Raw genomic sequence first — 115,343 nt, forward strand, 5'->3', positions numbered from 1 at the left:
GCCACATCAACCAGGACCTGACGCGTTATGAGCTGCACCGCGTGTGGGAAGTGATCGGTACGGTCAAGCCGAGCGAGCGGCACATCTACGCCAAACGCCACATGTACATCGACGAAGACAGCTGGCAGGTCGCACTGGCCGACCATTACGACGGTCGCGGACAACTGTGGCGCGTTGCCGAAGGTCACGCGCAGTACTACTACGATCACCAGGCGCAGGCCTACACCCTCGAAGCGCTCTACGACATCATCGCCGGTCGCTACATTGCTTTGGGGATGAAGAACGAAGAGAAGCACAGTTTCGAATTCGGCTTCGAAGCCAAGGCTGCCGACTACACCCCTTCGGCCTTGCGAGCAGAGGGCGTGCGGTAACGGTTCTGATACATCAGCAGGGCAAAAGGCGACCGGGTGGTCGCCTTTTTTATGGGCGTCAATCAGCGTGCTGAATACTCGTCAACAAGCGGTCCGGAGAGGGCTAGGGTGACGGCACAACGATAAAAAGGCTCACTCGATGACCGCCATGACTATGAGTCTGGATCGCTCCGGATTTTTGCCCAGACAGTCTTCTCATCATCAATTGCGCCCGCGATTGAGCGAACCATTGCTGGCCTCGGTGGCGCGGGTCAAGTTGATTTGCGCACCTGCTGGCAGCGGCAAAAGCGCATTGCTGACGGAGTGCCTGTTGCAGGCGCCGCCCCAGTGCGTGGTGCACTGGTTGCCTCTTGCAGGGACGACATTGAGCCCCGAGGCTTTTTGCCGTCGACTGGAGGAAGTATTGGGGCTGACCGAAACGGGCGAGGCGGGGCTGATGACTGCGCTGGCGCGCTGGTCACAACCGACATGGCTGTTCATCGACGACTTTTGCCGCTTGCCCAACTCCGCGCTCGATGCCCTTCTGGATCGCTTGTTGGCGCACAGCAGTCAGGCGTTGACCTGGTGGATTGGCACGCGCAGGCGCCCGCAGTGCAACTGGCCACGGTTGCTGCTGGAGGATGATCTGTACGAGTGCGAAAGCGCGACGCTGGCGCTCATACCCCAAGAAATTGCCCAAGCGTTGCGACACCTGCCTCCCGAGCAAGCGGACAGCATTGCGGTGCGTATTGTCCAGCGCACCTCAGGCTGGTGCGCCGGAGTGCGTATGGCGCTATTGCAGAAATGCGACTGGTCACAAGGCTCTCAGTCGCAACAGCGTGTGGACACGCTGCTTGATTACCTTGAGCACGAGCTGTTCAGCAATCTGACTGCGGAGCAGGCGGAAGTCTGGCGAGTGCTGGCACATATGCCTCGTTTCAACGCGCCGTTGTGCGAGCACCTGTTCGGTGCCGGAGAGGGCGCGCAACACCTGCGTTGGCTGCAAGTGCTCGGCTGCTTCATTGAGCCTTGGCAGGCGTCGAGCGAATGGTTGCGGGTGTTTCCACCGCTGTCGCGCGTAATGCGCGATGCGCACGGGTCATCGGGACGCTCGTGGCATCGACGCGCGTGCCAGTGGTTCACCGCCAGTCAGGACTGGCGGTCGGCATTCGAGCAGGCATTGCTTGCCGAAGAATACGAAGTGGCGGTGAGTCTGCTGCAGCATCTGAGCTTCGAGCATCTGTTCGAGGATCAGACAGTGGTGCTGCTCTTGAAGTTATACGAGCAGCAAGGTGAAGAATCGTTTTTTGGTGCCGCGCAGCGTATCGGCATGATCACTGCCGCTTTGTTGTTCGCCGGACGGTTCGACCAGGCCGCCGGTTGTATCGAACAGCTATGCCGGTTTTCACCGCAGCCAGCTGCGCACTCACAGCGACAGTTGGTGGCGCGCTGGCAAGCCCAGCAAGGCTGGTTGTTACATGTGCAAGGGCGTAAGGACAGCGCACGCCAGCATTTCCTTGAGGCGTTGGCCGAGCTTGATTGCGATCAATGGATTTTACGTGTCCTGTGCTTGTCGGGCCTGACCCAGCAAGCCCTGCAAGCTGGTGAGCTGAATGCTGCGCAGGCACTCAATCGCGATGCACTGTGCCTGGCCAGAGAACGCAGCTCATTGGTGTTTGAAGGGCTGCTGGAGCTGGATCACGCCCAGTTACTCGAACAGCGCGGCGCTTTTGTGGCGGCCGACAACTTGCTGGCAGGCGTACAAACGTTGTTGATGCAATGTTTTGAGCGGCCAGTGCCCTTGCTGGGCCGGATCGCTTTGCGTCGCGGGCGCCTGACGCTGTTCATGGGACAGGACGAGCACGCCGCCGAATGGTTTCAGGGCGGGCTGGCCGATTGTCTGCACAGCCATGACAAGCAAGTGTTCAACGGTTTTCTCGGGCAGGCGTATCTGGCGGCCAATCGGCAGGACTATGCACAGGCGTTCATGCGATTGCGTGAAGCTGAACGTTTGATGCAGCAGTGGCAGATTCCAGATTGTGTCTATCGTGGTGCGCTATTGCAGGTCAGTTGCCAGCTCTGGTTGCAGCAGGGGCGTACCGAGCTGGTGCTGGAGGCTGCGACCCGGGTGTTGCGGCATTTTCGTGGTGCGCAGGCACGACAGGCGCCGCCTGCGACAATATCGCTGATTGCCAGAATCGAATGTCTATTGGTTTTGGCGCAAGTTCAACTTCAATGTGCAGTCAATCCGCAGCAGCAACTCAGTGATCTTGCCGAGCAGGCGAGACATACAGGCGCGCGAGGACTCGAGACAGAGTTGCAATTGGCAATGGCCGAGGTTTATTGGGTGCACGGTAGTCATGCCCTGGCCAAAGTGGCCCTGAACCGTGGGTTGGAGTTGATCCGGCATTGCCATGCACCTTTTATGTTGCGCCAGTCGCAGTTACGCCTCCCCGAGTTGTTTCGAATCGAGGGCACAAGCGGTTTTATTGAAAATGATAGTAAACAACACGTTGTCGATGCACTGCTCAGTGCAAGAGAGGAGCAAGTCTTGAAGTTGATTGCCAGTGGTCATTCAAATCAACAGATTGCCGAACACCTTTATATTTCATTGCACACTGTTAAAACTCACGTCAGAAGAATATACGGAAAGCTGGCTGTGGAGCGCAGAACACATGCGGTTGCGAAGGCCCGGTTGTTGGGCTTTCTTTGAGCCTTTGAATCGTCAGAGAAATAAGTGTGTTGCAGGATAGGTGGTCGTGGACTGCTCTACATAACTTGTAAGGGGGTGTCGGTGTCTTATTGGCTTTCTCTGGTTTAAGTTTTCTGCGAATCGGTGGGGTTGCTGACCTCGCTTTTGCAAACAAATGATCAGAGAAAGAACTAATGGCTGAAGATAAAAGCGTGCAAGAACGGTTGGCTGAAATAATGGAAGCTAATAAAGAGCTGTCCATTCAGTTGGTTAAAGTGCCGGGCTTCAAAAACATTCTCCAGGATATTTTGCTGTTTGCCCTGCAGAAAATTGATCCCGACGTGTATGTCAGTAAAGTCTTCATCAATAATCACAGCAATAAAAATGCGTCAACCAGAGAACCCGTCGGCGCAATACTCGATGTGCTGCTTCAAAGTCTGCTGGAGGGGCGTGCTCCGGTTTATAACCCTGCTGAATTCGGTGTTTATGAATGGCGCAATTCAAACGATGACGCCGATCGCCACCCAACCCTGACTGTTCAGACGGTAGGATTGATGATTGCAGAACTGCTACAGGGGCTACCAGAACAATTCGCGTTGATGCTCGACCGGTATTGGTCCGCGCCGCAGGGAAAGGATGCCAATGGACGCGTTTTGCCCACGGCCCTCAACGTGTTGCGCGTCCAGCATACTCGGCTGTTCTGGCACGAACTGGCCCTGCTGACCGCTGAGGGCGGTTTGTCGCCAACCGATCAGGAAGCGATCAACCGACTGACCAGTCCTGCTGTGGCCAGTGCCTTTCATGATGTCTCTATCAAGTTGAAAAGTGGCCAGTTTGCTCCGCTGGCTTCCGTCTTCGTCCTGCGATTAAGTGGCGAGTCGCTGGGGGCGATCATTCCGAAGCCGGATAACGCTGTGGTGTTGTACACACCGGGCAGAGGTCTCGAAAAATTCAGCACATCGGCGGCGTTGCATGAGACTTTGGCAAAACGTCTGCAGGCATCGGAGAGCCGTGCCGAACTGATTGGATACCTGTCACGGTCCGATGCCGAGCAGGTCGGTGACCTACTTGAAATTCGATATCCACGAATTGACAAAGATATCTTTTCTACTTGCGTTGAAGGCGAGCGTTCAAAGCAACGGGCCAATGTCACCTATCACTTGCGTCAGATGGAAAGCGTTCGTGCAGCGAACGAAGAGCGACTACTCGAAATCGGCGCTGCATTATCGATGGAAGGCATGCTTATCGATGCGCGTAACCGAACGGCGTCGCTGATGAAGTTGATGTCGGCCAATGCCCGACCACATTGGTTGAAGTCAGCTTATGTCACCAATCAGGAACTGCATGCAGGCCTTGAGCGTGAACTGCTGCGCAGTGAAGTCGATCTCCATGAGTTGACCAAAACAGTGGCTTCGTTTCAGGCGTATGCCCGATATAAGGCCGAAGAGTTTCTTTCTCCGGGAACCGATGAGCGCGTCGACCCGGATACCGTTTTTGTCAAAACCCGACATATGGTGACATTGGCCGATGGCAAGAAAATAGAGATCAATGAGCGTAAGACATTGACTCAGGTTTACCTGTACGGCGCCTATGATAAAGAGGCGTTGAATGAAATAGCGCTGGAGGAAAAGTCTGATAATCCAAAGCTTAACCCCGCAAGCATTCTACGTTCCATTCAAGCATTGAATGTTCGCCAGACTTATAACGCCGCCAGGCAACAAGTGTATGCCCGGCCAGAAGTTACAGAATCGCTAAGAGAGGTGTCGGGGCGTAAAACAGCGTTGTCGATATTTTCCGCGATTTTGCAAAAGCATGTCAGCCCAGCTGCGCATGACATGGTGCAGCGTTACAACTTTGGCGATACATCTATCGAAACCCTCGGTGTTACATTGGGCTCTCAGAGTAAACCGATGCACGGATTGATGGTGTATCGGCGCAGGGACTTCGCGGTCAGCAAGTCCGGTTATGTTTTGTATGCTCCGGATTTTCCAGGTGGGCAGGAATGGTTTGAGTTTGCGGACCTGGAGCGCATGCAACGACAACTATTGCGCTGGGCGCTCAGTAGTGAGGAGCGCACTTATTTGAAGTCGAAACTCTACGCCAGTGAAAACAGTCGTCTCGATGATTTTGAAAAAGTAAAAAGCGAATCGGATATCGCGCTGGAGAATTGGTGGAAGTTCTTCGAACTGGCACGGTGGACGGAATCTGGACCGCTGATGGCCAGTGTCGCCAATTCCATCCGGTGGGCGGATGAGGAGGTCGAAACGTTCTCGCCGCGCTGGTGGCGGGAGTCTTCTGTCAGTGATCAAAACCTGCTGAACCGACTCAATGCTGATTTCAAGGCTGTTTATCAGATTTCAAAGGGACAGCTGGACATTACGCCGTTCCATTCGTTCTCCCGAACGCTGGTCAAGAAAGCGTTGAATCAGTATTTGAACCGATCTGGCAATCATCCTGAAATTGATCCGGATGAGGTATGGGTGAAGTTTCATGCAAGCTCCAAAATCAGTTTGACCAACTTGTTCATTCAGTGGCAACTGTGGCGCAGCGACGTCTCCATTTTCGAGAGAATCTACTTCAACATCATGCCGGGTGGCGGGGTAATCGTAGACCTCAAGGATCGGCTGAGAGAGGCCTCTTTTTCGACATTCTCCGGCCAGCCCATTGCGGCGCTGAACGCAAAGGTCATCACCGATCTCATCGATCTGCTCCCCGGTGAACGGTATCTGGAGTATCTGCAAGCGCGATTCCTTGATACGCCGGGCATTGAACTCAACGTCAACTATTACCGCAAGCTCAAGCAAGTCGAAATGTTGAGGTCTGCCCTCACTCAGAAAATGAAAGGGAGTCTGTCCGCAGAGCAGTTCAACTGGCTGAAGGCGATGATCGAGGGACTTGAAAAAGACCTGCCTTCTAAAGCGATGAATACGAGCGGCGCACCGGATATCGGGGTTTACGAGTTCACACTCGAAGGTCGGCTTTTACATGGCGCCTACGTGTTTGGACGAGCAGTCGGCAGCCGCAAGGAGTTCATCGTTTATGTGCCCGGCACCCGCGATGAAAAAGACTTTATTGCACTTGAAGACTTGCCTGCGCGGCTGCGTGATTTCGCCTTCAATCGTCATCTGCTGCAACTTGTTCGTATGGAGCACCGGGGCATCGTAAAAAACTCGATCGAGAAATACTGGCGCTCGTCGACGTTGCTGCCTCAACCCTCTCTGACCAACAGTTATCAGATTCGCCGTTTCGAGAATGAATACCGTGCCATGATCGGCCGCTTCATTGCCGATGTGGATTATCAAACCACCAGCCCCGCCGAGGCCGTATGGGAGGACGCGAAGATTCTCATCGACTTCGCGATTGAGGTGGTGTCGTTGTTTGTGCCACCGGTAGGGCTGGTAGCGAGCGTCTTGCGGATCACCCAATCAGTGATTCAGGGCATCGTCGCCTCTAGCCACGGCGATTCTTCTAGCGCCAATGCTTATTTCGCCGCCGCGTGGAAAGGCGCCATCAGTCTGTACATCGGCAAAGTCTCGGCCATTGGCAGCGCTGCGACGGGCGTAGGTCTGCTGTCCAGCATCAAGGACATTGCCGATCTGGTGTCGACGGTCACCGGTGTTCCGGTGGGCATCGGTTATGTCACGGCAGTGGCTGCGCCTCCCGCGACCGTGGAGAGCACCACTCGCCTGATCGGTTGACGAGACTGTATTCAGACACGATGAATCAACTGGGTGGGGCCTCATACCCCATCCGCCAACTCACGGCCCGCGTCGCAGCCAATAACCGCTGCGCCGCCGGGCCGTTTTCGTCGGCGTGGAACAGCGACGTCGGGCCAACGATGGTCAACACCGCGGCGATTTGCCCGACCGCGTTAAACACTGGCGCCGACAACGCATCCACCCCCGGCATCAGCAAGCCATGCACATGGTGCAGGCCGCGTTCGCGGATCTGTTCACACAGCGTTGCGTAGGTTTTTTCGTCTTTCAGCGGATGCCCGGCGACAGTGATTTCCTGTGCGCGCAGTTCATCGGTTTCGCGATGCGGCAGGTAGGCGCTGAACACCAGGCCAGTCGAAGAGCTGAGCAGCGGCAACACCGACCCCAACTGCGTGACCACCGTCACCGCGCGCACGGCCGGTTCGATGTGCACGACGGTGGCACCCTGATTGCCCCACACCGCCAGAAAACAGGTTTCGTTGAGTTCGTCGCGCAGTTCTGACAGCGGCAGGGCGGCGACTTTCAGCACGTCCATACTGTTGAGTGCGGCCAGACCCACGCGCAGCGCTTCTCGGCCGAGACCGTAATGGTTGGTAGCGGCGTTCTGTTCGGCGAAACCGCTGGCGATCAACGCCTGCAGATAACGGTGAACCTTGCTCGCTGGCATCTGCACGTGTTCGGCCAGGCGCGACAGCGAAGTGGACGGCGACAACTCGGCCAGGGCCTTGAGGATGTCGGTGCCGACTTCGGCGGAGCGGACTTTCTGTTTGCCGTTGCTGTCGCTGGTTTTTTCCATGGTGCTGCCGGGTTCCGGATCGAATGGGCGTCTTTATAGCTTGACGCTGGATAGCGAGCAAATTACGTTATGCGTAATTGAATTACGATAAAAATAACCCCGGCGTGCCAAGACCTCTGATCCAGAGCGTCCGGCCATGCCGACTCCCTGTTCAGGAGGCTCCATGAACCTCGATTCAGCCTTGGCTTACCAGTCCGGTTTCGGCAACGAATTCAGCACTGAAGCGTTGCCCGGTGCACTGCCCGTTGGCCAGAACTCTCCGCAAAAAGCCCCTTACGGCCTCTACACCGAACTGTTCTCCGGCACCGCGTTCACCATGACCCGCAGTGAAGCGCGGCGCACCTGGATGTACCGGATTCAGCCGTCGGCCAATCACCCGGCATTCGTCAAACTGGAGCGACAGTTGGCGGGCGGGCCGTTGGGTGAAGTGACGCCCAATCGCCTGCGCTGGAACCCGCTGGAGATGCCGGACGAGCCGACCGACTTCATCGACGGTCTGGTGAGCATGGCGGCCAATTCGGGGGCCGATAAGCCCGCCGGGATCAGTATTTATAACTACGCCGCCAACCGTTCGATGGAGCGCGTTTTCTTCAACGCCGACGGCGAAATGCTGCTGGTGCCGCAACTCGGGCGCCTGCGCATCGCCACCGAACTGGGTGTGCTCGAAGTGGCCCCGCTGGAAATCGCCGTGCTGCCGCGCGGTCTGAAATTTCGCGTGGAACTGCTCGATCCTCATGCACGCGGCTACATTGCCGAGAACCATGGCGCTCCGCTGCGCCTGCCGGATCTGGGGCCGATCGGCAGCAATGGCCTGGCCAATCCGCGCGACTTCCTGACTCCGGTCGCGGCTTATGAAAACCTGCAGCAACCGACCACCCTGGTACAGAAGTTCCTCGGCCAGTTGTGGGCCACCGAACTCAATCACTCGCCGCTGAACGTGGTCGCCTGGCACGGCAATAACGTGCCGTACAAATATGACCTGCGCCGCTTCAACACCATCGGCACCGTCAGTTTCGACCACCCGGATCCGTCGATCTTCACCGTGCTGACCTCGCCAACCAGCGTGCACGGTCTGGCCAACCTCGACTTCGTGATCTTCCCGCCGCGCTGGATGGTCGCCGAGAACACCTTCCGTCCGCCGTGGTTCCACCGCAACCTGATGAACGAATTCATGGGCCTGATTCAAGGCGAATACGACGCCAAGGCTGAAGGGTTTGTGCCCGGTGGCGCGTCGTTGCACAGCTGCATGAGCGCCCACGGCCCGGACGGCGAGACCTGCACCAAAGCGATCAACGCCGAGCTGAAACCTTCGAAAATCGATAACACCATGGCGTTCATGTTCGAGACCAGCCAGGTGCTGCGCCCAAGCCGCTTCGCCCTCGACTGCCCGCAACTGCAATCCAATTACGATGCCTGCTGGGCCACGCTGCCCGCCACGTTCGACCCGACCCGGAGATAACCATGACTCAGACTTCCATCACCCGCAGCTGGGTGGCTTCGGCGAACGGCCACACCGATTTTCCTTTGCAGAACCTGCCGCTGGGCGTGTTCAGCCTCAACGGTTCGGCGCCGCGTGCCGGTGTGGCAATCGGTGAGCACATCTTCGATCTGCAAGTGGCACTGGAGGCTGGGCTGTTCGACGGCGTCGCGCGCAGTGCAGTCGAAGCCATGCATGGCGGTCAGTTGAACGCGTTCTTCGAACTCGGTCGCGACCCTCGCGTTGCCCTGCGCGAACGTCTGCTGGAACTGTTCAGCGAAGGCAGCACCCATCGTGGCAACGTCGAAGCCCAGGGCGCGAAACTGCTGCCACTGGCCGCCGATTGCCAGCTACACCTGCCGGCGCGCATCAGTGACTACACCGACTTCTACGTCGGCATCGAGCACGCGCAGAACGTCGGCAAACTGTTCCGTCCGGACAACCCCCTGCTTCCGAACTACAAACACGTGCCGATCGGCTACCACGGTCGTGCGTCTACCGTGCGCGCCTCCGGTGCCGACGTGCGCCGCCCGAAAGGCCAGACCTTGCCAGCCGGTGCGACCGAGCCGACTTTCGGCCCGTGCGCGCGTCTGGACTATGAGCTGGAACTGGGGATCTGGATCGGTCAGGGCAACGAGATGGGCGAGCCGATCGCCATCGGTGATGCGTCTGAACACATTGCCGGTTTCTGCCTGCTCAACGACTGGTCGGCCCGTGACATCCAGGCGTGGGAATACCAGCCGCTCGGCCCGTTCCTGTCCAAGAGCTTCATCACCAGCGTCTCGCCGTGGGTCGTCACTGCCGAGGCTCTGGAACCGTTCCGCACCGCACAACCGGCGCGTCCTGAAGGTGATCCGCAACCGCTGCCATACCTGCTCGACAAGCGCGATCAGGATGGCGGTGGCTTCGACATCGAACTGGAAGTGCTGCTGCTCACCGGGAAAATGCGCGAGCAGAACCTGCCGGCCCATCGCCTGACCCTGAGCAACACCCGCTACATGTACTGGACCGTCGCGCAAATGGTCGCGCACCACAGCGTCAACGGTTGCCAATTGCAGGCCGGTGACCTGTTCGGTTCGGGCACCTTGTCCGGCCCGGAAAACGGTCAGTTCGGCAGCCTGCTGGAAATCACCGAGGGCGGCAAAAAACCGATCGAACTGGCGTCCGGAGAAGTGCGCAAATTCCTTGAAGACGGCGACGAAGTCATCCTGCGCGCTCGCTGCGTGCGTGACGGTTTTGCCCCGATCGGTTTCGGCGAATGCCGTGGCACCGTCGTGGCCGCGCGCTGACAGGAGCGGAGTATGGATCTCTACACGTATTACCGCTCCACGTCGTCGTACCGGGTGCGGATCGCGCTGGCGCTCAAGGGCCTCGACTTTCGGGCGCTGCCGGTCAATCTGATCGCGCCGCAGGGGGGCGAGCATCGGCAAGCGGCGTTTCTGGCGATCAATCCGCAGGGGCGCGTGCCGGCCTTGCGCACGGACGAAGGTGAATTGCTGATTCAGTCGCCGGCGATCATCGAGTACCTGGAAGAGCGTTATCCACAGGTGCCACTGTTGCCGCAGGACTTCGCCGCTCGCGCCCATGTGCGCGGCGTGGCGGCGGTGATCGGTTGCGATGTGCATCCGCTGCACAACGTCAGCGTGCTCAATCGCCTGCGTCAGTCGGGGCACGACGAAGTGCAGGTGACTGAGTGGATTGGCCACTGGATCAGCCAGGGACTGGCGACGGTGGAGCAGTTGATCGGCGACAGCGGCTTCTGTTTTGGCGAGTGGCCGTGTGTGGCTGATGTGTATCTGATTCCGCAGTTGTATGCGGCCGAGCGGTTCAATGTTTCGCTTGAGGCTTATCCACGGATTCGGCGGGTAGCCGCGCTGGCGGCCGAGCATTCAGCCTTCATCAAGGCCCATCCGGCCAACCAGCCAGACACACCGTAAACCTGTAATGAGTGAGGAACCCTTGTGGGAGGGGGCTTGCTCCCCAAGACGGTAAGCCATCCACAGGGGTGGTTTCTGGCATAACGCTTTCGCGAGCAAGCCCCCTCCCACAGTTGGAATCATGGGTCTGCTGGCACTCGGTGAAGACAGTGATCCCCCTCCAGTGATCTGTCTGCTCCCAAAAATCCTAAAAACAAAAAAGGTACCTTGCGATGCACAACCAGATTGCCAGCTTCCGGGCGGCACTCGACGCCCGTCCTGTGTCCCGGTTTCAGTGGTTGCTCTTGATTCTGTTAGCCCTGTTGCTGGTCACCGATGGCTATGACGCTCAGGTGCTCGGTTACGTGGTGCCGGCGCTGGCGCAGGATTGGGGGCTGGAGAAAGCGGCGTTTGGCCCGGTGTTCAGTGCCAACCTGCTCGGGCTCACCGTTGGCTCCCTCGTCGTCACGCCACTGGCCGACCGCTTTGGCGTACGCCGGATTCTGCTGGCTTGCGTGCTGATCTACGCCACGCTCACCGTACTGATGGTTTTCGCCGACTCGCTGAACACGTTGATGATTGCGCGGTTTATCTGCGGCATCGGCATGGGCGGTGCAATGCCCAGTGCGATGGCGCTCATGTCGGAATACTCGCCGCCACGCTTGCGCACCTTGATGGTGACACTGGCCGCGTGCGGTTTTTCATTTGGTGGTGCGGCGGGTGGTTTTGTCGCGGCGGGCTTCATCGACCGCTTCGGCTGGCAAGCGGTGTTCCTCGCTGGCGGTGTGACGCCTTTGCTGCTCTTCCCGTTTCTCTGGTGGATGCTGCCGGAATCCTTGCCGCGTCTGCTGCGGGACGCACCGCCGTATGCGCGGTTACGCAAAGTCACCGCGCGCATGCTGCCGGACTGGCAACCGCCGGCCGCCTCTGTTGAACAGAATGAGCGCGAGCAGGGCAGCAAGCTGACCCTGGTCGAGTTGTTCCGCAACGGTTATGCACGACCGACGATGCTGATCTGGGCGACGTTTTTCGTCAGCCTGATTCTGCTGTATTTCATGATCAGCTGGCTGCCGTCGCTGTTGCTCGAAAGCGGGCTGAAACTTAATGAAGCCAATCTGGTGACCTCGATGTTCCTGTTCGCCGGGACGTTGGGCGCGATCTGCATGGCGTGGTTCGCCGATCGCCTGAAGCGCAAAGTGCGGCTGTTGTCCGGCGTGCTGGCAGGCGCGGCGCTGTGTACGATTCTGCTCGGTTTGAATCACGACAATCCGCGTTATCTGGTGGCCTGTGTGTTCGCCGCCGGTTTTTGCATCATCGGCGGGCAGCTTACGCTGAATGCCTTTGCCAGCAACTTCTACCCGGCGCATGTGCGCGCCACCGGCACGGGGTGGGCGTTGGGCGTCGGGCGATTTGGTTCGATTCTCGGGCCGTTGTTCGGCAGTCTGCTGCTGGCGATGCACATTCCGGTGGAGCAGATTTTCTTCTTCTGCGCGATTCCGGCGGTGATCGCGGCGTTGTTGATCATTCAGGTGCGTTCGCCTTCAGCAGCGTCAGTCAGTGCACCACCGAATTGGGTGGCAGATGCCCCAATCGCTCCGTCAGGCGAAGCCGCTGAATCGGGTCGTCGCTGAGCAGCAGCGCATGCTCCAGATCGAAGCGTTCGGCGTTCGGGCAATCGAGCCGCTGATACAGGCTGGCCCGGGCCAGATAATCAGCGGCGGTGGCATTGCCCAGCTCCAGGACTCGCTCGGCGTCGATCAGCGCGGCAATAAAGTCATCGTGGGTCAGGTGTAACTGACGCAGGTTGCGTGACAGGCGCTGGAGCATCTGCACCGGCGTGGCGGTCAGCAGATGGTCGGCGTTGAGTTGCATCTGGTGGCCATATTGGCGATGCAGCAGTTCGCGACAATCGTTCGGATACAAACGCCGTCCACCGCACGGATCGAGCAAGTGATCCGCTCCGGAAACCTTCAGCAGGAAATGCCCGGGGAAGTTCACGCCGACCAGCGGGATCTCCAGGCCACGGGCCAGTTCCAGCGCGATCAGCGCCAGGGCCAACGGTTGGCCGCGTCGGGTTTGCAAGACCTTGTTGATCAACGCGGCCTGCGGGCGCAGCGGCGCGAAATCATCCTGCGCGAAACCCAGGTCGGTCATTCGCCGCAGGAGTGGCTGCGCCAGTTCGCTGACCGGCAACAGCGGCAAACCGGAACTGACGCGCTGTTGCAGTTCTTTGAAGTCCAGCAACAGCGCCCCGGGATCGAGGTGTTTGTCATGCTCGGCAGCCATCCACAACGCGGCTTCGAACAGCGCGGGCGGTGAACGGTGCAGGCACTCGAAAAAACGTTGGCGCGGACTCATCAAAATCTCCGGGGCATGCCTCGTTTTAGCCTCGTCCGTGTCATTCGTCCAGTGCCTGACGGTGTGCTGCCCGGGTTATGCCGCAAGCTTCTGTCTGCGTGGGCGCTTATTCCGGTGCGCTTCAGCAATTTTCAGGCGCAAGCCTATACTGGCGTTCTACCAGAAGTGATTCGGGAGCCTGTCGATGTTCGCTCTCATGCAAAGCACTCGCCTGGAATCGCTGCACCTTAGCGTTGACCCGGTCTCCGGGTTGAAGGCGGTCATTGCCATCCACAACAGTCGTCTGGGGCCGGCCCTGGGCGGGTGCCGTTATCTTGCCTATCCCAATGATGAATCGGCAGTCGAAGACGCGATCAGACTCGCCCAGGGCATGAGCTACAAAGCTGCGCTGGCGGGGTTGCCGCAGGGCGGCGGGGTCGCGGTGATCGTGCGTCCGGCTCATGTGGAAAACCGCGGTGCATTGTTCGAAGCCTTTGGCCGTTGCATCGATCAGCTCGACGGGCGCTACATCACGGCCATCGACAGCGGCACCTCGGTGGCGGACATGGATTGCATCGCCCAGCAGACCCAGCATGTTACCAGCACCACCTCGGCCGGCGACCCCGCGCCGCATGCAGCAATGGGCGTATTCACCGGAATTCGCGCCACCGCCATGGCGCGTCTGGGCAGCGACAATCTTGAAGGCCTGCGCGTGGCGATCCAGGGTCTGGGCAATGTCGGTTACGCACTGGCCGAGCAACTGCACGCCGCCGGTGCCGAACTGCTGGTCAGCGACATCGACCACGGCAAGGTGCAATTGGCGATGGAGCAGCTCAACGCTCACCCGATTGCCAACGATGCGTTGCTCAGCACGCCGTGCGACATTCTGGCGCCGTGTGGCCTGGGTGGCGTGCTCAACAGCCACACCGTCACGCAACTGCGTTGTTCGGCGGTGGCGGGTTCGGCGAACAATCAACTGACGCACCTGGACGTCGCCGATCAACTGGAGCGGCGCGGCATTCTGTATGCCCCGGATTACGTGATCAATGCGGGCGGGCTGATCTACGTTTCGCTGAAACATCGTGGCGAGGAATTGGCCACGATCACCGCGCACCTGTCGAAAATCAGCTCGCGCCTTACCGAAGTGTTCGCCCATGCGCAGGCGGAAAAACGCTCGCCGGCACGGGTCGCCGATGAGTTGGCGGAAAGAGTTTTGTATCGCTGAATTTCACAGGCATGAAAAAGGCCCTGAGCCATTCGACTCGGGGCCTGTTCAATTCGGGCATCGATTACTTCGCAGCCTTCGCTGCCTTGGCCGGTTTTACCGGTGCTTCGGCAGGTTCTTCTGCTTCAGTCACCTGGGCTTTCTCGACCGGTTCGGCCGGTGCGTTGATCAGTTCGGACAACGCATCAGGCTGACTCTTGAACGCCCGGGCGAACACATCGCGATTCTTCGCCATGTAGATCCCGGCTTCTTCCACTTGTTGTTCAGTCAGCGACGGAACAGCTTTTTGCAACACATCGGCCAGATATTCGGCCAGTTCGAGCATTTTGTCATGACGGTCAGCTTCGGCTTTATCCATGAACAAGCGCTCCAGATCTCGGCTGCTGCGGTATACCACTTCGACGGCCATTCACCACCTCACATGCCTTCACGTTAAGTTGTCTTGACGACTACTGTATCCATATACAGCGAAAAGGATAAGCGAATCCCTGCGCCATGGGTAGTGGCTTTTCAATGTAGACCGGATTTCGGGTTTGTCAGGGACGCTGCGTTGCTGCATTCGCGAGCAGAAAACCACTTGCGGTGCGACCAAACGCCACGGCGCGGGTTTTGCGGCGGCTCGCCATGATGGCGTGGCCTCTTTTCTGCATGAAACCGGACACGTGCAGAAAACCGTCACGTCCAACACGCATCATCCGCTCGAATCGGGCTAAGGAAACATCATCGTGAAAATCAACTGGGCCGAGAAACTGCGGCAAAACGTGCATCAACTGGCCGAGTCGCTGGGCAACCTGTTCGTCGAGACCTTCCATTACCTGGCGCTGTTCGCCATCGGTGCGGTGACGGCATGGGCGGCGGTGATGGAGTTCCTCGGAATGCTCGAAGTCGGGCATATCAAGATCGATGACATTTTGTTGCTGTTCATCTATCTGGAATTGGGGGCGATGGTCGGGATTTACTTCAAGACCAACCACATGCCGGTGCGCTTTCTGATTTACGTAGCGATCACGGCACTGACGCGCCTGCTGATCTCCAACGTCTCGCACCACAATCCGCCGGACATGGGAATCATCTACCTGTGCGGCGGGATTCTGCTGCTGGCGTTCTCGATTCTGGTAGTGCGTTACGCCTCGTCGCAATTTCCTTCGGTGAAGATCGAACACCCGCAACGCAAGATCGGCACGGGCTCCGGTGAACATCCGGAAGTGGAAAAGGGCGAACTCTAAAGGCCGGCGGTTTGCCGGGGCGGGTCGATGACGCGTGGCGGTGGCGGGGTCAGCCCGTCGCCACGGGTCATGGCTTCGAGGATCGCCATGGCGCTGTGGCCCTGTTCGATGGCAATGCCGAACTGGATGCTTTGCACCAGACGCTTGAGCCGCGCCGGGTCGTTACGCTGCTCGGCGCTGATCATCCGTTTGGCGACGATCCGGCCGCTGTTGGACAAGGTCAGCATGATGCTGCCGTCCAGGCCTTGAATGCTCAGGTTGATCTGATAGTCCGGCGCGAAGGCATCGGTAATGATTTGAAAAGGATTGTCCATGATGCGTCACCGCCTGATTGAACGTGCAGTTGTTGACCGGCCGTGATCGGGTTGGTTCGCCAAACCAGACCATTGGCCCTTCCGTGGTCTTGTCTCTTTGGGAGATGTAGCAAGGGACATGCCGGGAAAATTGTCGAACAATGAAACCGGCCAAAAACAAGGCGAGCCCATGGCTCGCCTTGTTCGTTTACGGCCCGTTTCAGGGCAGAACCGAGTAGATGATCGCTGACAGTGCAATCAGGCCGATCAGCACCACAAACACATTGGACGCCTGGCCCGAATACTGGCGCAAGGCTGGCACCCGGCGGATCGCGTACATCGGCATCAGGAACAGCAGGCAGGCAATCACCGGGCCGCCGAGGGTTTCGATCATGCCGAGGATGCTTGGATTGAACGTCGCGACGGCCCAGCAGCTGAGAATCATGAACAGCGCGGTGGCGCGGTTGAGCCAGCTCGCCGACATCACCTTGCCACGGCTGCGCAGGCTTTTGACGATCATGCCCTGGAAGCCTTCGCTGGCGCCGATGTAGTGGCCGAGGAAGGATTTGGTGATCGCCACCAGCGCAATCAATGGCGCGGCGTAAGCGATGACCGGGGTCTGGAAATGGTTGGCCAGGTACGACAGGATCGAAATGTTCTGTGCCTTGGCGGCTGCAAGATCTGCCGGCGACAGCGCCAGTACGCAGCTGAAGCAGAAGAACATCACCGTCACCACCATCATGCCGTGGGCCATGGCGAGGATGCCGCTGCTCTTGCGTTCGGCCTGCGCGCCGTAGCGCTGCTTCTGGTCAACCGCGAACGCCGAGATGATCGGCGAGTGGTTGAACGAGAACACCATCACCGGGATCGCCAGCCACATCGTCTTGAGGAACACCGACATCGGCATTGCCTCTTGAGCACTGGCGAAGAACGCGCCGTTCCAGTTCGGAATCAAGCTGACCGCCAGCAATAGCAAAGCGGCGACGAACGGATAAACCAGCACGCTCATGGCTTTGACAATGACGCTCTGGCCGCAACGCACGATGGCCATCAGTCCCAGAATCAACGCCAGCGAGAGGATCGCCCGAGGCGGCGGAGCGATGTGCAACTGGTGTTCGAGGAAGCTGCTCAGCGTGTTGGTCAGCGCCACGCTGTACACCAGCAGAATCGGGAAGATCGCGAAGAAATACAGGAGCGTGATCAGTTTGCCGGCACCGATGCCGAAGTGTTCTTCGACCACTTCAGTGATGTCCCCGGAACGTCCGGACAGCACGAATCGGGTCAGACCCCGGTGCGCGAAGAAGGTCATCGGGAATGCCAGCAACGCCAATATCAGCAACGGCCAGAAACCACCGACGCCAGCGTTGATCGGCAGGAACAAGGTGCCGGCACCGATGGCGGTGCCGTACAGGCCAAGCATCCAGGTGGTGTCGAATTTGCTCCAGCCCGTGTGGGCGGTTTCTGTTTTGCCTGTGAGGTCTACAGCGGGATTTTCGGCAGCAGGTGTACGTACATCGGTCATCGGTATCGCCTCGTTATTATTTTTGCTCGGGCTCACGTATTGCGGACGGTCAGGGAGTGCTCCTCAGCACTCCACCCAGCTCACTGCCAGGCCGCCCCGTGAAGTCTCTTTGTATTTGTCATGCATATCGGCGCCGGTATCGCGCATGGTGCGGATCACCCGGTCGAGGGAAATGAAGTGGTTACCGTCACCGCGCAGGGCCATCTGTGTGGCGTTGATCGCCTTGACCGCAGCGATCGCATTGCGCTCGATGCACGGCACCTGCACCAGACCGCCGACGGGGTCGCAGGTCAGGCCGAGGTTGTGTTCCAGGCCGATTTCGGCGGCGTTTTCCAGTTGCTCCGGGGTCGCGCCCAGCACTTCGGCCAGGCCCGCAGCGGCCATGGCGCACGCCGAACCGACCTCGCCCTGGCAGCCGACTTCGGCGCCGGAGATTGAGGCATTTTTCTTACACAGAATGCCGACCGCTGCCGCGCCCAAAAAGAAAGCGACGACGTCATCGTCAGACGCGTCCGGATTGAATTTCATGTAGTAGTGCAAAACCGCCGGAATGATCCCGGCGGCGCCATTGGTCGGCGCGGTGACCATGCGCCCGCCGGCAGCGTTCTCTTCGTTGACGGCGAGGGCGAACAGGTTGACCCATTCCATCGCCGACAGCGTCGAACTGATGACATTCGGCTTGCCGATTTCCAGCAGGCTGCGATGCAGTTTCGCCGCACGGCGTGGCACGTTCAGACCGCCGGGCAGAATGCCTTCGTGGCGCAAACCCTGCTCGACGCACTCGCGCATTACCGACCAGATGTGCAGCAGGCCTTTACGGATTTCATCGTCGCTGCGCCAGGCCCGTTCGTTGGCCATCATCAGCTCGGACACCCGCAGGTTGTGCTGCTTGCACAGCGACAGCAGTTCGGCGGCGCTGGAGAAGTCGTACGGCAACACCACGTCACCGGCCGGTGCGACACCGGATTCGGCTTCCGCCGCTTCGATGATGAAACCGCCGCCGACCGAGTAGTACGTTTGCGTGAACAGCTCGGCGCTTTCGCCAAAGGCTGTCAGCGACATGGCATTGGGGTGGTAGGGCAGACTTTGGTCGAGCAGCAGGAGATCGCGCTGCCAGTTGAAGGAAATTTCTCTCTGACCGGCCAATGACAGCAGACCGCTTTCGCGCAGTTGCTGGATGCGCGGGTCGATGGTCGCCGGATCGATACTGTCCGGCCATTCGCCCATCAGGCCCATGACCGTGGCGCGGTCGGTGGCGTGACCGACGCCGGTGGCCGACAGCGAACCGTATAAACGGATTTCCACACGTTTCACGTCGAGCAGCAAATGCTGGTCGATCAGAGCCTGGGCGAAAGTCGCGGCGGCGCGCATCGGGCCGACGGTGTGGGAACTGGACGGACCGATGCCGACCTTGAATAGATCAAAAACACTGATAGCCATGCTAAAGCCTTACAAGCAATGGAGTAGGAATCGCCGCCATTTTTTGTAGGACAAGCGCAATGTCGGCGATACTGCCTCCCTCGCTTCAACGTGACTAACGAAACTTCCTAAGTAAGCCTTTAGCAGGACTAAACGATGAGTCGTCAATTGCATGCCCAGACCTACGTCTGGCTGCAGGTGTTTTCCTGTGCCGCGCGGCACCTGTCGTTCACCCGTTGTGCAGAAGAACTGCACATTACCCCGGGGGCGGTCAGTCAACAGATTCGACAATTGGAGGAGCGCCTCGGCTTTCGCCTGTTTCATCGACGCGCGCGTGGTGTGGAGCTGAGCGCGGAAGGCCAGCGATTGGCGATTACGGTCAATGAAGCGTACGGCAGCATCGATGCGGAATTACGTCGGCTCGATGCCGGAATGATCAGCGGGATTCTGCGCGTGCGCTCGATTCCGTCGTTTCTCAGTAAATGGCTGACGCCGCGCTTGCCGCGTCTGCAACAGCGCTATCCGGACATCCAGCTGCGCCTGGTCGCCGAGGACAGCAGCGTGCCGTTGCACGAGGGCGACTTCGACTTGGCGATTGACCTGAACGACGGCAGCTATCCGGGATTGTTATCCACAGCCTTGCTCGATGAGCAGATTTTCCCGGTGTGCGCACCGGGCCTGTTGCGTGGACGACCGCCGCTGCACGGGCCGGCGGATCTGGTGCATTTCCCGTTGCTGCACGACATTACGGCCTGGCGTGGCAGTTACGAGTACGCGGAGTGGGAGTTCTATCTCAACGCCATCGGTTTCGAAGGCGCCGACGTACGGCGCGGGCACACCTTCAATCGCAATCACCTGACCATCGAAGCGGCGATTGCCGGTATGGGCGTGGCAATTGCGCGGCGCACGTTGCTCAACGATGAACTGGAGCGGGGCACGCTGATTGTGCCGTTCGGACTGTCGGTGCCCAACCACAAACGCTACGTGCTGCTCTATGCGCCGGGGGCCTTGAGCCATCCGGGCGTGCGGGCGGTGCATGACTGGCTGGTGGAAGAAGCGGGGATTTTTCGCAGTTTGCACCCGTTGAATGACGGGCAATTGTGAGCAAATTTTGCAGGGTTGCGAGGCGACCCAACTCCCGACCTTACCAGTGACTTGCCTGCTTGTCCGGCTTTTTTTGCGAATGAATATTTATCTTTTTTCAGGGGTTGAAATGTTCGTCAGTCGGGCCGATTGTTGTAACCAAGAGGTCAGGAAATTCAATTCAAGGCCTCTCGCGAGCTAGCTGAAATAAGGGATGAACTATGCAAATCCAAGTCAACAGCGATAACCATATTCAAAGCAGTAAACGACTGGAGGAGTGGGTACGCACCACCATTGAGAGCACGCTCGACCGTTATGAAGAAGACCTGACCCGTGTCGAAGTCCACCTCAGCGACGAGAACGGCGACAAACCAGGTCCCCATGACTTGCGCTGCCAACTGGAAGCGCGGCCAAAAGGCCATCAACCGATTTCCGTCACCCACAAAGCCGATTCGCTGGAACAGGCGATCGATGGTGCTGCCGAAAAACTCGAGCACGCCCTGGAGCACCTCTTCGGCAAACTGCGAGGTAAGCCACGCGCCGCTGTAGTGCCATTCACCGGCAAGGCCAACGACAAGCTGTTGGCGGAAGAATTTGACGAGAACGAACAGGCAGCGATCAACAGTTGATACGCTGATTTTTCAAGCCACCCAATGAGAACGGGCCTGCAATTGCAGGCCCGTTTCTTTTTCGGCGAAGATCAGAAGGCGACCGAGGTTTGCACATAAACCGTGCGCGGCTCGCCGACATATTTGCCCTTGTTGTTGTCATCGAACGAGCGCGTGAAGTATTGCGTGTTGAAGATGTTCTTCACGCCCACCGCCACGTTCAGATCCGATAACTGCGGGCCGAAGTCATACCCGGCACGGCTGCTGAACAGCATGTAACCCGGGATCTTGCCTGTGCTGCCGTCGGCACTTTCCTTCGAGGTGTTGGCGTTGTCGGCAAACTGGTCGCTCTGGAAGCTGCTGTCGAAGTTGAGTTTCCACGGCCCTTCGGTGTAACCGACGCCAATCGTGCCTTTGTGTTTCGACGAGAACGGCACGCGATTGCCCTTGTTCGGCCCGTCTTCACGAATGGTTGCGTCGACGTAGGCGTAAGTGGCGTAGACATCGAAACCGGCCAGCGCCGGGCTCAAATCATCGAGGGCGTAATTGACGCTGGTCTCGATGCCTTGGTGACGGGTTTCGCCACGGGCGATCACCGAGTCGTTGGTCTGATTGCTTTCGTACTGGTTGTCGAAGTTGATCAGGAACGCGCCGATCTCTGCGCGCAGCGCACCGTTGTCGTAACGGGTGCCGAGCTCCCAGGTGCGCGCTTTTTCCGGTTTCACTTCGCCGCTGGTCACGCGGTTGGGCATCTGGCTGTACTGCACGCTGCCGAACGAACCTTCGGTGTTGGCGTACAGGTTCCAGCTATCGGTCAGGTGATAGAGAACATTCAGCGCCGGCAACGCAGTGTTGTAGTCGCCCTTGTATTTGACGTTGGTCAGGTTGTTGGTCTGTTGCGACTCGATCATCTCGTAGCGTACGCCCGGGGTGATCGTCCACTTGCCGATATCGATGCGGTCGTCGACGAAGAACGCATTGGCCTCAGTGCCGCCGCGTGTATCGCGGTCATTGCGGCTATTGGTGGTCGGGTATTGATTGCTGGCAATCGGCGTGCGGTAACGCAGTTCGTGGCCGGCTTCGTTGATGTAGCGGTAGCCGACGCCGACTTCATGGCTGGTCGGGCCAAGATCGAAACCTTGGGCGAAGCGGGTTTCCAGACCGCGCACCCAATACTCGCGCGGCGACAGCGACAGGAACGTGCCCTGATCCAGATAGCCGCTGCGCAGGGTCTTGGTGAAGAAGGTGTTGGCGGTGAATTCGCGGCGATCCTCCTGATAGCGATAGCCGAAGTTGAACATGGTGCGGCGGCCCCAGAACTGGTCCTTCGGGCGCGTGGACTGATACGGATCGGCATCGTAATCGGCGACGTTCAAACCGCCGGGCATGTCGGCCTTGCCTTCGTAATACTGCGCCATCGCGTTGAAGCTATTGGCTTCGTCGAGCTGGTATTTGCCCTTGAGGATCAGGTCGTCGATCTCGGTGTCGCTGTGCTCACGCCAGTCACCGCCCCGGGTGCCGGAGTACAGCAAAGCGCCGCCGAGGCCGTTGGCGTTGGTGCCGCCGGCGAGCAGGTTGGCGCTGGTCTTGAAGCCGTCATGGCTGGAGGAAGGACTGGTTTCAGTCTGGAAACCGCCCTTGACCGTTGGCGCATCGGGAATCGCCCGGGTCACGAAGTTGACCACGCCGCCGACGTTCTGCGGGCCGTAACGCACGGCGCCACCACCACGCACCACATCTACGGCGTCCATGTTGCCCATGCTGATCGGGGCGAAAGAAAGCTGCGGCTGGCCGTACGGTGCAAAAGGCACCGGGATGCCGTCCATCAGCACCGTCGAGCGCGCGGCGAGGCGCGGGTTGAGGCCGCGAATGCCGAAGTTCAGCGCCATGTCGTGGCTGCCGGTGCCGTTGTTTTCCGGGGCGTTGACCCCGGGAATGCGGTTGAGCACATCGCGCGCCTGAGTCGCACCCTGACGCTCGAAGTCTTCGCGGCGAATCACGTCGCGGGCACCGGGATGCTCGAAGACGTTGACCTGCGCCGCCTCGCCGAGCCAGTCGCCGACGACTTTAGAGGTGTCCAGTTCCAGTGCGGTCTCGGCCACCGGCTGCAGACTGAAAGCATTGTTGCCCTCGGCCCGCGCTTGCAGACCGGTGCCTTCGAGCAAGGCATTCAGACCTTGTTCTGGGGTATAGCTGCCTTCCAGGCCGCGACTTTGCACCCCGCTGGTGACTTGCGAACCGAAAGAAATCAGCACCCCGGCTTCACGGCCAAACTGGTTGAGCGCGTTCTCCAGCGACGACGGCGCAATGTGATAAGCCTTGGCATCGGCAGCCATTGCGGCGGGCAGTGCGCTGAAACTCAGGCTGGCGCCGAGAACAAGATTGCGCAGGGTGCGAGCCAGTGGCGTGAGGCGGGTGGGGTGCATGGTGGCGGATCCTGAGAAGGTTGAATCAAGGGGGCTTTCCTTCTCTGTCACGCCAGATCTGAAAAACGGCTCACAAATGACGAATATTTTTTCACTGCTTTTTGGGATGAGTGTCAGACCTTGGCTTCGACACTGATCCAATAGCGGGTAAAGCGCTTCACCTTTACCGGCAAGCTGATTTCCAGCAGGTCAAGAATCCGCTCGCTGTCGTCCAGTGGATAAGTCCCGGAGATCAGCAAGTCGGCAACGTTCTTGTCGCAATGAAGCTGGCCGCGACGATAACGGCCGAGCTCATCGAGGAAATCGCCGAGGCGCATGTGCGCGGCCACCAGCATGCCGTCGGCCCAGGCGCCGCTGTTGGCGTCCAGCGGTCTGGCGTCGCTGACCGCCGTTGCGCTGAAGCTCAGTTGACGGGCGACGGGCAGCAACATGGGCGCGCGGCCACTGGCGATCAGTTCGGCCCGGCCTTCGAACAACGCGACCTGCGTGCGATCGGCAAATTGCCGCACATTGAGCCGCGCGCCGTGGGTTTTCAGAATCCCCTGCGCGGTGCGTACTTCGAACGATTGCGCCGCGGTCAGGAGCATTTCGCCTTCGAGCAAACGGATCAGCCGCAGTGCGCCATCGACATCGGCGGCGCTGGCGGTATTGAGTTGCAACTGATCGCCCGCGCCCAGCGACACCTTGCGCCGCTGGCCAACCGGACTGCGGAAATCGGCGAGCAGCGACGGCAGCGGATTGTGCTCGCGCATGCCCCAGGTAACCGCTGAACCTGCGCCAAGAATCAGCAACAGCTTGAGTGCCTGACGGCGGCTACCGGACTTCGGCGCGTTCAGCGCCGCATGCGCCAGCGGCGACGACACTCCGCGCAAGCGCTGGTTGACCCGTTGAATATGCTCCCACGCCCGGCGGTGCTCGCTGTGCGCGTCGAGCCATTGTTGCCAGGCCAGTTGCTGGCGCGGGGAGAGCGCGCCTTGCTGCATTTCCATCAGCCAGTGCACTGCCTGCTCCGCGACGTGCGAGGAAAAATCCGGGACGCGGTTCATAGGGCGAAATAGCAGCGCATCGCCGCTTTGTTCAGATGACGTTTGACCGTGGCCACCGAAATGCCGAGCTCGGCGGCGATTTGCGGGTAGGTCAGGCCATCGACCTGTGCCAGCAGAAAGGCTCGTTTGACCAGGCGAGGCAAACCGTCAAGCAACTGATCCAGTTCCATCAGGGTTTGCAGGATGATGGCTTTGTCTTCTTCCGACGGCGCGACCACGTCCGGCATCTGCGCGAGGGTGTCGAGGTAGGCGCGCTCAAGATCCTGTCGGCGGTAATGATTGAACAGCACACGCTTGGCGAGGGTGGTGAGAAAGGCACGCGGCTCGATGATCACCGGCGGCTCGCGGGCTGTCAGCACTTTGATGAACGTGTCCTGCGCCAGATCCGCCGCGCTGTCCGGGCAGCCGAGTTTGCGCCGCAGCCAGCCGGTCAGCCAGCTGTGGTGGGCTTGATAAAGCGATTCGACGGGGTGGGCGGACGACAATGTGATGACTCCGGGCGCAGCGATGTGCGGAGAAAACATGCGTTAGAGAACAAGAATGGTTCGCATTGTAGGGGCGAGTACCGTGTCCGGCAATCAGATGCTTTTGCGTATGAGAATATTTATCATTAATATTGCTCGCCTGTTGGTTCGGCTTGTCGGCCGGACGTTTTTCGTTTCAGGGTCGAAACATGAAAGGCAAACTTGCCACTCTCCCCATGTCCTATCGTCTGGCCGTCACCTCGCGAGTGCTGGCGGCGGTGTTCGGCGGCTATCTGGTCGCGGCGCTGGCCAGTGTCACGTTGACCATGTGGCTGCCGCTCAGTCGTGCTGAAGCCGTGGTCACCGGCATGACCGTTTCGTTTCTGGTCTATCTGGTCGCTGTGCTCTGGTGCTTCGCCTGCCGCACGGCCTGGTCGGCATGGGTCGGCTTGCTCGTGCCGAGCGTGATTCTGGCGACCATTTCCGGTGCGGCACGCGGATTGGGCTACGCATGAAAGAGGGTTTCCGTCAGGCCATGGCCTGGCTGCACACGTGGACCGGACTGGTATTCGGCTGGCTGCTGTTTGCGATTTTTCTGACCGGTACCCTGGCCTATTTCAAGGATGAAACCAGTCACTGGATGCAGCCGGAAATCCCTGCGCGGCCGATGAATGCCGAGGCAAGCCTGACGCTGGCGCAAGATTATCTGCAACAACATGCGCCGGGTGCCTCGCGCTGGCTGATCGACTTGCCCGATGCCCGCGATCCCGGCCTGACCGTACGTTGGCAACAGGCACCGGCGAAGCCCGGCGAGCGCGGGCGATTCGAATCGAAAACCCTCGATGCGCAAACCGGCGCCGAGGTGCAGGGCCGCGAAAGCATGGGCGGCGAATTCTTTTACCGCTTCCATTTCCAGCTGCAAATGCCTTACCCGTGGGGCCGCTGGCTGGCGACGATTGCCGCGATGGTGATGTTCGTTGCGCTGATCACCGGGATCATCACCCACAAAAAAATCTTCAAGGATTTCTTCACCTTCCGCCCGCGCAAGGGCCAGCGCTCTTGGCTTGACGGTCATAACGCGGTGGGCGTGCTGGTGCTGCCGTTTCACTTGATGATCACCTACAGCAGCTTGGTGATATTCATGTCGATGGTCATGCCGGCGAGCATTCTGGCGTCCTACGGCAGTGACGCGCGGTCGTTTTACGACGAGGTTTTTCCGGCCTCGAAGACGCTGGAACGGGCGAACATCCCCGCACCACTGGCGCCGATGGCCCCGCTGCTGGCCAGGGCCAGTGAGCAATGGTCGGGGGGCAACACCGCGCGATTGTCGGTCAACCATCCGGGTGATGCCAATGCATCGGTGGTGCTGTCCCGCGGCGGTGATCGCGTGGTGCACGACTTCGGCAGCGCCGTGACTTTCAACGGCGTCACCGGACAGATGCTCGGCAGCTCACCGGATCAGCCGGTGGCGATGGCGGTGGGCGGCGCTTTTTACGGCTTGCACATGGGCCATTTCGCCGGGCCGGTGCTGCGCTGGCTGTATTTCATCTGCGGTCTGGCCGGCACGGCAATGATCGGCACCGGTCTGGTGATCTGGCTCGGCAAGCGCCAGCTCAAACACGCCAAGAGCGGGGTGATGCCGTTCGAGCTGCGTCTGGTGGAAGTGCTGAACATCGCCAGCATGGCCGGACTGGTGAGCGCGGTTGCAGTGTTCTTCCTCGCTAATCGTCTGCTGCCGCTGAATCTGGCCGAGCGTGCGGACTGGGAAGTGAACGCCTTCTTCATCGCTTGGGGCTTGAGCGTTGTGCATGCGCTGTTGCGTCCGGGGCGCAAGGCCTGGGTCGAGCAGTTGGCGTTGGCCGCGGTGCTGTTTATCGCCGTGCCGCTGATCAATGCGTTGACCACCCCGTGGAATCTCGGCGCCACGCTGGCCCAGGGTGACTGGACCCTGGCCGGATTCGACCTGACCTGCCTCGGCGCGGGCCTGTTCCTCGGCTGGGCCGCCTGGAGAATGCAGCGCGCCGGCAGCACCGTCAAAGTGAAAAAGACGCCGCGCGAAAAGTCCCGGCCAATCACGCTTGAGCAGGGGGCGAACTGATGCTGCTTGCGCTGTTGCTGTGCTATGCCGGGTTCACCGCGCTGTGTCTGTCGATGCCTCGACACCACGACGAATTGCTCGGCAACAAGCCGTCGCCTCGACGCCGTCGGGGGCTGAACCTGGCCGGATGGTTGCTGCTGGTTTTGTCGTTGTGGGCCGCCGTCGCCGCGAATGGCTGGGGTTTCGGTCTGGTCGACTGGTTCGCCGTGTTGATGCTCAGCGCATTGGCGTTGGTGTTGCTGATGCCGTATCAGCCACGTCTGGTGCTCGGTTTGGCCGGGGTCAGTCTGCTGGCCAGCCCGGTCGCTGCATGGGCGCAGTGCTGAAGTGCTGATCGGTCTGCCACCGGAATCGCGCGACGATGAGCCACGTGGCGCGCGTGCACATTTTCTTCAGGTGTTTTTGTCCCAGCGTTCGCAAATGGAAGCGCTGGTGAATCGGCGCGTCGGTTGCCGGGCGACGGCGGCGGATCTGGTGCAGGATCTGTTTCTGCGCTTCTGGCGGCGGCCATTGGTGCAAGTCGAGGAGCTCAGCACTTACTTGCTGCGCTGCGCCGGCAACATCGCCATCGACCATCTGCGCAGCGAAGGCACGCGGGTGCGCGTCAACGAAGGTTGGCAACCGGAGGAGCCGGACAGCCACGGCAGCGAACCGCAAGCCGCGCTCGAAGCCGGCAATGATTTACGCCACGTCGAAGCGGCGTTGCGCGCCTTGCCTGAGCGCACGCGGCAGATCTTTTTGCTCAATCGCATCCACGGCCGCAAGTACGCGGAAATCGCCAAAGCCATGGGCCTGTCCCAAAGCGCCGTGGAAAAACATATGATGCGCGCCCTCGAGGCCTGCAAGGCCAGCCTGCGCGACCCCGCGCCACGTCTGCCAGGGAAAGCACCGTGAATTCAACCGACACCGTCACCCCGACGCCCGCTCAGGAGCAGGAGGCCTTGGCCTGGTTGAGCCTGTTGCATGACCGGCCGAGCGCGGGCGATCAACTGACCTTCAGTCAATGGCTGCACGCTGACCAGGCTCATGCAGAGGCGTACGCGCAGGCGCAGGTCATCTGGGAATTGAGTGAAGGGCCGGCGCGAACCCTGGCCGATGAAGAGGCGCAGGCGTTGCAGGGCTACCTCAATGCGATTGATCGCCCACGCCGATCGCCACTTTTGCGCGGGGCAGGCGCACTGGCGATGGCGGCGTGTCTGCTGCTGATGGTCAGCCTCGGCACAGGATGGCAGCCACAGCGCTGGGTCGATGATCTGGGCGCCGATTATGTCTCTGCTCCCGGCGAAATTCGCACCGTGACGCTGGCCGATCAATCGCAAGTCACGCTGGACGCCGACAGCGCCATCGCTGTGGATTTCAGCCACGGCGAACGTCATGTGCACTTGCGCCGTGGCGCTGGTTTTTTCAGCGTGACGCACACCGGTGAGCCGTTCGTGGTCGCGGCGGAAAAAGGTCAGGCGAGGGTGCTCGGTACGCAATTCGAAGTACGTCTGCAACCCCATGGTGCGCAGGTCACAGTGTTGTCCGGGCGCGTGGGGGTGACGGCGAATCCTCAGGGCGAGCAGCAGATTCTCACGGCTGGTCAGCAGGTGGCTTACGGTGAAGGAACGGCAGAAAAACTTCACCCGGTCGACAGCGAGGCACAACTGGCCTGGCGTCAGGGCTGGCTGACGTATTACAAGTCGACGCTGGCCGATGTGGTGGCGGATTTGCGGCGCTATTACCCTGGCCGCATCGTGCTGCTCAACGATGAACTGGCGGTGCGCAAAGTCAGCGGCAGTTTTCCGAGCAAGGATCCCCAGGCAATTCTCAACTCCCTGCAAGGGGTTTTGGGGTTTGAGCAGCATCAGGTGCTGGGGCATCTGATCATTTTGCGTTGAGGCCATCGGCCTCTTCGGGAGCAAGCCCCCTCCCACATTTGAGATGTAATTGCTCTGTGGGAGGAGGCGGTGAGCAGCATCAGGTGCTGGGGCATCTGATCATTTTGCGTTGAAACCACCGGCCTCTTCGGGAGCAAGCCCCCTCCCACATTTGAGATGTAATTGCTCTGTGGGAGGGGGCGGTGAGCAGCATCAGGTGCTGGGGCATCTGATCATTTTGCGTTGAAACCACAGGCCTCTTCGGGAGCAAGCCCCCTCCCACATTTGAGATGTAATTGCTCTGTGGGAGGGGGCGGTGAGCAGCATCAGGTGCTGGGTCATCTGATCATTTTGCGTTGAAACCACCGGCCTCTTCGGGAGCAAGCCCCCTCCCACATTTGAAATGCAATTGCTCTGTGGGAGGGGGCTTGCTCCCGAAGACGTCCGCACCGACAACAGACGTCCAGAAAAATATTTTCATTTTGGGGGTGAGGTAAACCTGAGCCCCATCCGTGTAGTGACTGAAACTGCGAGTCATTCGCATCCGTTGCGGTTCTACACAGGTCATTGAGCAATGAAGTCCAGGGCAAAATCGGGTTCGGTCAAACAGTGGTTGGGCGTGTCGGCGTTGAGTTTTTCCGCATTGGCGTTGTTGCCGATGAGCGTGGCGCTGGGCGCTGAAACCGTCAGCAGCCCGGCGCAAAAGCAGTTCAATTTCGCACTGGCCGCCAAACCGCTGCCGCAAGCCCTGAGCGATTTCAGCCGCGTCACCGGGCAAAGCGTGGTTTATACCGATGAAGCGCCGTACGGCCTGACAGCGCCAGCGGTCAATGGTCAGATGAGCGCCGAGCAAGCATTGCAACGTCTGCTCACGGGTTCCGGCCTGAGCTTTCGTCGCACCGACAGCCACACGCTGGCGCTGGAACCGCAACCCACCGCAGGTGCGCTTAACCTCGGCGCCACCACCATCACATCGATGCGCGACGAATCGATGAGCTATCAGCCGCCGCCAACCAGCTCAGTGATGCGCTCCTCGGCCTCTTTGCAGGAAGTGCCGCAGACCGTCAACGTCATCCCGGCACAAGTCATCCGCGATCAGGCGCCGCGCAACCTCGACGATGCGCTGGCCAACGTCAGCGGCATCACCCAGGGCAACACCTTGGGCAGCACCCAGGACTCGGTGATGACACGCGGTTTCGGCGACAACCGCAACGGTTCGATCATGCGCGACGGCATGCCGATCGTGCAGGGCCGCGGGATGAATGCCACGGTGGATCGCGTCGAAGTGCTCAAGGGTCCGGCGTCATTGCTCTATGGGATTCAAGACCCGGGCGGCGTGGTCAACCTGGTCAGCAAAAAGCCTGAACTCACGCCCTACAACGCCGTGACCCTGCGCGGCTCTACCTACGGCGACGGCAAGAACGGCAGCGGCGGCAGCTTTGACAGTACCGGGCCACTGGGCGATTCCGGACTGGCCTATCGCATGGTCCTTGATCACGAAGACGAAGATTACTGGCGCAACTACGGCACCCACCGCGAAACCTTGATTGCCCCGTCGCTGGCCTGGTACGGCGAGCGCACCAAGCTGTTGTTCGCTTACGAACACCGTGAATTCCTCACGCCGTTCGACCGCGGCACGTTGATCGATCCGCGCACCAACCATCCGCTGGACATCTCGCGCAAGGAACGTCTCGACGAGCCGTTCAACGACATGGAAGGGCGTTCGGACTTGTATCACTTCGAGGCCGATCACGAACTCAACGACGACTGGAAAGCCCACTTCGGCTACAGCTGGAACCGCGAAACCTATGACGCCAGCCAGGTCCGCGTGACCGCCATCGATACTAAAAAGGGCACCCTGACTCGCAGCATGGACGGCACCCATGGCGCTATCAGCACCGACCGTTTCACCACTGCCAGTCTTGAGGGCAAGGTCAACGTACTGGGCATGCAGCATGACCTGGTGTTCGGCGTCGATGACGAGTACCGAAAAATCTACCGCGCCGACCTGATCCGCCAGAAAAGCCTGACCACGTTCAGCTACCTCAATCCGGTCTACGGCCGAGAAGTCGAAGGCACCACGGTCAGCGCGGCAGACAGCGCGCAGACCGATTTGCTGCGCAGCGATTCGGTGTTTCTGCAGGACTCGATTCACCTCAACGACCAGTGGATTCTGGTCGCCGGCGGGCGCTTCCAGGAGTACGACCAGTACGCCGGCAAAGGCGTGCCATTCAAGGCCAACACCGACAGCAATGGCCAGAAATGGGTGCCGCGCGCGGGCCTGGTGTATCGCTATACCGATGAGCTGTCGTTCTACGGCAGCTACACCGAATCGTTCAAACCCAACTCGACCATCGCACCGTTGAGCGGCAGCAGCACCGTGCTCGACGGCAGCATCGCGCCGGAAGAAGCCAAGTCCTGGGAGCTAGGGGCGCGGCTGGACATGCCGGGACGGATCACCGGTAACGTCGCCCTGTTCGACATCAAGAAACGCAACGTGCTGGTGGCCAACTCCGAAGGCCCGACGACGATTTACAGTGCAGCGGGCGAGGTGCGTTCGCGCGGTCTGGAGGTGGACTTGACCGGCCAGTTGAGCGACCGCTGGAGCATGATCGGTAGCTACGCCTACACCGATGCCGAGGTCACTGAAGACCCGACGTACAAGGGCAAGCGCTTGCAGAACGTGGCGAAGAATTCCGGCTCGTTGTCGGCGGTGTACGACTTCGGCAGCGTGATCGGCGGCGATCAACTGCGCGTCGGCGCTGGCGCGCGTTACGTCGGCGAACGCGCCGGCAACGCGGTGAATGATTTCGACCTGCCGGGCTACACCGTGGCCGATGCGTTTGCGACCTACGACACCAGGGTCGAAGGGCAGAAGGTCAAGTTTCAGCTCAATGTGAAGAACCTGTTTGACCGCACTTACTACACCTCGGCGGCGAGCCGGTTCTTTGTGTCGATGGGCGATTCGCGGCAGGTTTCGTTGTCGAGTACGTTGGAGTTCTAGAGCAGAATCAAAAGCCACCCTCACCCCAGCCCTCTCCCAAAGGGAGAGAGGGAAAGGGCGCAGAGTTTCATGCTTTTCAGAGTTTGAGTTCAGCTCGATTTTTCAGGTCGATGTCACTCAAAAGAACAGCTCGGTCAGTCCCCTCTCCCTTTGGGAGAGGGCTAGGGTGAGGGGAAAAGCCTCAACGCAAAAACGCCTGCCGATACTCGCCAGGTGTTCCCCCCAACACCTGCCTGAACCGATTGGTGAAGTGGCTCGCACTGGCAAACCCGCAGGCCAATGCAATCTCCCCCAGCGGCAACGCTGTCCCGCGCAACAATTCGCGCGCCCGGCTCAAGCGCCGCGCCAGCACGTATTGGTGCGGTGGCAAGCCGAAAGTCACGCGAAACATCCGCGCAAAGTGGTATTCCGACAACGCGCACAACCCGGCCAGTTGCCCGAGGCTGATCGGCTCGGCCAACTGACTGTCGATGAACTCCACCAATTGCCGACGCTGATGCGGCGCCAACCCGCCCTTCAGACGCAAACCCTGACGGGCACCGACCTGGCTGAGCAACGTGTGGCTGATCAATTCATGGGCAATGCTGCTGGTCAGCAGACGTTCGGCCGGCTCGTCCCAGTTCAGGTTGAGCAGTTGCCGAAAGCGTTGCGCCTGCTGCGGATCTTCCAGAAAGGTTTGCTCGCGCAACTGCATTTCACGCGGTTCACGATCCAGCAAAGTGACGCAGCCGAGGGCGAATTGTTCAGCGCTGAAGTACAGGTGCGCCAAGCGGATATCACCGTTGATGACCCAGCCAGACTCGTGATCGGCCGGCAGAATGCACAATTTGTCTGGCCCCCCCTTGTGCCCTGGCAGACCGCGACGAAAGGTGCCGGTACCGCCGGCGATATAGCAGGAGAGGGTGTGATGGCTCGGCGCTTCGTATTCCTGAGCGTCGTGGTGGTTGGTCCACAGGGCTGCGGACAAGCCGTCACCGAGCTCGGCACTGTGCAGCAGACGTGCATTCGGCGAGCGGTTAAGCGCTTGAAAGACTTGCAGGGTATCGATGGCGGCCATGATCGGTTCTCTTCAACGCCTTGCATCCTACTCCGTAGACGCCGCGCTGCCAGCCTGTCGCCGGACAAAAGCGCAAGATTGTGCAAGCGTGATTCAAACACTGCGGCGGACACTGAAAGCCAATTGAGGAGTGTGCGCCATGAACCTTTCGCTGTATCTGTTGACCGTGCTGATCTGGGGCACCACCTGGATTGCCTTGAAATGGCAATTGGGAGTGGTGGCGATTCCGGTGTCGATTGTCTATCGCTTCGGCCTCGCGGCGCTGGTGCTGTTTGCGTTGTTGCTGCTCAGTCGTCGGCTGCAACCGATGAACCGGCGTGGACACTTGATTTGCGTGGCGCAGGGGTTGTGCCTGTTCTGCGTCAACTTCATGTGCTTTCTGACCGCCAGTCAGTGGATTCCCAGTGGTCTGGTGGCGGTGGTGTTTTCCACCGCAACCTTGTGGAACGCGCTCAACGCACGGGTGTTCTTCGGTCAGCGGATAGCCCGTAACGTGCTCATGGGCGGTGCGCTGGGGCTGTTTGGCCTGGGGATGTTGTTCTGGCCGGAGCTTGCGGGTCATCACGCCAGCCCGCAAACCTTGCTCGGCCTGGGCCTGGCGCTGTGTGGCACGTTGTGTTTTTCGGCGGGCAACATGCTCTCGAGTTTGCAGCAGAAGGCCGGGCTCAAACCTCTGACGACCAACGCCTGGGGCATGGCCTATGGCGCGGCGATGTTGTCGGTGTGGTGCCTGGTCAAAGACATTCCGTTCGACATGGACTGGTCACCGCGCTATGTCGGGGCGCTGTTGTATCTGGTGATCCCGGGTTCGGTGATCGGGTTTACCGCGTATCTGACATTGGTCGGACGCATGGGGCCGGAGCGTGCGGCGTACTGCACGGTGCTGTTCCCGGTAGTGGCGTTGAACGTTTCGGCGTTTGCCGAAGGGTACCAATGGACTGCTCCGGCGCTCGTCGGCCTGGTACTGGTGATGCTGGGTAACGTACTGGTGTTTCGCAAGGTGCCAGCCAAGGTTTTGCCAACCTCTGCAAAGTTGGCCTGAGCAGGAAAGTGACGAGCACTGAATGTTCAGCGCTCGATGCGTAATGCGATGTAAATCAGCAGCGGCAATATGAAATCGACAATATGCCTGGCCCAATCGTTGGCGTTCCAGGTTTGTGAGGTGTCCATGTCGAACCATTCGACACCGATAACTTGCAGACAGACGTAATAGACAAACGTGGCAAGTAACAAACCAATGATCGAGTATTTTTTTGCCTCGTGAAATTCCTCTGCCGAAGCATTGAGTTTTCGGCAGAGATGAAAAGCTCCCAACAGGCAAAAGGCGGTGTAGATCACCTCCATGGTAATGATCAGCCAATAAATTCGGTGGTGCAGCATCGGCGATTCAATGGCCCGGTAGCGGATGTTGTCATTGATTTGAGTCGTGTCCATGCTCAGCACATGGCCGACGTACTCATAGTTCGATGAATAGTCAGTGAAGTTGCTGAACATGACCAGCAAGCCGAAGAAACTGAAGTAAGTCATCAAAGTGACTTTGCTGTAGCGAATGAGTTTGTCAGTGGTCAAGTTGCTCAAGTTTGTTGCTCTCCCTAACGTCGTGCCGTGAAGTTGATAGCGGGAACGTTTATAACCTGAGTTTTTTTATTTGGCCCTGGAGTTGAATTGCAAGTTGTGTTCAGTGTTGATGGTCGGAATAAATGGCGGGCAAGTATCACGTGATACTTGCCCGTTTTTTCAGCCGCGCCAGACTTGCGGATTGACCAGATCCTGCGGGCGTTCGCCGAGCAGGGCGCTGCGCAGATTGGCAAGGGCGCGGTTGGCCATGGCTTCGCGGGTTTCGTTTGTAGCTGAGCCGATGTGCGGCAATGTCACGGCGTTTTTCAGCTGGAACAGCGGCGACTCGGCCAGCGGTTCTTTTTCGTAGACATCCAGGCCTGCGCCGCGGATCTGGTTGTTTTGCAGGGCGGCGATCAGTGCCGGTTCGTCGACTACCGGGCCGCGGGCGATGTTGACCAGAATGGCGTCTGGTTTCATCAGGCCCAGTTCACGGGTGCTGATCAGGTGGCGAGTCTTGTCGCTGAGTGGTACCACCAGGCAGACGAAATCGGCTTCGGCGAGCAACTGGTCGAGGCTGCGAAATTGTGCGCCGAGTTCATTTTCCAGTTCAGTCTTACGGCTGTTGCCGCTGTAGATGATCGGCATGTTGAAGCCGAAACGACCACGACGGGCGATGGCGGCACCGATGTTGCCCATGCCGACGATGCCCAAGGTTTTGCCGTGTACATCGCAGCCGAACAGCGGGGCGCCGACGCTGGCTTGCCATTGGCCGGCCTTGGTCCAGGCGTCGAGTTCGGCGACGCGGCGGGCACTGCTCATGATCAGGGCGAAGGCGAGGTCGGCGGTGCTTTCGGTGAGCACGTCGGGGGTGTTGGTGAGCATGATCCCGCGTTCGTTGAAGTAGTCGAGGTCGTAGTTGTCGTAGCCGACCGAGACACTGGAGACCACTTCGAGTTTCGCGGCGTTTTCAAGTTGGGCTTTGCCGAGTTTGCGGCCGACGCCGATGAGACCGTGGGCGTGGGGCAGGGCTTCGTTGAACTGGGCGTTGATGTCACCGTTTTTCGGGTTAGGGACGATGACGTCAAACTCTTGTTGCAGGCGTTCGATCATGGGCGGGGTGATACGGCTGAAGGCCAGGACTGTTTTTTTCATCGCTTTGGACTCGGCTTCGGGGCTTTATTGCCAAGCAAGCTAACATTTATTTGTGGAGTTTGGCTTGTTCTTGGCGGCCTCTGGGCCGACCAGGCTTTTGGGGTTTTGGGTGAATATCCGTTGCTTCGGGTGTTGCGGCTGGCGGTTTCGCTTTTACAGCGACTCACTTTGGCAAACGCCCCAAAGTAACCAAAACGCTGGGCCCCGGCGTACGGCCCTCGCCGTGGCTCGGGTTCCTTCGTTGCGGAACTCAGCCTGCCGAAGGGGCCGGTACGGCAAGATCAAAAGCTTTACTCGAGCTAACGCTCATTGTGTTGAGTGGGTGGCTTCGCCGTAGGGGTATTCGCAAATCGAAATTGTGGGAGCTGTTTTGTCGGTGATGGTGGCTAGACCGCCGGCCAGGTGGATTCAGCTCCCGGGTGCGGTGTTCTTTCAGGTGCGTACGTCGGTTCTGTGTCTGGGCACCGTTGTAGCTTCGATTCCTTTGATCGTGCCAGTAACTTTGAGTTTGAGTTTCTCAAAGGCGTTGAGCACAAACAGGTTCAGGCTGGCCTCAAGGGTTTCTTTCTCTCTGTCGAACTGGATGTAAACCGCTTTTTTTCCGTACAGCGCATCGTAAGTCGTTGTGATGGTTGATCCCGCTGTTCGTTTGATCTCGGTGTAGGCGATGTAGGTGATGTCGCTGTCCCGGTTGTAATCATTCCAGCCATTGGTGATGTAGCGGTCGAAGTTGATCGCCAGTATCCGGGTCAATCGCGTGGTGACGTGGGTGACTCTGAGTTGTGCCCCGAAGTATTCCACCAGAAAGGTGTTTTCGTTGGTTGAGAATTTTGATCGGGTGTCTATTTTGATGGTCGCCAAGCCATTGGGAGGTTGCTGAGGGCGTGGCTCTTTGGGAAGTGATCTTGTCATCGTTTGGGCCCATTTTGGCAATTCAAAGGGAGTTTCACTCCGCTCCAATATTGGTTTTCAGAGGCGTGGCGACAACTGTCAGAACTAACAGGCAAATAGGTTTTTTTTAGAGTCTTTGGCGATTGTTATTGTTGTTCTAATCGCCAAATTTGAAAGTGTTGTAAAAATCAGTTCGCTACCCGAGCCCCCGCCAGACTGCCGCTCAATTCATACGCGGCCAGTTCCGCCTGATGGGCCGACAGGATTTCCGGCAACGAGCCGCGCAGGTACTCGACCCAAGTCTTGATCTTCGCATCCAGGTATTGGCGGGACGGGTAGATGGCGTACAGGTTCAATTCCTGCGAGCGGTAGTTCGGCATGACGCGAACGAGGGTGCCATTGCGCAGGCCTTCAATCGCGGCGTACACCGGCAGGACGCCGACGCCCATGCCGCTGGTGATGGCGGTTTTCATCGCGTCGGCGGAGTTCACCAGGAAGGGTGAGCTGTTGATGGTGACCATCTCCTGGCCGTCCGGGCCGTCGAAGGCCCATTTTTCCAGGGGGATCACCGGGCTGACCAGACGCAGGCAGGCGTGGTTGAGCAGGTCACTGGGCTTTTGTGCGCAGCCGTTGGCTTTCACGTAGGCCGGGGAGGCGCAGACGATGCTGTAGGTGATGCCCAGTCGCTGCGAGACGAAGCCCGAGTCGGGCAGTTCGCGGGCGAGCACGATGGAGACGTCGTAGCCTTCGTCGAGCAGGTCTGGCACGCGGTTGGCCATGGTCAGGTCGAAGGTTACGTCCGGGTGGGTCTTGCGGTAGCGGGCGATGGCGTCGATCACGAAGTGCTGACCGATGCCGGTCATGGTGTGCACTTTCAACTGCCCGGCCGGGCGGGCGTGGGCTTCGCTGGCTTCGGCTTCGGCTTCTTCGACGTACGCAAGGATCTGCTCGCAGCGCAGCAGGTAGCGTTTGCCGGCCTCTGTGAGTGCGATGCGTCGGGTCGTGCGGTTGAGCAGTCGGGTTTGCAGGTGGGCCTCAAGGTTGGAGACCGCGCGCGAGACGTTGGCGGTGGTGGTGTCGAGTTGCACGGCGGCGGCGGTGAAGCTGCCGGCTTCGGCCACACAACTGAAGGCGCGCATGTTTTGCAAAGTGTCCATGGGGTGCTCTCAAGGGAGATGGCAAATTGTGACACGAAGTTTCAGGGGCTGAGACCCCCGACCAAGGGATTATCTCGTTAACCGTAACAAAGATTCGCAGAAAACCCAGCTTATCGCCGTTCAGGGCGCCCCCTAGAATTGCGCCCACCTCGAAACATCTCCCACCTCAGGAATTCGCAGCAGTGCCGCGTCGCATCAACAGAGCGCTTTTGCCGCTCAGTGTTCTGGCTTTTACGTTAAGTCTCAGCGGCTGCATCGGAACCGGAGGGATTGCCCCGCAGGGCAAGGCTCTGGAGGCCAATGAACTGGCCACCGACGAGGCCATCGCCCACGCCGCCCGTGACGCAAACTGGCCCACCGCCCAATGGTGGCAAGCCTACGGCGACCCGCAACTCAATCGCTGGATCGACCTTGCGGTACAAGGCAGCCCGAGCATGGCCATGGCCGCTGCGCGTGTGCGTCAGGCCAAAGCCATGGCCGGTGTCGCTGAAGCAGCCGAATCGTTGCAGGTCAATGGCGAGTCGACCCTCAAGCGCCACAATTGGCCGACCGACCCGTTTTACGGCCCCGGCGATCTGGCCAACACCACCACCTGGGACAACAACGCCGCACTGGGTTTCAGCTACGCCCTCGACCTGTGGGGGCGCGAGAGCAACGCCAGCGAACGCGCGGTGGATCTGGCCCACATGAGCGCGGCCGAAGCACGGTTGGCGCAGCTCGAATTGCAAAACAACATCGTGCGCGCCTACATCGAACTGTCGCTGCATTACGCCCAGCGCGACATCGTCGCGGCGACGCTCAAGCAGCAACAGCAGATTCTCGATCTGGCGCAGAAGCGTCTGATCGGCGGAATCGGCACGCACTTTGAAGTCAGCCAGGCTGAGACGCCGTTGCCGGAAACCCATCGACAACTCGATGCGCTGGACGAAGAAATTGCCCTCAGCCGCAATCAGATTGCCGCGCTGGCCGGTAAGGGCCCGGGTGAGGGCGCGCAGTTGCAGCGGCCGACGTTATCCCTCGGCGCCGCGTTGAAACTGCCATCGGCGTTGCCCGCCGAATTGCTCGGCCAGCGTCCGGACGTGGTTGCCAGTCGCTGGCAAGTGGCGGCGCAGGCGCGCGGGATCAACATGGCGCACGCCGGGTTTTATCCCAACGTCGATCTGGTCGGCAGCCTCGGCTACATGGCCACCGGCGGTGGCGCGCTGGAGTTTCTCACCGGCAAGAAACTCAACTACAACGTCGGCCCGGCGATTTCGCTGCCGATCTTCGATGGCGGTCGCTTGCGTGCCGAACTGGGGGAAGCGTCCGCCGGTTACGACATCGCCGTGGCGCATTACAACCAGACCCTGATCAATGCGCTGAAGACCATCTCGGACCAGTTGATCCGTCGCGAGTCGATGGACAAGCAGCAAACGTTCGCTGCCGAGTCGGTAGCCACGGCGCAGAAGACCTACGACATCGCGATGATCGCTTATCAGCGCGGCCTCACCGATTACCTCAATGTGCTGAATGCGCAGACGTTGTTGTTCAAACAGCAGCAGGTGCAGCAGCAGGTACAGGCCGCGCGGTTGAGTGCCCATGCCGAGTTAGTGACAGCGCTGGGTGGTGGCCTCGGTGCCGGTAACGATGTCCCGAACGCCGCGAAAACCCAGGTGCCGAAAACCCCGGCGGTCCTGCGTTGAAAAAAAACCTGAGGCAGATGAATACCTGTGGCGAGGGGATTTATCCCCGTTCGGCGGCGCAGCCGTCGCAAACCCGGCGAATGCGGATCGGCGGTGAGAATCGGGTCGCAGGTTTTGGGGCCGCTTCGCTGCCCAACGGGGATAAATCCCCTCGCCACAGGTGTTGGGCACTCCGCAAAAAATTCTTCAGTTCTCGATCATTGAGCACAATTTAATGACTCCCTTGCCCGCACCTCTACGCTGGCTCTACTCCCTGGAATGGCGTCGCGGTTTTTTCGACTGGGCGCGCAGCGATGGCGTGACCTGGGTCTACATCTTCAAGGTGTTGATCGCCGCTTTCCTGACCCTGTGGCTGGCCATGCGCCTGGAGCTGCCGCAGCCGCGCACCGCGATGATCACCGTGTTCATCGTCATGCAGCCGCAGAGCGGTCAGGTCTTCGCCAAGAGTTTTTATCGCTTCCTCGGCACCCTCGCCGGGTCGGCGATGATGGTTACGCTGATCGCCTTATTCGCGCAAAACACTGAGCTGTTCCTCGGCTCGCTGGCGATCTGGGTCGGCATCTGCTCGGCCGGCGCCGCCCGTTGCCGCAACTTCCGCGCCTACGGTTTTGTGCTGGCCGGGTACACCGCCGCGATGGTTGGCTTGCCGGCACTGGCGCATCCCGATGGCGCATTTATGGCGGCCGTGTGGCGGGTGCTGGAAATCTCCCTGGGGATTCTCTGCTCAACAGTAATCAGCGCCGCGATCCTGCCGCAAACCGCCAGCGCCGCGATGCGCAACGCCCTGTACCAGCGCTTCGGTGTGTTCGCGCTGTTCGTCACTGACGGGCTGCGCGGGCGCAGCAAACCGGAGTCATTCGAGGCCAGTAACGTGCGCTTCATCGCCGAAGCGGTGGGTCTGGAAGGGCTGCGCAGCGTGACCGTTTTCGAAGACCCGCACATGCGTCGGCGCAATGGGCGGCTGAGCCGTTTGAACAGCGAATTCATGGGCATCACCACGCGCTTCAACGCCTTGCATCAATTGCTTGAACGCCTGCGCGGCAACGGCGAAGAACACGTCGTCGCGGCCATCAAACCCGGCCTGCAGGATCTCGCCGAAGTGCTCGACGGCTTCAGCGGTCGTGCGCTGACCAGCCCCGATGCAGCGCGTCTGGCGACGGCGTTGGCCACCTACAAGGAAGGCCTGCCGGCGCGGGTGCGAGCCCTGCGCGCGATCTTCCAGCAGAGCGAACCGAACGACGCCGAGCAACTGGATTTTCACACTGCGTACGAGCTGCTTTATCGCTTCGTCGACGACCTGCACAGTTATGCACAGACCCACGCCTCGCTGGCCGATCACCGTCACGAACGCGAAAGCTGGGATGAGCCGTTCACCCCGCAAACCAACTGGTGGGCCGCCGCCGCATCGGGGATTCGCGCCTCGTTCATCCTCATCGTGCTGGGCAGTTATTGGGTCGCCACCGCGTGGCCGAGCGGCGCGACGATGACGTTGATCGCCGCCGCCACCGTGGGACTGTCCGCCGCCACGCCGAACCCGAAACGCATGGCGTTTCAGATGGCCTGCGGCACCTTCCTCGGCGCGCTGATCGGCTTCGTCGAGATGTTTTTCATCTTTCCGTGGATCGATGGTTTTCCACTGCTGTGCATGATGCTCGCCCCGGTGATCGTGCTCGGTGCATTCCTCGCGTCACGTCCGCAATATGCGGGTGTCGGCCTCGGTCTGCTGATTTTCTTCAGCACCGGTTCGGTGCCGGACAACCTGACCATTTACAACCCGTACACCTTCATCAACGACTACATTGCCATGGTCATGGGCATGCTGGTCTGCGCCGCTGCCGGCGCGATTATTCTGCCGCCGAACAGCCGTTGGTTGTGGCAGCGCCTGGAGCAGGATCTGCGCGGACAAGTGGTCTACGCGATCAGCGGCAAACTCAAAGGTCTGGCGTCGAGTTTCGAAAGCCGGACCCGCGACTTGCTGCATCAGGCTTATGGTCTCGCCGCCGGGCAACCGAAGGTGCAGAAGAGTCTGCTGCGCTGGATGTTCGTGGTACTCGAAGTCGGTCACGCGATTATCGAGTTGCGCAAGGAACAGGCGATCCTGCCGGTGCATCCCGCGTATGCCGAATCGCAGCCGTGGCGTCAGGCGATCCGCGTGATGGGCCGCGCCTTGGTGCGGCTGTTTCTGCAACCGAACGCCAGCAATCTTGAACGTGCACTGGTCGCGGTCGATCACGCCATCAGCCGCGTGGCCGCCACTGATGAGCCGTTCGCGCCGCACTTCGATACCTCGGCGCTGCGTCGGGTGAAAAGCTATTTGCACTTCATCCGCACCTCGTTGCTCGACCCGCAATCACCGCTTGCCGAATTCGCCCCCGCCAGGCCCGAAGGACTTGCCCATGCCTCGTGAAATCGCCTTCCACGGCGTGTACATGCCGACCATGACCCTGATGTTTTTTGTCGCTGCGGCACTGGCCTGGGCACTGGACCGGTTCCTCTCGGGGTTCGATCTGTACCGCTTCTTCTGGCACCCGGCGCTGCTGCGTCTGAGTCTGTTTACCTGTCTGTTCGGCGCCATGGCGCTGACCGTCTACCGTTGAGAACGTCCCGATGAAAAAGTTTTTCAGTCTGCTCGCGACCCTGCTGGTGCTGGCACTTGCGCTGTGGATCGGCCGCACGCTGTGGGAGCACTACATGAACACGCCGTGGACCCGCGATGGCCGGGTGCGGGCGGACATCATCAACGTCGCCGCCGACGTCACCGGTGAAGTGGTGGACGTGCCGGTGCGTGACAACCAATTGGTGAAGAAGGGCGATCTGCTGATGCAGATCGACCCCGAACACTATCGTCTCGCGGTGAAACAGGCGCAGTCGCTGGTGGCGTCTCGCAAGGCCACGTGGGAGATGCGCAAGGTCAACGCCCATCGCCGTGCCGATCTGGACAACCTGGTGATCTCGAAGGAAAACCGCGACGACGCCAGCAACATCGCCGACTCGGCACTGGCCGATTACCAACAGGCCCAGGCGCAACTGGAAGCCGCCGAACTCAACCTCAAACGCACCGAGGTGCGCGCCGCGGTCGACGGTTATGTGACCAACCTCAACGTCCATCGCGGCGACTACGCGCGCATTGGCGAGGCGAAAATGGCCGTGGTCGACATGAATTCGTTCTGGGTCTACGGCTTCTTCGAAGAAACCAAATTGCCTCACGTGCGGGTAGGCGACAAAGCCGACATGCAACTGATGAGCGGTGAAGTGCTCAAGGGCCATGTGGAAAGCATCTCGCGCGGCATCTATGACCGCGACAACCCGGAAAGCCGTGAACTGATCGCCGATGTGAACCCGACGTTCAACTGGGTGCGTCTGGCGCAACGGGTGCCGGTGCGCATTCACATCGATGAAGTGCCGGACGGTGTGTTGCTGGCGGCGGGGATTACTTGCACCGTTGTTGTGAAGCAGGATCCTGTCGAGTAGTCCGTTGGCGAGGGAGCAGGCTCTCTCGCCATAACCGGGCGGTTTCAGCGTTGGCAAAACGTCTCATGCAAATGCCGCCAGATCACCCGCCCGGATTCGTGCTTTTCAAACAGCACGGTCGAGCGCCGATCCGTGTGCAAGCCGCTGGCATCGGTTTGCTGCTCGCGGTAACTCACCGTCGCGCCGCCTGCGAATATCGCGACCCCGTGCAGTTCACTCAGCGCAATCCTGAACCCTTTCTTGCTGCCGCCGGCCGCTTGAAACAGTGCACGCAACGTCTCGAAATCCAATTCGCGGCCCAGTGGTGAAACCATCGAAAACTGCGGCGAGAACCGCGTCAGCAAGCGTTCCAGCGCCGCTGCGTCTTCCTCGACGGCAAACCAGCGTTCGATGGCTTTGTGCGCGTCGATCACTTCGGCGAAATATTCGTTGTAGTCAGTCATGTGGATTTTTCCTGAAGGGAAGGCGTGGCCAGCAGGGCCAGAACCGTTGTCGAGTCGAAACGCAAAACACTCGCCATCGGCAACAACGTGAGCAGCGCGGCGGCGATGAAGCAAGCATGGAATCCGTCGCCGCCCAATGCGCCGAGCAATGAACTGAGCAGCGCCGCACCGAGGCAGAATCCGAGCTGGCGATTGATGTTCCACAGGGCGCTGGAGTGGGCCATCTTCTCCGCCGCGATGCCGACGAAGGCGAGGGTTTGGGCGCTAACGCTGCACAGGCTGCCGCCCAGTCCCATCAGGGCGTAGGCCATGATCAAAGGCGTGCTGGCGGGTTGTTCGATGCGCATCAGCAACACAATGCCCAGGCATTGCAAGACCATCCCGGCGCTCAACAAAGGTTTGGGACCGATGCGGTTGAAGCAGCGTTTGCCGAGCAGGATCGCCACCCCCGAGCCCGCCGCCCACGGCAGCATCAATGCACCGATCTGCGCCGCGCCGACGCCGAGATCGTGCAGGTACAACACGGCAATCATATGAGTGCCGGTGAATACGCCGGGCACGCACAGGTAGATCAGCATCGCCAGGCGCAGCGACGGGTTTTTGATCAGTTGCAGGTCGAGAATCGCCCCGGGTTTGCCCCAGCCATCGCGCAGGTACAGGCCCAGCGTCATGAGGCTGAGCAACAGCACCCAGGCAGCGAGGGCACGGGTGTCGGCAGCGCTTGCCAGGCTGACGGCGATCAGCAAAAGACTCAATGCCGAGGCGGCCAGCAGCAGGCCGCGTACGTCGAGTGTCGGGCGTTGATCACTCGGTTGCTCGGCTCTCAACCAGCGCAGGCCGAGACCGAAGGCGAGCAGCGCCACTGGCAGGTTCAGGTAGAAAATCCAGCGCCAGGACGACGCCTGCACAATCAATCCTCCGGCCGCCGGCGACAAGGCCGGCACCATCAGCGCCACGAGCAACACCACGCCGGTGAAGTGTGCACGCTGCTGCGCTGGAAACTGTCGGTAAGCCAGGGCCTGACCCACCGGCAGCAACAAACCGCCACCCAGTCCTTGCAGCAGCCGCCAGCCGATCAGGCTTTCAATCGATCCCGCTTGTGCGACCAGCGCCGAAGCAATTCCGAATAACAGCAGCGAAGCGAGGATCAGCCGCCGCTCGCCCAGCCGTGCCGCCAGCCACACGCTCAGCGGAATGATCAGCGTCAGGCCGAGCATGTAAGCGTTGGTGATCCACGCCAGCTCTGTCACCGAGGCGTGCAGTTGTCGGGCGATGTCGGGGTAGGCAATGCTGGCGACGAACATGTTCAGCAGGTCGAGGGCGAACCCCAACAGATACACCAGCGCGACTTTCGAGCGATAGGCCATGGCCATTTTCCTGTGATGAGGCGTGCAGGGTAAGGCGCCTGTCGGGTTAGGAAAACGCTGGTTTGCCTGCTAGTTTGTCAAAATTATTTTGACAAGGAGGGCCGCGAACATGGTCAGTCTGGACCGATTCGACACCTTCAAAGCCGTGGTCGAGGCTGGCTCCCTGACGGCTGCCGCCGAGACTTTGGGGCAGACCCGCGCGGTGGTGAGCTTCAATCTCAAACGCCTCGAGGAGGAGTTGGGCGTGACCTTGCTCACCCGCAACACCCGGCAACTGGCGCTCACCGATGCCGGCGAACGTTTTTATCGGCGCTGTTTGCGCACGCTGGACGAAGCGCGGCTGGCGATTGAAGAGGCGCGCTCGGAGCATTCACAACTCAAGGGCACGTTGCGCATCACCACGACCGTGGAGTTTGCCCTGGCTCAAGTGGTGCCAGCGCTGGAAGTGTTTCGTCAGCAACAGCCGCAGTTGAATATTCACCTGTCGACGTCCTCGACCCACGCCGATCTGATCTCCGAACGTTTTGACATGGCGATTCGTCTGGGGCGCATGCACGACTCCAATCTGCGCGCGGTGCAGCTGTCGACGTTCGAAGTGTTTGCGGTGGCGGCGCCCGGATTGATCGAGCGTTTTGCACCAGTGGGCTCACTGGCGGTGCTGGAGTCAATGCCGACGCTGGGGCATGGGCGGGTGCCGGAAATGACCGTTACTGACCCGAGTGGTACCGAGCATGTCTATCAGCCAAAACCGGGCACCACCGCCATCGTCGCGGATAATTCGGCAACCCTGCGAGCCTTTGCGTTGACCGGGCAAGGCGTGGCGATTCTGCCGCAGTGGCTGATTCAGCAAGACCTGGATGCCGGACGATTACAACGCCTGTTGCCGGATTTTCGTTTTTCTCAGCAAGGGGTTTACGCGTTGTACCCGGACACCCGACACCTGCCACTGAAGGTGCGGGCGTTCATTGATTTCATGAAAGCGTGGGGCTGAGATTTTGTGTTGGCTGTTCTGGCCCCTTCGCGGGCAAGCCCGTTCCCACATCTGGAATGCATTCCCCTGTGGGAGCGGGCTTGCTCGCGAAAGCGTCCACTCGGTCTCAGAGCTGTCCGCGCAACCCGAACCGTTTCATTAACGTCGACTCCAGCAACCCTTTTGGCAACAACGTCGCCAGCAACGGCAGCGCCCGACTGCCATTGCCGATGCGGATCAGCCGTGGCGGCTTGCTTTGCTGCACGGCCTTTAGCAATTCAGCCGCAAACTCACTCGCCGGCGTCGGTTTGTCCTGCGAGGCCTTGGCTCTTGCGCGTATGCCTTCTCGCAATGGAAACCACGGCGACTGCTCGTTGATCAACTGCTCGGCCTCATGCCCGGCATTTCTGGCGAAGCTCGATTGGATCGCCCCCGGCTGCACTTCCATCACACGGATGCCGAATGGCGCCAGTTCCATGCGCAAGGCATCGCTAAGTGCATGTACTGCCGCTTTGGAGGCGCAGTAGGCACCGGCGAACGGCGTGACCAGAACGCCGGACACGCTGCCGATATTCACCACCAGCCCCTTGGTGCGGCGCAGCACCGGGAACAGCGCGCGGGTGACGCCGACAATCGAGAACACGTTGGTTTCGAACTGTCGCTGCAGCGCCGTGACGCCGCCGTCGAGCAACGGCCCCATGGCGCCGTAACCGGCGTTGTTGATCAGCACATCGAGGCCGCCGGGTTGCTGGTCGATGCGTTCGGCGAGTTGCTCCAGCGCTGCATTGTCATTGACGTCCAGCGCGATCGCGGTAAAACCGGCAGCGGCGAGGGCTGTGACGTCATCAGCCTTACGGGCCGTGGCCCATACCTCGAAACCGGCTGCTTTGAACGCATCGGCGAGCGCGCGGCCGATGCCGCTGGAACAACCGGTAATCAACGCAACGGGCATGGCGCATTCCTTGTGCAAAAAGTGGGGGGAAGGGATCAGTCGGAAAAACTACCCTGCAATCGCTCGGCGCGGAACTCCAGCGTTTGCGGACGATAACCGGGGCGAATCGGTGGTAGGGGCAGACAATCTTCCCAACTGGCGCCGGCCTGTAATTCGCCGGGGCCGCGATAGCGCGGGGCGGTGTATTGATTGTCGGCAAGGTTGACCGTGTCGCCCGGCGCATAGGCTGCGATGCGCCAGCGCAGTTCGGTCAGCGGTACGTCGTTGCCGTTGTTCATCTTCAATTGCAAGGGGCGATCCGCCGGACATTGCCCGGGCGCATAGCTGATGCGCAGCTCCAGGCGCGCCAGTTGCTTGACCTCGCGATTATCCAGCCACACCACCCACATCGCCACAAAGCCTAGCCCGACGGCTGCCGCCACCGAGACCGGCAGGGCCTTGGCTGGATAGCGCAACAGCAGAATCAGCCAGGTGATGACCAGCAGAATGCCGATGAACATGTTTGAACGCTCCTTGAACCCGTGACGCCCATCCTACCGAAGGGGCACAGGAATGGACATGCGCGGACTGGACGAAGTTACCGTTGGTCGGAACTGTAATTTCTGACAGTAGGCATGGCGGTGTTCGGCTGCTCACATGCCCGCAGGGTCGCGGCGTCTTTATCTGGTGGAGTGGGGCTAATGGACATGCATCGCAACACGCCGAGGGTGACGGCAGTGGATCCACGCGGCCTGGCGGCTCGTACAATCGACTATTGGCGCGCCGACGTCGCTTTCGCTGCCGAAGCCCGCATCAACCGCATTCTTTACGACGCAGCCGGACGTGCGGTCAAACAGTGGGATCCGCGTTTGTGGGCACTGCAAGCCAATGACCCGTTGGCACCGGCCAACCTGATCTCGATCTACGCATTGAACGGACAAGAACTGCGCTCTGATAGCGTCGATGCCGGAGTACAGACGGGATTGCCCGGCCCCGGCGCCGAGGTACTGCGCCATTGGGACAGTCGAGGAACGCATCGGGAGGTGCGCTATGACCGGTTGTTGCGCCCGGTTGCAGTGTTTGAAGAAGGGCGGACTCAGCTGCGGCATTGCATCGAGCGTTTCGAGTATGGTCACCCCGGCGCCGGAGACTCTGCCTGCAATCAGTTCGGACAGTTGATCGAACATTGCGACCCGGCGGGCAGCGTGCTGTCCAACAGCTTTGCGCTCGGCGGCGACTGTCTGGAAAACACCCGGCATTACACGCTGGATCCGGTGCTCCCGGATTGGCCGTCACAGATTGAAGATCGCCGGCGTTTGCTTGAGCCCGGCGTCGGGGCAACCACCCGATTGCACGTTGGAGTACTGGGTCAGGTGCTTGAGCAGGTCGATGCGCGTGGCAATCGGCATGGACTTGAATGGACGGTCGACGGCCATTTGCGAGCCAGACAGTTGCAACTCAAAGACCAGGGCGCCGCGCGAACTCTGGTCAGCGACATTCAATACAACGCAGCTGGCCAAGTCACTCAGGAAGTGGCGGGAAACGGCGTGCGGAGCACATTGACCTATCGGAACGAGGACAGTCGGCTTTTGATTCGCCATACCAGCGATCCTCAGGGAAGGGTGTTGCAGCATCTGACCTACGACTATGACCCGATGGGCAACTTGTTAAGAGTTGCCGATATGGCTCTGCCGACGCGCTACTTCGCCAACCAGCGTATTGATCCGTTGAGTCGTTTTACATACGACAGTCTCTACCAATTAAGCGAAGCGATTGGCTGGGAGGCGGGGCCAAGCGGTCACGGGCCGACCGCGCTCGCCAATTACCGTCAGACGTATTGCCACGACAGCGGCGGTAACCTGCGCCGGCTGACTCATGTCGGCGCGCAAAATCCCGGTCATGATCTGCAGGCCGCCCGTTACAGCAATCGCTGCCTGCCCTGGCGCGACGGGCTGCCGCCCGATGAAGCGCAAATTGCTGAGGCATTCGATCTTCGGGGCAATTTATTGAAGCTGGATGCGGGTCGTACGCTGACATGGAATCTGCGCAATCAGTTGCACTCAGTCACGCCGGTCGAGAGGCCGGGCAGACAACCTGACCGAGAAGTTTATCTTTACGATGGCCAAGGCCTGAGAGTGCGCAAGATCCGTTGTTTGCAGACCAACGCCCGAACAGTGATCAACGAGGTGCGTTATCTGCCGGAACTGGAATTGCGCAGCGACACCGGCACCGGGGAGTGCGTGCAGATCATCACCGTACAGACCGGGCTCAATAGCGTGCGGATCTTGCATTGGGAGAGTCCGCCAGCCTCGGCTGCCGTCGACCAATATCGTTATGGGTTCACCGATCACTTGGGGTCGATCTGTCTGGAGTTGACTGCCGACGCACGCATTCTCAGCCGCGAGCATTTCTATCCGTTCGGTGCGACGGCCTGGAGCGATGGCGATGTCAGTTACAAGAGCGTGCGTTATTCAGGCAAGGAACAGGATCTGACCGGGCTTTACTGCTTTGGCATTCGCTATTACCTGCCGTGGCAGCAACGCTGGTGCAATCCCGACCCCAAGGGCTTCATCGACGGACCGAATGTTTATCAGATGGTCGGCAATTCACCGCTGACCTATGTCGATATCGAGGGTGAGAAAAAAACCAAGGCCGAGCTTTTGCAGGTCAGCGCGAGTAAGCAGGCGAGCCTGCTGGAAGTCACGGGTAATCGAGCATTCGATCTAAAGCATTCGTTACTGAATACGGCTTACGCAGGTCATCGAATGAAGGCGGCTGGCAGGCGTATGGGAGCAGCCGCGGCTTCATCTCTTCTGAACGGAGCACTTGAGACGGGAGGAACCGCCGTGGGAGCGTTGGCGGGGCCATTGGGAGTCAAGGCAGGAGGATGGGCCGGTAGCAAAGTCGCAGACGCTGTTTCTGCGAAAGTCGTTAAAAAATATCGTTTGGACCGACCCATCCGGTTGACGGGGCAGGAGATGAATCCCAAGCAGATTATCGAGGCGGTTGAACCCTCAAAACCCCGCAGCCTGATGACAATAGAGCAGGTTTTGAAAGCCATGGACCCTCGAGAGAAAGAGGGGCGTATTCAGTTGGGCAAAAACATCGTCGATGGAGTCGTTAAAAAAGGCGTCGATAAAGTGGGCAAAAAGTTAGGCGTGCTAGGCCCAGAGACTTTAAAGGTGGGTTTTGAAGTCGCTGTGGCTTCGATGGGACTCAAGGCGCAGGTGCTCAGCGACATCCACGACGACATTTCGACGGTCATCGACTTGCTGGAGTATCGCATGGACGCAATCAGAACCGAGTTTGGAGAGTCGGGAAGTGCTGATGAAGAGGTGTTTGGGCAAGTGGCGGACTTATCAGTACAAACGCAACAAATGGTAGAAACGTTACGCAAGAGACAGGGGATGATTGAGCTTCTGGCGCCGAGCCCTTATGCGGGTAGACGTCAGTCGGTGAGTGACCGCTCAGGTGGGAAGTCTCTGGTTCGCCGCGCGTCGGTCGGCTAGTGACACGCGACAAAAAAAGCCCCCGCCCAACCCGCTGCGGATAGGGGACGCAGTGGGCTGGACGGGGGCTTCTTGTCTTGCTGATCGGTTTACTGCGCGATGGTTTTCACCGACACGCCGCGTTCGATCGGGGTGGAGCGACCGTAGATGTCCTCGAAGCGCTCGATATCGTCTTCGCCCAGGTACGAGCCGGACTGCACTTCGATGATTTCCAGCGGGATCTTGCCCGGGTTGCGCAGGCGATGGACCGAGGCGATCGGGATGTAGGTCGACTGGTTTTCGCAGAGCAGGAACACGTTTTCATCGCAGGTCACTTCAGCGGTGCCGCTGACCACGATCCAGTGTTCGGCGCGGTGGTGGTGCATCTGCAGCGACAGGCACGCGCCCGGTTTGACCGAGATGTGCTTGACCTGGAAGCGTCCGCCCATGTCCACCGAGTCATACGAGCCCCACGGACGATAGACCTCGCAGTGGTTCTGGGTTTCGCTGCGGCCCTGCTCGTTAAGGGTGGCGACCATCTGCTTGACACCCTGAACCTTGTCCTTGTGCGCGATCATCATCGCGTCTTTGGTTTCGACCACGACGATGTTTTCCAGACCGATCACCGACACCAGTTTGCCGTTGCCGTGGATCATGCAGTTCTTGCTGTCCTGGATGACCACATCGCCCTTGCTGACGTTGCCGTTGGCATCCTTCTCGTTGACTTCCCACAGCGACGACCAGCAACCGACATCGCTCCAGCCGGCGCTGAGCGGCACGACGCAGGCGCGCTGGGTTTTTTCCATCACCGAGTAGTCGATGGAGTTGTCCGGGCAGCAGGCGAAAGTGGCTTCGTCGAAGGTGATGGTGTCGTTGTCCTGCTCGCTGCGTTCGAGGGTCAGCAGGCAGGTGTCGTAGATGTCCGGATCGTGCTTTTTCAGCTCTTCGAGGAAGCGACTGGCGCGGAACAGGAACATGCCGCTGTTCCAGAAATAGCCGCCGGATTGCACGTACTCGGTGGCACGTTTGACGTCAGGCTTTTCGACGAAGTGCGAGACACGGCTGACGCCTTCGGGCAGTAGCGAATCGGCGGTGGATTTGATGTAACCGTAGCCGGTTTCCGGTTTGGTAGCCGGCACGCCGAACAGCACCATCTCGCCGTTTTCGGCGGCGACGGTGGCCAGGGCGAGCGCGCGTTGCAGGGCTTTCTGATCTTCCAGCACATGGTCGGCCGGAAGTACCAGCATCAGCTCATCGCGACCTTCATTGACCAGCATCATCGCGGTCAGCGCCACGGCCGGTGCGGTGTTACGGCCGAACGGTTCCATGAGGATGCGCTGGCAGTCGAGGTTACGGTTGGCCAACTGCTCGTTGACGATGAAGCGGTGATCCTTGTTGCAGACCACGATCGGGGTGTCCATGCCTTCGAACACCAGGCGCTCCAGGGTTTGCTGGAACAGCGTGTGTTCGCCGGTCAGGGCGAGGAATTGCTTGGGAAACTGCTTGCGCGAAAGCGGCCAAAGACGTGAACCGCTACCACCTGACAAGATCACCGGAATCATATTGTTTACTCCATAAAATCGATTGGTTAGAGGCACGAACGCTGTGTCGTTTCACTCTTGTTTTTGTCTCGTATCCGAACTGACAATCCGATCAAGGTGGGAGGGGGCTTGCTCCCGAAGGCGGTGTATCAGTCGACATATCTGTTGAATGTCGCACCGCTTTCGCGAGCAAGCCCGCTCCCACAGGGAATAGGCGTCAGTCAGAAAAAATAATTAGCGGGTCGATACCGGGCGTTTCACCCAGACTGGCGACAGGCTGCTGCCGGAACCGGTGACGTACAGCACTGCGGCTTCACCACGCTCCAGGGCGACCGGTTTCACGTCGCCGACTTTCTTGTCGCCTTCGTACAGCGCCAGGCTGACTTTCACCGGGTTGATTTCACGTTCGCCACGGCCCTTGGCGGCGACGTTCGGCACCACGTCGGTCTTGCCGTCGGCGGTCTTCAGGGTCAGCGGCTTGTCGCTGAGGTTCTGCACGCGCACCAGAGATTTCTGCTTGTTCTTGAACGGCGGTTCTTCAATCAGTTGCGGCGCGCCGGAAGCGTTGTTGACCAGGGTGTAGTAGTGGTCGCCGGCGAGTTTGACCGGCAGGGTCTGGCTGCCGACCTTGGCGCTGTAATCACCGCCCGGCATGAAGCTGAAGTCGCTGCTGGCCAGCGGCGCGACCTCGCTCAGGTTGGTGCTGCCGACGGTGGCGCTGACTTCAGCGTTGCTGGCGTTGTAGACACGGACGAAGGTCGAGCCTTTCGGTGCGGTCGGGCCGTAGAGCGCGGCGTCGCCACCGGCAAAGGCAGGCACGGAAAGCACGCTGAGGCCAGCAACCAGAGCGAAGCTTTTAGCGAGACGACGAGGAGTAGTAGTGAAAGTCATGGTGTACCTCTCTTTCAGTTTTGCGCCCGATCGGGCGTCTCGGATTTAGTGTTTACAGCTACGTTTTGTTGGCGCGCGCCGGCTTGTTTAAGCTCTGCGACCCACTGCGGGTCGGCGTCGCCGATTTCGTTGTTCACAGGCAGATATCGTTCAGGAAACTCCCAGATCAGCACCTGCGGCGGGCTGTTCTTGAAGTCATCGCTTTTCAGGTAGCTGAGCATCGGCAGAATCGGGCCGTGGCCGTCTTCGGCGTAGCTCACCACGTCGCTGTGCAGCGCTTGTTTCAGCGCACCGACGAAATTCCAGTTGGGGTTGGCGCTGTAACTGGTACCGACCAGTGCCACCGGCACTTCATTGCTGGCGAACAGCGCGTCGTCACCGGCAGGCTGCTCGCCGGCCGCGACGGTGTTGCGCTTTTGCAGCGGCTCTTGCGCTGGCATCAGGTTTTCGAACAGCGGGTCCAGCGGCAGGAACAGACGCAGGTCGCCTTTGTGCGTGACCTTCTCGGCAGGCGTGGTGACGAAGCGTTGCGGCTCGCCGCTGAGCGGAAACTTGTCGGCGATGGTTTTGGCCAGGGTGTTGGCGGCGATTTCTGCGCCTTCCGGGGTCCAGTGAGTGTCGGTGCGCAGGAACACTTGCTGACCGTTCTGCTTGGCCTGTTGCAGTGGCTTGAGCAGGTCAGGGGCGAGGATCTTGTCGGCCGCCACGCGGTGGTGGAAATCCTGATAAAGGTTGGCGTGAATGCTCGCCGGTTTCACATCACCGAGGTGTTCCGGGTACAGGCGAACTTTGGCCGGCACGATCGCCATCACCAGTTTCACGCCTTTCTCTTTCAGGGTCTGGCGCACGCCTTCGACGAGCGCGTAGTTTCCTTGCAGGTTCAGCTCTTCGTTGACGATCGGGTTGAATTCCTCATCGCTGTACAGCCACTGATCGCGACCGAGCACCACGCCCGGACGACCTTCGTTGAACAATTTGAAATCCAGCGCGGCCCAGAGATTGGTGCCCAGACGCTTGATCGGAAATTCATCGTCGTAGTGAGTTTCCACAGCCTTGGTCCAGCGGCCGTTGAGCACCGTCGCATCGGCGTTGGTGCTGAAGCCGAAGAAGCTGCGAACCGACCACAGACCGAGTACCAACAGGGTCACCAGGAACAGGGCGATGTAGAAAATGCGTAATGAGCGGGTCATGTCAGATCCCTCAGAACTGGAAGTAAAGGAACGGCGAGAAGCTTTGCGCCGAGAGTTTGAGAATCGAGGCGATGAACAGCAGCAGGATCAAGCCGCGCATCACATAGCGCGACCAGTCCGCCGTCCAGTAGGCCGGCTGCACCTGGGCTTCGACGCCGACGGTGTAGCCAGGCTCGTGGATGCTCGCCGGGTTTTCGCCAGGCGCTGCTTTGATCATGCCCGGGGTCGCTGTGGCAGGGCCGTTGGCCTCGACGTTGACCGCAGGTTTGGTCTTGGCCGGCGGCTGGTTGGTGTAGAGATCACGCAGACCGAAGAAGGCCAGCGTCACGTACGCCACCACCAGCGTCGCCACTTGCAGGCCGGTGAGGCTGGCCTGATTGAGTTCCGACAGCGACCAGTCGCTGAAGCTGAACATCGCGCCGTACATGCGCCCGGCAACGTGCAGGTTCTCGGCACGGAAGATCACCCAGCCCATGACCACGAGCAGGAAAGTCAGCGCCCAGCGGATCGGATTGAGGCTGCGCGGCGAAGTGTTCAGGCCCAGCGCTTTTTCAATCGCCAGCCACATGCCGTGCCACGCACCCCAGACGATGTAGGTGATGTTCGCGCCGTGCCACAGACCACCGAGGAGCATGGTCAGGAACAGGTTGCGATAGGTCATCAGCGTGCCTTTACGGTTACCGCCGAGGGTGATGTACAGATAGTCACGCAGCCAGGTCGACAGGCTGATGTGCCAGCGGCGCCAGAACTCGGTGATCGACTGGCTGATGTATGGCTGCTTGAAGTTTTCCATGAAACGGAAACCCATCATCAAGCCCAGACCAATGGCCATGTCGCTGTAGCCGGAGAAGTCGAAATACAGCTGTGCGGTGTACGCCAGTGCGCCGAGCCAGGCGTCGCCCGTGGTCGGGTTTTGCAGGGCGAAGCAATGGTCGGCGACCACCGCGAGGGTGTCGGCGATAAAGACTTTTTTGATGAAACCCTGCATGAACCGCGTGCAGCCCTCGGAGAATTTGTCGAGGGTGTGCGTGCGGTTGTTGAACTGGTCGGCAAGGTCACGAAAACGCAGAACCGGGCCGGCAATCAAGTGCGGGAAGATCGCCACGAACGCCGCGAAGTCGATCAGGTTGCGGGTGGCCGGGGTGTCACCGCGATACACGTCGATGATGTAGCTGATCGACTCGAAGATGTAGAACGAGATACCGATCGGCAGCAGCACGTGGGTGAGGATGAACGGCTCAAGACCCACCGACGTCATCATGGCGTTGATGCTGTCGACGCCGAAGTTGGCGTACTTGAAGTAGCCGAGGATGCACAGGTCGACCGCCACGCCGAGCAACAGCCAGCGCTGCGCCGGTTTGGTGCGCACGCCGGCAGCACCGACCTTGAGGCCGATCCAGTAGTTCCACAGCGTGACCGCAGCGAACAGCGCGAGGAAGTCCACACGCCACCAGGCATAGAACACGTAGCTGGCGATCAGCAGCAGCAGGTTGCGATAGCGTTGCCCGCTCAGGTAGTACAAGCCGAGAAAGATCGGCAAGAACAGAAACAGGAACACGTTGGATGAAAATACCATCCCGATCTCTCCATGTTTGAACCAACAGTCAAGGGCCAAAGCCCCCCCAAACCCCCCGCTGAAAACTGGAGAGCTACGATCGTTCCCACGTCGAGGCGTCGAACCGTCTGCGTGGGAATGCCTCAATGGACGCTCTGCGTCCGCTTCGGCATGGGACGCGGAGCGTCCNNAGAGCGTGGGAACGATCAGCGGTCAGTGTCAGGAACCCTTGTTGCCCTTTTCATGGGTCGGGTCGTAGACCTTGGTCAGGTCGCCGCCGAGGCGGAAGGTCTTGAACGGTTGCATGCCGCGCTTCTTCTCGATCACATCCGGCGAACAGGTGTAGAGCGTGCAAAACGGTTCGAGCCAAGCGAATTTCATGTCCTCTTTCAAATCGGTCATGTCCTGTTCCTTGCCGTTCTTCTTCTCGAAGTCCTCGGGATCTTTCACCCCGGCCAGCACCCGGTCACCCAGGCGTTTCAGCGCGCCGTTGTTTTCCTGACGCAGATCGACACCGTTAACCTGGGCGAAACTGGCAATCATCGCCAGCGGCGGCAGGGCGTAGTTGTGATAGGCGAGGGCGCGTTGCTGGCGCTTGAGTTCGTTCGGCAGATAGCCGTCGGCGTCGACCTGATTGACCCCGACCTTGTATTCCTTCACCGCCCAGTCAAACAGGTCGCGGCGGTTGGTTGCGACCGACGTTGCCATCACCGACCACGCCGCCCAGTACGAGTGGTTGTTGGTTTTTTCCAACGGCAGGTTGTCCCAGTCGCTGACCACCTGATCGGCCATTTTGCTGAACCACGCTTCGATCAACTGAGCTTCCTGTTGATGCTGCGCCAGCGGATGCGAGTCGGAAAATTTCAGGCGAATGTACGAAGAGGCCATGCTGCCCAGCGCCCATTTGCGCATCGACTTGCCGGTGTGGTTGAAGTCTTTCGACATCAACGCATCGGCCTTGGCCCACGCGGTCAACCAGTTCAGCGTGCAATCCAGTTGTTCCGGACGACCGTCGCGCATGAATTGCATCACCCGTTTGGCGGTGCCGCGTTCCAGCGTGGTGATGTCTTTGGTGGTGTCGCGAAAGGCTTTTTCCGACTGCACGTTCAGCGTCGCGCGGGCCTTGTCCGAGCCTTCGTATTTGCTGCGAAATTGCAGCGGCCCGGTGTAGGGCGCCGGCATCGCATCGCAGCCCTCGCTCTTGTCACCGGTCTTGAATTTATCCACAGGCGCAAAGTAGCCCTGAGGGGGACGCAGCGGCGCGGCGGCCTGCGCGGTGCCGGCGAAGATCGCCAGCCCGAGCAGCGTCGGCGCCAAGAGAGTTTTCAGTTTCGGATTTCGCATAGCAGACCTCATTGCCCGACCTGAGCGGTTTGTGGCCCAGCGCCCGGGAATACGTTGCGTTTGCAGATTTTCGCTTCGACTTTCTGTGGTGCGGTGCCCGCTTCCGGGCCCTGGACTTCGACCGCCAGCAGGTTTTGCGAGGCCCAGTCTTCGTCCGTGCGCAACTCAAAGGCGAAACGACCGTCGGTGTCGGAGGTTTCCGGTTTCTCGATCTTGATGTCCTCGTGGCGACCGTTCATGTACCAGAGGGTGGCTTGCAGGGTTTTCACCGAGGTATCGGCGAAGCGGATGTCGACCTGATGGCTGCTGTTCTGCAGGTTCAGGTTCTTGCTGTTGACCAGCAGTTCTTGTTTGCTGCCCGGCTTGAGCGTGGTACTGGCGGACATTTGTGCGTCTTTGCCTTCGCAGCCGTTGTCGAGCAGGGACATCATCTGGCGATAGATGGTCTCCTGGTCGAGGCGGTACAGCGGCGAGAATTCCCAGATGAGAATCTTCGGTGGCGTCTTCTGGAATTCGTCGCTGCCCAGGTACTGCAACATCGAACCTTCCAGACCGCCGCCGGGGAAGGCGACGTTGAGGATGTCGGCGCCGATGGCTTCTTCAAGGAACCCGGCGAAGTTGTAGTTCTTGCCGCTGTGGGAAGTACCGACGAGGGTGATTTGCGGGTTGCCGGAATCGCCGAACAGGTCGCCATCACCGGCTTCGCCTTTCGGCTCGGTGGTGAACTGGTCCATGTACTGGATCGCGTAACTGGTGCCGCACAGTTGCCCGGCCATGTTGTGCAGGGTGCCGGTCTTGCCCATGCGCCCCGAGCGTTTGGTTTCGAACTCACGCTTGGGAATGTCGGCGAAGGCCGGGATCTGCTTGACCTTCTCGGCGACGATTTTCGCCGTGCGCTGCGCACCGTATGGCGTCCAGTGCTGGTCACCGCGGAAGTAGAAATCGTGGGCGGGCAGGGTGTCCGGCAGCGATTCGTTGGTCAGCGGCGACAGGTCTGGCACCACGTAACCCATCTTGGCGAAACGGCCGAGCATGGTCTTGTAGTTGCCCAGCGCTTTCTCGTAATCGAACGCGGCTTTTTCCGCCGGATTGAGCTTGTTGCGGTTCACCAGGCCACGGGTTGGCTGGTAGACGATCACCAGTTCGACGCCTTTGGCCTTGAACGCATCGTGCAGCTGTTGCAGGCGTTTGTAACCGGCCGGGGTGGTGTTGAACTCGGTGCGCAAATCTTCCTGAGTCCGGAACAGCCAGTCGCCTTGCGCCTGCACCAGGGTGGTGAAGTTCTGCTGATAACGCGTGGTGTAGTTCTTCGCGTCATGGGCAGCCGGGCACAGGTTGCAGCACGGTTCGGCGCTGAACTTCGGCGGCGTGGCCCCCGCCGCTTCATCGGCGCGGGCGCCGTTGCTGGCCGCGAGAATGCCCACGGTCAGGGCCGACAGGCTGAGTAATCTGATCAAGTGTGGGTGCATAAAATTATCCTCAGTCCTGCATTTCGGTCTGGCGTTCGACAGGGTCGATCAGCACGGCTTTCTGCTGGCGCACCAACAGGTCGAGAATTTCATCCTGGCGCTCGCCGAGGATGCCGTTGAAGCTGATGCCACTGGATTTGGTCGGCGCCAGCATCGACACGCGATACAGCTCGACGCTCAACGGCGAATCGATCGACAGCGGGCCGCTGCCATTGGCCGCCAATTCACCGCCGACGACGATCAGCGACACCTGCGCATCGAACGGGTCGAGCTTGATGTCACGGTCGGTGTCGGTCAGGTCCTTGATGTGGCCGTAGACGCCGGTCAAACCGTTGGCCATGGCGACGTTTTCGTAGAGGCGGATGTTCACGCTGTTACGAATGCGGATGCCGTGGCGCTTGTTGCTGATGACCTTGTTGCCCCACAGCAGGTTGTCGGCGGACTCGTAGAGGGTGATGCCGTCGGTGTGGTTCTTGTAGATCTCGTTGTAGGCAATGATGTTGTTGACGCTGTTACGGTCGATCACCAGCCCCGAGAGGTGGTTGTCGTAGCTTTTGTTGTTGAAGATGAAGCTGTCGTTCACTTCACGGGAAATGATGATCCCGTGCTTCTTCTTCGTGCCGTGCACAGTGTTCTCGGCAATGATCAGACCGTGGGAACGGTCATGCGGGTCGATGCCGTAGACGATGTTGTCTTTGTAGGTGTTGCCCTTGACCACGAAGTCGCGGGTCTCGTAGCAGTAGAAGCCGTACCACATGTCCGAGAACTCGGAACCGACGATCCAGCCTGTCGGCTCAGGACGCTTGAGCACCTTGGCCATGTTCGGCGTGTACTGGGAAATACTCACGCCGTACGACTTACTGTTGGCGTAACCGAAACTGGCCATCTTGCTGTTGACGATGTAGGTCTCGGTGCCGCCCCAGGCCAGCAGGAACGGACGAAATTCCTTTGGCGAACGGAAGGTCGCCGGGCCATTTTCCTTCTCGCGCCAGCCAGTGATTTTGGTATCACGCACGAACAACTGACCGTCGTTGACCAGGAACGAACCGGCCTCCTGGGACAGGCGCAACTCCTGGGTCTGGCCGTCGATTTCGAGGATGCCTTTACGGCCAACCACGATCGGCAATTTCGACAGATAAACGCCCGGCGAGGTCTCGCTGAAATACTGCTTGGGCAGTTTCTGCGCCAGATCCTTGAGGTTCATGTAGCCGTCGTCGACGAAGATCGCCTGTGGTATGCCGTGCTGACGCACCACCCATTCGGCCATCTTGTTGTCGCCGCCGATGAAGTCCTTCAGCGCGTCTTCCTGCATCATCCGGCGCACGCTGATCTTGCCCGGTTTGCTGCGGACGATCTTTGCGGCGGCGGCTTCGGCGGTGAAGCCGGAAAGGTCAGGCAGTTTCGGCTTGGCCAGTTCCAGCGCCTCGGTCGGCGCGCTGCTGACGGTGTAGGTCTTGGCCTGTTGCAGTTCTTTGGCCACGGTCGCCGGTTTGCCCGGTTGCGGGGCGACCGGTTCCACGCTGGCGAAGGCGCCAGCGCTGGCCAGCAGCATTGCGCCGGCCAGCAGGCTGAGTGAGCCTATCCTGGTGCTGATCATGTCGGGCACTCCCTTGGCGGTTTGCATCAGAAGCGCCAGATCACGTCGATGAACGCGCGGTGCATGTACGAATCAACCTGCTTGCCGTAGGCGTCGCCCGGCTTGAACACACCGCCACGGAAACGTACGAGGGCCGAAGGCTCGTCGATCGACTGGCTCAACGCCGCCGGCAACAGGCCTTGCTTGAAGTACTTGGTGACGACCAGGTCCATCTCCTGACCCAGATCCTTGTTGCCGTCTTCAAGCGGTAGCGAGGTGCTTGAGAGGATCGCGCCAGTGGCGTCATCGGTGTTGTTTTCCACGGCGTTGATGCCGTTGCTGCCCACCGGCTTGTTGCCGTCGACACGCCAGAACTTGTGGTAGATCAGGCTGGCGTCGTACTCGTCGTTGACCATCCAGGAACCGAACAGGGTCGCGGTCTGCATGTTGTTCATTTCGCCACGGAACGCTTCGCCGAAACGGTGAACGCGTGAGCGAGTACCGGTGTAGTTGGAGCGGTTGCTCTCCAGACCGTTCTGCTCGTAATCGGCGCTGGCGCGGGCATACGCACCGCCGACTTGCCATTGCGGATCGAGGCGCAGGCGCACACCGATGTCGGTGGCCCAGCCGTTGACGTCTTCGCTGCGCTTGGCTTGCGCCGGGCGCGTGCCATCGGCGTTCAAGGCGTTGACCGTATCGCGGTCGCCGCTCATACCGGTGATGCTGCCCCAGTAGTTGACGGTGTTGGTGTTGCGCCAGTTGTAGGCGTCGCTGTCGGCGGTCAGGCCGAGCCAGCTGATGTCGCCGTTCTGGGTTTTATCCAGCGAGTCGCGGGGGACGCCCGGTTCGGCGTAATCGAGTTTGCCGTCATCGTGGGTGTGGTGACCGCGAATCCCGACCCATTGCCCCGGCGTCCACTGGTAGGCGGCATCGGCGTAGGCGTGCAGACGATCCTTGTCTTTCGGCGCCAGCTCTTTCAGGTCGGTACGGTATTCGCTGAAGCGTTCGGCAACACCGGCGTTGGCGCGCAACAGGGTGGTGTCGAAGGTCCAGTTCAGCGCTTCGATGTTGGTGTCGCGCCACTGGCCGTCATCATTGCGCAGGCGTTGGCGACCGAACTTGAGAATCTCGCCCGGGTAAGGCGTGAAGCCGCTGTAGCCGACCCAGAATTCGCGCATCGCCAGGTAGTTTTTCTTGGTTTCGCGATCACCGCTGTCGGTGGTTTGCGCACCGTCGGATTGTTGCAGGGTGTCGGTTTCGATGATGTCGGTCGAGGTCACGGCCTGGCCCATGGCGTAGGCGCTCCACGCGCCGCTTTCGCCGTAGATCCATGGACGCAGGTCGAGGCCGACACCATTGACGTCGCCGCCCTTGGCGGTGCCGAGGTCACGGTCGTCTTCGGACTGGCCGGTGACTTTGACTTCGAGGCCGAAGTTCTTGGTTTCAGTCATCGCGGCCAGTGTCGGGCAAGACCAGATCAGCGCGAAAGTGAGGCCAATGCCGGCCTTCACGAATGGGTTCAACTTCATAATTTTTCCTCGCCGTCTTCTTCTTGCAGGGCGTGCAGTTGCAGCGTGTTCTGGTTCAGAGCGCCACGGCTGGCTTGCTCCTGTTGCAGCAGACGCTGGGCTTCGGCCAGACGCTCGGGAGGCAATTGCGCCGCGAGGGTGGTCGCCAGCTCATCGGCTTGCGGAGTGTTTTGCGCCTTGGCCAGTTGGCTGAACACGTAGGCGTTGAGTGGATCGGGTTTGGTGCCCTTGCCTTGGGAAAACAGTTGGGCGATGGCGAAATCGGCACTGTTCTGGCCATTGCGTGCAGCGGTCAGCAGATGGTCGAGAGCCTTCTGCGGATAGACCTTGCCGAGGTAGCCACGACGGTAGATCTGGCCGAGGTAGTAGTCAGCAGCGACTTCGCGGCCAACGGCTTTCTGGAAATGTGCTTCGGCGACTTTGGCGTCGGCCGGAACCAGTTTGCCTTCGTAGTAGAGCTTGCCCAGCAACAGCTCGGCGCGCGGCTGATCGGCGGCGCGGCCGTTGTCCAGGTACTTCATCATCTGGTCGACATCGCCCAGTTCGGGATAGTCATAAAGCAATTGCGCGAGGGTCACCCACGAGGCCGGATAGCCCGGTGCGATCGGCTCCAGCAGCGACTGCGCGGTTTTCTCGTCGGTCTTGCCCAGGGTCGAATCGGCCAGCACTCGGGCGACGGAATCGACGCGCTGCGCGGTGACAGCGCCACGGCTGTAGCCAGCCTGCATCTGCTTGATCAGCTCGGCCTGTTGCTCCGGCTGGGCACGTTTCTGATAGACCGTGGCCAGTTCGACGTAGCAGATGTCGGTGGTGTTGAGCGCGGCTTTGCAGATTTTTTCCACGTCATCCAGATGCTGGTCGTACGTGCCCTGAGTGCGATACAGCAGCACCTGCGCCAGACCCGCTTCCGGGTAACCGGATTTACGCCACTGATCGATCTGCTGCTGGGCGTTGATGTTCGGGAAGCTGTGCGGGTATTGCAGGTACAGCATCGCCAGCGGGATCAACGTGTTGCCTTCGCCATTGGCGGCGGCTTTTTTCAGCAGGCTTTCGGCTTCGTGGTGCTCGGCCTCGGTTGAACCGGGCTTGGCCACCAGCAGGCGACCAAGGCGCGCCTGGGCACGCGGCGAAACACTGGCGGCGGCGCGATAAGTCGCTTCGGCCTGTTTCATTTGCTCGGGGTCGCGGCTGTCGACCTGGATATCGGCGAGACCGACTTGCGCTTCGCTGTAACCCAGATCGGCAAGTTGCTGATAATTCTGCGCGGCGGTAGCGGTATCGCCACGCTTGAGCGCTTCGTTGGCCAGGCGTTGATCGGGCAGGCCGGCGCAACCGGCCAGGGCGATTGCCATGGCCAGAGTCAGCGGAACCGGCAGGATTCTGATAGGGCTCGTCACAGGCATGTCCTCGACTTAAAGACCGGCAGCCATGGCTTTGTCGATCAGCCAGTTCAGGTTCGGGCCACGGTCGCTGTTCACTTCCACCGGGCGGCCGGCGAAGCTGCTGTCGAGCGGCTCGTCAGGCTTGATCTGCACGCGGATGTCGGAGGACAGGTCTTCGCTTTTCAGGCTGGTGCTGCTGACGATCTTGCCGGTGCGGGTCTTGTCTTCGCCGGCGATCTGGAAGCTCACCGGAGTACCCGGACGCACGTCGCCGAACTGGCGATACGAGAAGCGCGCATCAACGTTGGCCAAGGTGTTGCGTGGCACCAGTTGGAAGATCACATCGCCCTTGCTCGCGTACTGACCGTCAGCCACCAGTTGCTGGGCCACGGTGCAATCGCACGGCGAGGTCAGGGTGCCGGTCATTTGCTTGCCGAACAGTTCTTCAACCTTGGCCGGGGACAGTTGATCTTCTTCCAGATGGCCCTTGAGCACGTCGAGCATGCTGGTGCTGAAGGTCGCCAGTGGCGCGCCTTTGGCCGCCACGCCGTCGGACTTGATCAGGCTCTGCACGGTGCCGTCACGCGGCATGGTGATGTTCATCCCCGGCACGCTGACCAGACCGGCCTGGGCATGGCTGACGAAGTACATGCTGTACACCGATTTGAAAATGAAGCCCGCTGCGACCAGGCCGACCGCGAAAATACCGGCGCTGAACGTCACGGCTTTCAAACGGCCGAACGGGGTCATGCCGGACCCGCCGTCCTTGACCTTGCGTGCCTTGGTAAAGTTGTCGCGCTGCAGCGTCGCCAGCACTTCGCCGATGCTGACGATGTCGCCGGCCAGGTGAGAAGTGATCAGGTGGCGCAGGGTGGAAATGTCTTGCTGCTCAAGGTTCTGGAACTGGCAACCGACGCGGCCGGTCGGGCGGTCGTAGGAGCGCACTTGCAGTTCTACGTCCATGGCCAGGCCGAGGTTGTCGATGACGAATTGCAGACGCGCCTTGTACACCTCGCCGACGGTCAGCGGCAGTTGCCCGGCGTTGAACGCCAGACCGCCGGCGGACAGGTCGATGACCCGCGCTTCAACCGGTGTCCGGTCGGGACCGAAGAAGCGTAGTTTGGCCGGAATTTTCACGCGGGCGTGCTGGCGCTGGGCTTCGGATTCATGCACTACGTTGACGTTGACGGCGGTATTCATAGGGGCGATTTCCTTGTTAATTCAATAGGGGCGGGTCAGACCATCATCAGCAGCACGGCGACAAAAATGCTGCCGGCGGAGAAGGTCATGGTCCGAGACGACCAGGTGTTGAACCAACGTTGAAAGCTGGCGAGATCACGGGTCAGGGAAGTGGGTTGGCGGGTCCAGGATTGTTGGTCGAGGCGGAAGAACACGTAGATCTTCACCAGCGCGCCGACGATCTGGTTGTAATAGAGAATCGCTGGGTAAGCCGGGCCGATGCGGTGACCGGAGCACGACAACAGCAGGGTCAGAATCAGGCGAGTGATACCGATCCACAGCAGGTAAACGAGGATGAACGCGGTGCCGTATTTGAAGCTGGCGATGATCGCCACGGTCAGGCCGAGCAGCGACGTCCACATCGATACACGCTGATCGAACAGCACCACCGAGGTGAAGGCGCCGAGGCGTTTCACACCCAGGCCCAGCGCTCGCGAGTTCTGCCGCAGGTTATTGCCGTACCAGCGGAACATCAGTTTGCGGCTGGCCTTGATGAAGCTCTTTTCCGGCGGGTGTTCAACGGTGTTGATCGCCGCGTCAGGCACGTAGAAGGTGTCGTAACCCAGGCGCATCAGGCTGAACCAGCTCGACTTGTCGTCGCCGGTCAAAAATTTGAAACGCCCCAGACGCCAGTGTTGCAGCGAGTCGCTTTCGACGTCGGCGATGAATTCCGGGTTGGTGACCACGGTGGCGCGGAACACCGACATGCGCCCGGTCATGGTCAGCACGCGCTTGGACAGGGCCATCGAGCACATGTTGATGTGGCGCTGGGCGAAACGCAGCTTGTGCCATTCGCTCATGATGTAGCCGCCGCGCACTTCGCAGAACTCGTTGGTGGTCAGGCCGCCGACGTTGCCGAACAGCTGGAACCACGGCACGGTCTTGCGCACGGTGCCTTCGCCGAGCACGGTGTCGCCATCGATCACAGCGACCACGGCGCGGTCGTCCGGCAGGTGGCGGGAGATCGCACGGAAGCCATAAGCCAGGCCGTCGCGCTTGCCGGTACCGGGAATGCGCACGAAGTCGAGCTTCACGCGTTCTGGTGGATTCATCCGCGCCCACAGCGCCTTGACCAGCAGCTCATCGGACATTTCGACGATGGAGCAGACCACGGTGGTCGGCAGTTCGCAGTCGATGGCTTCGCGGATCACCGAGCTGTAGACCTGCGCGGTGGTCAACGCGTCGATGCGAAAACTGGTGACCATCAGAAACACATGCGACGGGTCCGCCGCTTTACCCAGCTTGCGAACCTTGCGGCGCAGGTGCGGGTAGACGATGTAGAGGAAAATCATGCCGCGCACAAAGTGCGTGGCGCCCATCGAGTAGCGCCAGATACCCACGGCGCCAATCAGGAAAATGAAGTCCTTCGACTCGGAGTCGAACGTGGACGTGGGCAGCATCAGGGCCAGGCCCATCAGCAGGCTCAGAAACAAAAGCCAGCCGGCGGATTGCAGAAAAAAATGTTTGAGCTTGGACATGACCGTCATCCGAAGGTGATGGAAACTTCAAGCCGCTTCATCAGCGGCTTGAAGCTCGAGGCTTGCTGTCGGGTTACCAGCAGATCCCTTCGGTGCGAGTGCCGGCATCGGTGGCTTTAGCCATGAAACCGACCAGGTCGATGACCTGTTTGCCATGCGGTGCTTGCTGGGCCAGCGCACGGAATTTCTCGTCGCGGTTGCCGAGGATGATCACGTCGGAGTTGTCGATCACCGAATCGAAGTCCGCGTTGAGCAGGGACGACACGTGGGGGATCTTCGACTCGATGTAGTCCTTGTTCGCGCCGTGAACCCGGGCGTACTCGACGTTGCTGTCGTAGATGCTCAGGTCGTAACCCTTGCCGATCAGCATCTCGGCCAGTTCTACCAGCGGGCTTTCGCGCAGGTCGTCGGTGCCGGCCTTGAAGCTCAGACCGAGCAGGGCGACTTTGCGTTTGTCGTGGCTTTCAACGATGTCGAAAGCGTTCTGCACTTGCGATTCGTTGCTGCGCATCAGCGAGTTGAGCAGCGGCGCTTCGACGTCCAGGGAACCGGCGCGGTAGGTCAGGGCACGTACGTCTTTTGGCAGGCAAGAGCCGCCGAAAGCAAAGCCCGGGCGCATGTAGTACTGGGACAGGTTGAGGGTCTTGTCCTGGCAGACCACTTCCATCACTTCACGGCCATCGACGCCGACCGCTTTGGCGATGTTGCCGATCTCGTTGGCGAAGGTCACTTTGGTCGCGTGCCAGACGTTGCAGGTGTACTTGATCATCTCGGCGACGGCGATGTCCTTGCGGATGATCGGCGCGTCGAGTTCTTCGTACAGCGATTGCAGAACGTCGCCCGAAGCCTTGTCGAACTCGCCGATGACGGTCATCGGTGGCAGATCGTAGTCGGCGATGGCGGTGGATTCACGCAGGAACTCAGGGTTGACCGCAACACCGAAGTCGACGCCGGCCTTCTTGCCCGAGCAGTCTTCGAGGATCGGGATCACCACGTTGGCAACGGTGCCCGGCAATACGGTGCTGCGCACGACGATGGTGTGGCGGGTGGTTTTCTCACGCAGAACAAAACCGATCTCGCGGCACACGGCCTCGATGTAGTTCAGTTCCAGGTCGCCGTTCTTCTTGCTCGGCGTACCGACGCAGATCATCGACAGGTCGGTGTCGCGAATCGCCTCGGCGAAGTTGGTCGTGCCACGCAGACGACCGGTCTGGATACCCTGTTGCAGAAGTTCGCCCAGGCCCGGTTCGACAATGGGGGATTTGCCAGCGTTGATCATGTCGATCTTGTCTTTGGCAACATCGACGCCAACCACGTCATGGCCCCGTGCAGACAGGCAACCGGCACACACTGCGCCAACGTAACCCAAACCAAATATGCTGATGCGCATCGCAATTACCTCTGTATATATCAGGCCTTAGAAGGCCGGAGTTAATGGTGTTCAGCGGTCACTAGTGCACTCGAAAGTGCGGCTTACAGGCGCCGCAATACCGTGTGCAGGCATAAAAAGTTCCGAGTGTCTAAATAAGTGCACTCAAGATGTGCGCAACTAGGCCTTGTAGTTATGACGTGCCCTGTTATGCAGCCGATCTTCTGTTCGGAAGACTCTAGTGCAATCGTCTTGTGCGCTCGATGTCGGGGGAGAGGCCCGTAGATCAAGCGGTCTGGTGCTCAGGCGAGCACGTTTATAGGGGCGCGGCCTTGGCCTTGTAGGGGATATTAATGGTGCGTATCTCCTGTCCTTCGTTAATTGTTCAGCGTCGGGAACTATCTAGGCAAGTTGCTGTGACAACTTGGTTACATGGTTCTCTGTGCTGCGTAAGTTATCTCGTACAAACTCGCTGAGAATCGTTACCGGTGGTATGAGCTATGCATTTGGACATAGTTCCTGTCCGCTCATCGCGAAATCTGAAATTTCTTGAAATATTGTCGAAGATGGCACTGGTCGCAAATTGATAGCACTTTCCGTTTCGCCCTTTATATATAGGCGATCAATCACGTTAGATAGTTTTGTGCCACTACCGCGAAAAAATTTAGGTGCCACTACTGAAAAAAATGATCAGTGTCGAGTGAAACTAATCTTAGAAAAGACAGGGATGAATTTCTGGCGCCATTAAAATGGCGAAATGTGGCGAGGGATTTTTGACATCGTGCGAGCTGCACGACTCTTTATAGAAAGAGTCGTGCAATGGGCATGCTTTATTCGGGGGCGTGGTCGCGCAGAAACACCAGATTATCCGGTTTCGATTGTTCGGCGCTGTAGCGATAACCCTGCACATCAAACTGTTTGAGCCGGGCTGGATCGTTGATTTTTTCCTGGATCACGAAACGGCTCATCAGGCCACGGGCCTTTTTCGCGTAGAAGCTGATGATTTTGTACTGGCCGTTCTTCTGATCCTTGAACTCGGTGTTGATGATCCGTGCGTTCAGGGAGGTGCGTTTGACCGCCGAGAAATATTCGTTGGACGCCAGGTTGAGCAGCACGTCGTCGCCCTGATCGGCCAGCGCTTCGTTCAGCCATTCGCTGATGCGCGTGCCCCAGAAGGCATACAAGTCCTTGCCACGGGCATTGGCCAGTTTGGTTCCCATCTCCAGACGATACGGTTGCATCAGGTCCAGCGGGCGCAGCAGGCCATAGAGGCCGGAGAGCATGCGCAGGTGTTTTTGCGCGTAATCGAAGTTCGCTTCGCTGAAGGACTGCGCGTCGAGACCGGTGTAGACGTCACCCTTGAATGCGAGCAGTGCCTGCTTGGCGTTCTCCGGTGTGAACGCAGGCGTCCAGCTGCCAAACCGTGCGGCGTTGAGCCCGCCGATCTTGTCGGAGACGTGCATCAGCTCGCTGATTTGCGCCGGGGTCAGTTCGCGCAGTTGCTGGATCAGCTCCTGGGAGTGGTCGAGGTATTGCGGCTGGGTGAAGCGCTGGGTCGCCGGCGGTGTTTCGTAATCGAGGGTCTTGGCGGGGGAAATCACCATCAGCATGAAGTCGTCTCCTTTAATCGTGGGGGCGATTCTAGGGGGTTGGGGCGGTTGACTCCAGCTATGGGGGTTATAGGTATGGGTAAGCTTCGGCATTTGCGACGGCTGGTGGATTTTTCCCTCACCCCAGCCCTCTCCCGGAGGGAGAGGGAGCCGATCTCATTGATTTCAAAATTTGAGTGCGACTCGATAGTTCAGATTGGCGGATATCGAAAGCGATACTCGGTCAGCTCCCTCTCCCCCCGGGAGAGGGCTGGGGTGAGGGCAGCGTCCGTGAATCTTGCACATCAGCTATAGTGCCGCGCGGGTTTTGTTATGGAGACATCCCTTTTGCGCATTGTTCTTTTATTCACCGCGTGGCTGTTGAGCTTCGGTGCCGTGGCGGCGCCGGGCGATGTGGCGACACTGGATCGCAGTACCTGGCCGGAGCAACTGACCAATCCGACCCTGTTCGACGTGGCGTCGAGGGCGGAAATCCTCATGTTCGCCCGGAGCCTGCTCGGCACCGAGTCGATGGACGAGGCCGCGCTGGCCCAGCGTCTGGGGCTGCGCACGGTCAATATCGATGCGATCAACAGCCTGCGCCAGCGCCTCTGGCAACGTCTGCTGACCAACTACAACTTCGCCCAGCAGAGCTGCGATCAGGACGCCTCGTTCTGCTTCCTCGTCGAAGACCTGCCGACCCTGCGCGAGCAGGCCGCCAAGTTTGTGGTCAGCGACGACAGCTATTACACCAAGTGGGCCGAGCCGAGCCGGATCTTCCATCTGCAGTACCTCGACGAACTGCTGCGCAAGGCTGCGTTGTTCCCGCAGACCAGCAGCGAAGTCGATCGTTTCGGCGACTACGAGCGTAATGGCGATGACATGCACGACCGGCTGTTTCTGCTGACCTTCGACAGCGCCGCCAACGTGCAACCGGACAATACCGACTGGCTGACCGAATACCTGCGCAAGTCCAACATGAGCGGCACCTTTTTCATGCTCGGCAAGGATATCCAGGCACGGCTGGCTGACCGCTCGGTGAGCAGCCTGCAAGCAGCGTTTTCGCAACAGTGCGTCGGCGTGCAGGGTTGGGAGTTCCGCTCCCACAGCCATTGGCAGGACTGGCAGGATTCGGTGCGCCGCAGCGCTGATCTTGTGAAGAACAAACTGCCGGAAAACTACGTGCCGCTGTTCCGCCCGCCGGAAGGCCAGCGCCGCAGTGATGCCCAAGGCTTCTTCAACACACAAGGTCTGCAAGTGGCGCTGTGGGACATCGATGCCCAGGACGGTGCCGGCAAGCTCAAGGGTGCGCAGAGCGGGCAACGGGTGCTGACCCTGATGCTGCTGTGGCGTCACGGGGTGATCAATTTCAACATGAAACAGGATGCGGTAAAGACGTCGTTGCCGTGGCTGATCACGCAAACTGCGCAAAGCGGTATCGGTTGGGAAGACTGTCAGGACGCGTTTCGCTGAGAAACACAGAAAGCCCGGAAACATTGGGCTTGGGGCGATTTTTACAGGGAATTCGATGCAGGCGGACTTCCGACTTTAGCGGGGGGAGGGCAGTCCGCCAAGGGCTTTTCGTCACTTTGCAAAATAAACTTAAAAAAACCGTCAAAGTGCTTTTTTATGTCATGGGTTTTGGAGTATTACGAAGACAGACCGCCGAAACCTGCAACACAGGTGGCGTCTCCCAAGACCCATTTGTTTGCAGTCACTTGAATCTCCGCAGGTGAGATTTCGGCAGTCACTTCGAGGCGCAGCACCGCCCAGGTATTGCGTCTACTGGCTCTGACAAAGGTGACCGAGTATGGATGATCACGGACGTAGCCCTTCTTCCAACCAGCCAATCCTTTATGTACTCGATACCAACGTATTGATTCACGATCCAAACGCCCTGCTGAATTTCGAAGAACACCACGTCGCGATCCCGATGACCGTGCTTGAGGAGCTGGACAAGCTCAAGAGCGGACATCACAGCGTTGCCGCCGAATGCCGTCAGGCGATCCGGTTGATCGACAAGACCCTGGGCGATGCTTCTCCGGAAGACGTCGAACTGGGTGTGCCGATCCAGCGCGGCAAGGGCGGCCCGAAAGGTTTACTGTCAATTCTGATGAGCAAACAGGCCGAGTCGAACCTCATTCTGCCCGAGCATCTGAACGACAACAAAATCATCAACCAACTGATCGATCTGCACACCCGCGACCCGAAAAAACCGGTGGTGCTGGTCACCAAAGACATCAACATGCGCCTCAAGGCGCGCGCCTGCGGGATCGACGCCGAGGACTACAGCACCGACCAATTGGTCGACGATGTGTCCCTGCTACCCAACGGCTACCACAACATGACCGGCTCCTTCTGGGACCGCGTGAGCAAGGTCGAAACCCGTCAGGATCACGGCCGAACCTGGCATCAGGTGCAACTGATCGACAACCTGCCGGCGGTGCACATCAATGAGTTCATCATTGATGAGCAGGGCTTTGTCGGCTGGATCAAAGAAATTGAAGAAGACCGTCTGCTGATCCTCGACCTGCATCAGGAGCCGCTGCTGCATCAGGAAGCGTGGGGCCTCAAACCACGCGATATCTATCAGAGCCTGGCGTTGTACGCGTTGCTCGATCCGGACATTCATCTGGTCAATCTGTCGGGTGCTGCAGGTTCGGGTAAAACCATTCTGGCGCTGGCCGCTGCCATCGAGCAGACCATGGTCAGCAAGCGTTATCGCCGCATCATCGCCACCCGCAGTGTGCAGGGCCTCGACCAGGAAATCGGCTTTCTGCCCGGCACCGAAGCGGAAAAAATGGAGCCGTGGCTGGGCGCCATCACCGACAACCTCGAAGCCTTGCACATGGATGACGAAAACACCCATGGCAGCGTCGATTACATCCTCAGCAAAGTGCCGTTGCAGTTCAAATCGCTCAACTACATTCGCGGTCGCAGTTTCCAGCAGAGCCTGATCCTGATCGACGAATGCCAGAACCTCACGCCGCACCAGATGAAAACCATCATCACCCGGGCCGGCGCCGGTTCCAAAGTGGTGTGCCTGGGCAACCTCGCACAGATCGATACCCCTTACCTGTCCGCTACCAGTTCCGGGCTGACCTACCTGACTGAGCGCTTCAAGGATTTCCCCAACGGTGTGCACATCACCCTGCAAGGGGTGCCTCGCTCGATTCTGGCCGAATACGCCGAATCGCATTTGTAACCCGCCAATCAAACCGGGCGACTGCAAAGTCGCCCGGTTTTTATGTGCGCAATTCTGACCCGCAGGTTTACAATCGGTGCTCCTGATCAGGAGTAATCCCGTGCTGACTCATCTCGATTCCCAAGGTCGCGCCAACATGGTCGACGTCACCGAAAAAGCCGTGACGTTCCGCGAGGCGACGGCCCAAGCGCTGGTGCGCATGCTGCCCGACACCCTGCAGATGATCGTCAGCGGCGGCCATCCCAAGGGCGACGTGTTCGCCGTGGCGCGCATTGCCGGCATTCAGGCCGCGAAGAAAACCAGCGATCTGATTCCCCTGTGCCATCCGCTGATGCTCACCGGCGTCAAAGTCGAACTCAGCGCTGAAGGTGATGACACCGTGCGCATCGTCGCGCGCTGCAAGCTCTCCGGGCAGACCGGGGTTGAAATGGAGGCGCTGACCGCCGCCAGCGTCGCCGCCCTGACCATCTACGACATGTGCAAGGCCGTGGATCGCGGCATGACCATCGAAAGCGTGCGCCTGCTGGAGAAGGTCGGTGGCAAGAGCGGGCACTTTCAGGCGGAGCAGCCATGAACCTGACCGTGAGGTTTTTTGCCCGTTATCGTGAAGCGTTGGGCGTGGACTCGGTAAAAGTTGAAGGCGATTTCGCCACCGTCGACGACGTGCGTGCGCTGTTGGCACAACGTGATGGCGCCGAGGTGTTGAGCGAGCAGAATCTGATGTGCGCGCGCAACGAAGACCTCTGCCAGCTCGACGAGCCGGTGGCCGATGGCGACGAAGTGGCGTTTTTCCCCACCGTGACCGGAGGCTGAGCCATGGCAATTCGTGTGCAGGCCACGCCGTTCGATCCGGGCGCGGAAGTCAACGCAATGCACGCGGCCAATGTCGGCGTCGGCGCGGTGGTGAGTTTTGTCGGCTACGTGCGCGACTTCAACGATGGGCTCGATGTTGCCGGAATGTTCCTCGAACACTATCCGGGCATGACCGAAAAAGCCCTGGGCAAGATCGCCATCGAGGCCGAACGGCGCTGGCCGCTGTTGAAGCTGGAAGTACTGCACCGCATCGGCGCGCTGGAGCCGGGCGAGCCGATCGTGTTCGTCGGTGCTGCCAGCGCCCATCGCCAGGCTGCATTCGACGCCTGCGCCTTCGTCATGGATTACCTGAAAACCCGCGCGCCGTTCTGGAAGAAAGAAAACACCAGTGACGGGCCGCGCTGGGTAGAAGGGCGTGACAGTGATCATGCCGCTGCGGATCGCTGGAACAAGTAAAACCGGCGTTACCCTCAAGTCAGTCATCGCGAGCAGGCTCACTCCTACATTTGGAATGCGTTCCCTGTAGGAGCGAGCCTGCTCGCGATGGTGTCATCTGCAGCACTGCCAACCTATCGTGAGCGGCCTGACCATTGGCCGGGTGCAATCCTGTTTGCCCAATTGACGGTTTATACGTAAAAGTCCAGTATGGATTTACAAGTACAAATAAAGCTTTTCCCGTTCAAGCTCTTTCTTCTGTCTTGCCAAACCAACAACAACCCGCGAGAGAACGAACATGAAGAAACTCCCCCTCATCACCGGTCTGGCCCTCAGCCTGTTGGCATGCTCCAGCGTGTTTGCCGCCGAGAAATCCCTGCGCATTGGTATCGAAGCCGCCTACCCACCCTTCGCCTCGAAAACCGACAAGGGGGAAATCGTCGGTTTCGACTACGACATCGGCAATGCCTTGTGTGCGCAGATGAAGGTCAAGTGCGTGTGGGTCGAAGGTGAGTTCGACGGTCTGATTCCGTCGCTGAAAGTGAAGAAGATCGACATGGCGCTGTCGTCGATGACTATCAACGAAGACCGCAAAAAGTCGGTGGACTTCACCCACAAGTACTACTTCACCTCATCGCGACTGGTGATGAAAGAAGGCGCCACGGTCGATGACCAGTACGCCAGCCTCAAGGGCAAGAACGTCGGCGTGCAGCGCGCCACCACCACTGATCGTTACGCCACCGAGGTGTTTGAACCCAAGGGCATCAACGTCAAGCGCTACAGCAACAACGAAGAAATCTACATGGATCTGGCGGCGGGGCGCCTCGACGCGATTTTTGCCGACACCATTCCGCTGAATGATTTCCTGTCGATGCCGCGCGGCAAGGGTTACGCGTTTGTCGGGCCTGAGTTGAAGGATCCGAAATACGTGGGCGAGGGCGCGGGGATTGCGGTGCGCAAGGGCAACACCGAACTGGTCAGCGAGCTGAATACTGCCATCGACGGCATTCGCGCCAATGGTGAGTATCAGAAGATTTCCGAGAAGTACTTCAAGTCCGACATCTACGGCGACTGACAGTCTGCTTTCGGGAGCAAGCCCCCTCCCACAAGGGATCGCATTCCAGTGTGGGAGGGGGCTTGCTCCCGAAGAGGCTTGGGCAGGCAATACAGCTTGCGGATCCTAGCCCTTCAATTCCTTCAAATGCTTGTACACCGTCGCCCGCCCCATATTCAGCACGTTGGCCACATAGTTCGAGGCGCTCTTGCCCTTGAACGCGCCTTCAGCGTGCAGCGCCAGCACCAGTTCGCGTTTGTGATCGCGTGTCAGCAGATTCAGGCTCAGTTGCCGCTCGCGTAGCCAGGCATGCAGGAACGTGTTGATGCGCTCCTGCCAGTCATCGCGAAACAGAGAATCCGGTTGCGGGATCAGTTTGCTCGGCGACAGGAACAGATCCAGCGCCGCCTTGGCATTTTCGAACAGCGAAATATTCAGATTGATGCACAACACCGCCAGCGGATGCCCTTCGCTGTCGCGTAAGACGCTGCTCAGGCTGCGGATTTTCTGGCCGTCCCAGTTGAGCTTTTCGTACGGGCCGATGTTCCTGTCACTGACATCCTCGCTGAGCATGTCCTCCAGTGACGAGTCGTCGCCGATCTCGCGCTTGGACAGGTTGTTGGCGATGTAATCAACCTTTTGCGTACGCAGGTCGTGCAGCACCACTTCGGCGTGAGGAAAAAACAGTGTGGCGATGGCATCGGCGATGGCGCGGAAGTTATCCAGCGCCGGGTCGAATTCGGGGGCGGTCATGACAGTGGAGCTCCAGGCAGCGTCAGCGCCCCCGTGAACAGGGGGCGCTGCGAGTGTGCCGCAATCCGTTGGGCGCGTCATCCGGATGGGCGATCAGAACAGGCGTGCAGGGGAGAGCATGGCGCTGCTCAGACCGAACTGGCGCAGTTGCTCGGGCAACGGCTGGCCACGCACCAGCGCCGCGCTGGCCTGGCCCATCGCCGGTGAGGTCTGAATGCCATAGCCGCCCTGCGCCGCGACCCAGAACAGACCTGGCACCTGCGGATCGAAACCGCTGAGCAAGTCGCCGTCGGCGACGAAACTGCGCAGGCCGGCCCACGTGCGGGTCGGGCGGCGGATGGTCAGCGTGGTGGCTTCTTCGATCTGGTAAATGCCCATGGCAATGTCGAGTTCTTCCGGCTGCACATCGTGGGGTTCGACCGGGTCGGCATTGGCGGGCGAGCCTAGGAACATGCCGGCGTCAGGCTTCATGTAAAACGATTCGTCGAGGCTGACCAGCATCGGCCAGTGATGCGTGTCGACGCCTTCCGGCCCGGCGAAGATAAAGGCTGCGCGGCGCTTGGGCTGCAGGCCCAGCGATCTGGCACCGGCCAGTGCAGCAATCTTGTCGGCCCACGCGCCGGCAGCGTTGATGATCACCGGGGCGCTGTAGGTCTGGCCGTTGGTTTGCACCTGCCAGAAGCCGTCGGCGTCTCGGCTCAGGCCGAGCACTTCGCAATCGGTGTGGACTTCGCCGTTGTTGCGGCGAATGCCGCGCAGGTAGCCCTGATGCAGGGCATCGGTGTCGATGTCGCTGGCGCTCGGGTCGTAGATCGCGCCGTGGACTTTTTCCCGGCGCAGGATCGGCATTCGGGCGCACGCTTCATCGGCTGTGAGCAGCTGCATTTCCGGCACCGTTGCTTTGGCGCTGAGGTATTGATTATTCAGCTCGTCGGCGTCGCCGCTGAAGTCCACGGTCATTTCCCCGCGTGGCGACAGCAGCGGGTGCTCGCAGAAACCGCTGGGCGGGTTGTCGAAGAAGGCACGGCTGGCGAGGGTCAGGGCGCGCACTTGCGGGTTGCCGTAAGCGGCGCTGTACAGCGCGGCGGAGCGACCGGTGGAGTGATAGGCCGGGTGCGATTCACGCTCCAGCACAATCACTTTGGCGTGCGGCGACAGCCAGAAACCGGTGGAAGCGCCGGCAATCCCGCCGCCGATGATGATGAAATCTGCCTGGCTCATGGAGGTCTCCAGTTAGTACTCAAGATCGAAAAAACGCAGATCTCCTGTAGGAGTGAGCCTGCTCGCGATAGCGGTCTTGCATTCAGCATTATTGTTGACTGGTACACCGCTATCGCGAGCAGGCTCACTCCTACAGGGGATTTTGGTGTTAGTGGGTCAGGTGATAAACCGCATTCGCGAGGGCGATGTCTTCCAGACCCAGGCCGATTGAGCGGAAAAACACGTGACGGTTGTAATCCGGACGCTGCACTTTCTCGCTGAGCAGGTCGGCAAGGTCGCCGACAATCGAATCCTGGCTCCAGCCATGCTGTTCAGTGGCGATCAGCATCTCACCGGCCGAACCCGGCGTGGTCAGACGATAGTCGCAGAACACCTGCATGTCGTTGAGGCTCTGCGGCGGCACTTCGTGGGCGCGAGGGGCGTTGGTGCTGATCGAGGTGATCAGCGCCGGTTTGCTCAGGCTGGCCGGATCGATCACCGGCCCGGCGGCGGAGGTGCAGAGCATGATCACGTCCGCGTCGGCGAGGGCTGCTTCGCGGCTGGCGGCAATCGTCAGGTCAGGCTCGATGCTTTTCAGCAGTGCCTGGGTGCCGCTGTCTTCCATCAGCGACGGCGAATATAGGCTGATACTTTGCCAGTCGCGCAGGGATTTCACGTAATGCAAATGTGCCTGAGCGACTTTGCCGCTGCCGATGATTGCGAGGCGTTTGGCGTGGCGCGGGGCGAGGGCGTCAACCGCCACCGCCGTCGTCGCGGCGGTGCGCGCGGTGGTCAGTTCGCCGGCATCGCAAAGCAGCAGCGGCTGGCCGGTTTTCATCGACATCAGCAATGTCCACGCCGTCACCAGCGCGCCTTCCTCGCGGACGATGTAAGGCGATGTCTTCACCCCGTAGACGCCATCCTCGGCGAGCACCCCCAGGTAATTGATGAAGTCGCCTGCGCCCTGTGGAAATTCCACCAGTTGTTGCGCCGGTTGCACGGCATTCCCGGCCGCGAGATCGCGAAACAGCTTGCGCAGGATCTGCGGCACGTCGATGCGCGCCAACAGCTCGCGGGCCTGGGCTTGGTCAATCACGTAGGGCGTACTGGACATGTCAGGCTCCGGAGAAAAAAACTAAACTTATTTGTCCATTATGGACTTTTAGTTTTGTCGGGCAAGTGCCTGCGGAAACACCGGACGAAAAAAAAGCGCAGTCCGTTGCCGGCTGCGCTCCTTTTCATGGCGTCGCTTACTGCGGACGCTTGCGCTCTACCGCACGCAGCAAGTGCGTCGGTGGCGTTTCACAGCTGATCTTGCGACCGAGCTTCTCTTCGATGGACGGCAACTGGTAGGAGTCGTCCTCGCCGGCGAAGCTGATCGACACGCCATCGGCGCCGGCACGACCGGTTCGGCCGATGCGGTGTACGTAGTCGTCCGGCACTTCCGGCAGGGTGAAGTTGATCACGTGGCTGATACCGTCGATGTGGATGCCGCGACCGGCAACATCGGTGGCCACCAGCACGCGAATCTTGCCTTCGCGGAAGCCTTCCAGGGTCTTGATACGTTTGTGTTGCGGCACATCGCCGGACAGTTGCGCGGCGTTGATGCCGTCACGCACCAGACGTTCTTCGATGCGGCGTACTTCGTCCTTGCGGTTGGCAAACACGATCACGCGCTCCCAGCCATTGTCGTTGACCAGGTTGTAGAGCAGTTTGTACTTGTCGGCACCAGCCACCGCGTAGATGTGCTGCTCGACGTTTTCGTTGGCCACGTTGGTGACTTCGATTTCGACGATGGCAGGATCGGTGGTCCACTGCTTGGCGAGGTTCATCACGTCTTCGGTGAAGGTCGCGGAGAACAGCAGGGTCTGGCGCTCGGACTTCGGCGGGGTCTGGCGAATGATCTGCCGCACTTGCGGGATGAAACCCATGTCGAGCATGCGGTCGGCTTCGTCCAGCACCATCACTTCGACCATGTCCAGATGCACGTCGCCGCGCTGGTTGAAGTCGAGCAGACGGCCCGGGGTGGCAACGAGGATGTCGCAGTGGCGCGCTTCGAGGTGCTTGAGCTGCTTGTCGAAGTCCATGCCGCCGACGAACGTCATCACGTTCAGGCCGGTGTACTTGGTCAGGTCGGCGGCATCCTTGGCAATCTGAACCACCAGCTCACGGGTCGGCGCGATGATCAGCGCACGGGGTTCGCCCATGTAGCGTTCTTTCGGCGGCGGCGTTTGCAGCAGCTGGGTGATGATCGAGATCAGGAACGCGGCGGTTTTACCGGTACCGGTCTGCGCGCGACCGATGGCGTCTTTGCCGGCGAGGGTGAAGCCCAGCACCTGCGCCTGGATCGGCGTGCAATACGGAAAGCCCAGGTCCTGGATGGCGTGCATCAGTTCCGGGGACAGTTTGAAATCGTGGAAGCGGGTTTTGCCCTCCTGTGGCTCGACGACGAAGTCTTCGAGTTTCCATGGAATAACCGGCGCTTTTGGCTTCGGTTCGCGACGCGGACGGGCCGGTTTCGGCGCTTCGCTGCGGGCAGGTTCGGCGGCGATTGGCGCGGCCGGGGCAGGTTGCGATTGTTGCTTTGGTGCCGCTACGGGAGCGGGGCGCTCGGCCTTGGGGGCATCGCTGCGATGGCCGGGGGCGTGCGACGGCGCACTGGGAATGGGCGCGAGCTGCTCAGCCTCGCTTTTACCGAACATTTTCTTGAGTGCTTTGAGCACGGTCATCTCATCAATTGGTTAAGGAATGTACGCCGGCCAGTGTAATGCAAGAATCGGGCGCGGCGTAGTGGGAGGGATCAATGGACGGCGTTTGCAAGTCCGCCCGGTACCTTAGTTAGCGCAGGCGTTCGCTCAGCCAGACGCCAATGTCGCGAATTTCTTCGGGTAACACTTCGTGCTCCATTGGGTATTCCTGCCATGTCACGGTGACACCATGGGCCTTCAGATACTCATAGGCAGTACGCCCCATGGAGTTCTGCACCACGTTGTCGAACTGGCCGTGCAGCGCCAGCACCGGAATCCGCTGCTGGCTCGCAGACAACTCCAACTCATCACTGAACGTCGGCGCGTACGTCGACAGCGCCAGCACGCCGCCCAGTGGCCCCTGCCATTTCAGAAACGCGGTGTGATAGACCACTGCGCCACCTTGAGAAAAACCGGCGAGGAAAATCCGCGAAGCGTCTATTCCGCTGGCGCGCTGTTGTTCGATCAATTCGATGACGTGATCGGCGGAGGCTTCCAGCTCGCCACGGTCGATCGCCCGGGCCGGGCTCATGGCCTTGATGTCGTACCAGCTCGGCATGGCATATCCGCCATTTATGGTCACCGGGCGGGTCGGTGCCTGTGGCAGAACGAAGCGCGTGCTCAGCAGGCTTTCCTGCAACGCTTCGGCCACCGGCAGAAAGTCGTAGCGGTCGGCACCCAGGCCGTGCAGCCAGATCACGCAGGCGTCTGCGGGCTTAACAGGCTGAAGAATCAAGGGCTCGGTCATGGCTGCTCCAAATATGTGCGGGCGCTCTCATTAAGTGCGTGATTCGAGTGCGCGTCCGGTTGATCCGTTAAGAAGATGTCGCAAGGTTACAAGTTTTGCTATTGACCTGTCCCCGAATCGTTTCGGCAGACGGAGTGGTACGGGCTTTGCTATGGAAGGATCTGTACGAAGCGTCCTACGTCTGGCGGTAACACTATCAGTGTACGACGGGCGACGAGACTGCAAAGAATCCGGTGATGGATGTTCGCCAATGGCCGCTACGGGCTCAGCGAACGTGGAAGGGCTACAGCCCGTTCGGCCGATTGGTGAGAGGTGAGTTGTCCATGATGTGGATTTTCTCCTACTAGACTCATAGCGAAGGTCTTACGTCGGTTGACCCCAAAAAAAGCCAACACGGGTCAACAACGCCTCAAAAGGGTGCGACTGGACTCAAGCTCCGACACAACAAGAGCAAAACTGGAGGTTTGAATGAAGATGTTGAAATCCACTCTGGCGGTCGTGACTGCAGCAGCAGTACTCGGCGTCAGCGGGTTCGCTCAGGCGGGTGCAACCCTGGATGCCGTGCAAAAGAAAGGTTTCGTACAGTGTGGCGTGAGCGACGGTCTGCCAGGCTTCTCGGTACCTGATGCGACCGGCAAGATTCTCGGCATCGACGCCGACGTCTGCCGTGCCGTGGCCGCTGCCGTATTCGGCGACGCGAACAAGGTCAAGTTCAGCCAGTTGAACGCCAAAGAGCGCTTCACCGCGCTGCAATCGGGCGAGATCGACATCCTGTCGCGCAATACCACCATGACCAGTTCCCGTGACGCGGGCATGGGCCTGAAATTTCCTGGCTTCATCACTTACTACGACGGCGTGGGCTTCCTGGCCAACAACAAACTGGGCGTGAAAAGTGCCAAGGAACTGGATGGTGCAACCATCTGCATTCAGGCCGGTACTACTACCGAGCTGAACGTTTCCGACTACTTCCGCGCCAACGGCCTGAAGTACACCCCGATCACTTTCGACACCTCCGATGAAAGCGCCAAGTCGCTGGAATCCGGTCGTTGCGATGTGCTGACCTCCGACAAGTCCCAGCTGTTCGCCCAGCGCAGCAAGCTGGCCGCACCGAAGGACTACGTGGTGCTGCCGGAAACCATTTCCAAAGAACCCCTGGGCCCGGTCGTGCGTAATGGCGACGACGAGTGGCTGGCCATCGTGCGTTGGGTCGGCTACGCGCTGCTCAATGCTGAAGAAGCCGGTGTGACCTCGAAAAACGTCATGGAACAAGCCAAATCCACCAAGAATCCGGACGTTGCCCGTCTGCTCGGTGGCGACGGTGAGTACGGCAAGGACCTGAAACTGCCGAAGGACTGGGTGGTGAAAATCGTTTCCCAGGTGGGTAACTACGGCGAAATCTTCGAGAAAAACCTCGGCAAGAGCACTCCGCTGGAAATCGACCGTGGCCTGAACGCGCTGTGGAACAACGGCGGCATTCAGTACGCACCACCAGTGCGCTAATGGTTCTATCACCCGGCGGGCCAACCGCCGGGTGATGTTCTGTTCCATTTCTTGCGGGGCACTTCATGCAAAATTCAATCGGCGCACCAAAGCAGAGGCTCAGCCTCAGCGATCCACGAGTGCGTGCGTGGGTATTTCAGATCATCACCATCGTGGCGGTGGTCTCACTGGGCTGGTATCTGTTCGATAACACCCAGACCAACCTGCAACACCGGGGTATTACTTCGGGCTTCGACTTTCTCGAACGCAGTGCCGGGTTCGGCATCGCTCAACACCTGATTGCCTACACCGAAGCGGACAGCTATGCCCGGGTGTTTGTGATCGGTCTGCTCAACACCTTGCTGGTGACCTTCATCGGCGTGATTCTGGCGACGATCCTGGGCTTCATCATCGGTGTGGCGCGACTGTCGCCGAACTGGATCATCAGCAAACTGGCGACCGTGTATGTGGAAGTGTTCCGCAACATTCCGCCGCTGCTGCAAATCCTGTTCTGGTACTTCGCGGTGTTCCTGACCATGCCGGGGCCGCGCAACAGTCACAACTTCGGCGACACCTTCTTCGTCAGCAGCCGGGGCCTGAACATGCCGGCCGCGCAGATGGCTGACGGCTTCTGGGCGTTCGTGGCGAGCGTGGTCGTGGCGATCATCGCCATCGTGCTGATGAACCGCTGGGCAACCAGGCGTTTCGAAGAAACCGGCGAGCCGTTCCACAAGTTCTGGGCAAGCCTGGCGATCATCCTGGTGATCCCGGCCCTGTGCGCGTTGATCTTCGGCGCACCGCTGCACTGGGAGTTGCCTCAGCTCAAAGGCTTCAACTTTGTCGGCGGTTGGGTATTGATCCCGGAACTGCTGGCGTTGACCCTGGCCCTGACTGTGTACACCGCGGCGTTCATTGCCGAGATCGTGCGTTCGGGGATCAAGTCGGTCAGCCACGGCCAGACCGAAGCGGCGCGTTCCCTCGGCCTGCGCAACGGTCCGACCCTGCGCAAGGTGATCATTCCGCAAGCGCTGCGAGTCATCATTCCGCCGCTGACCAGCCAATACCTGAACCTGGCGAAGAACTCCTCGCTGGCGGCCGGTATCGGTTACCCGGAAATGGTTTCGCTGTTCGCCGGCACCGTGCTCAACCAGACCGGTCAGGCGATCGAGGTGATTGCCATCACCATGAGCGTGTACCTGGCGATCAGTATCAGCATTTCCCTGCTGATGAACTGGTACAACAAGCGCATTGCGCTGATCGAGCGGTAAGGAAAAGCGCATGAGTACTCATACTTTCAAACCCGACATGCCACCGCCGGCCAAGGTCTTCGGCCCGGTGGCGTGGATGCGCGCGAACATGTTCTCCAGCTGGCTCAACACCTTGCTGACCCTGTTTGCGTTCTACCTGATCTACCTGGTGGTACCGCCACTGCTCAGTTGGGCGATCTTCGACGCCAACTGGACCGGCACCACGCGCGCCGACTGCACCAAGGAAGGCGCCTGCTGGGTGTTCATTCAGCAGCGTTTCGGCCAGTTCATGTACGGCTACTACCCGGCAGAGCTGCGCTGGCGCGTTGACCTGACCGTGTGGCTGGCGGTCATCGGCGTGGCGCCGCTGTTCATCAAGCGTGTGGCGCACAAAGCGGTCTACGGGCTGAGCTTCCTGGTGGTCTACCCGATCGTTGCCTGGTGTTTGCTGCACGGCGGCGTGTTCGGCCTCGACACCGTAGCGACCAGCCAGTGGGGCGGCCTTATGCTGACGCTGGTGATCGCCACTGTCGGGATCGCCGGTGCATTGCCGCTGGGGATTCTTCTGGCCCTCGGCCGACGCTCGAACATGCCGGCGATTCGTGTGGTCTGCGTGACCTTCATCGAGTTCTGGCGCGGCGTGCCGTTGATCACGGTGCTGTTCATGTCTTCGGTGATGCTGCCGCTGTTCCTGCCCGAAGGCATGAACTTCGACAAGCTGCTGCGGGCACTGATCGGCGTGATCCTGTTCCAGTCGGCCTACGTCGCCGAAGTGGTGCGCGGCGGTCTACAAGCGATCCCCAAAGGTCAGTACGAAGCCGCCGCAGCGATGGGTCTCGGTTACTGGCGCGCCATGGGCCTGGTGATTCTGCCGCAAGCCCTGAAGCTGGTGATTCCCGGCATCGTCAACACCTTCATTGCGCTGTTCAAGGACACCAGCCTTGTGATCATCATCGGCCTCTTTGACCTGCTCAACAGCGTCAAACAAGCCGCTGCCGATCCGAAATGGCTGGGCATGGCCACCGAAGGCTACGTGTTCGCCGCCCTGGTGTTCTGGATTTTCTGTTTTGGTATGTCGCGCTATTCCATGCATCTGGAACGCAAGCTCGACACTGGCCACAAGCGTTAGGAGTTCTCTGTAAATGAGCGAAGCAATCAAAAAGCCAGTGGGCCCTGAAGGCATCATTCAGATGCAGGGCGTCAACAAATGGTACGGCCAGTTCCACGTGCTGAAAGACATCAACCTCAATGTCAGACAGGGCGAGCGTATTGTCCTGTGCGGCCCGTCGGGTTCCGGCAAATCCACCACCATTCGTTGCCTCAATCGTCTGGAAGAACACCAGCAGGGCCGCATCGTTGTCGATGGCGTCGAGCTGACCAACGACCTCAAGCAGATCGAAGCGATACGTCGTGAAGTCGGGATGGTGTTCCAGCACTTCAACCTGTTCCCGCACCTGACCATTTTGCAGAACTGCACTTTGGCACCGATGTGGGTGCGCAAGATGCCCAAGCGCAAGGCCGAGGAAATCGCCATGCATTACCTGGAACGCGTACGCATTCCGGAGCAGGCGCACAAGTTTCCGGGGCAACTGTCCGGCGGTCAGCAACAGCGTGTGGCGATTGCCCGCGCGCTGTGCATGAAACCGAAAATCATGCTGTTCGATGAACCGACTTCCGCGCTCGATCCGGAGATGGTGAAGGAAGTGCTCGACACCATGATCGGGTTGGCGGAAGACGGCATGACCATGCTCTGCGTGACCCACGAAATGGGCTTCGCCCGCACCGTTGCCAATCGCGTGATCTTCATGGACAAGGGTGAAATCGTTGAGCAGGCGGCACCGAATGACTTTTTTGACAATCCGCAGAATGACCGGACGAAGCTGTTCCTGAGTCAGATTCTGCATTGATGTGACGTTGTTTCTGAAATAAGCCCGGACTTGTTCCGGGTTTATTTTTGGCTGCGATTTGCCCCTTGTGCCGATTTGGCTGGCTGACTAACATGTCAGTAAATTCATCCTATGATTGGATGAAAGGGCGAATCCTATGTCAGAAATTTCTCCACTTATTAAACGATCCCTGGTCGATCAGGCTCTGGATCAGTTGCGTCAGCGCATCAACAGCGGTGTCTGGCAGGTCGGCGAACGTTTGCCGACCGAACCTGAGCTGTGCGCCGAGCTGGGCATCAGCCGCAACACGGTGCGTGAAGCCATGCGCGTATTGGCGTTTTCCGGGTTGATCGAGATCCGTCAGGGCGACGGCAGTTATCTGCGCGCGGTGGTCGATCCGCTGGACACGCTCAAGGCGTTGTCCCGTTGCTCGCTGGAGCAGGCGCGGGAAACCCGGCACATCCTCGAAGTCGAGGCCATCGGTCTGGCAGCGATGCGCCGCACCGATGAAGACCTCATCGCCTTGCGCGAAGCGCTCGGCACCAGCGGCAGCCATTACCACGGCGACCTCGACACTTACATCGCCTGCGATCTGGTGTTTCACCGTCGTCTGGTCGATGCCGCACACAACCCGACCCTCAGCGAGCTGTATCGCTATTTTTCCAGCATCGTCGGCGCGCAATTGCGCCAGACGCTGAACATCGTCCCGCGCCGTCAGGAAGTGTTCGATCTGCACATCGAGTTGCTCGATGCGGTCGAACAGCGCGACCCGGAACGGGCCAAAGCTTTGTCGAGGCAGTTGATCAATGAACCTTGAAACCGAGAAACCCATGTCCCGCAGTGATTTATCCACAGCCCCGAAACTTGAAGAACTGCTGATAGACGCCGAGGCCGATGACGAGCAAGTGCAGCAAAGTCATCCGCTGATCCGGCGACCGTGGCTGTTGCTGCTGGGCCTGATTCTGGTCGCGCTGAACCTGCGGCCGGCGCTGTCGAGCATGGCGCCGTTGCTCAGTGAAGTGTCGAAAAGCCTTGGCTTGTCTGCCGCTCAGGCCGGTCTGCTGACCACGTTGCCGGTGCTGTGCCTGGGGCTGTTCGCACCGCTGGCGCCGATCCTGGCGCGACGTTTCGGCGCCGAGCGGGTGGTGTTGGGGATTCTGTTGACCCTGGCCGGCGGCATCATCCTGCGCAGCAACTTCGGTGAAATCGGTCTGTTCGCCGGCAGCGTATTGGGCGGCGCCAGCATCGGCATCATCGGCGTGCTGCTGCCGGGAATCGTCAAACGCGACTTCGCCAAACATGCCGGCACCATGACCGGTGTGTACACCATGGCGCTGTGTCTGGGCGCGGCGATGGCGGCGGGTTCGACCGTGCCGTTGAGCGAACACTTCGACAACAGCTGGGCGCTGGGTCTGGGGTTCTGGGTCATTCCGGCGCTGGTGGCCGCTGTGTTCTGGTTGCCGCAAGTCGGCCAGAAGCACGGCGCGCACAACGTGGCGTATCGCGTGCGCGGATTGTTGCGTGATCCGCTGGCGTGGCAGGTGACGTTGTACATGGGCCTGCAATCGTCGCTGGCGTACATCGTGTTCGGCTGGTTGCCATCGATTCTGATCGGCCGTGGCCTGACCCCGACTCAGGCGGGCCTGGTGTTGTCCGGTTCGGTCATCATCCAGCTCGCCAGTTCGCTGGCCGCGCCCTGGCTGGCAACCCGAGGCAAAGATCAACGTCTGGCGATTGTGGTGGTGATGGCGCTGACCCTCGGCGGTTTGTTCGGTTGCCTATACGCGCCGATTGAAGGCCTGTGGGGCTGGGCGATCCTGCTGGGGCTGGGGCAGGGCGGCACGTTCAGTCTCGCGCTGACGCTGATCGTGCTGCGCTCGCGTGATTCCCATGTCGCGGCGAACCTGTCGAGCATGTCCCAGGGCTTCGGCTACACCCTCGCGTCGATGGGGCCGTTCGCGGTTGGCGTGGTGCATGACTGGACCGGTGGCTGGAACGCGGTGGGCTGGATCTTCGGCATTATCGGTTGTGCTGCGATCATCGCCGGGCTCGGCGCCGGTCGTGCGTTGTACGTGCAGGTGCAGAGCGAGAAGATCTGACGCGCTCCCACATGTGTGTGTCTCTGGAATGCTATGGGTATTCGAATGGCGAATGCCGATAGTGTTTCAGCGCGTTGCAGATTATCGTGATGGCATTCTGTCCGTTTCCTGGAGTTTGCCCGTGAGTGAAGCCCACGCCGCGTTGATCACCCGTTTTTACCAGGCTTTCCAGCGCCTCGATGCCGAGGCCATGGCCGCGTGTTACACCGACGATGTGCTCTTCAGCGATCCGGCGTTCGGCGAGTTGCGCGGGCGCGATGCCGGCGACATGTGGCGCATGCTCACCACACGCGCCAAAGACTTCTCCCTGACCTTCGACAACGTCCGCGCCGACGAGCGCAGCGGCGGCGCCCATTGGGTGGCGACTTATCTGTTCAGTCAGACCGGCAACGTCGTTATCAACGATATCCAGGCGCGCTTCGTCTTCCGCGACGGCAAGATCTGCGAACACCACGACCACTTCGACCTGTGGCGCTGGTCGCGTCAGGCACTGGGTTTCAAAGGTTTGCTGTTGGGCTGGACGCCACTGGTGCGCAACGCCGTACGCGCTCAGGCGTTGAAGGGATTGAAGGCATTTCAGGCCGCCCGCTGATAAGATCGCGAGCTGTTTCCTACAAGCCCTGATCCCCAAGTGACCAGCCTTAGCGAAAAACCTGCCGACGTTGCCGAACCAGTGAGCAAATCCTGGTTCGTCTACCTCGTACGCGCGGCCAATGGTTCCTTGTATTGCGGGATCAGTGACGATCCCGTCCGCCGTTTCGCCAAGCATCAAAGCGGCAAAGGCGCGCGGTTCTTTCTGTCCAGCCCGGCGACGGCGCTGGTCTACACCGAATTGTGTCTAGACAAGAGCGACGCCTTGCGCCAGGAGCGGCTGATCAAGAAGCTCAGGAAAAGCGCCAAGGAATGCCTGGTGGAGTCTTATCGGCCTGATTGATCTGATGCGAACGGTAGAAATCCTTGCACGTCAAAGCGACCACTCAGGCAAACGACAGGCGAAAAAAAACCGCCTTTGCGGGGCGGTTTTTCTGTAAACGCCGGTTTGCGGCCGGGTTTACTGATCTCACAGGAGATATTGACGTAGGCGGAGAGTATTCCTCTTTGCGTCACTGAGCAAGCCTGAAGACACGCCTACCCAAAAACTCAATTTTGAGTTATTTGTTTAAGCGAAGGTTCAGAAACCCGATTACGATCCGTCCGCTCACATGACAGTGCAACCATTGAGGTCTGGCCGATCGGCGTAACGGTTTCATGCCCTCTGACACGGAGTTGCTCCCGTGCCGGAATGATTTTTCAGGGGGTATCACAACCGGCCGCCTCACAGGGGATATTGACGTGTCTTCCGAAGGCGTACGCGGTCCGGTAAGCACGCTGGAGGTTTGGCCCCCAACCGGAGGCCAAAACGTATGAAGCTTTTGCTGCGTACTCTGAGCCTCGTATGGAGGTCGTTAAAGGCGTTTCGCTTTTACGAGTTCCTGCGAGATCACTTCGATGATCTGATGTAAGGATTGTCGACGTGAGAATGACCGCCTCGGTTTCGGCTGAGGCGGTTTTTTCGCAAGGTTGCAGATGTCTTATCAATCTGACTGATCGGTTCCCATCAGCCAGATCTGTAGGCTGCTAACAAAATGCGCGCTAAGCTGCCGACTCACTTTCTGAGCGGCGGAGCCGAGCATGTCCGAGTTGATTCTGCATCATTACCCGACTTCTCCATTTGCCGAAAAGGCCCGCCTGCTGCTGGGTTTCAAAGGCTTGTCCTGGCATTCGGTGCACATCTCGCCGGTGATGCCAAAACCTGATCTGACCGCGCTGACTGGCGGCTACCGCAAAACGCCGGTGCTGCAGATCGGCGCCGATATCTACTGCGACACCTCCCTGATCGCACAACGTCTGGAGCAGGAAAAAGCCCTGCCGGCGTTTTTTCCGGAAGGTCAGGAAATGATTGCCGCGAGTTTCGCGGCGTGGGCGGATTCGGTAGTGTTCCAGCACGCCGTCAGCCTGGTGTTCCAGCCGGAATCAGTGGCTGTGCGTTTCGGTAAATTGCCGCCGGAAGCGATCAAAGCCTTTATGGCCGACCGCGCCGGGCTGTTCAGTGGTGGCAGCGCCACCCGATTGTCCGCCGAGCAGGCCAGGCACCAATGGCCGACGATCCTGGCTCGTCTGGAGCAGCAGTTACAGCGCGAGCAGGGTGACTTCCTGTTTGGTGAACCGTCGATTGCCGACTTTGCGCTGGCGCACCCTATGTGGTTTCTCAAGGCGACCCATGTGACCGCACCGCTGGTGGACGAGTATCCGGCAGTCGCCGCGTGGCTGGGGCGCGTGCTGGGCTTCGGCCACGGTGCGGCGAGCGCGATGACCTCCGAGGAAGCGCTGGAAGTGGCACGCAACGCGACGCCAGCGGCATTGCCGGATGAGCAGTTCGTCGATCCGAATGGCTTCAAGGCTGGACAGCAAGTGGCGATTGCCGCAACGGATTACGGTGTTGATCCAGTGGTTGGGGAGTTGCTGTTTGCCGGGCGTGAAGAGCTGATCATACGTCGTGAAGACGAGCGCGGTGGCGTGGTGCACGTGCACTTCCCGCGTTTTGGTTTCCGCATCGAGGCCAAATAATTCACGCATGGCTTGTGGCGAGGGGGCTTACCCCTCTCCACAAGGTTTTGGGTGCACCCAAAGGGTTATTTGAGGGCGGCGAGGATCTCGTCCGGATCAAACCCGCGAATCAACGTGCCATTCACGTCGATCAACGGAATCCCGCGCCCGCCCAATGCCTCATACGCCTTGCGCGCTTCGGCATCCTTCTCGATATCGAACTCCTTGAAAGGAATCCCCTTGCTGTCGAGAAAACGCTTGGTCTGCTTGCAGTAGCCGCACCAGTCGGTGGCATACAGCACGACATTGGCCTGCGCCCGCGTCTGTTCCGCGACCATTTGCGACGGATTGAACACCCGCTCGATCTTGCCCCAGTTCTGATAGACCACGACCACCAGCAGAACCAGCGCGACCTTCTTCAGCACATTGCCAAGCATCAGTTGCGCCGCTTCAACTGATCGGTGAGCGAGGTCGGCAGGCCTTTGATCACCAGAGTGCCAGCCTCTTCGTCGTATTCAATCTTCGAACCCAGCAGGTGCGCTTCGAAACTGATCGACAGGCCTTCGGCGCGGCCGGTAAAGCGACGGAACTGATTGAGCGTGCGTTTATCTGCCGGAATCTCCGGCGACAGGCCGTAGTCCTTGTTGCGGATGTGGTCGTAGAAAGCTTTCGGGCGTTCTTCGTCGATCAGCTCCGAGAGCTCTTCAAGGCCCATCGGTTCGCCGAGCTTGGCCTGGCTGCTGGCGTAATCGACCAGGGTCTTGGTTTTCTCGCGGGCGGAATCTTCCGGCAGGTCTTCGCTCTCGACGAAATCGCTGAAGGCCTTGAGCAGCGTGCGGGTCTCGCCCGGGCCGTCGACGCCTTCCTGGCAGCCGATGAAGTCGCGAAAGTACTCCGAGACCTTTTTGCCGTTCTTGCCCTTGATGAACGAAATGTACTGCTTGGACTGCTTGTTGTTCTGCCACTCGGAGATGTTGATTCGCGCCGCGAGGTGCAACTGGCCGAGGTCCAGGTGACGCGACGGGGTTACGTCCAGTTCGTCCGTGACGGCCACGCCTTCGCTGTGGTGCAGCAGGGCGATGGCCAGGTAATCGGTCATGCCTTGCTGGTAGTGGGCGAACAGCACGTGACCACCGACCGACAGGTTCGACTCTTCCATCAACTTCTGCAGATGTTCGACCGCGACTTTGCTGAACGCGGTGAAGTCTTTGCCGCCCTCCATGTATTCCTTCAGCCAGCCGCTGAACGGGAACGCACCGGACTCCGGGTGGAACAGGCCCCAGGCTTTGCCCTGTTTGGCGTTGTAGCTCTCGTTGAGGTCGGCGAGCATGTTCTCGATGGCTGCGGACTCGGCCAGCTCCGTGTCACGGGCGTGCAGAACTGCGGGCGTGCCGTCGGGTTTTTTGTCGATCAGGTGGACGATGCAATGACGGATCGGCATGGGCTTCTCGGCTGTTGGAAGGGAGGAGGGCAGGCTCCCCCGAAAAAGCGCCCAGTGTACCGCAACCACTGGTTTTGGAGCGGGTTGCCGGGCAAAACCGGGGCGCACACTGACGCATAGACGTTTTTTTACCGATTTAGAGCAATAAAGCTGACCAAATGGGTAGCTAGAGGCGGATATTTCCCCGTCTCTGTGCTAGTTTTGCCCGGTCTTACGCGAAGTCACTGCGTTAAGCGTGCATTCAGCATTTGTCAGGTCGAACCAAACCCTGATTTCGGTATCTATAACCCCGACTCGTCGTGGTTATCGCCGAGGGTGCCAGATCCAGAAGATCGGGCTCGATGGCTGACACTGCACTCTGCAATCCATATGAATTTGATAGGGAAGGAACACTACATGGCTCTTACTAAAGACCAACTGATCGCCGACATCGCTGAAGCTATCGACGCGCCGAAAACCACCGCGCGTAACGCTCTGGACCAACTGGGCCAAATCGTTGCTGATCAGCTGGAAAACGGCGGCGAAATCACCTTGCCAGGTATCGGCAAGCTGAAAGTGACCGAGCGTCCTGCCCGCACTGGCCGTAACCCTTCGACTGGCGCTGCCATCGAAATCCCTGCCAAGAAAGTGATCAAGCTGGTTGTGGCCAAAGGCCTGACCGACGCTGTGAACAAGTAAGACGCAGCGATAAAAAACCGTGCTCCGGAGCGATCCGGGCACGGTTTTTTTGTGCCTGCGATTTGGCTATGACTGCAACACCGCAAACCAATGTGGGAGCGGGCTTGCTCGCGAAAGCGGTGGGCCAGTCACCTTCAGTGTCGACTGATAAACTGCATTCGCGAGCAAGCCCGCTCCCACAAGTAAATCCGTGTTAGCGGGTCCAGCGCTCGCGACGCCAGATCTGCTGCTCGGACTTGGTCTGGAAGGTCCAGGCGACGAAGCGGCTCTGCTTCTGCCCCTGCGACATCTCGACGACCTGACTTTCCAGCACGCCGGCCTTCTTCAGCGCGGTCTCGATCGCCGGCAGGTTGGAGGCTTTCGACACTAGCGTGCTGAACCACAGGACCTTGTGCTGGAAGTTTGCGCTTTCGGCGATCAGTTGCGTCACGAAACGTGCTTCGCCGCCTTCACACCATAGCTCGGCCGACTGGCCGCCGAAGTTCAGCACCGGCAGTTTGCGTTTTGGATCGGCCTTGCCCAGTGCGCGCCATTTGCGTTCGCTGCCCTTGGTCGCTTCATCCATCGAGGCGTGGAACGGCGGGTTGCACATGGTCAGGTCAAAACGCTCGCCCGGCTCCAGCAGGCCGATCAGGATGTGCTTGCGGTTTTCCTGCTGACGCAGCTTGATGACCTTGCTCAGATCGTTCGACTGGACGATGGCTCTGGCGGCAGCCACAGCCGTCGGGTCGATTTCCGAGCCGAGGAAGTGCCAGCGGTATTCGCTGTTACCGATCAGCGGATACACGCAGTTGGCGCCCATGCCGATGTCCAGCACGTTGACGATCGCACCGCGCGGCACCTTGCCGTCGTTCATGCTGGCCAAAAGGTCCGCGAGGAAGTGCACGTAATCGGCGCGACCCGGCACCGGCGGGCACAGATAATCGGCCGGAATGTCCCAATGCTGAATGCCGTAGAACGACTTGAGCAGCGCCCGGTTGAACACACGCACCGCGTCCGGGCTGGCGAAGTCGATACTCTCCTTGCCGTACGGATTGATGATCACGAACTTCGCCAGTTCCGGCGTGGTCTTGATCAGCGCCGGGAAGTCGTAACGACCCTGATGGCGATTGCGCGGGTGCAGGCTGGCCTCTTTACGCGGCTCCACGGGCTTGGCCGGGGTGGCGGAGTCAGGCTTCTTGCGCGCAGGTTTCGGTGTACGTGGGGCGTTCATGGGCGTTGTCGATTCGGGTATGGCTGAAAGTGGCGGCTATTGTCCCACATCTGAGGGCAACTCCGTTCAAACTGTGGGGGCGGGCTTGCTCGCGAAGGTGGTTTCACATCCAGCGGATTTGTCGACGGACACACCGCTTTCGCGAGCAAGCCCGCTCCCACAGGAGATTTGTGGTGATTCTTGAACAAAAAAGGGAGGCCATTGCGGGCCTCCCTGTTTCATTGCGCATTGCCCTTACAGGCTGGAAATCCGCGCGTGCTGCTCGGCTAGCTTGCCCAGAGCCTGTTCGGCTTCGGTCAGTTTGGCGCGCTCTTTCTCGATGACTTCGGCCGGAGCCTTGTCAACGAAACCGGCGTTGGACAGTTTGCCGCCAACACGCTGGACTTCGCCCTGCAGACGCAGGATTTCCTTGTCCAGACGCGCCAGCTCGGCGCCCTTGTCGATCAGACCGGCCATCGGCACCAGCACTTCCATCTCGCCTACCAGAGCGGTGGCGGACAGCGGCGCTTCTTCGCCAGCGGCGAGAACGGTGATCGATTCCAGACGCGCCAGCTTCTTCAGCAGCGCTTCGTTCTCGGTCAGGCGACGCTGGTCTTCAGCGCTGACGTTCTTCAGGTAGATCGGCAGCGGTTTGCCCGGGCCGATGTTCATTTCGCCACGGATGTTACGCGTGCCGAGCATCAGGCCCTTGAGCCATTCGATGTCGTCTTCGGCGGCCGGATCGATGCGTTCTTCGTTGGCCACCGGCCATGCTTGCAGCATGATCGTCTTGCCCTGAATGCCGGCCAGCGGCGCGATGCGCTGCCAGATTTCTTCCGTGATGAACGGCATGAATGGATGCGCCAGACGCAGTGCCACTTCCAGTACGCGCACCAGCGTGCGACGGGTGCCGCGCTGACGTTCGACCGGCGCGTTTTCGTCCCACAGCACAGGCTTGGACAGTTCCAGGTACCAGTCGCAGTACTGGTTCCAGATGAACTCGTACAGCGCTTGTGCCGCCAGGTCGAAACGGAACTGATCCAGTTGACGAGTCACTTCGGCTTCGGTGCGTTGCAGCTGCGAGATGATCCAGCGATCCGCCAGCGACAGCTCGTAGGCTTCGCCGTTCTGGCCGCAGTCTTCGCCCTTGTCCAGAACATAACGCGCGGCGTTCCAGATCTTGTTGCAGAAGTTGCGATAGCCTTCGACGCGGCCCATGTCGAACTTGATGTCGCGACCGGTGGATGCCAGCGAGCAGAAGGTGAAGCGCAGGGCGTCAGTGCCGTAGCTGGCGATGCCGTCGGCGAACTCGTCGCGGGTCTGCTTCTCGATCTTCTTCGCCAGTTTGGGCTGCATCATGCCGGAGGTGCGTTTCTGCACCAGCTCTTCCAGCTCGATACCGTCGATGATGTCCAGCGGGTCAAGGACGTTGCCCTTGGACTTGGACATCTTCTGGCCCTGGCCATCGCGCACTAGACCATGTACGTAAACGGTTTTGAACGGAACCTGCGGGGTGCCGTCCTCGTTCTTGATCAGGTGCATCGTCAGCATGATCATCCGGGCGACCCAGAAGAAAATGATGTCGAAGCCGGTGACCAGCACGTCGGTGGAGTGGAATTTCTTCAGGAACTCGGTCTTTTCCGGCCAGCCCAGGGTGGAGAACGTCCACAGTCCCGAACTGAACCAAGTGTCGAGTACGTCGTTGTCCTGTTGCAGCGCTACATCCGGGCCGAGATTGTGCTTGGCGCGCACTTCGGCTTCGTCGCGACCGACGTAGACCTTGCCCGACTCGTCGTACCAGGCCGGAATCCGGTGGCCCCACCACAGCTGACGGCTGATGCACCAGTCCTGGATGTCGCGCATCCACGAGAAGTACATGTTTTCGTACTGCTTCGGCACAAACTGGATGCGACCGTCTTCAACGGCAGCAATCGCAGGCTCGGCCAGCGGTTTAGTGGACACGTACCACTGGTCGGTCAGCCACGGCTCGATGACGGTGCCGGAGCGGTCGCCTTTCGGCACTTTCAGGTTGTGGTCGTCGACGCTGACCAGCAGACCGGCGGCGTCGAACGCAGCAACGATCTGCTTACGCGCTTCGAAACGCTCGAGACCGGCGTACTCGGCCGGGATTTTGCCGTCGATGCTCTCGTTCAGCGTGCCGTCGAGGTTGAACACCTGAGCGGCTGGCAGCACGTTGGCGTTCTTGTCGAAGATGTTCAGCAGCGGCAGGTTGTGGCGCTTGCCGACTTCGTAGTCGTTGAAGTCGTGGGCCGGGGTGATTTTCACGCAACCGGTGCCGAATTCTGGATCGCAGTAATCGTCGGCGATGATCGGAATGCGGCGGCCGACCAGCGGCAGCTCGACAAATTTGCCGATCAGGGCTTTGTAGCGCTCGTCGTTCGGGTTAACCGCCACGGCGGAGTCGCCGAGCATGGTTTCCGGACGGGTGGTCGCGACGATCAGGAAGTCATTGCCTTCAGCGGTTTTCGCGCCGTCGGCCAGCGGGTACTTCAGGTTCCACAGGAAACCTTTCTCGTCGTGGTTTTCCACTTCGAGGTCGGAAATCGCCGTGTGCAGTTTGGTGTCCCAGTTGACCAGGCGCTTGCCGCGATAGATCAGGCCGTCCTCGTGCAGGCGCACGAACGCCTCTTTAACGGCTTCCGAGAGGCCGTCGTCCATGGTGAAGCGCTCGCGGCTCCAGTCCACGGACGAGCCGAGACGGCGGATCTGACGGCTGATGTTGCCGCCGGACTGATCCTTCCACTCCCAGACTTTCTCGAGGAATTTCTCGCGGCCCAGATCGTGACGGTTCTGGCCGGTGGCTTCGAGTTGACGCTCGACCAGCATCTGCGTGGCGATACCGGCGTGGTCGGTGCCCGGCTGCCACAGGGTGTTGCGACCCTGCATGCGGCGGAAACGGATCAGGGCATCCATGATCGCGTTGTTGAAACCGTGACCCATGTGCAGGCTGCCGGTGACGTTCGGCGGCGGGATCATGATGGTGTAGGAATCGCCCGCGCCTTGCGGTGCGAAATAGTTCTCGGACTCCCAGGTGTTGTACCAGGAAGTTTCAATGGCGTGCGGCTGGTAGGTCTTATCCATGCGCGGCGGGACCCTATTGGCATTTATTCAGGAAAAGCCGGGAAGTATAGCGGGGCATGGGGCCGAGGGCGACTGTGGCGAGGGGATTTATCCCCGTTCGGCTGCGCAGCAGACGTTATCCAGATAAATGGGTATTGTGAATGAAGAGCAGGGGCCCCTACGCGACCCAGCGGGGATAAATCCCCTCGCCACAGGGGGGCGCCCCGATTAATCGTATTGGCTGAGCAACCGTTCCATCCGCGCCTCGAGGCGGCGTTTGATTTCGGTTTCGATGTGCGGCGCGAAGTCGTCGATCACGTCCTGCATGATCAATTGCGCGGCGGCGCGCAGTTCGCTGTCCAGGTGCAGCAGGGCGTCCGGGCCTTTGTCGACGGTGGCGGCAGGTTGCGCGGCAGGCGCCGGGGCGGGAGCCGGTTGTGGTTCGACGACCGCTGGCTCGTTGCCAACCGAGTCGAACAACATTGGAATCTGTTCCTGCTCACCCTCATCGACCGTGTCGGTCAGCAGTGGCGGTTGCAGGTTGTCATCGCCGAGCAACTGGCGGATCGATTCGAGATCGTCCAGCAGATGTGTCGGCTTTTGCTGCGGTTTCGGAGTGTCCATTGGAATGCTCAGAGTCGCTGTAATCGGTGATCTTGCAGAGGATAGCCCTGTTCGCGGTAGAAGCGAAAACTCTCCCGCGCGGCCGCACGAATCGTCGGATCTTCGACCACCACTTCCGCCACTCGGGCGAACTTGTTGGCGAAAGCCGGGACTTTCAAGTCGAGATTGACCAGCAAATCCTGATGCTCGCCGCAGTCATCACCCAATCCCAACACAATCAGACCGTCCGGTTCGCTGTCAGCCGGGCCGTGGGGCACGAACGTTTCGCCCTTGAATGCCCACAGGCGCGCATCGAGATCGTCACGCTGGGCCGCGTCGCTGCAATGCAGGTAGATGCGGTGGCCCATGCGCCAGGCTTTTTCGGTGAGCTTGCAGGCAAAGTCCAGGCGTGCCGAAGGATCGGCGCTGGGCAGGATATAAAAGTCGACTTTGGTCATTGCGGTTCCAGAGCGGTAAGCGGCGTCACCCGAGAGTGACGCCGCCCGTCAGCAGTTTCAGGCCTTGGCGCGATCCAGCAGGTACTGGGTCAGCAACGGCACCGGACGGCCAGTGGCGCCCTTGTCCTTGCCGCCGCTGGTCCACGCGGTGCCCGCGATGTCCAGGTGCGCCCAGTTGAGGTTCTTGGTGAAGCGCGACAGGAAGCACGCGGCGGTGATGGTGCCGGCCTTCGGCCCACCGATGTTGGCGATGTCGGCGAACGGGCTGTCCAGTTGCTCCTGGTACTCGTCGAACAGCGGCAGTTGCCAGGCGCGGTCGTCGGCAGCCTTGCCGGCGCTCAGCAGTTGGCCGATCAGTTCGTCGTTGTTGCCCAGCAGGCCCGAAGTGTGGGCGCCCAGTGCGACCACGCAAGCGCCGGTCAGGGTGGCGATGTCGATCACCGCTTGCGGCTTGAAGCGCTCGGAGTAGGTCAGGGCGTCGCACAGCACCAGACGGCCTTCGGCGTCGGTGTTGAGGATTTCCACGGTCTGGCCGCTCATGGTGGTGACGATGTCGCCCGGACGGGTCGCATTGCCGCTTGGCATGTTTTCGGCGCAGGCGAGGATGCACACCAGGTTGATCGGCAGTTTCAGTTCGAGAACGGCACGCAGGGTACCGAACACGGAGGCAGCGCCGCCCATGTCGTATTTCATTTCGTCCATGCCGGCGCCCGGCTTCAGGCTGATGCCGCCGGTGTCGAAGGTGATGCCTTTGCCGACCAGTGCGTACGGCTTCTCGGACTTCTTGCCGCCGTTGTATTGCATGACGATCAGGCGTGGCGGCTGGGCGCTGCCCTGGCCGACGGCGTAGAACGAGCCCATGCCCAGCGACTTGATCTTCTTCTCGTCGAGCACTTCGACTTTCAGATCCTTGAACTCTTTGCCCAGGTTCTTGGCTTGTTCGCCGAGGAACGTCGGGTGGCAGATGTTCGGCGGCAGGTTGCCCAGGTCACGGGTGAACGCCATGCCGTTGGCGATCGCAGTGGCGTGATTCACCGCGCGCTGCACTTCGGCTTGTGCAGCCTTGATGGTCAACAGGGTGATTTTCTTCAGTGCACGGGGCTCGGCTTTCTGGCTCTTGAACTGGTCGAAAGAATATTCGCCATCCACCAGGGTTTCGGCCAGCAGACGGGTCTTGCCGTAACTGTCACGGTTTTTAACAATAATTTCATCCAGCGCCAGCACGGCGTCGCTGCCGCCCAGGCCTTTCAGGGTATTGAGGATGCCGGCAACGATTTTGCGGAACGGACGGTCGCCCAGTTCTTCATCCTTGCCCACGCCGACCAGCAGTACGCGGTCGGCTTTCAGGTTCGGCAGGCTGTGCAGCAACAGGCTTTGGCCAACTTTGCCGGCCAGATCGCCACGCTTGAGTACCGCGCTGATCGCGCCGCCGCTCAGTTCGTCGACCTGTTTGGCGGCGACGCCGAGTTTGCGGCCTTCGCCGACGGCAACCACCAGGGTGGCGGTTTTCAACGTTTCTGGGCTAACGCTTTTTACAACCAGTTCCATGTCCGGATCCCTGAATGAATGGTCAACATGCAGGCGTTCGACGGTGTCCGCAGTCGCCTGCTTATAGATAGAAGAGGCGCAGGCCAAAGCCTGCGACAAGGGCCGCAGTTTGAACCTCGCTCCCCGCGCCTGACAACCCTCGGTTGTACGATCTTCAACGTAATGCGCAAGCCGATGAGTGTGCGCAGTGACAGCCGCCCCCAATCACAGGATAATGCCGCATCTTTTTTCGACGGCTCTGCGTTGCGGGCCGGTCGATGTGTTTGCTTGTTTGGCCGCCTTAGCCTGACAACCCTGGAGTGTCTGGTTTGATCGTCTTCCGTTATCTGTCCCGCGAAGTCCTGTTGACCCTCAGTGCCGTGAGTGCCGTGCTGCTGGTCATCATCATGAGCGGTCGTTTCATCAAATACCTCGCTCAGGCCGCTGCCGGCCAGCTCGATCCGGGCTCGCTGTTCCTGATCATGGGCTATCGCCTGCCGGGTTTCCTCCAACTGATCCTGCCGCTGGGCCTGTTTCTCGGGATCCTGCTGGCTTACGGTCGCCTGTACCTCGAAAGTGAAATGACCGTGCTCTCGGCGACCGGCATGAGCCAGCAACGCCTGCTGCGCATGACCCTGTTTCCGGCGACGCTGGTGGCATTGGTCGTGGCATGGCTGAGCCTGGGCCTGGCCCCGCAAGGCGCCAACCAGTTCCAGTTGCTGCTGAACAAACAGGACGCGTTGACCGAATTCGACACTCTCGAACCGGGTCGCTTCCAGGCGCTGCGTGACGGTACCCGGGTGACCTACACCGAAACCCTGAGCGACGACCGGGTCAATCTGGGCAGCGTATTCATTTCGCAGAAGAACCTCGGTGCTGATCAAAAGGATCGCGGGATCTCCGTGCTGGTGGCCGAAAAGGGGCGTCAGGAAGTCCGTTCCGACGGCAATCGCTACCTGATCCTCGACAACGGCTATCGCTACGATGGCAGCCCGGGTCAGGCGGATTACCGCGCCATCCATTACGAAACCTACGGCGTGTTGCTGCCAAAACCGGACGTCAGCGAAGAAGTCACCGACCGCGACGCCATGCCGACATCGAGCTTGCTGGGCAGTGACGACATCCGCTCGAAAACCGAACTGCAATGGCGTATGTCCCTGCCATTACTGGTGTTCATCGTGACCCTGATGGCGGTGCCGCTGTCGCGCGTCAACCCGCGCCAGGGGCGTTTCCTCAAGTTGCTGCCGGCGATTCTTCTTTATATGGCTTACCTGACCATCCTGATTGCCGCCCGCGGCGCCCTTGAAAAAGGCAAGATTCCAGCGGCCCTCGGCTTGTGGTGGGTGCACGCGATCTTCCTGTTCATCGGCCTCGGCTTGCTGTACTGGGAGCCTTTGCGCCTGAAGATGGCCAGTCGTCGTGCTGCCGCGCTGGAGGTGGCCCGTGGTTAAACTCGACCGCTACATCGGCAGCAGTGTACTCATGGCGATCATCGCCGTGCTGGCAATCATTCTGGGTCTGGCGACCCTGTTTGCCTTCATCGACGAGATGGGTGACGTCAGTGACACCTACACCCTGGTGGATGTCTTGAGCTTTGTTGTGCTCACCGCGCCGCGCCGTCTCTATGAGATGCTGCCAATGGCGGCGCTGATCGGCTGCCTGATCGGCCTCGGCAGTCTGGCCAGCAGCAGTGAGCTGACGGTCATGCGCGCGGCGGGTGTTTCCATCGGCCGTATCGTCTGGGCAGTAATGAAGCCGATGCTGGTGCTGATGCTGGCCGGCGTGTTGATCGGTGAGTATGTTGCTCCGGCCACGGAAAGCATGGCCCAGGCCAATCGCTCTCTGGCTCAAGGCACCGGCGATGCGCAAAGCGCCAAACACGGTATGTGGCACCGTCAGGGTGAGGAGTTCATCCACATCAACGCCGTACAGCCGAATGGCTTGTTGTATGGCGTGACCCGCTATCACTTCGATAAGGAGCGCCACCTGCTGAGTTCGAGCTTCGCCAAAAAGGCCGAGTTTGACGGCACGCACTGGCAGCTCACCGATGTGGCGACCACGGTGTTTCATGAGCGCAGCACCGAAGTGGTGAATACACCGAGCGAGCGCTGGGATGTCGCATTGAGCCCGCAACTTTTGAGCACCGTGGTCATGACCCCGGAAACGCTGTCGATTTCGGGTCTGTGGGGTTACATCCACTACCTGTCCGAACAGGGCCTGAGCAACGGGCGCTACTGGCTGGCATTTTGGGTCAAGGTGTTGCAGCCGTTGGTGACGGCTGCCCTGGTGTTGATGGCGATCTCTTTCATCTTTGGTCCGCTGCGTTCGGTGACCCTCGGTCAGCGAGTATTCACCGGTGTGTTGGTGGGCTTCACCTTCCGCATCGTTCAGGATTTGCTTGGCCCGTCGAGCCTGGTGTTCGGTTTCTCGCCGCTGTTTGCGGTGCTGGTGCCGGCCGGGGTCTGTGCGCTGGCAGGTGTCTGGCTGCTGCGTCGAGCCGGTTGATGAACAAGCATTCATCCATCGTTTAACCCCTGAAAACGCCTCGGTCGACAGATCGGGGCGTTTTTGCATGCAATCCGGGTGACAGGCGAACGTGACGCTTGCGCCGTGTATCAGGTACAATTCCCGGCTATTTTTCGGCGGGCCAAGCCTGCAGCCTTTTTGAGTGTTGATCCGTGAGTGATTTGAGTCATATCCGCAATTTCTCCATCATCGCCCACATTGACCATGGCAAGTCGACGCTGGCTGACCGTTTCATCCAGATGTGCGGTGGCCTGGCCGAGCGTGAAATGGAAGCCCAGGTACTGGATTCCATGGATCTGGAGCGCGAACGCGGGATCACCATCAAGGCCCACAGCGTTACCCTCTATTACAAAGCCAAAGATGGCGTCACCTACCAGCTGAACTTCATTGACACCCCGGGCCACGTCGACTTCACCTACGAAGTCAGCCGTTCCCTGGCCGCGTGTGAAGGTGCCTTGCTGGTGGTCGATGCCGGTCAAGGTGTTGAAGCCCAGTCCGTAGCCAACTGCTACACCGCCATCGAGCAGGGCCTTGAGGTCATGCCGGTGCTGAACAAGATCGACCTGCCGCAGGCCGAGCCGGACCGCGTCAAGGACGAGATCGAGAAGATCATCGGCATCGACGCCACCGACGCCGTCACCTGCAGCGCCAAGACCGGCCTGGGTGTCGACGAAGTGCTCGAGCGTCTGGTCGCGACCATTCCTGCGCCGACCGGCAACATCGAAGATCCGCTGCAAGCGTTGATCATCGACTCCTGGTTCGACAACTACCTGGGCGTTGTCTCCCTCGTGCGCGTGCGTCATGGCCGCGTGAAAAAGGGCGACAAGATCCTCGTCAAGTCCACCGGCAAGGTACACCTGGTCGACAGCGTCGGCGTATTCAACCCGAAACACACCGCTACCGCAGACCTGAAGGCCGGCGAAGTGGGCTTCATCATTGCCAGCATCAAGGACATTCATGGTGCGCCAGTCGGTGACACCCTGACCCTGAGCTCCACGCCGGATGTTCCGGTACTGCCGGGTTTCAAACGCATTCAGCCACAGGTTTACGCCGGTCTGTTCCCGGTCAGCTCCGACGACTTCGAAGATTTCCGCGAAGCGCTGCAAAAGCTGACCCTCAACGACTCGTCGCTGCAGTACACCCCGGAAAGCTCCGACGCACTGGGCTTCGGCTTCCGTTGCGGCTTCCTCGGCATGCTGCACATGGAGATCATCCAGGAGCGCCTGGAGCGCGAGTACGACCTGGATCTGATCACCACGGCGCCGACGGTAATCTTTGAGCTGGTGCTGAAAACCGGTGAAACAATTTACGTCGACAACCCGTCGAAGCTGCCTGACGTGTCTGCCATCGAAGACATGCGCGAGCCGATCGTGCGCGCCAACATCCTCGTACCGCAAGAACACCTGGGTAACGTCATCACTCTGTGCATCGAGAAGCGTGGCGTTCAAGTTGACATGCTGTTCCTCGGCAATCAGGTGCAAGTGACCTACGACTTGCCGATGAACGAAGTGGTGCTGGACTTCTTCGACCGTCTCAAATCCACCAGCCGCGGCTATGCTTCGCTGGATTACCATTTCGATCGTTACCAATCGGCTAATCTGGTGAAACTGGACGTGCTGATCAACGGCGACAAGGTCGATGCCCTGGCGTTGATCGTGCACCGTGACAACTCGCACTTCAAAGGTCGCCAGTTGACCGAGAAGATGAAAGAACTGATTCCTCGTCAGATGTTCGACGTGGCCATTCAGGCTGCCATCGGCGGTCAGATTGTTGCGCGGACAACCGTCAAGGCTCTCAGAAAGAACGTATTGGCCAAATGCTACGGTGGTGACGTCAGCCGTAAGAAGAAACTGCTGGAGAAGCAGAAGGCCGGTAAGAAACGCATGAAGCAGGTCGGCAACGTGGAAATTCCACAAGAAGCCTTCCTTGCTGTGCTCAGGTTGGAATAGTCAGGTCCTATGTCACTAAATTTCCCGCTGTTGCTGGTCATCGCCGTGTTCGTCTGCGGCCTGTTGGCGTTGCTCGATCTGCTGTTCCTGGCGCCGCGTCGGCGTGCTGCCATTGCCTCTTATCAAGGCAGTGTCAGCCAGCCTGATGTCGTGGTGGTCGAGAAACTGAACAAAGAGCCGCTGCTGGTCGAGTACGGCAAGTCGTTCTTCCCGGTGTTGTTCATAGTGCTGGTGCTGCGTTCGTTCCTGGTGGAACCGTTCCAGATTCCTTCCGGTTCGATGAAACCGACTCTGGACGTCGGCGACTTCATTCTGGTGAACAAGTTTTCTTACGGGATCCGCCTGCCGGTGATCGACAAGAAAATTATCGAAGTCGGTGATCCGCAGCGTGGTGATGTGATGGTGTTCCGCTACCCGAGCGATCCGAATGTCAACTACATCAAGCGTGTGGTTGGCCTGCCGGGCGACACGGTGCGTTACACCGCTGACAAGCGTCTGTTCGTCAATGGCGAATCGATTGCCGAGCAAATGGTCGGTTCCGAGCCGGGTACGCTGGGCAGTGCCGAGCTCTACAAGGAAAAACTTGGCGCCGCCGAACACTTGATCCGCAAGGAAATGAGCCGCTACCGCGCCACGCCGGACCACTCGTGGACCGTGCCGGCCGGGCACTATTTCATGATGGGCGACAACCGCGACAACTCGAACGACAGTCGCTACTGGGATGATCCGAACATTCCCAAGGATCTGCTGGGCATGGTTCCCGACCGGAATATCGTCGGCAAGGCCTTTGCGGTCTGGATGAGCTGGCCGGAACCGAAACTCAGTCACCTGCCGAATTTCTCGCGGGTTGGCCTGATCAAGTAATCAAACACGGCGCTGTTGACCACAGCGCCGAATGCATTTCTGGAGTCGCCACAATCGGCTCCGGGGCATGAAGCCACGATATTCAGGATGTAATTTTTGAACACAGCGTTAATTGTCCCAGGCCTGCGCCGTATCCCGGCGATGGCGGTGGAATCCAGCCACGAACTCAGCGTGGGTAAACCGTGAGCGTTTCTCTAAGCCGTCTCGAGCGCCAGCTCGGTTACACCTTCAAGGACCAGGAGCTGATGCTGCTGGCCCTCACGCACCGCAGTTTTGCCGGGCGCAACAACGAACGCCTGGAATTCCTTGGCGATGCCATCCTCAACTTCGTCGCCGGCGAGGCGCTGTTCGATCGCTTCCCGTTGGCCCGCGAAGGCCAGTTGTCGCGTTTGCGCGCGCGCCTGGTGAAAGGTGAGACGCTGGCCGTACTGGCTCGCGGTTTTGACCTTGGCGATTACCTGCGACTGGGTTCCGGCGAGTTGAAGAGTGGCGGTTTCCGTCGCGAATCGATTCTGGCCGACGCGCTCGAAGCGTTGATCGGCGCGATTTACCTCGACGCCGGCATGGACGTCGCCCGCGAGCGCGTACTGGCCTGGCTGGCCGGCGAGTTCGAAGGCCTGACGCTGGTCGATACCAACAAGGATCCGAAAACCCGTCTGCAGGAACACCTGCAATCGCGCGGTTGCGAACTGCCACGCTACGAAGTGGTGGATATCCAGGGCGAGCCGCACTGCCGAACCTTCTTCGTCGAGTGCGAAGTTGTCTTACTGAATGAAAAAAGCCGGGGTCAGGGTGTGAGCCGTCGTATTGCCGAACAGGTAGCGGCCGCCGCAGCACTGATTGCCCTGGGCGTGGAGAATGGCAATGACTGATACAAACGCAACTCGCTGTGGCTACGTTGCCATCGTCGGCCGTCCCAACGTCGGTAAGTCGACGCTGCTGAACCACATCCTCGGCCAGAAGCTGGCGATCACTTCGCGCAAGCCGCAGACCACCCGTCACAACATGCTCGGGATCAAAACCGAAGGTGATGTGCAGGCGATCTATGTCGACACCCCCGGCATGCACAAGGGTGGCGAAAAGGCCCTGAACCGTTACATGAACAAGACCGCTTCGGCAGCGTTGAAAGACGTCGACGTGGTGATCTTCGTGGTTGACCGCACCAAGTGGACCGAAGAAGACCAGATGGTGCTGGAACGCGTGCAGTACGTGACCGGGCCACTGATCGTTGCGCTGAACAAGACCGACCGCATCGAAGACAAAGCCGAGCTGATGCCGCACCTGAGCTGGCTGCAGGAACAACTGCCTAACGCGCAGATCATCCCGATTTCGGCGCAGCACGGGCACAACCTCGACGCGCTGGAAAAGGTCATTGCCGATCATCTGCCGGAGAACGACCACTTCTTCCCCGAAGACCAGATCACTGACCGCAGCAGCCGTTTCCTCGCCGCCGAACTGGTGCGCGAGAAAATCATGCGCCAGATGGGCGCCGAGCTGCCCTACCAGATCACCGTCGAAATCGAAGAGTTCAAGCAGCAGGGCAAGACCTTGCATATCCATGCGCTGATCCTCGTCGAGCGTGACGGCCAGAAAAAAATCATCATCGGCGACAAGGGCGAGCGCATCAAACGCATCGGCACCGAAGCGCGCAAGGACATGGAGCTGCTGTTCGACTCCAAGATCATGCTCAACCTGTGGGTCAAGGTGAAGGGCGGTTGGTCCGATGACGAGCGTGCATTGCGTTCGCTGGGTTACGGCGACCTGTAACACCGGTTTTCTGTTACACCAGAGAACCCCCTGTGGGAGCGGGCTTGCTCGCGAATACGCAGTGTCAGTCGACAGATATTCCGGCTGATTCACCGCTTTCGCGAGCAAGCCCGCTCCCACAGTAGTTTCGGGTTGTGAGTCAATCTGCGTTTCTTCATCGAGAACTCCATGTCGCAAACCCCACCTCCCGCGCAACCCGCATACGTCCTGCATTCGCGCGCCTACCGCGAAAGTAGCGCGTTGGTGGATTTCCTCACGCCGCAAGGGCGGCTGCGGGCGGTGTTGCGCAGTGCGCGGGGCAAGGCCGGGACATTGGCGCGACCGTTCGTGCCGCTGGAAGTAGAGTTTCGTGGCAAGGGTGAGCTGAAGAATGTCGGGCGCATGGAAAGTGCCGGCAACGCCACCTGGATGGTCGGCGAAGCGCTGTTCAGCGGGCTCTACCTCAATGAACTGCTGATCCGCTTGCTCCCCGCTGAAGACCCGCACCCGGCGGTGTTCGATCATTACGCTGCAACGTTGCTTGCGCTGGCTGAAGGCAGGCCACTGGAGCCGTTGTTGCGCTCGTTCGAATGGCGCTTGCTGGACGATCTCGGTTACGGCTTCTCCCTGAACACCGATATCCACAGCGAACCGGTCGTGCCGGACGGTCTCTATCGCCTGCAAGTGGACGCCGGGCTTGAACGGGTGTTTCTGTTGCAGCCGGGTCTGTTCAACGGCACCGAACTGCTGGCCATGGCCGAAGCCGACTGGACCGCTACCGGCGCACTGTCGGCGGCCAAGCGTCTGATGCGTCAGGCACTGGCCGTTCATCTCGGTGGCCGTCCCCTCGTCAGCCGCGAGCTATTTCGCAAGCCCTGATATGCTGTGCGCCGAATCTTTCCCTTCAGGAGCGCATCCGTGACTACCAGCAATCGCATTCTTCTTGGCGTGAATATCGACCACGTCGCCACCCTGCGTCAGGCTCGGGGCACGCGCTACCCGGATCCGGTCAAGGCAGCGCTGGACGCGGAAGAGGCGGGCGCCGATGGCATCACCGTGCACCTGCGCGAAGACCGCCGGCACATTCAAGAGCGCGATGTATTGCTGCTCAAGGATGTGCTGCAGACCCGCATGAACTTCGAAATGGGCGTCACCGAAGAGATGATGGCGTTCGCTGAACGCATCCGTCCGGCGCACATTTGTCTGGTGCCGGAAACCCGTCAGGAACTGACCACTGAAGGCGGTCTGGACGTGGCGGGACAGGAAGAGCGCATCCGGGCTGCGGTTGAGCGACTGTCGAAGATCGGCAGCGAAGTGTCGCTGTTCATCGATGCCGATGAGCGTCAGATTGCCGCGTCGAAGCGCGTCGGTGCGCCGGCGATCGAGCTGCACACCGGGCGTTATGCCGATGCCGAAACCCCGACCGAAGTGGCAGAAGAATTGAAACGTGTTGCGGACGGTGTGGCGTTTGGTCTGGCGCAGGGGCTGATCGTCAATGCCGGTCATGGCCTGCACTATCACAACGTTGAGGCAGTGGCGGCGATCAAGGGCATCAACGAACTGAACATCGGCCATGCGCTGGTTGCGCATGCGTTGTTCGTGGGCTTCAAGTCTGCAGTGTCCGAGATGAAAGCGTTGATTCTGGCCGCTGCCAGGCATTAATGGTCACCGCATAACAACGGTGGGAGCGGGCTTGCTCGCGAAAGCGGTGTGTCAGTCAAAGATTATGTCGACTGATACGACGCATTCGCGAGCAAGCCCGCTCCCACATGGGTTCGGTGTTGGTTAGAGCGGGGCAGGTTCTTGCGCCGGTTTCGACTTGTCGATACCGGGCACATGCAGGTTGCCTTCAGCCACCTGATCACCTTCAAGCTGCGGCTGCGTGACCCACGTCAGGATGTCGTAGTAGCGACGGATGTTGGCCACAAAGTGCACAGGCTCGCCGCCGCGGGCGTAGCCGTAGCGAGTCTTGCTATACCACTGCTTCTGCGACAGGCGCGGCAGGATCTTCTTCACATCCAGCCATTTGTCCGGGTTCAACCCTTCCTTGGCCGTCAGTTTGCGCGCGTCATCCAGATGGCCGCTGCCGACGTTGTACGCCGCCAGGGCAAACCATGTCCGGTCTGGCTCCTTGATCGAGTCGTCGAGCTGATCCTTCATATACGCCAGGTACTTGGCGCCGCCCATGATGCTTTGTTTCGGATCGAGACGATTGGACACGCCCATGGCCTGAGCGGTGTTCTGAGTCAGCATCATCAAGCCGCGCACGCCGGTTTTCGACGTCACCGCCGGTTGCCACAGCGATTCCTGATAACCGATGGCCGCCAGCAGGCGCCAGTCGACTTTCTCTTTCTTGGCGTAGTTCTTGAAGTGCTGTTCGTACTTGGGCAGGCGCTGCTGCAAGTGCTGGGCAAACGTGGTTGCGCCCATGTAACCGAGGACATCGACATGTCCGTAATAGCGATCTTTCAGGCGCTGCAAGGTGCCATTCTTCTGCACCTTGTCCAGATACGCGTTGATCTCGTTGAGCAGGCTGTTGTCTTCGCCTGGCGCCACAGCCCAGCTCTGGCTGCGCGCGTCGCCAAGGTCGAACGCCACGCGAATATTGGTGAAGTACACCTGATTCATCGCCACTTCGTTGGAGTCGACCAGCGTCAGGTCGATCTGACCTTCATCGACCATACGCAGCAGGTCGACTACCTCGACGGCGTCGGATTCTTCGTATTCGATGCCGGGATATTTCTGTTTCAGTTCCGCCAGTTGTTCGGCGTGGGTGCTGCCCTTTAGCACCATGATCTTCTTGCCGACCAGATCACCGGGATCCGTAGGCCTTGACTGGCCGTTGCGATAAATGATCTGTGGAGTGACTTCAAGGTAGGAGTGGGAGAAGCGCACCTGCTTCTTGCGCTCTTCGCTGCTGACCAGGCCGGCTGCAGCGAGTACCGGGCCGTTCGGTTTGCCGATCTGACTGAAAAGATCGTCGAGGTTGTCGGCGGTCTCGATTTTCAGCTCGACCCCCAAATCGTCGGCGAAGCGCTTCACCAGCTCGTATTCGAAGCCGGTTTCACCGCTGCGATCCTGAAAGTAGGTGGCGGGGCTGTTTCGGGTAATCACCCGCAGCACGCCATCCTCCTTTACGCGCTCGAGTGTGTTGGGTTTATCAACACAGCCACCGAGCATCAGGAAGAGTCCGGTTGCGATCAGCCATTTGGCGTACCGCGGACGCAAAGCCGTTGGGAAAAACATTTGCGCAGTATACGCAAACGGCCACGGGCGCCATATCTCGACAGCGACGGGCTTGTCTGCTAGAGATCACAAATCCTGCACAAACCCCGCAGGAACGGGGCTTGAGGGCAATTTGTTACAGTAAAAATAAGCCTTCTTGAAAGCGTGCCTGAATTTGACTTGAAAATCAGAAACACACTTTGAGGTGCGAGTGCAACCGTGCGTAGCGTTTCGGGTGATGTTGAGGGCGGTTTAGGCTAGAATGCACGGCCTCAAAGCACACCCCTTCCCGAGGCTGTCCCGAAGATGTTGATCCTGCGCGGCGCTCCTGCCCTTTCTGCCTTTCGCCACAGCAAACTCCTTGAGCAACTGAGCCAGAAGGTTCCAGCTGTCAGTGGCCTGTATGCTGAATTCGCTCACTTCGCCGAAGTCACCGGCGTCCTGACCGGCGACGAACAGCAGGTGCTTGCGCGCCTTCTGAAGTACGGCCCAAGCGTTCCGGTACAAGAGCCGACCGGCCGTCTGTTTCTGGTGTTGCCGCGTTTCGGCACCATCTCGCCATGGTCGAGCAAGGCCAGCGACATCGCCCGCAACTGCGGTCTGAGCAAGATCCAGCGTCTGGAACGCGGTATCGCGTTCTACGTGGCCGGTCAGTTCAGCGAAGCCGAAGCCCAGCAGATTGCCGATGTCCTGCACGACCGCATGACCCAGATCGTTCTGGCCAACCTCGAACAGGCCGCCGGCCTGTTCAGCCACGCCGAACCGAAGCCGCTGACCGCCATCGACATCCTCGGCGGCGGTCGCGCTGCGCTGGAAAAGGCCAACACCGAGCTGGGTCTGGCCTTGGCCGAAGACGAGATCGATTACCTGGTCAACGCCTTCAACGGTCTCAAGCGCAACCCGCACGACATCGAACTGATGATGTTCGCCCAGGCCAACTCCGAGCACTGCCGCCACAAGATCTTCAACGCCAGTTGGGATATTGACGGCGAGAGCCAGGAAAAAAGCCTGTTCGGCATGATCAAGAACACCTATCAGATGCACAGCGAAGGCGTGCTGTCCGCTTATAAGGACAACGCTTCGGTGATCGTCGGCAACGTCGCCGGCCGCTTCTTCCCGGATCCGGAAACCCGTCAGTACGGCGCGGTGCAGGAGCCGGTGCACATTCTGATGAAGGTCGAAACCCACAACCACCCGACCGCGATTGCCCCGTTCCCGGGCGCATCGACCGGTTCCGGTGGCGAGATCCGCGACGAAGGCGCAACCGGTCGTGGTGCCAAGCCGAAGGCTGGCCTGACTGGTTTCACCGTGTCGAACCTGCAGATTCCGGGCTTCGAACAGCCGTGGGAAGTGCCGTACGGCAAGCCTGAGCGCATCGTTACCGCGCTGGACATCATGATCGAAGGCCCGCTCGGCGGCGCTGCGTTCAACAACGAATTCGGCCGTCCGGCCCTGACCGGTTACTTCCGTACCTTCGAGCAATCGATCACCACTCCGCACGGTGACGAAGTTCGCGGTTACCACAAGCCGATCATGCTGGCTGGCGGCATGGGCAACATCCGTGAAGAACACGTCAAGAAAGGCGAGATCGTCGTCGGCTCCAAGCTGATCGTCCTCGGCGGCCCGGCGATGCTGATCGGTCTGGGCGGCGGCGCCGCTTCCTCCATGGCCACCGGCACCAGCTCGGCGGATCTGGACTTCGCATCGGTTCAGCGTGAAAACCCTGAAATGGAGCGTCGCTGCCAGGAAGTCATCGACCGTTGCTGGCAACTGGGTGACAAGAACCCGATCAGCTTCATCCACGACGTGGGTGCGGGCGGTCTGTCCAACGCCTTCCCGGAACTGGTCAACGACGGCGACCGCGGTGGCCGTTTCGAACTGCGCAACATTCCAAACGACGAGCCGGGCATGGCCCCGCACGAAATCTGGTCCAACGAATCGCAGGAACGTTACGTTCTGGCGGTCGGCCCGGCCGACTTCGAGCGCTTCAAGGCCATCTGTGAACGTGAGCGTTGCCCGTTTGCCGTCGTCGGTGAAGCCACTGCCGAACCGCAACTGACCGTGACTGACAGCCACTTCGGCAACAACCCGGTGGACATGCCACTGGAAGTGTTGCTGGGCAAAGCTCCGCGCATGCACCGTTCGGTAACCCGTGAAGCCGAACTGGGCGATGACTTCGATCCGTCGAACCTCGACATCAGCGAGTCCATCGAACGCGTTCTGCATCACCCGGCTGTGGCAAGCAAGAGCTTCCTGATCACCATCGGCGACCGCACCATCACCGGCCTCGTGGCCCGTGACCAGATGGTCGGCCCATGGCAGGTTCCGGTGGCCGACGTCGCCGTCACCGCCACCAGTTTCGACGTCTACACCGGTGAAGCGATGGCAATGGGCGAGCGTACTCCGCTGGCACTGCTGGACGCTCCAGCGTCGGGCCGCATGGCCATCGGCGAAACCCTGACCAACATTGCCGCTTCGCGCATCAACAAGATCTCCGACATCAAACTGTCGGCGAACTGGATGTCGGCTGCCGGACACCCGGGCGAAGATGCGCGTCTGTACGACACCGTGAAAGCGGTTGGTATGGAACTGTGCCCTGAGCTGGGTATCACCATTCCGGTGGGCAAGGACTCGATGTCCATGGCCACCCGTTGGAACGACAACGGCGAAGAAAAAACCGTAACCTCGCCGATGTCGCTGATCGTGACCGGTTTCGCGCCAGTGGCTGACATCCGTCAGACCCTGACCCCGGAACTGCGCATGGACAAGGGCACCACCGACCTGATCCTGATCGACCTCGGTCGCGGTCAGAATCGCATGGGCGCTTCGATCCTTGCTCAAGTCCACGGCAAACTCGGCAAACACGCGCCGGACGTCGATGACGCCGAAGACCTGAAAGCATTCTTCGCCGTGATCCAGGGCCTCAACGCCGACGGTCATCTCCTGGCTTACCACGACCGTTCCGACGGTGGTCTGCTGACTTCCGTAGTGGAAATGGCCTTCGCCGGCCACTGCGGTCTGAGCCTGAACCTCGACAGCGTTGCCGAGTCCTCGGCCGAAATCGCTGCGATCCTGTTCAACGAAGAACTGGGTGCGGTTATCCAGGTTCGTCAGGACGCCACGCCAGACATCCTCGCGCAATTCAGCGCGGCCGGTCTGGGCGACTGCGTCTCTGTGATCGGTCAGCCGATCAACAATGGCCAGATCAACATCACCTTCAACGGTGACACCGTGTTCGAAGGCCAGCGGCGTCTGCTGCAGCGTACCTGGGCTGAAACCAGCTACCAGATCCAGCGTCTGCGCGACAACGCTGACTGCGCCGAGCAAGAGTTCGACGTGCTGCTGGAAGAAGACAACCCGGGCCTCAGCGTCAAGCTCAGCTACGACGTCAACCAGGACATCGCCGCGCCTTACATCAAGAAAGGCATCCGCCCACAGGTTGCCGTGCTGCGTGAGCAGGGCGTCAACGGTCAGGTCGAAATGGCCGCCGCGTTCGACCGCGCCGGCTTCAACGCGATCGACGTGCACATGAGCGACATTCTCGCCGGCCGTGTCGACCTGAACGAGTTCAAGGGTCTGGTGGCCTGCGGTGGCTTCTCCTACGGCGACGTTCTCGGTGCCGGTGAAGGCTGGGCCAAGTCCGCACTGTTCAACAGCCGTGCCCGCGATGCGTTCCAGGGCTTCTTCGAACGTAACGACAGCTTCACCCTCGGTGTGTGCAACGGTTGCCAGATGATGTCCAACCTGCACGAACTGATCCCGGGCAGCGAGTTCTGGCCGCACTTCGTGCGTAACCGCTCCGAGCAGTTCGAAGCGCGCGTGGCGATGGTGCAGATCCAGGAGTCGAACTCGATCTTCCTGCAGGGCATGGCCGGTTCGCGTATGCCGATCGCCATCGCTCACGGTGAAGGTCACGCCGAGTTCTCCAGCGAAGAAGCACTGCTGGAAGCCGATCTGTCGGGTTGCGTGGCGATGCGTTTCGTCGACAACCATGGCAAGGTCACCGAGCGTTATCCGGCCAACCCGAACGGTTCGCCGCGCGGGATTACCGGTCTCACCAGCCGTGATGGCCGTGTGACTATCATGATGCCGCACCCGGAGCGTGTGTTCCGTGCCGTGCAGAACTCGTGGCGTTCGGAAGACTGGAACGAAGACGCACCTTGGATGCGTATGTTCCGTAATGCGCGTGTGTGGGTGAACTAAGCGTCGTGTACAAGCTCGCGTTTTTTGTTCCTGACAGTCATGTCGAGGTGGTCAAGGCCGCTGTTTTCGCTGCCGGTGGCGGGCGAATCGGTGACTATGACCACTGTGCGTGGCAGGTGCTTGGTCTGGGCCAGTTTCGACCGTTGGACGGCAGTCAGCCGTTCATTGGTGAGGCGGGGCAGGTTGAGCGGGTTGAGGAATGGAAGGTTGAGCTTGTGGTGGCGGATGAGTTGATCGTTGCTGTTGTGGCGGCGCTCATGTTGAGCCATCCCTATGAAACGCCGGCTTATGAGGTGTGGCGGCTGGAAGATTTCTGATCTTTCTTGCTGCTGAAACGGGAAACCCGCAGATGAGTGATTGTCGGCGGGTTTTTTGTTGCCTGCGATGTTCTGGTTGACTGGGCGCATATCCATTTCTGCGGTCACGGCTACTTAGGGTTTCGCCCTTACGGCGACTCACTTTTTTTACAAACGCCTAAAAAAAGTAAGCAAAAAAACGCTTGCCCCAACGTTCGGCCCACTCGCTAAAGCTCGGGGTTCCTTCGCTCCGGAATTCATCCGGGCGCATCGCCTCCGGTTTGCTGCGCTGCACCTCCTCTCGATGCATTTGGCTGCGCCAAACGGTCGCTGCGCTCCCACCCCCGGATGAATCCCTCCACTCAGCCTGCCGACGGGGCCGGTGGATCAAGATCAAAAGCCGCAGCCGAGCTTGCGCTCATCCTGTTGAGTGGTGAGGAGCACTGCGCGTTCGACTTTGGTTTTGTGGTGGATTCGCCCCTCATCGGAACGCCGCCCGCCCGGCCCTCTCCCGAGGGAGAGGGCGCCGATTGGCGGGCTTTTCAAGATTTGAATTCGACTCGGTATTTCACGTCGGCGTATTTCCACCAAACACCTCGATCAGTCCCCTCTCCCTCTGGGAGAGGGCTAGGGTGAGGGTTTGCTTTGGTCTGTTTAGATATGTGTAGAAGTAGCAGAACCTTCCCACAATGTTTTCAGGTTGTCCGTCGGACGCCCGCTCTCTAGGCTTTGTCTGTCGCTGCCAATTCAGCGATCGGGCGTGAGATCCCCGGAATGCTTGCAACTAGCGCCAACACCACGATAATTGGCGCCAGCTCGATGCTGCCTGTTTTATGGCGGCTGTGTGCGGGCAGACTTCGGTCTGGCCGGTTGCCTGCTCCGGTGGATCTCACCCTGCACATAGCTGCCACCTCTTCGCCGCGTGAGATCCGGCGAACGATGGCATCCTCACTTGCAGTAGCAGGAGTTGAATTTTGGACAAGCTAACACCAGATCCACCCCCCGAAACCACCACCCCAGTCGAAGCCGCCATCCGCGCCGAAGACTTGGCAAAAAACCGCGAAGCCATCAAACGCGCCCTCGATTTCTACCTCAGCCCCGAACCCGCCAAACCCCGACAACCGAGCACGATGTTCCTCGTCCCCCCAGCGTCGACACCGAAAGCCTGCTCGCCCACGCCTGTGAATCGTTGGCCTCAGCAAATGCCATGGCCAGCAACTTCGCAACCGAGCTAGGCGGCTTGCAACGCAGCACGGCACTGGCCATCCAGCAAATCATCATGCTCGCCGAACTCCCGGTAAACCGAGCACTGGATCGGGTCGACCCACAAACCTGATTCATCAGGCTCACCGCGTCATCGTTCTTCGCGAGCAAGCCCGCTCCCACAGGGGGATTGCATTTCAAAGGGGGGAGCTGACTTGTCAGCGATGACGCCTGTCGCGCCAACCCACTTCTTACAGACTGTGCTGAATCCAAACTGTGGGAGCGGGCTTGCTCGCGAAGAGGCTCGCCCGGACACTGAAGATTCAAACCTTGGCACTGACCTCACTGCGATTGACCAGCGCTTCGAGCGCCCCGCTCAAACTCGCAGCTTTATCCCCAACCAGCAGATGCCAGACCCCACCTTCCAACTGGCTGACACCCTGGCATCCCAGCTCTTTCAACTGGCTCTCCGACAGCGCCTTGCCATCTGACAGCAGCAAGCGAATCCGGCTCATCGCAATGCAGTCCAGTTGCAGCACGTTGTCGCCACCACCCAGCGCATTCAACCATTGCTGAGCTTCGGAACCAGCGACCACAACCGCTTTCGGTTCATCGATCACCACCGCTGACGCAGCTACCAGCGCACGCCCCAATGCCGGCATCGCCAAGCGAATCTCATCGGCAATGCTGTCGGCCATCGGCCCAACGACGACCTGCAAACTGCCGCCCTTGCCCGGGCGTACAACCGCCATGGCGCCGAGTGCTTTCAGGTCAGCATCCGAGGCCTTATTGCGATCGACCATTTCCAGACGTAGACGCGTTGTGCACGCTCCGACAGTCAGCAGATTCTCTGCACCACCGAGTGCCTTGATGTAAGCGCTCGCGCGTTCGTTTTCAGTGAGTACGGCTTTTTCACTAACAGCCACATCCTCGCGCCCCGGCGTCTTCAGATTGAAGCGACGAATGCAGAAGTCGAACACCGCGTAATAAATGACCGCATAAGCCAACCCCACCGGGATCACCAGCCAGCCGTTGGTGGACTTGCCCCAGCCGAGCACCATATCGATGAAGCCGCCGGAGAAGGTAAAGCCCAAATGGATGTTCAGCATGTTGGTAATCGCCATCGACAACCCGGTCAGCAACGCATGCAGCAGATACAACAGTGGCGCCAAAAACATGAAGGCGAATTCGATGGGTTCGGTTACCCCCGTCAAAAACGAGGTCAGTGCCATCGACAGGAAAATACCGCCCATGACTTTACGGCGTTCTGGCAGGGCGTTGCGGTACATCGCCAGGCAGGCGGCTGGCAGGCCGAAGATCATCATCGGGAACATGCCGGTCATGAACTGGCCGCCCTTCGGATCACCGGCGAAGTAGCGCGACAGATCGCCAGTCACCAGTGCACCTGTGGTTGGATCAGTGAAGTTGCCGAACACGAACCACGCCATGTTGTTGAGGATGTGGTGCAGGCCGGTGACGATCAGCAGGCGGTTGAACACGCCGAAGACGAAGGCGCCAAGGCTGCCGCTTTCCATCATCAGTGCGCCGAAGCTGTTGATGCCGTGCTGGATCGGCGGCCAGATGTAGCCGAAGACCACGCCCAGACCCACCGCTGCGAAACCGGTGACGATCGGGACGAAACGCCGGCCGCCGAAGAATGCCAGATACTCCGGCAACTTGATGTCCTTGAAGCGGTTGTACAGCGCACCGGCCATCAGGCCACTGACGATCCCGGCGAGCATGCCCATGTTGATGCTCGCGTCGAGCACCTTCAGTGTGGAGATCATCACCAGATAACCGATCACCCCGGCTAGGCCGGCGGTGCCGTTGTTGTCCTTGGCGAAGCCGACCGCGATGCCGATGGCGAAGATCATTGCCAGGTTGGCGAAGATCACTTGGCCGGCGTCGTGAATGATCGCAATGTTCAGCAGGTCGGTGTCACCCAGACGCAGCAGCAGGCCGGCAATCGGCAGGATCGCGATCGGCAGCATCAGCGCACGGCCGAGGCGTTGCAGGCCTTCGATAAAGAGTTGGTACATGGCGTTTGTCCTTGTTGTTTTTGTTAGCGCAGAGGCCAGTGTTGATGACAGGCATGACGCACCGCAGAGGCGCTGCTCAGCTTGAGCAGGTCAAGGGCGAGGCGTTGGCATTCGGCTTCGTGTAACTGGCGCACGCGATCCTTGATTTCACCGATCTGCACCGGGCTGACCGACAGTTCGGT

97 protein-coding genes and 2 pseudogenes (1 of these 99 running past the window's edge) are annotated in these 115,343 nt (G+C 59.8%); 52 read left to right on the top strand and 47 right to left on the bottom strand.

All coding sequences use genetic code 11. The features are described 5' to 3' along the window. On the top strand, window positions 1-371 hold a 371-nt coding region (locus F2P67_RS00630; protein ID WP_166216015.1), incomplete at its 5' end, for a DUF1329 domain-containing protein. Window positions 372-572: 201 nt separating this feature from the next. Here the strand turns inward: F2P67_RS00630 and F2P67_RS27685 are convergent. Beyond that, a complete protein-coding gene (locus F2P67_RS27685; RefSeq protein ID WP_246226447.1) occupies window positions 573-851 on the bottom strand; it encodes a hypothetical protein in 279 nt (92 codons plus the stop codon). A 127-nt stretch (window positions 852-978) separates the two neighbouring features. On the opposite strand from F2P67_RS27685, the gene F2P67_RS00635 reads away from it, so the two are divergent. Together F2P67_RS00635 and F2P67_RS00640 are read left to right on the top strand one after the other, a co-directional pair. Continuing rightward, a complete protein-coding gene (locus tag F2P67_RS00635) occupies window positions 979-3,063 on the top strand; it encodes a helix-turn-helix transcriptional regulator (protein ID WP_246226448.1) in 2,085 nt (694 codons plus the stop codon). 173 nt (window positions 3,064-3,236) lie between these two features. Further along, a complete protein-coding gene (locus F2P67_RS00640; protein WP_166216021.1) occupies window positions 3,237-6,740 on the top strand; it encodes a dermonecrotic toxin domain-containing protein in 3,504 nt (1,167 codons plus the stop codon). Between the two features lie 25 nt (window positions 6,741-6,765). Here F2P67_RS00640 and F2P67_RS00645 read toward each other — a convergent pair whose 3' ends face one another. Next, a complete protein-coding gene (locus F2P67_RS00645) occupies window positions 6,766-7,554 on the bottom strand; it encodes an IclR family transcriptional regulator (protein ID WP_166216022.1) in 789 nt (262 codons plus the stop codon). Window positions 7,555-7,717: 163 nt separating this feature from the next. Here F2P67_RS00645 and hmgA point away from each other — a divergent pair, with 163 nt between their 5' ends. The 4 genes from hmgA (at window position 7,718) to F2P67_RS00665 (ending at window position 12,578) form a co-directional block, all read left to right on the top strand. Further along, window positions 7,718-9,013 (top strand): homogentisate 1,2-dioxygenase, encoded by a 1,296-nt coding sequence (hmgA, locus tag F2P67_RS00650; protein ID WP_166216025.1) that lies wholly within the window; start codon window positions 7,718-7,720, stop codon window positions 9,011-9,013. 2 nt (window positions 9,014-9,015) lie between these two features. Next, window positions 9,016-10,320 (top strand): fumarylacetoacetase, encoded by a 1,305-nt coding sequence (fahA, locus tag F2P67_RS00655; RefSeq protein WP_166216027.1) that lies wholly within the window; start codon window positions 9,016-9,018, stop codon window positions 10,318-10,320. Window positions 10,321-10,332: 12 nt separating this feature from the next. Then, window positions 10,333-10,968, top strand: a complete 636-nt coding sequence (gene maiA, locus F2P67_RS00660; RefSeq protein WP_166216029.1) for a maleylacetoacetate isomerase — start codon at window positions 10,333-10,335, stop codon at window positions 10,966-10,968. A gap of 212 nt (window positions 10,969-11,180) precedes the next feature. Then, window positions 11,181-12,578 (top strand): MFS transporter, encoded by a 1,398-nt coding sequence (locus tag F2P67_RS00665; protein WP_166216032.1) that lies wholly within the window; start codon window positions 11,181-11,183, stop codon window positions 12,576-12,578. Here the strand turns inward: F2P67_RS00665 and F2P67_RS00670 are convergent. Then, a complete protein-coding gene (locus F2P67_RS00670; RefSeq protein WP_166216034.1) occupies window positions 12,502-13,305 on the bottom strand; it encodes a SirB1 family protein in 804 nt (267 codons plus the stop codon). The genes F2P67_RS00665 and F2P67_RS00670 overlap by 77 nt on opposite strands. Window positions 13,306-13,489: 184 nt before the next feature. Between F2P67_RS00670 and F2P67_RS00675 the strand changes: the two genes are divergently transcribed. Further along, complete coding sequence (locus tag F2P67_RS00675) at window positions 13,490-14,509, top strand: Leu/Phe/Val dehydrogenase (protein WP_166216037.1); 1,020 nt, start codon at window positions 13,490-13,492, stop codon at window positions 14,507-14,509. A 154-nt stretch (window positions 14,510-14,663) separates the two neighbouring features. Here F2P67_RS00675 and F2P67_RS00680 read toward each other — a convergent pair. Continuing rightward, window positions 14,664-14,918 (bottom strand): annotated as a pseudogene (locus tag F2P67_RS00680) (YebG family protein); the annotation flags it as partial. Window positions 14,919-15,042: 124 nt separating this feature from the next. Here F2P67_RS00680 and F2P67_RS00685 point away from each other — a divergent pair. Both F2P67_RS00685 and F2P67_RS00690 read left to right on the top strand, forming a co-directional pair. Continuing rightward, window positions 15,043-15,222 carry a hypothetical protein gene (locus tag F2P67_RS00685; protein ID WP_166216042.1) on the top strand — a complete coding sequence of 60 codons (180 nt, stop codon included), beginning with the start codon at window positions 15,043-15,045 and terminating at the stop codon, window positions 15,220-15,222. A gap of 12 nt (window positions 15,223-15,234) precedes the next feature. Further along, on the top strand, window positions 15,235-15,735 hold the full coding sequence (locus F2P67_RS00690; RefSeq protein WP_166216045.1) for a phosphate-starvation-inducible PsiE family protein: 501 nt from the start codon (window positions 15,235-15,237) through the stop codon (window positions 15,733-15,735). Here the strand turns inward: F2P67_RS00690 and F2P67_RS00695 are convergent. The 3 genes from F2P67_RS00695 to F2P67_RS00705 form a co-directional block, all read right to left on the bottom strand. After that, window positions 15,732-16,049 carry a DUF3509 domain-containing protein gene (locus tag F2P67_RS00695; protein WP_166216047.1) on the bottom strand — a complete coding sequence of 106 codons (318 nt, stop codon included), beginning with the start codon at window positions 16,047-16,049 and terminating at the stop codon, window positions 15,732-15,734. The genes F2P67_RS00690 and F2P67_RS00695 overlap by 4 nt on opposite strands. Before the next feature lie 199 nt (window positions 16,050-16,248). Continuing rightward, complete coding sequence (locus F2P67_RS00700) at window positions 16,249-17,550, bottom strand: serine/threonine transporter (protein WP_166216049.1); 1,302 nt, start codon at window positions 17,548-17,550, stop codon at window positions 16,249-16,251. Between the two features lie 63 nt (window positions 17,551-17,613). Further along, window positions 17,614-18,990 carry an L-serine ammonia-lyase gene (locus tag F2P67_RS00705; protein WP_166216052.1) on the bottom strand — a complete coding sequence of 459 codons (1,377 nt, stop codon included), beginning with the start codon at window positions 18,988-18,990 and terminating at the stop codon, window positions 17,614-17,616. Between the two features lie 135 nt (window positions 18,991-19,125). On the opposite strand from F2P67_RS00705, the gene F2P67_RS00710 reads away from it, so the two are divergent. After that, complete coding sequence (locus tag F2P67_RS00710; RefSeq protein WP_166216055.1) at window positions 19,126-20,073, top strand: LysR substrate-binding domain-containing protein; 948 nt, start codon at window positions 19,126-19,128, stop codon at window positions 20,071-20,073. Between the two features lie 200 nt (window positions 20,074-20,273). Next, window positions 20,274-20,681: an HPF/RaiA family ribosome-associated protein gene (locus tag F2P67_RS00715; protein WP_025109399.1), complete on the top strand. Its 408-nt coding sequence runs from the start codon at window positions 20,274-20,276 to the stop codon at window positions 20,679-20,681. Window positions 20,682-20,752: 71 nt separating this feature from the next. Here the strand turns inward: F2P67_RS00715 and fecA are convergent, their stop codons facing one another. The 3 genes from fecA to F2P67_RS00730 form a co-directional block, all read right to left on the bottom strand. Then, window positions 20,753-23,086: a TonB-dependent Fe(3+) dicitrate receptor FecA gene (gene fecA / locus F2P67_RS00720; protein WP_166216058.1), complete on the bottom strand. Its 2,334-nt coding sequence runs from the start codon at window positions 23,084-23,086 to the stop codon at window positions 20,753-20,755. 113 nt (window positions 23,087-23,199) lie between these two features. Then, a complete protein-coding gene (locus F2P67_RS00725) occupies window positions 23,200-24,132 on the bottom strand; it encodes a DUF4880 domain-containing protein (protein WP_166216060.1) in 933 nt (310 codons plus the stop codon). Continuing rightward, window positions 24,129-24,617 (bottom strand): sigma-70 family RNA polymerase sigma factor, encoded by a 489-nt coding sequence (locus F2P67_RS00730; protein ID WP_166216063.1) that lies wholly within the window; start codon window positions 24,615-24,617, stop codon window positions 24,129-24,131. Before F2P67_RS00730 ends, F2P67_RS00725 begins: the two co-directional genes overlap by 4 nt. A gap of 188 nt (window positions 24,618-24,805) precedes the next feature. Here F2P67_RS00730 and F2P67_RS00735 point away from each other — a divergent pair, with 188 nt between their 5' ends. From F2P67_RS00735 to F2P67_RS00760, 6 genes are all read left to right on the top strand, one after another. After that, on the top strand, window positions 24,806-25,111 hold the full coding sequence (locus tag F2P67_RS00735) for a DUF3649 domain-containing protein (RefSeq protein ID WP_166216065.1): 306 nt from the start codon (window positions 24,806-24,808) through the stop codon (window positions 25,109-25,111). Next, the gene (locus F2P67_RS00740; protein WP_166216067.1) at window positions 25,108-26,694 is read left to right on the top strand and encodes a PepSY-associated TM helix domain-containing protein; all 1,587 of its coding nucleotides are present in this window, start codon (window positions 25,108-25,110) and stop codon (window positions 26,692-26,694) included. Before F2P67_RS00735 ends, F2P67_RS00740 begins: the two co-directional genes overlap by 4 nt. Then, on the top strand, window positions 26,694-27,020 hold the full coding sequence (locus F2P67_RS00745) for a DUF3325 domain-containing protein (protein ID WP_166216070.1): 327 nt from the start codon (window positions 26,694-26,696) through the stop codon (window positions 27,018-27,020). The genes F2P67_RS00740 and F2P67_RS00745 overlap by 1 nt, the downstream gene beginning before the upstream one ends. 1 nt (window position 27,021) lies before the next feature. Beyond that, window positions 27,022-27,588, top strand: coding sequence for a sigma-70 family RNA polymerase sigma factor (locus tag F2P67_RS00750; protein WP_166216073.1), 567 nt, complete (start codon window positions 27,022-27,024; stop codon window positions 27,586-27,588). Next, window positions 27,585-28,574: a FecR domain-containing protein gene (locus tag F2P67_RS00755; RefSeq protein ID WP_166216075.1), complete on the top strand. Its 990-nt coding sequence runs from the start codon at window positions 27,585-27,587 to the stop codon at window positions 28,572-28,574. Before F2P67_RS00750 ends, F2P67_RS00755 begins: the two co-directional genes overlap by 4 nt. A gap of 553 nt (window positions 28,575-29,127) precedes the next feature. Next, window positions 29,128-31,557, top strand: coding sequence for a TonB-dependent siderophore receptor (locus tag F2P67_RS00760; protein ID WP_166216078.1), 2,430 nt, complete (start codon window positions 29,128-29,130; stop codon window positions 31,555-31,557). Window positions 31,558-31,738: 181 nt separating this feature from the next. On the opposite strand, the gene F2P67_RS00765 is transcribed toward F2P67_RS00760, so the two are convergent. Beyond that, on the bottom strand, window positions 31,739-32,614 hold the full coding sequence (locus F2P67_RS00765; protein ID WP_166216081.1) for an AraC family transcriptional regulator: 876 nt from the start codon (window positions 32,612-32,614) through the stop codon (window positions 31,739-31,741). Window positions 32,615-32,753: 139 nt separating this feature from the next. Here F2P67_RS00765 and F2P67_RS00770 point away from each other — a divergent pair, with 139 nt between their 5' ends. After that, on the top strand, window positions 32,754-33,656 hold the full coding sequence (locus tag F2P67_RS00770) for a DMT family transporter (protein ID WP_166216084.1): 903 nt from the start codon (window positions 32,754-32,756) through the stop codon (window positions 33,654-33,656). Window positions 33,657-33,682: 26 nt separating this feature from the next. On the opposite strand, the gene F2P67_RS00775 is transcribed toward F2P67_RS00770, so the two are convergent. The 4 genes from F2P67_RS00775 to F2P67_RS00790 all read right to left on the bottom strand — a co-directional run bounded on the left by F2P67_RS00775 (window position 33,683) and on the right by F2P67_RS00790 (window position 37,374). Further along, complete coding sequence (locus F2P67_RS00775) at window positions 33,683-34,192, bottom strand: DUF2165 family protein (RefSeq protein ID WP_166216087.1); 510 nt, start codon at window positions 34,190-34,192, stop codon at window positions 33,683-33,685. Between the two features lie 159 nt (window positions 34,193-34,351). Then, on the bottom strand, window positions 34,352-35,326 hold the full coding sequence (locus F2P67_RS00780) for a 2-hydroxyacid dehydrogenase (RefSeq protein ID WP_166216090.1): 975 nt from the start codon (window positions 35,324-35,326) through the stop codon (window positions 34,352-34,354). A 432-nt stretch (window positions 35,327-35,758) separates the two neighbouring features. After that, on the bottom strand, window positions 35,759-36,187 hold the full coding sequence (locus tag F2P67_RS00785; protein WP_166216093.1) for a hypothetical protein: 429 nt from the start codon (window positions 36,185-36,187) through the stop codon (window positions 35,759-35,761). Window positions 36,188-36,405: 218 nt separating this feature from the next. After that, window positions 36,406-37,374, bottom strand: coding sequence for a LysR family transcriptional regulator (locus F2P67_RS00790; protein ID WP_166216096.1), 969 nt, complete (start codon window positions 37,372-37,374; stop codon window positions 36,406-36,408). 182 nt (window positions 37,375-37,556) lie between these two features. Here F2P67_RS00790 and F2P67_RS00795 point away from each other — a divergent pair, with 182 nt between their 5' ends. The 4 genes from F2P67_RS00795 (at window position 37,557) to F2P67_RS00810 (ending at window position 42,527) form a co-directional block, all read left to right on the top strand. Further along, entirely contained in the window at window positions 37,557-39,056 is a 1,500-nt protein-coding gene (locus tag F2P67_RS00795) for an efflux transporter outer membrane subunit (protein ID WP_166216099.1), read from the top strand. A gap of 214 nt (window positions 39,057-39,270) precedes the next feature. Continuing rightward, complete coding sequence (locus tag F2P67_RS00800; RefSeq protein WP_166216102.1) at window positions 39,271-41,463, top strand: FUSC family protein; 2,193 nt, start codon at window positions 39,271-39,273, stop codon at window positions 41,461-41,463. Further along, complete coding sequence (locus tag F2P67_RS00805) at window positions 41,453-41,653, top strand: DUF1656 domain-containing protein (protein WP_003221811.1); 201 nt, start codon at window positions 41,453-41,455, stop codon at window positions 41,651-41,653. Before F2P67_RS00800 ends, F2P67_RS00805 begins: the two co-directional genes overlap by 11 nt. 10 nt (window positions 41,654-41,663) lie before the next feature. Beyond that, entirely contained in the window at window positions 41,664-42,527 is an 864-nt protein-coding gene (locus F2P67_RS00810) for an efflux RND transporter periplasmic adaptor subunit (protein ID WP_166216105.1), read from the top strand. 44 nt (window positions 42,528-42,571) lie between these two features. On the opposite strand, the gene F2P67_RS00815 is transcribed toward F2P67_RS00810, so the two are convergent. Both F2P67_RS00815 and F2P67_RS00820 read right to left on the bottom strand, forming a co-directional pair. Continuing rightward, window positions 42,572-42,970 (bottom strand): DUF4440 domain-containing protein, encoded by a 399-nt coding sequence (locus F2P67_RS00815; protein WP_166216107.1) that lies wholly within the window; start codon window positions 42,968-42,970, stop codon window positions 42,572-42,574. After that, complete coding sequence (locus tag F2P67_RS00820; RefSeq protein ID WP_166216110.1) at window positions 42,967-44,337, bottom strand: MFS transporter; 1,371 nt, start codon at window positions 44,335-44,337, stop codon at window positions 42,967-42,969. The genes F2P67_RS00815 and F2P67_RS00820 overlap by 4 nt, the downstream gene beginning before the upstream one ends. A 109-nt stretch (window positions 44,338-44,446) precedes the next feature. On the opposite strand from F2P67_RS00820, the gene F2P67_RS00825 reads away from it, so the two are divergent. Continuing rightward, entirely contained in the window at window positions 44,447-45,328 is an 882-nt protein-coding gene (locus F2P67_RS00825; protein ID WP_166216113.1) for a LysR family transcriptional regulator, read from the top strand. 106 nt (window positions 45,329-45,434) lie between these two features. Here the strand turns inward: F2P67_RS00825 and F2P67_RS00830 are convergent, their stop codons facing one another. Continuing rightward, on the bottom strand, window positions 45,435-46,259 hold the full coding sequence (locus F2P67_RS00830) for an SDR family oxidoreductase (protein ID WP_166216117.1): 825 nt from the start codon (window positions 46,257-46,259) through the stop codon (window positions 45,435-45,437). 35 nt (window positions 46,260-46,294) lie between these two features. Then, entirely contained in the window at window positions 46,295-46,759 is a 465-nt protein-coding gene (locus tag F2P67_RS00835) for a multidrug transporter (protein WP_166216120.1), read from the bottom strand. Between the two features lie 180 nt (window positions 46,760-46,939). On the opposite strand from F2P67_RS00835, the gene F2P67_RS00840 reads away from it, so the two are divergent. Further along, window positions 46,940-49,747 carry an RHS repeat domain-containing protein gene (locus F2P67_RS00840; RefSeq protein WP_166216123.1) on the top strand — a complete coding sequence of 936 codons (2,808 nt, stop codon included), beginning with the start codon at window positions 46,940-46,942 and terminating at the stop codon, window positions 49,745-49,747. Window positions 49,748-49,836: 89 nt separating this feature from the next. Here F2P67_RS00840 and F2P67_RS00845 read toward each other — a convergent pair whose 3' ends face one another. The 13 genes from F2P67_RS00845 to yaaA all read right to left on the bottom strand — a co-directional run bounded on the left by F2P67_RS00845 (window position 49,837) and on the right by yaaA (window position 67,899). Further along, window positions 49,837-51,288: a mannose-1-phosphate guanylyltransferase/mannose-6-phosphate isomerase gene (locus F2P67_RS00845; RefSeq protein WP_166216126.1), complete on the bottom strand. Its 1,452-nt coding sequence runs from the start codon at window positions 51,286-51,288 to the stop codon at window positions 49,837-49,839. Between the two features lie 213 nt (window positions 51,289-51,501). After that, the gene (locus F2P67_RS00850) at window positions 51,502-52,158 is read right to left on the bottom strand and encodes an alginate O-acetyltransferase AlgF (RefSeq protein ID WP_166216128.1); all 657 of its coding nucleotides are present in this window, start codon (window positions 52,156-52,158) and stop codon (window positions 51,502-51,504) included. A gap of 14 nt (window positions 52,159-52,172) precedes the next feature. After that, entirely contained in the window at window positions 52,173-53,348 is a 1,176-nt protein-coding gene (locus F2P67_RS00855; protein WP_166216130.1) for an alginate O-acetyltransferase, read from the bottom strand. 10 nt (window positions 53,349-53,358) lie between these two features. Next, window positions 53,359-54,924, bottom strand: a complete 1,566-nt coding sequence (locus F2P67_RS00860) for an MBOAT family O-acyltransferase (protein ID WP_166216175.1) — start codon at window positions 54,922-54,924, stop codon at window positions 53,359-53,361. A gap of 198 nt (window positions 54,925-55,122) precedes the next feature. Next, complete coding sequence (locus tag F2P67_RS00865) at window positions 55,123-56,247, bottom strand: mannuronate-specific alginate lyase (protein ID WP_166216178.1); 1,125 nt, start codon at window positions 56,245-56,247, stop codon at window positions 55,123-55,125. An 8-nt stretch (window positions 56,248-56,255) separates the two neighbouring features. Further along, complete coding sequence (locus F2P67_RS00870) at window positions 56,256-57,716, bottom strand: alginate O-acetyltransferase (protein ID WP_166216180.1); 1,461 nt, start codon at window positions 57,714-57,716, stop codon at window positions 56,256-56,258. A gap of 10 nt (window positions 57,717-57,726) precedes the next feature. Continuing rightward, complete coding sequence (algG, locus tag F2P67_RS00875; protein WP_166216183.1) at window positions 57,727-59,313, bottom strand: mannuronan 5-epimerase AlgG; 1,587 nt, start codon at window positions 59,311-59,313, stop codon at window positions 57,727-57,729. A 26-nt stretch (window positions 59,314-59,339) separates the two neighbouring features. After that, complete coding sequence (locus F2P67_RS00880; RefSeq protein ID WP_166216185.1) at window positions 59,340-60,821, bottom strand: alginate export family protein; 1,482 nt, start codon at window positions 60,819-60,821, stop codon at window positions 59,340-59,342. Next, window positions 60,818-62,224 carry an alginate biosynthesis TPR repeat lipoprotein AlgK gene (algK, locus tag F2P67_RS00885; RefSeq protein WP_166216188.1) on the bottom strand — a complete coding sequence of 469 codons (1,407 nt, stop codon included), beginning with the start codon at window positions 62,222-62,224 and terminating at the stop codon, window positions 60,818-60,820. Before algK ends, F2P67_RS00880 begins: the two co-directional genes overlap by 4 nt. A 9-nt stretch (window positions 62,225-62,233) precedes the next feature. Beyond that, window positions 62,234-63,403, bottom strand: a complete 1,170-nt coding sequence (locus F2P67_RS00890; protein WP_166216191.1) for an alginate biosynthesis protein Alg44 — start codon at window positions 63,401-63,403, stop codon at window positions 62,234-62,236. 35 nt (window positions 63,404-63,438) lie between these two features. Then, window positions 63,439-64,920: a mannuronan synthase gene (alg8, locus tag F2P67_RS00895; protein WP_166216194.1), complete on the bottom strand. Its 1,482-nt coding sequence runs from the start codon at window positions 64,918-64,920 to the stop codon at window positions 63,439-63,441. 73 nt (window positions 64,921-64,993) lie between these two features. Further along, window positions 64,994-66,310 carry a nucleotide sugar dehydrogenase gene (locus tag F2P67_RS00900; protein ID WP_008087506.1) on the bottom strand — a complete coding sequence of 439 codons (1,317 nt, stop codon included), beginning with the start codon at window positions 66,308-66,310 and terminating at the stop codon, window positions 64,994-64,996. An 809-nt stretch (window positions 66,311-67,119) separates the two neighbouring features. Then, the gene (gene yaaA, locus F2P67_RS00905; RefSeq protein WP_166216197.1) at window positions 67,120-67,899 is read right to left on the bottom strand and encodes a peroxide stress protein YaaA; all 780 of its coding nucleotides are present in this window, start codon (window positions 67,897-67,899) and stop codon (window positions 67,120-67,122) included. 312 nt (window positions 67,900-68,211) lie between these two features. Here yaaA and F2P67_RS00910 point away from each other — a divergent pair, with 312 nt between their 5' ends. The 6 genes from F2P67_RS00910 to F2P67_RS00935 all read left to right on the top strand — a co-directional run bounded on the left by F2P67_RS00910 (window position 68,212) and on the right by F2P67_RS00935 (window position 73,406). Then, window positions 68,212-69,351: a polysaccharide deacetylase family protein gene (locus F2P67_RS00910; protein ID WP_425511007.1), complete on the top strand. Its 1,140-nt coding sequence runs from the start codon at window positions 68,212-68,214 to the stop codon at window positions 69,349-69,351. Window positions 69,352-69,688: 337 nt separating this feature from the next. Continuing rightward, the gene (locus F2P67_RS00915; protein ID WP_166216203.1) at window positions 69,689-71,083 is read left to right on the top strand and encodes a PhoH family protein; all 1,395 of its coding nucleotides are present in this window, start codon (window positions 69,689-69,691) and stop codon (window positions 71,081-71,083) included. A 100-nt stretch (window positions 71,084-71,183) separates the two neighbouring features. Beyond that, window positions 71,184-71,657, top strand: coding sequence for a cyclic pyranopterin monophosphate synthase MoaC (gene moaC / locus F2P67_RS00920; protein ID WP_064382454.1), 474 nt, complete (start codon window positions 71,184-71,186; stop codon window positions 71,655-71,657). Beyond that, entirely contained in the window at window positions 71,654-71,896 is a 243-nt protein-coding gene (moaD, locus tag F2P67_RS00925; protein ID WP_166216206.1) for a molybdopterin converting factor subunit 1, read from the top strand. The genes moaC and moaD overlap by 4 nt, the downstream gene beginning before the upstream one ends. A 3-nt stretch (window positions 71,897-71,899) precedes the next feature. Beyond that, window positions 71,900-72,352 (top strand): molybdopterin synthase catalytic subunit MoaE, encoded by a 453-nt coding sequence (gene moaE / locus F2P67_RS00930; protein ID WP_166216209.1) that lies wholly within the window; start codon window positions 71,900-71,902, stop codon window positions 72,350-72,352. 277 nt (window positions 72,353-72,629) lie between these two features. After that, window positions 72,630-73,406 (top strand): ABC transporter substrate-binding protein, encoded by a 777-nt coding sequence (locus F2P67_RS00935; protein ID WP_166216212.1) that lies wholly within the window; start codon window positions 72,630-72,632, stop codon window positions 73,404-73,406. 105 nt (window positions 73,407-73,511) lie between these two features. Here F2P67_RS00935 and F2P67_RS00940 read toward each other — a convergent pair whose 3' ends face one another. The 5 genes from F2P67_RS00940 to F2P67_RS00960 all read right to left on the bottom strand — a co-directional run bounded on the left by F2P67_RS00940 (window position 73,512) and on the right by F2P67_RS00960 (window position 78,833). Further along, window positions 73,512-74,138, bottom strand: a complete 627-nt coding sequence (locus F2P67_RS00940) for a helix-turn-helix transcriptional regulator (protein ID WP_166216215.1) — start codon at window positions 74,136-74,138, stop codon at window positions 73,512-73,514. A gap of 93 nt (window positions 74,139-74,231) precedes the next feature. Then, complete coding sequence (locus F2P67_RS00945; protein ID WP_166216218.1) at window positions 74,232-75,359, bottom strand: NAD(P)/FAD-dependent oxidoreductase; 1,128 nt, start codon at window positions 75,357-75,359, stop codon at window positions 74,232-74,234. A 148-nt stretch (window positions 75,360-75,507) separates the two neighbouring features. After that, on the bottom strand, window positions 75,508-76,452 hold the full coding sequence (locus F2P67_RS00950) for an ornithine cyclodeaminase family protein (protein ID WP_166216221.1): 945 nt from the start codon (window positions 76,450-76,452) through the stop codon (window positions 75,508-75,510). 136 nt (window positions 76,453-76,588) lie between these two features. Further along, complete coding sequence (gene rhlB, locus F2P67_RS00955) at window positions 76,589-78,067, bottom strand: ATP-dependent RNA helicase RhlB (RefSeq protein ID WP_166216224.1); 1,479 nt, start codon at window positions 78,065-78,067, stop codon at window positions 76,589-76,591. 109 nt (window positions 78,068-78,176) lie between these two features. Further along, complete coding sequence (locus F2P67_RS00960) at window positions 78,177-78,833, bottom strand: alpha/beta hydrolase (protein WP_166216226.1); 657 nt, start codon at window positions 78,831-78,833, stop codon at window positions 78,177-78,179. 468 nt (window positions 78,834-79,301) lie between these two features. On the opposite strand from F2P67_RS00960, the gene F2P67_RS00965 reads away from it, so the two are divergent. From F2P67_RS00965 to F2P67_RS01005, 9 genes are all read left to right on the top strand, one after another. After that, complete coding sequence (locus F2P67_RS00965; RefSeq protein WP_166216229.1) at window positions 79,302-80,333, top strand: amino acid ABC transporter substrate-binding protein; 1,032 nt, start codon at window positions 79,302-79,304, stop codon at window positions 80,331-80,333. Window positions 80,334-80,398: 65 nt separating this feature from the next. After that, entirely contained in the window at window positions 80,399-81,580 is a 1,182-nt protein-coding gene (locus F2P67_RS00970) for an amino acid ABC transporter permease (RefSeq protein ID WP_166216232.1), read from the top strand. 10 nt (window positions 81,581-81,590) lie between these two features. Beyond that, window positions 81,591-82,688: an amino acid ABC transporter permease gene (locus tag F2P67_RS00975; protein ID WP_166216235.1), complete on the top strand. Its 1,098-nt coding sequence runs from the start codon at window positions 81,591-81,593 to the stop codon at window positions 82,686-82,688. A 13-nt stretch (window positions 82,689-82,701) separates the two neighbouring features. Then, window positions 82,702-83,466 (top strand): amino acid ABC transporter ATP-binding protein, encoded by a 765-nt coding sequence (locus tag F2P67_RS00980; RefSeq protein ID WP_114881492.1) that lies wholly within the window; start codon window positions 82,702-82,704, stop codon window positions 83,464-83,466. 136 nt (window positions 83,467-83,602) lie between these two features. Continuing rightward, window positions 83,603-84,262, top strand: a complete 660-nt coding sequence (locus F2P67_RS00985) for a FadR/GntR family transcriptional regulator (protein WP_166216238.1) — start codon at window positions 83,603-83,605, stop codon at window positions 84,260-84,262. Then, on the top strand, window positions 84,252-85,544 hold the full coding sequence (locus F2P67_RS00990) for a CynX/NimT family MFS transporter (protein ID WP_166216240.1): 1,293 nt from the start codon (window positions 84,252-84,254) through the stop codon (window positions 85,542-85,544). The genes F2P67_RS00985 and F2P67_RS00990 overlap by 11 nt, the downstream gene beginning before the upstream one ends. Window positions 85,545-85,665: 121 nt before the next feature. Continuing rightward, on the top strand, window positions 85,666-86,136 hold the full coding sequence (locus F2P67_RS00995) for a nuclear transport factor 2 family protein (RefSeq protein WP_166216243.1): 471 nt from the start codon (window positions 85,666-85,668) through the stop codon (window positions 86,134-86,136). A 39-nt stretch (window positions 86,137-86,175) separates the two neighbouring features. Then, window positions 86,176-86,478: a GIY-YIG nuclease family protein gene (locus F2P67_RS01000; RefSeq protein ID WP_166216246.1), complete on the top strand. Its 303-nt coding sequence runs from the start codon at window positions 86,176-86,178 to the stop codon at window positions 86,476-86,478. A gap of 737 nt (window positions 86,479-87,215) precedes the next feature. Beyond that, window positions 87,216-88,151 carry a glutathione S-transferase family protein gene (locus F2P67_RS01005; protein ID WP_166216249.1) on the top strand — a complete coding sequence of 312 codons (936 nt, stop codon included), beginning with the start codon at window positions 87,216-87,218 and terminating at the stop codon, window positions 88,149-88,151. A gap of 65 nt (window positions 88,152-88,216) precedes the next feature. Here the strand turns inward: F2P67_RS01005 and F2P67_RS01010 are convergent, their stop codons facing one another. Together F2P67_RS01010 and yejK are read right to left on the bottom strand one after the other, a co-directional pair. Then, entirely contained in the window at window positions 88,217-88,567 is a 351-nt protein-coding gene (locus F2P67_RS01010; RefSeq protein WP_034154584.1) for a glutaredoxin family protein, read from the bottom strand. After that, on the bottom strand, window positions 88,567-89,571 hold the full coding sequence (gene yejK / locus F2P67_RS01015; protein WP_166216252.1) for a nucleoid-associated protein YejK: 1,005 nt from the start codon (window positions 89,569-89,571) through the stop codon (window positions 88,567-88,569). Before yejK ends, F2P67_RS01010 begins: the two co-directional genes overlap by 1 nt. A gap of 396 nt (window positions 89,572-89,967) precedes the next feature. Here yejK and F2P67_RS01020 point away from each other — a divergent pair, with 396 nt between their 5' ends. Next, complete coding sequence (locus F2P67_RS01020) at window positions 89,968-90,249, top strand: HU family DNA-binding protein (protein WP_003221909.1); 282 nt, start codon at window positions 89,968-89,970, stop codon at window positions 90,247-90,249. A 193-nt stretch (window positions 90,250-90,442) separates the two neighbouring features. Here F2P67_RS01020 and rlmF read toward each other — a convergent pair whose 3' ends face one another. From rlmF to F2P67_RS01045, 5 genes are all read right to left on the bottom strand, one after another. Next, the gene (gene rlmF, locus F2P67_RS01025; protein WP_166216255.1) at window positions 90,443-91,462 is read right to left on the bottom strand and encodes a 23S rRNA (adenine(1618)-N(6))-methyltransferase RlmF; all 1,020 of its coding nucleotides are present in this window, start codon (window positions 91,460-91,462) and stop codon (window positions 90,443-90,445) included. A 234-nt stretch (window positions 91,463-91,696) separates the two neighbouring features. Then, window positions 91,697-94,543, bottom strand: a complete 2,847-nt coding sequence (locus tag F2P67_RS01030) for a valine--tRNA ligase (RefSeq protein WP_166216275.1) — start codon at window positions 94,541-94,543, stop codon at window positions 91,697-91,699. A 207-nt stretch (window positions 94,544-94,750) separates the two neighbouring features. Next, a complete protein-coding gene (locus F2P67_RS01035) occupies window positions 94,751-95,146 on the bottom strand; it encodes a DNA polymerase III subunit chi (protein ID WP_166216278.1) in 396 nt (131 codons plus the stop codon). Window positions 95,147-95,154: 8 nt separating this feature from the next. Continuing rightward, window positions 95,155-95,583, bottom strand: coding sequence for a DNA polymerase III subunit chi (locus F2P67_RS01040; RefSeq protein ID WP_166216281.1), 429 nt, complete (start codon window positions 95,581-95,583; stop codon window positions 95,155-95,157). A gap of 57 nt (window positions 95,584-95,640) precedes the next feature. Further along, window positions 95,641-97,131, bottom strand: a complete 1,491-nt coding sequence (locus F2P67_RS01045) for a leucyl aminopeptidase (RefSeq protein WP_166216284.1) — start codon at window positions 97,129-97,131, stop codon at window positions 95,641-95,643. Window positions 97,132-97,439: 308 nt separating this feature from the next. Between F2P67_RS01045 and lptF the strand changes: the two genes are divergently transcribed. The 8 genes from lptF to pdxJ all read left to right on the top strand — a co-directional run bounded on the left by lptF (window position 97,440) and on the right by pdxJ (window position 105,857). After that, on the top strand, window positions 97,440-98,561 hold the full coding sequence (lptF, locus tag F2P67_RS01050) for an LPS export ABC transporter permease LptF (RefSeq protein WP_166216287.1): 1,122 nt from the start codon (window positions 97,440-97,442) through the stop codon (window positions 98,559-98,561). Then, window positions 98,554-99,615 carry an LPS export ABC transporter permease LptG gene (gene lptG / locus F2P67_RS01055; RefSeq protein WP_166216290.1) on the top strand — a complete coding sequence of 354 codons (1,062 nt, stop codon included), beginning with the start codon at window positions 98,554-98,556 and terminating at the stop codon, window positions 99,613-99,615. Before lptF ends, lptG begins: the two co-directional genes overlap by 8 nt. Window positions 99,616-99,788: 173 nt before the next feature. Next, on the top strand, window positions 99,789-101,585 hold the full coding sequence (lepA, locus tag F2P67_RS01060) for a translation elongation factor 4 (protein ID WP_085608162.1): 1,797 nt from the start codon (window positions 99,789-99,791) through the stop codon (window positions 101,583-101,585). A gap of 9 nt (window positions 101,586-101,594) precedes the next feature. Further along, on the top strand, window positions 101,595-102,449 hold the full coding sequence (gene lepB / locus F2P67_RS01065) for a signal peptidase I (protein WP_166216293.1): 855 nt from the start codon (window positions 101,595-101,597) through the stop codon (window positions 102,447-102,449). A 182-nt stretch (window positions 102,450-102,631) separates the two neighbouring features. Beyond that, entirely contained in the window at window positions 102,632-103,321 is a 690-nt protein-coding gene (rnc, locus tag F2P67_RS01070; RefSeq protein ID WP_024011703.1) for a ribonuclease III, read from the top strand. Continuing rightward, complete coding sequence (gene era, locus F2P67_RS01075) at window positions 103,314-104,216, top strand: GTPase Era (protein WP_003221935.1); 903 nt, start codon at window positions 103,314-103,316, stop codon at window positions 104,214-104,216. Before rnc ends, era begins: the two co-directional genes overlap by 8 nt. Window positions 104,217-104,384: 168 nt before the next feature. Then, complete coding sequence (gene recO / locus F2P67_RS01080; RefSeq protein ID WP_166216296.1) at window positions 104,385-105,074, top strand: DNA repair protein RecO; 690 nt, start codon at window positions 104,385-104,387, stop codon at window positions 105,072-105,074. Window positions 105,075-105,113: 39 nt separating this feature from the next. Then, the gene (pdxJ, locus tag F2P67_RS01085; RefSeq protein WP_166216299.1) at window positions 105,114-105,857 is read left to right on the top strand and encodes a pyridoxine 5'-phosphate synthase; all 744 of its coding nucleotides are present in this window, start codon (window positions 105,114-105,116) and stop codon (window positions 105,855-105,857) included. 123 nt (window positions 105,858-105,980) lie between these two features. Here pdxJ and mltF read toward each other — a convergent pair whose 3' ends face one another. Further along, complete coding sequence (gene mltF / locus F2P67_RS01090) at window positions 105,981-107,441, bottom strand: membrane-bound lytic murein transglycosylase MltF (protein ID WP_166216301.1); 1,461 nt, start codon at window positions 107,439-107,441, stop codon at window positions 105,981-105,983. A 285-nt stretch (window positions 107,442-107,726) separates the two neighbouring features. Between mltF and purL the strand changes: the two genes are divergently transcribed. The 3 genes and pseudogenes from purL to F2P67_RS01105 all read left to right on the top strand — a co-directional run bounded on the left by purL (window position 107,727) and on the right by F2P67_RS01105 (window position 113,255). Then, window positions 107,727-111,623: a phosphoribosylformylglycinamidine synthase gene (purL, locus tag F2P67_RS01095; protein WP_166216304.1), complete on the top strand. Its 3,897-nt coding sequence runs from the start codon at window positions 107,727-107,729 to the stop codon at window positions 111,621-111,623. Between the two features lie 5 nt (window positions 111,624-111,628). Next, window positions 111,629-111,940 carry a YqfO family protein gene (locus tag F2P67_RS01100; RefSeq protein WP_166216307.1) on the top strand — a complete coding sequence of 104 codons (312 nt, stop codon included), beginning with the start codon at window positions 111,629-111,631 and terminating at the stop codon, window positions 111,938-111,940. Window positions 111,941-112,893: 953 nt separating this feature from the next. After that, a pseudogene (locus tag F2P67_RS01105) lies at window positions 112,894-113,255 on the top strand (DUF6124 family protein). Window positions 113,256-113,445: 190 nt separating this feature from the next. Here F2P67_RS01105 and nagE read toward each other — a convergent pair. Next, on the bottom strand, window positions 113,446-115,161 hold the full coding sequence (nagE, locus tag F2P67_RS01110) for an N-acetylglucosamine-specific PTS transporter subunit IIBC (RefSeq protein ID WP_166216311.1): 1,716 nt from the start codon (window positions 115,159-115,161) through the stop codon (window positions 113,446-113,448). A 23-nt stretch (window positions 115,162-115,184) separates the two neighbouring features. Beyond that, a protein-coding gene (ptsP, locus tag F2P67_RS01115) for a phosphoenolpyruvate--protein phosphotransferase (protein WP_166216314.1) crosses the window boundary here: on the bottom strand, window positions 115,185-115,343 show its end. Its footprint extends 2,355 nt past the window's final position; only the last 159 of its 2,514 coding nucleotides appear in the window; the start codon falls outside the window, past its right edge; its stop codon occupies window positions 115,185-115,187.

The organism is Pseudomonas atagonensis (assembly GCF_011369485.1).
In the GTDB taxonomy this organism is placed as follows: Bacteria; Pseudomonadota; Gammaproteobacteria; order Pseudomonadales; family Pseudomonadaceae; genus Aquipseudomonas; species Aquipseudomonas atagonensis.

Excerpts from the sequence above, each read along its gene's own strand:
- F2P67_RS27685 (WP_246226447.1), bottom strand. The coding sequence starts at position 851 with ATGAACAGCCATGTCGGTTGTGACCAGCGCGCCAGCGCAGTCATCAGC.
- F2P67_RS00640 (WP_166216021.1), top strand. The coding sequence starts at position 3,237 with ATGGCTGAAGATAAAAGCGTGCAAGAACGGTTGGCTGAAATAATGGAA.
- F2P67_RS00645 (WP_166216022.1), bottom strand. The coding sequence starts at position 7,554 with ATGGAAAAAACCAGCGACAGCAACGGCAAACAGAAAGTCCGCTCCGCC.
- hmgA (WP_166216025.1), top strand. The coding sequence starts at position 7,718 with ATGAACCTCGATTCAGCCTTGGCTTACCAGTCCGGTTTCGGCAACGAA.
- fahA (WP_166216027.1), top strand. The coding sequence starts at position 9,016 with ATGACTCAGACTTCCATCACCCGCAGCTGGGTGGCTTCGGCGAACGGC.
- maiA (WP_166216029.1), top strand. The coding sequence starts at position 10,333 with ATGGATCTCTACACGTATTACCGCTCCACGTCGTCGTACCGGGTGCGG.
- F2P67_RS00665 (WP_166216032.1), top strand. The coding sequence starts at position 11,181 with ATGCACAACCAGATTGCCAGCTTCCGGGCGGCACTCGACGCCCGTCCT.
- F2P67_RS00670 (WP_166216034.1), bottom strand. The coding sequence starts at position 13,305 with ATGAGTCCGCGCCAACGTTTTTTCGAGTGCCTGCACCGTTCACCGCCC.
- F2P67_RS00675 (WP_166216037.1), top strand. The coding sequence starts at position 13,490 with ATGTTCGCTCTCATGCAAAGCACTCGCCTGGAATCGCTGCACCTTAGC.
- F2P67_RS00695 (WP_166216047.1), bottom strand. The coding sequence starts at position 16,049 with ATGGACAATCCTTTTCAAATCATTACCGATGCCTTCGCGCCGGACTAT.
- F2P67_RS00700 (WP_166216049.1), bottom strand. The coding sequence starts at position 17,550 with ATGACCGATGTACGTACACCTGCTGCCGAAAATCCCGCTGTAGACCTC.
- F2P67_RS00705 (WP_166216052.1), bottom strand. The coding sequence starts at position 18,990 with ATGGCTATCAGTGTTTTTGATCTATTCAAGGTCGGCATCGGTCCGTCC.
- F2P67_RS00710 (WP_166216055.1), top strand. The coding sequence starts at position 19,126 with ATGAGTCGTCAATTGCATGCCCAGACCTACGTCTGGCTGCAGGTGTTT.
- F2P67_RS00715 (WP_025109399.1), top strand. The coding sequence starts at position 20,274 with ATGCAAATCCAAGTCAACAGCGATAACCATATTCAAAGCAGTAAACGA.
- fecA (WP_166216058.1), bottom strand. The coding sequence starts at position 23,086 with ATGCACCCCACCCGCCTCACGCCACTGGCTCGCACCCTGCGCAATCTT.
- F2P67_RS00725 (WP_166216060.1), bottom strand. The coding sequence starts at position 24,132 with ATGAACCGCGTCCCGGATTTTTCCTCGCACGTCGCGGAGCAGGCAGTG.
- F2P67_RS00735 (WP_166216065.1), top strand. The coding sequence starts at position 24,806 with ATGAAAGGCAAACTTGCCACTCTCCCCATGTCCTATCGTCTGGCCGTC.
- F2P67_RS00740 (WP_166216067.1), top strand. The coding sequence starts at position 25,108 with ATGAAAGAGGGTTTCCGTCAGGCCATGGCCTGGCTGCACACGTGGACC.
- F2P67_RS00745 (WP_166216070.1), top strand. The coding sequence starts at position 26,694 with ATGCTGCTTGCGCTGTTGCTGTGCTATGCCGGGTTCACCGCGCTGTGT.
- F2P67_RS00760 (WP_166216078.1), top strand. The coding sequence starts at position 29,128 with ATGAAGTCCAGGGCAAAATCGGGTTCGGTCAAACAGTGGTTGGGCGTG.
- F2P67_RS00765 (WP_166216081.1), bottom strand. The coding sequence starts at position 32,614 with ATGGCCGCCATCGATACCCTGCAAGTCTTTCAAGCGCTTAACCGCTCG.
- F2P67_RS00770 (WP_166216084.1), top strand. The coding sequence starts at position 32,754 with ATGAACCTTTCGCTGTATCTGTTGACCGTGCTGATCTGGGGCACCACC.
- F2P67_RS00780 (WP_166216090.1), bottom strand. The coding sequence starts at position 35,326 with ATGAAAAAAACAGTCCTGGCCTTCAGCCGTATCACCCCGCCCATGATC.
- F2P67_RS00790 (WP_166216096.1), bottom strand. The coding sequence starts at position 37,374 with ATGGACACTTTGCAAAACATGCGCGCCTTCAGTTGTGTGGCCGAAGCC.
- F2P67_RS00800 (WP_166216102.1), top strand. The coding sequence starts at position 39,271 with ATGACTCCCTTGCCCGCACCTCTACGCTGGCTCTACTCCCTGGAATGG.
- F2P67_RS00805 (WP_003221811.1), top strand. The coding sequence starts at position 41,453 with ATGCCTCGTGAAATCGCCTTCCACGGCGTGTACATGCCGACCATGACC.
- F2P67_RS00810 (WP_166216105.1), top strand. The coding sequence starts at position 41,664 with ATGAAAAAGTTTTTCAGTCTGCTCGCGACCCTGCTGGTGCTGGCACTT.
- F2P67_RS00815 (WP_166216107.1), bottom strand. The coding sequence starts at position 42,970 with ATGACTGACTACAACGAATATTTCGCCGAAGTGATCGACGCGCACAAA.
- F2P67_RS00820 (WP_166216110.1), bottom strand. The coding sequence starts at position 44,337 with ATGGCCTATCGCTCGAAAGTCGCGCTGGTGTATCTGTTGGGGTTCGCC.
- F2P67_RS00825 (WP_166216113.1), top strand. The coding sequence starts at position 44,447 with ATGGTCAGTCTGGACCGATTCGACACCTTCAAAGCCGTGGTCGAGGCT.
- F2P67_RS00830 (WP_166216117.1), bottom strand. The coding sequence starts at position 46,259 with ATGCCCGTTGCGTTGATTACCGGTTGTTCCAGCGGCATCGGCCGCGCG.
- F2P67_RS00835 (WP_166216120.1), bottom strand. The coding sequence starts at position 46,759 with ATGTTCATCGGCATTCTGCTGGTCATCACCTGGCTGATTCTGCTGTTG.
- F2P67_RS00840 (WP_166216123.1), top strand. The coding sequence starts at position 46,940 with ATGGACATGCATCGCAACACGCCGAGGGTGACGGCAGTGGATCCACGC.
- F2P67_RS00845 (WP_166216126.1), bottom strand. The coding sequence starts at position 51,288 with ATGATTCCGGTGATCTTGTCAGGTGGTAGCGGTTCACGTCTTTGGCCG.
- F2P67_RS00850 (WP_166216128.1), bottom strand. The coding sequence starts at position 52,158 with ATGACTTTCACTACTACTCCTCGTCGTCTCGCTAAAAGCTTCGCTCTG.
- F2P67_RS00855 (WP_166216130.1), bottom strand. The coding sequence starts at position 53,348 with ATGACCCGCTCATTACGCATTTTCTACATCGCCCTGTTCCTGGTGACC.
- F2P67_RS00860 (WP_166216175.1), bottom strand. The coding sequence starts at position 54,924 with ATGGTATTTTCATCCAACGTGTTCCTGTTTCTGTTCTTGCCGATCTTT.
- F2P67_RS00865 (WP_166216178.1), bottom strand. The coding sequence starts at position 56,247 with ATGCGAAATCCGAAACTGAAAACTCTCTTGGCGCCGACGCTGCTCGGG.
- F2P67_RS00870 (WP_166216180.1), bottom strand. The coding sequence starts at position 57,716 with ATGCACCCACACTTGATCAGATTACTCAGCCTGTCGGCCCTGACCGTG.
- algG (WP_166216183.1), bottom strand. The coding sequence starts at position 59,313 with ATGATCAGCACCAGGATAGGCTCACTCAGCCTGCTGGCCGGCGCAATG.
- F2P67_RS00880 (WP_166216185.1), bottom strand. The coding sequence starts at position 60,821 with ATGAAGTTGAACCCATTCGTGAAGGCCGGCATTGGCCTCACTTTCGCG.
- algK (WP_166216188.1), bottom strand. The coding sequence starts at position 62,224 with ATGCCTGTGACGAGCCCTATCAGAATCCTGCCGGTTCCGCTGACTCTG.
- F2P67_RS00890 (WP_166216191.1), bottom strand. The coding sequence starts at position 63,403 with ATGAATACCGCCGTCAACGTCAACGTAGTGCATGAATCCGAAGCCCAG.
- alg8 (WP_166216194.1), bottom strand. The coding sequence starts at position 64,920 with ATGTCCAAGCTCAAACATTTTTTTCTGCAATCCGCCGGCTGGCTTTTG.
- F2P67_RS00900 (WP_008087506.1), bottom strand. The coding sequence starts at position 66,310 with ATGCGCATCAGCATATTTGGTTTGGGTTACGTTGGCGCAGTGTGTGCC.
- yaaA (WP_166216197.1), bottom strand. The coding sequence starts at position 67,899 with ATGCTGATGGTGATTTCCCCCGCCAAGACCCTCGATTACGAAACACCG.
- F2P67_RS00910 (WP_425511007.1), top strand. The coding sequence starts at position 68,212 with ATGGAGACATCCCTTTTGCGCATTGTTCTTTTATTCACCGCGTGGCTG.
- F2P67_RS00915 (WP_166216203.1), top strand. The coding sequence starts at position 69,689 with ATGGATGATCACGGACGTAGCCCTTCTTCCAACCAGCCAATCCTTTAT.
- moaD (WP_166216206.1), top strand. The coding sequence starts at position 71,654 with ATGAACCTGACCGTGAGGTTTTTTGCCCGTTATCGTGAAGCGTTGGGC.
- moaE (WP_166216209.1), top strand. The coding sequence starts at position 71,900 with ATGGCAATTCGTGTGCAGGCCACGCCGTTCGATCCGGGCGCGGAAGTC.
- F2P67_RS00935 (WP_166216212.1), top strand. The coding sequence starts at position 72,630 with ATGAAGAAACTCCCCCTCATCACCGGTCTGGCCCTCAGCCTGTTGGCA.
- F2P67_RS00940 (WP_166216215.1), bottom strand. The coding sequence starts at position 74,138 with ATGACCGCCCCCGAATTCGACCCGGCGCTGGATAACTTCCGCGCCATC.
- F2P67_RS00945 (WP_166216218.1), bottom strand. The coding sequence starts at position 75,359 with ATGAGCCAGGCAGATTTCATCATCATCGGCGGCGGGATTGCCGGCGCT.
- F2P67_RS00950 (WP_166216221.1), bottom strand. The coding sequence starts at position 76,452 with ATGTCCAGTACGCCCTACGTGATTGACCAAGCCCAGGCCCGCGAGCTG.
- rhlB (WP_166216224.1), bottom strand. The coding sequence starts at position 78,067 with ATGACCGTGCTCAAAGCACTCAAGAAAATGTTCGGTAAAAGCGAGGCT.
- F2P67_RS00960 (WP_166216226.1), bottom strand. The coding sequence starts at position 78,833 with ATGACCGAGCCCTTGATTCTTCAGCCTGTTAAGCCCGCAGACGCCTGC.
- F2P67_RS00965 (WP_166216229.1), top strand. The coding sequence starts at position 79,302 with ATGAAGATGTTGAAATCCACTCTGGCGGTCGTGACTGCAGCAGCAGTA.
- F2P67_RS00970 (WP_166216232.1), top strand. The coding sequence starts at position 80,399 with ATGCAAAATTCAATCGGCGCACCAAAGCAGAGGCTCAGCCTCAGCGAT.
- F2P67_RS00975 (WP_166216235.1), top strand. The coding sequence starts at position 81,591 with ATGAGTACTCATACTTTCAAACCCGACATGCCACCGCCGGCCAAGGTC.
- F2P67_RS00980 (WP_114881492.1), top strand. The coding sequence starts at position 82,702 with ATGAGCGAAGCAATCAAAAAGCCAGTGGGCCCTGAAGGCATCATTCAG.
- F2P67_RS00985 (WP_166216238.1), top strand. The coding sequence starts at position 83,603 with ATGTCAGAAATTTCTCCACTTATTAAACGATCCCTGGTCGATCAGGCT.
- F2P67_RS00990 (WP_166216240.1), top strand. The coding sequence starts at position 84,252 with ATGAACCTTGAAACCGAGAAACCCATGTCCCGCAGTGATTTATCCACA.
- F2P67_RS01005 (WP_166216249.1), top strand. The coding sequence starts at position 87,216 with ATGTCCGAGTTGATTCTGCATCATTACCCGACTTCTCCATTTGCCGAA.
- F2P67_RS01010 (WP_034154584.1), bottom strand. The coding sequence starts at position 88,567 with ATGCTTGGCAATGTGCTGAAGAAGGTCGCGCTGGTTCTGCTGGTGGTC.
- yejK (WP_166216252.1), bottom strand. The coding sequence starts at position 89,571 with ATGCCGATCCGTCATTGCATCGTCCACCTGATCGACAAAAAACCCGAC.
- F2P67_RS01020 (WP_003221909.1), top strand. The coding sequence starts at position 89,968 with ATGGCTCTTACTAAAGACCAACTGATCGCCGACATCGCTGAAGCTATC.
- rlmF (WP_166216255.1), bottom strand. The coding sequence starts at position 91,462 with ATGAACGCCCCACGTACACCGAAACCTGCGCGCAAGAAGCCTGACTCC.
- F2P67_RS01030 (WP_166216275.1), bottom strand. The coding sequence starts at position 94,543 with ATGGATAAGACCTACCAGCCGCACGCCATTGAAACTTCCTGGTACAAC.
- F2P67_RS01035 (WP_166216278.1), bottom strand. The coding sequence starts at position 95,146 with ATGGACACTCCGAAACCGCAGCAAAAGCCGACACATCTGCTGGACGAT.
- F2P67_RS01040 (WP_166216281.1), bottom strand. The coding sequence starts at position 95,583 with ATGACCAAAGTCGACTTTTATATCCTGCCCAGCGCCGATCCTTCGGCA.
- F2P67_RS01045 (WP_166216284.1), bottom strand. The coding sequence starts at position 97,131 with ATGGAACTGGTTGTAAAAAGCGTTAGCCCAGAAACGTTGAAAACCGCC.
- lepB (WP_166216293.1), top strand. The coding sequence starts at position 101,595 with ATGTCACTAAATTTCCCGCTGTTGCTGGTCATCGCCGTGTTCGTCTGC.
- era (WP_003221935.1), top strand. The coding sequence starts at position 103,314 with ATGACTGATACAAACGCAACTCGCTGTGGCTACGTTGCCATCGTCGGC.
- recO (WP_166216296.1), top strand. The coding sequence starts at position 104,385 with ATGTCGCAAACCCCACCTCCCGCGCAACCCGCATACGTCCTGCATTCG.
- mltF (WP_166216301.1), bottom strand. The coding sequence starts at position 107,441 with ATGTTTTTCCCAACGGCTTTGCGTCCGCGGTACGCCAAATGGCTGATC.
- purL (WP_166216304.1), top strand. The coding sequence starts at position 107,727 with ATGTTGATCCTGCGCGGCGCTCCTGCCCTTTCTGCCTTTCGCCACAGC.
- nagE (WP_166216311.1), bottom strand. The coding sequence starts at position 115,161 with ATGTACCAACTCTTTATCGAAGGCCTGCAACGCCTCGGCCGTGCGCTG.